Origin of the sequence: Noviherbaspirillum sp. Root189 (genome assembly GCF_001428545.1) — a bacterium.
GTDB lineage: Bacteria > Pseudomonadota > Gammaproteobacteria > Burkholderiales > Burkholderiaceae_D > Noviherbaspirillum.
Window position 1 is genome coordinate 1 of record NZ_LMHZ01000089.1, and the last position, 115,343, is coordinate 115,343.

The window sequence follows — 115,343 nt, forward strand, 5'->3', positions numbered from 1 at the left end:
ATGATAGTGCTGCAACCAGTGTGAAAGTAGGTCATCGTCAGGCTTGTATTACCAAAAGCCCCATCCCCAACAGGATGGGGCTTTTTGCGTTCCAGCGCCTCCTTCCCATCCAGCATCGCCCTTCACCTTTGCGGCGCTGTAACTGATCCACGGCTTTGATTGAGCGGAATGTTCGTTCCTGTCGGCATCGTTTTCCTCCTTACTGTAAGGACTGCTTCGCAAAAAGCGTGTTACTCCAAGTTCAGAGCGCTAAACCGTGAATCTGCTGTCCATTTCAATGTCATATTTCCATCTACCTGCTCCGCACTGACGAAAGCATAACGATGGAAAAGCATGAAATCACGATAGAGGACCTGGAACGGATGGCAACAGCAATGGCAAATGCGATACCGGATCTTGAGTGTCCGGAATGCTGCACCGTCGAACTGCGGCATCATTATGTAGAGTTGAGTGCGGCGCTTTATCAGGACGAATGGGAGTGGGCTTATTTTGCAACAGCCTTGCTCCAATACCGGACACAGAAAAAAGCGAACGCTTCTGGCTCTTCTTGAGGCTGGCGGATCACTCCTGCATCTACTATGGCACCAGGTAGATTAACGGCACAGGGTAGGCTAGCCTATAACCTTCCACCTATACGCTCCAGCAAACCCTACAACAAACAATCATTGGTCGCGACGCTACCGCACGACGACCTCGATTTGCTCTACCAGTGGTTCGTCGTACGCCAGTATGGTCAAGGATTGCGCCTGAATCGTCCGATCTTCGGCACGCATGTGACCGTGGTACGACCGGAGGAAGATGTCCCCAACATGATCCTATGGGGAAGGTACGAAGGTGTTCAGGTAGATGTGGAATATGATGTGGAACTGCGCAACCATTTCAGATTCTGGTCGCTTCCTGTTTATAGCCATTTCTTTCAGGAAATTCGCATCGAGCTAGGTTTACAGCCAGAGCCCGATTTCCATATCACCATCGGTCGCCAATTTGACTGGCAACCGATTCCACCAAGCGCGCGCCGTTACGCCGCTCAAATCAGGGCCGAGCGCCTGGCACGTGAGCGGGCGGCTTTTGCCGGTATTCCACCGTGGCTCTGATCAATACCAGGGGTATCCATAAGCTGGTTAAGTGCACTGTGCGCCGCTTGGCAATATTTCATGTTTACGAGGTCTTATGCAAGTCTTGGTATCGAGTTCCGCCATCAACAATATTCGTGTCCAGGCCGAGTTACGTGATAACGAAACCGCACGCGCGATTTTCGAGGCTTTACACGCCCCACCTGAATGGAATCTTGAGAGGCAAGATGACGGATACTGGAGTGTCCCGGTTAACGTGCGTTGGCGTGCCTTTCTATTGGGATGGTATGCCAGTCAGGAAACAGGAAGCTGGTAGAAAGCTGCTTGATTCTGACGTTGTATTAGCCAACGTCTTCATTAATCCGCATCGTGCTTGATGCACGTATTGATCTTTAAAAGAGCGAGAGCGAAGCGGTTCCGGTGGGTATCTTTTCCTCAACGCATTGAATGGCGGCCACGCCGTTACTTAGGCCTACTTAAACGATTTTGCAATCGTGTTTGATTTTTCGGTTCCCTCGAACGTCGCGCGCCCGATATCATCAGGTTTCGCACCGCCTTTACTTGACGTCAGGAGCGGACCGGGCTTAATACCAATCCAATTCTGACCCATAACGCAACATGACATCGCATCTCTTTCCGCCTGCTTGCGTTGCACGCGTCGTCAATAGCCCGCTATTGACTCCTCCTGCGCCTTGCCAGCCAAAAAAAATCCATCGATTTCATTTGTTACGTCACAGGTCGGAATTGGTATAAGCCGGACAAGATATCAGATCAATCCATATGCCGAATGTAATCAGTTCAGCCATCCTGCGTTTCTATCACCACATCAAAACTTATTTCACCGTTGCTCTTGATCGCTCGGCAACATGGAACACACGCTGCGGCGCTGCATTGAAAGGATTTGCGTCCCTCTTCGGCCTCGGCATAATCGCACTCGTCCTGTACGCAATCATTCTCATCCCATTGACGCCGAGTACGGCAGATTTGCGCAAGGCAAAGAACGAGCAGCCCAGCGTGCTGATATCCGCTGATGGGAAGCGCCTCGCTGTCTTCAATAGATTAAACCGGGAATGGGTGCCACTGAGCCGCATTTCTCCTAATGTGGTGAATGCGCTGATCGCTACTGAGGATCATCGCTTCTATGAACATCATGGCGTTGAGCCGCTGCGTATGCTCGTTGGCGCGATGCGTACTGTAATAGGCGATCCTGAAGGTGGTTCCACCATCACGCAGCAGCTTGCTCGCAATATGTACCCGGAAGAGATCGGGCGCAAGCGTACGATCACGCGAAAATTTAAGGAAATCATCACTGCCCTGAAGCTGGAGCGCGCCTATACCAAAAAGGAGATTCTCGAAAGCTATCTCAATACCGTGCCATTTCTGTATAACGCGTTCGGCATCGAAATGGCCGCACGGACCTATTTCGACAAGCCTGCGAGCAAGCTGAGCTTGCTTGAGAGCGCTACCCTGGTCGGCATGCTCAAGGGCACGAGCTATTACAATCCAGTCTTCAACCCCGAGAGAGCAATGAAGCGGCGCAACGTAGTGCTGCAGCAAATGGTCAAACGGAAGGTGTTGAGCCAGGCGAACTTTGACGCGATCAAAGGGCGGCCGGTTGTGCTGGATTTCGAGCGTCAGCAGGAGGCGCTGGGGCCCGCACCGCATTTCGCGCAACAGTTGCGCAAGTGGCTGATTGAATGGGCTGATCGCAACGATTACAACATCTATCAGGACGGATTGATGGTGTACACAACCATCGATTCCCGCATGCAGGCCCTGGCCAATCGTGCGGTGAACCGACAGGCGGAGGGATTGCAGGCGGTTGCCGATGTGGAATGGGCGAGCAGCTCGGAACGACTTCTTTCCACGAGCACTTCAGCGTATGTCGAACGACGGTCGAGGGTACAGCGGTTTGCCTACTTCTGGAACAGCCGTACCGACCTGGTGAATGCCTTTATCCGTGAATCGAGTGCATACAAGCGCGCCCTCGGCGATGGAACGCCACCTGAGGAAGCGCTTGCCACGCTACGGAAGAATCCGGATTTCATCGCCAGGTTAAAGGAACAGAAGACGCGTCTTGAAGCAGGCTTCATTGCGGTCGATCCGGTCACTGCGCATGTAAAAGCTTGGGTAGGCAGTCGCGATTTCGTTACGGATCAGTACGATCATGTCGGACAGGCAAGACGGCAACCCGGTTCGACGTTCAAGCCCTTTGTCTATGGCGCAGCGCTTGAACAAGGTATGTCACCCACTAAGCAGTTCATCGACGCGCCGATTGAAATCACTTTGCCGAACGGAGCAATCTGGAAGCCGTCCGACATTACTGCGCCGAGCGGCCGGTCTTTAAGCGCGCGTGAAGGGCTGATGTATTCGAAAAACACCATCACTGCACGGGTGATGCTGGAAACAGGACCTGCGCGTGTGGCAGGGCTTGCCCGGAAGATGGGCGTCAATCAAAGTCCGCTAGATCCTGTTCCATCGCTGGCTCTCGGCACCAGTCCGGTGACCTTGTTTGAAATGGCGACTGCCTACATGGCAATTGCCGACGGCGGTGAGTATCGCAAGCCTGTCCTCGTCACCCGCATTACGGACAAGGCCGGCAATGTGCTCGCCAGCTTTGACACTGAGCGTCATCCAGCGATGTCTCGTGATAATGCAGAACAATTGGTCGATATGATGCGCGGTGCGATCAATCAGGGAACAGGACAAGGTATCCGTTCCCGCTTCGGGATTCGCGCGGATGTGGCAGGCAAGACCGGTACAACACAGGACAATTCAGATGGATGGTTCATGCTGATGCATCCCCGTCTCGTGGTTGGGTCCTGGGTTGGATTCAATGACTCGCGTGTCAGCATGCGCAGCACGCATTGGGGGCAGGGCGGACACAATGCCTTGCTGGTGGTTGGCGATTTTTTTCAACAAGCGCTCAATGCCCGGCTGGTTGATCCGGCCGCACAGTTCACACGCCCAAGCGAATCGATCTTCGATAAGGCGATCGATATTTTCAGAAATATTTTTGGCGCGGATACCAAGCCATCGGCGCCGCCATCTCCATCGTCCTCTCCCTCGAAAGAGCCGGAGCCCGACGCATCACCGCTGGATGCACTGGAAAAGTTGATCAAGCAGGCAAGAGACGTGGAAAAAACGTATATCGAGTGGCGGCAGCGTATTGATGATTTTTTAAATACCATCAAGCGATTGTTCAGCGAAACAAGCAACTTTTAACGTTTCTGTCCGATGCGCTGCTGACAAAAACAAAGGCTGGCGAGACCGACTTGGTCGGTCTCGCCAGGGGCCCTATTTATACAATAGCTCCGGCAGCCACAAACCAATGGCAGGGAACACGTACAACAGAATCAAGGCAATGATCTGGATTCCCATGAAGGGGATCATGCCAAGAAAAATCTGATTCAGCGTGACATGCGGCGGGGACACGCCCTTCAGGTAAAACGCCGACATTGCGACCGGTGGCGACAGGAAGGCTGTTTGCAGATTCAATGCAACCAGCAAACCGAAGAACAAGGGATCGATGTTGAAATGGGCGAGCAGCGGAATGAAAATTGGCATGAAGATCACGATGATCTCTGTCCATTCCAGCGGCCAGCCAAGCAGGAAAATCACAACCTGCGCAAGGATCATGAATTGCACCGGGGTCAAGTCCATCGATAACACCCACTGGTTGATGATTTCCTGTCCGCCCAGGAGTGCAAACGCCGCTGAAAAAATACTCGACCCGACAAACAGCCAGCAAACCATGGCGCTTGTTTTTGCGGTGAGAAAGACTGACTCCCTTAGCACATCCATATTAAGTCGGCGATACGCTGCTGCAAGCAACAAACCACCCATCGATCCCATGGCGGCCGCTTCCGTAGGTGTCGCGAGACCAAACACAATGGCTCCCAGCACAGCGAGAATCAGCAAGGCTAACGGGAAGAACGAGCCAAGCAGCATTTTAAAAATTTCAAAGCGGGCAAATGTCAGAAAGACGTAGAAAGCCAGCAAGGCCGCCAAGCCCAGGCCAAACGCAATCCAGTATGCAGGCGGCGCATTGGTCGTTACGGCTGCGGTAGCATTCTTGTCATTTGAATCCGTCGGGCTTTGAGGCTGTGCCTTTTGCGATTCCGCCTGCGGAGTGCCCTGTTGAATGGGTTGTGCCCCCGGTGTTGCGGTGTCGGCACCTTCGGTTGGCGGTTCGGCCAATCCACCTTCGACAGGTGGCTCGCCGAGACTTCCTTCGGCTGGCGGCTCAGCAAGTCCACCGTCGCTTGAGCTTGCCGCACCGGAGTCCATGCCGATGCCCATTTCGACTAATCCCGATTGCTCTTGTGACGCCGCCTTTGTCACCGCCTGGTAGGCGAATCCCATAACAAGCGCGAATGCCAGCGCCGGAAGCAAGGCAATCCCGAGCTGCGAAAGCAGAACCCGCGCCGGGACACCCGCGTTTCGTTTGCCCTTAAGTGCGCCGACAAAGCCGCTGACTGCATTGCGGCTACCTGTGCTAATGATGGAACGGGAATACGCTGGCAGCGGGACCTTCCTGTCCTCGGGAGCAAGCGGAGGGGCCCATTGGGGTTTCAGTTTGGCGACCAGGATGACGTAGCCTACATACAGCAAAGCCAGCATGAGGCCCGGAAAGAAAGCGCCGGCATAGAGCTTGACCACCGAAACACCAGCTGTCGCGCCGTACACGATGAGCAGTACCGATGGTGGGATCAGAATGCCAAGACAACCGCCGGCCGTAATCGAGCCGGCTGCCAGTTTGACGTTATAACCGGCTTTCAGCATCGAAGGCATTGCCAGCAAGCCCATCAGCGTAACGACTGCACCAACAATGCCGGTTGCGGTTGCGAAGATTGCGCAAGTAACGATAGTGGCCACCGCCAGCGAACCCGGCAAACGCGCCATGGCCAAGTGCAGGCTTTTGAACAGCTTGTCTATCAGGTTTGCTCGCTCGACCAGGTAACCCATGAACACAAAGAGGGGTACCGAAATCAGCACGTCATTGGCCATCACGGAATACGCGCGCTGCACCATCAGATCCAGTGTCTGCTGCACGGCAATGTCGGGATTGACGTTGCGGTAGGCAAACCAGGTGAAGATGACTCCCATGCCCATCAGGGTAAACGCTGTCGGAAAGCCCAGCATGATCGCAATTACGATCAGCCCCAGCATTAATAACCCAAGGTGACCGTTGGTCATTTCGGCGGGGGACGGCATCATGGCAAACAGGCCGACGATGACCATGCCCATGATGGCTAGTCCGAACCAGACTTCCTTTCTCATTTCGTCTCCCTGTTGTTCGTGTGGCCGTTCGCGGGCGCTGATACCGATGGTTCATCGGTTACGTGGACCATTTCCTTGAGTTTTTCGACGTCCACTTCCTCAACGTCTTCTTCGCGTGATGGCCATGCTCCATCACGGATACAGACGATGCATCGAATGATTTCGACGAAGCCTTGCAGCAGCAGGAAAGCTCCTGCAATCGGGATAATCGTTTTAAATGGAGCAAGCGGAGGCCCGTTGGCCGTGATATTCGAATGCTCGTTGATCGCCCATGCTTCTTCGGCGAAGGTGTAGCCGGCCCAGATGAGAGCAATGACACCCGGAAGGAAAAACAGGAAGTAAAGGATCAGATCCAGGGTTGCCTGGAGTCGGGGCGGGAAGAAACCGTACAACACATCACCACGTACATGGCCGTTTTTTGCCAGCGTATAAGCACCGGCCATCATGAACGCTATGCCGTACATCATGATCATCAGATCGAAAGCCCAGGCGCTCGGACGGTTCAATACATAACGTGAAAAAACTTCCCATGAAATCTGCACGGTAAGCACCAGGATAAGCCAGGCAAATGCCTGACCTATCCAGGTGCTTACCCTGTCGACGGAGAGCAAGAGCTTCTGCATTTCTCAATTCCCAGAGGTAAAAGCGTGTGAAAAGACGGGCAGCGGAGTGTGTCCTCCGCGTGCCTAAATACGATCGCATCAACTGCGAACGGGCGCACTCCGCGAGTGCGAATGGCGCCCTGATCAGCCGTTCCGGGCTCGCTCAGCTCTTGGTGCCCGCAGGCTTTTTGCCGAAGTAGTGGTTGAAGGCCATGCGACGCGGATTGTTGGTGTCCATATCCCACTTGACGGCGCGTGCGGCAAAGTCGCGCATCGACTTTTCAACTTCCTGGAACAACGGGTTGCCTTCCCGTTTCTTTGCAATAACCTCATCCCAGACCTTGAGTTGTTCCTGCAGGAAGGAGTCCGGCGTTTTGTAGAACTTGACGTTGTCCTTGGTTTGCAAGGCAATGTAGTCCTGCGAGTAGCGGTCCACGGCCTTCCATGACATATCAGCCGAGGCTGCTTCCACCGCGTTGTCGATGATCGCTTTCAGCTTGGCTGGCAGGGCGTTGTACTTGGTTTTGTTAAAGGTGATCTCGAACTGTTCCGAGCCCTGGTGGAAGCTCTGCAGCATGCAGACTTTGGACACGTCGGGGAAGCCCAGTATGCGGTCGGAGCTTGCATTGTTGAACTCGGCGCCGTCCAGCAGGCCGCGGTCAAGCGCCGGGACGATTTCGCCGCCCGGCAGAGCGTTGACGGCCGCACCCATTGACGTGAACAGGTCAATGGCCAGGCCGTTGGTGCGGTACTTGAGGCCTTTGAAATCTTCGCGTTTAGTAACCGGTTTCTTGAACCAGCCCAGTGGTTGCGCAGGCATTGGTCCGGTCAGGAAGGAAACCACGTTTGCCCCGATTGAATCATAGAGCTTGGCAAGCAGTTCCTTGCCGCCGCCGTATTTATGCCAGGCGAGCACCATGTTGGCGTCCATTCCATAGGCAGGTCCGGACGTCCACAACGCGATGGCGCTTTGCTTGCCATAGTTATAGCCCATCACGCCATGTCCGCCGTCGAGCGTACCTTTGGAAACCGCATCCAGGAGACCGAACGCCGGTACGACCGCACCGGCCGGGAGCACCTCGATCTTGAGCTCGCCGCCGGTCATGTCATTCACTTTCTTTGCAAAGTCATTTGCGTACTCATGGAAAATGTCTTTGCTCGGCCAAGTACTCTGGAAACGGAACTGGGTTGGTGTTTGTGCCGTAGCGATCATTGGCATGGCAAGTGCTGTCGTGCTGGCGGCAGCGGTGCCTAGAAAGCGGCGACGGGAGGGGGTCTGGCCGGGCTTTTTACCGTTCTTCATGCTGTGTCTCCTAGTTTTAGCTTTAGGTTAGAAATGTCGTCCTTAGCGCCGGGAATCTTTGCATGGCGCGCGTGACGAACCCTACAAGATTGCGCTGCCCATATCCGATGTCAAGCCGCATTGCAACATTGAATTACCGTTACAATGATGGGCTTTGCTTTTCAAGCGAAGCTGATCTGTTAAGAAGAGCCGGCGCCGGCTCTTCTGCCCGCAAGATCATGGCACGCGCATGACAGGTAGGTAACGCTGTCGAAATGATGCTTCGGGGGAATCGATGTAATGCTTCCATTTTCGAGAAACTACGAGAAATGCCGGCAAAGTTTGGCCCCGATGGAATGGAAGCGGGTCGCCTTACTCATCATCGTCGCCCATCAGTCCTCCCAACGCCCCAAGCCCACCTAGTCCACCCAGCGCGCCGGCACCAAGTAACGCGCCATTGCTGGACGTCGTGGTCGTCGACGCTGCCGCCATCAGGCGATTTGCCAGCCGCGACAGGGGCAGTGATTGCAGCCAGACCTTTCCTGGTCCACGCAGCGTGGCAAAGAACAGACCTTCGCCGCCGAAGAACGCGGATTTGATCTTACCGACGAATTTGATATCGAAATCGACTTGCGGCTGGAATGCGACGACGCATCCCGTATCCACACGCAGCACCTCGCCCGGCGCCAGTGTTTTTTCAACCAGTGTGCCGCCGGCATGCACGAATGCCCAGCCATCTCCTTCGAGCTTTTGCATAATGAAACCTTCGCCGCCAAAGAGGCCTGCGCCTAGCCGGCGTTGCAGCGCGATCCCCAGCGAAACGCCCTTGGCTGCACAGAGAAACGAATCCTTCTGGCAGATAAGGCTCCCGCCGATCTCAGCCAGATGTACCGGCACGATCTTTCCCGGATAAGGTGCCGCGAAGGCTACATGGGCCTTGCCTCTGCCTTCGTTATGGAAAACCGTGGTGAACAGGGACTCGCCCGTCAGCAAACGCTTGCCTGCGCCCAACAGTTTGCCGAACACGCCGCCCTGTTGCGATCCATCGCCGAAGACCGTATCCATGTCGATACCTTCTTCCATGAACATCATCATTCCCGCTTCGCCTATCGCCGCCTCACCCGGATCGAGTTCGACTTCAACGTATTGCATATCGGTGCCAAAGATCTGATACTCGATGTCGTCCATTGCCATGTGATCCTCACTTTCGTCGTTAGAGTCTGATTGTCCGTGGAACCAGGAGAGTTCACGGAAACTGGGGCTTACTCACCACCGGCTTATTCATGCTCCGCGCGCCGATGGGAAACTGCGGTCATGGATTGCAGGTCTACAGCTATTGTAAAGCGACGCCTTGGTAATCAAGACATAACCTGATGACACAGCCTGAGAGGAAGCATAATGGAGACCGGTCCTGATTTCGAATTGCTGAAAGACGCTTATGCGATCATCGATGGCATTCCCGAGAATGCCATTTCTCTTGAAAAGCTTCAGTCCACACGTGGTGAAACGCTTGAACATGGGACCACCTGTTCACCCGCAGGCTGGCTGGCACTGCATCCCAGATTCAATGAACTTGGCTTGTCGATGTCGGATGACGGCGAGCATCTGATGCTGAGCGGAAATCTTGTGGACGATGCATCGCCAGCTCTCGTCATGACGCAACTATTCGGCCTGCCCCCAAGCGATGCTGAACACCTTTTTGGCAAGCGGGATACCTATACGCTGGGCGATGATTCGGGGCTGAGCGACAAGCGGCTCTGGCAACGAGAGTTGCGCGACTATCTCAAGTCGCACGGCCAGCTTGACTCGGATTTCGAGGAACGGCTTGAAACCAGAGGGCCGTTTGCCGATCCGGTCAATCCGTCGGAACTGCGGGCGCTGTAAAAGCGCTATTGCATGGCCGGCTTGCCGGAGATGCCATGCGGAGCAGCCAATCATAGCTGGCAATACACTTCGCGTATCACCTTGTCGTCGCGCCGGTAATCCGGGCGCGCGACAAACGTCGCTTCGGTCAGGTGCAGGACTACCGCGTCGCGCACCCTCAGCATTTTCCAGCCGGCGCGTTCTCCGCTCTCGCTGCCGCCGGCAAGCTGGTAGCAGCGCACCAGCTCATCGCCGTGTTTATCCCTTCCATAAATGTGCGGCTCGACGATGCGCGAGAAACCGTGGTAGCGTAGTTCTACCACTCTTAACTCGCGGATTGCCTGACAGATTGTTTCGTTCATTTCGAAGCCGTCCATTTCCGGTATAAGAAATTATCGGCAAGGCCGAGGCGGCGGCATGACAGCACTGCGGGACTGTGGGCCATCGGTATCCGGTCTGCCGCCCGCCCGGCTTGCATGACGAGCCCCCTTTGCCATGAGGGAAAGCGCCAGTGCATATCGAGCCCAAGCACGCCACGTACCGGCTCCGGTACCAGGTGAACTGCGGCATTTAACAGAAAAGGCTGGAGTCCCGATAGCGGCGGCGGCAATAGCGGAGTTTTGGCCATAATGCCCAAAAACTCATGAACGATATCCGAAGGTTCAAGTGTCGGTAATGTGGTCTCGCACAGCGCTTTACATTCAGCGTCGGACGACGGCGCATTGTTTGCGCCATAGAGCCCGGCGGAAGTTTTTCCTTCCGCATAGAACGCATCGCGCTGCGGTTCTGCGAGAGGGTGAACGAAGGCGTGATAGGCTTCAAGAAAGCCGTAGGCAGCGGTCGCATGGACCCAGGTCAGCAGCTCCGGGTCGTCAGCCCGATAGGCCACCCCGGATGGCGTCACGCCCCGAATCCGGCGATGCCTGGCCCCGACAGCGGCGATCATTTCCTCAGCGCGGCTTCGCGGTGCATAGACGGTCACCATGGCAGCAAATCCTGTCCGCTGTATGCGTTGCCGGGGATGGGTGCGAAAACTTGTATGCTCCCATACGCCGCTACGGACTGAAGGATGCGCGAGCTCCAGCAGCACGGCCGAAATTCCACCGATAAACAAGGCGACAGGATTTTTAAAGATGCGCCACGATACCGAATCGGCGCTGGCGAGCGCCGGCTCGCCAACTGGTGTCAGAAAGTAGGCCGCCGAGGATGGCACAGGATAGAGCAGTTGGCTTGTCTGGCCATCAAGCCAGTCTCGAAGTGAAGAAGGCAGCCATATCATCTTGCCGAAATCCTTGCCATCGACCGCTTGCCGCACATTGTGCGCTAGGTCGGTTCGACCGGCGATGCGGGAACCGACTGTTTGCCCGTTCCGGTCATCTCTGCCGATTCAGCGGGTTCAGCAGGTTCAGTAGTGTCGGTCGATTCCGTCGAATCCAAAGGGCCGTTAGCGTGAACGGCCTCCAGTGTGACACCTTCCAGTTCGGCTTCACGCGCCAGATCAATCATCAGTTCATCCGCGATGACGAGCATCAGCTTGAGTTCGCGTGGACTCAGCGTGCGCGGCTTTTTATCCATTACGCATAAGCTGCCGATCACATGGCCACTCTTGGTGCGCAGCGGGACGCCGGCATAAAAACGGAATCCATGGGCACGCAAGAATTCATTACGGGCAAAGCGAGGGTCACGCGCAATGTCCTCGACCACCAACGGTGTATTGCTTGCGACAACATGGGTGCAAATTGATGAATCGCGAGAAGCCTGGCGGGATTTAAGCAACTCCTCCGAAAGGCCAAACGCTCCTTTCCACAACTGCAGCGAATCGTCAATCAGCGAGACAAGCCCGATAGGCATGTCCACCGCTTCGGCGACACTACGCGCAATGCGGTCAAGCAGGGGCGTTTTATCAGCAGCAAGTACGCCGCTCGCCTGCAATGCCTGCAGCCTTTCCATTTCTTCGGCGGGCAGGGGTGGAGGAACAGCGACCAGGGGAACCGTCGTTTGCTGCATGATGTCTTCGACGATATGGGCAGCCATATCGAGGTTCGTCGCTGCGGCATGTGCGCCAGCGTCGGCAGCAAGTTTTTCCGGTGTGCTGCTACCGTTGGCAAGGTTCCACAAGCCTAATACGATCTTGATATGGCCAATGCGCGGCTTCAGACGGCGACAGATAAAGCGTGCGTACGCTTTCGGCATGGGATTCAGGTAGGAGAGGCAAATCACATCCACCCCTGCGAGGTCAAGGTTATTGATGGCATCGAGCGCGATGGCTGACGCAGGCAACACGCGTGTACCGATGCCACGGCTCTCCAGCGTATGCGCAAGTAGCAGGGCAGCCGCTGCATCGAGTTCTCCACGGCCCGCGATGCATAATATCGGCGTGCCCAGCCAGGGGCGCGTCGGCTCCTCCGGCTCCTCTTCCGGCTTTGCCGTCGGCATGTCCTGCAAATCCTCGACAATCGCCCGGAAGCCATCGGCTACGTTCTTGCGGTCTTCTTTGGAGGCTCCATGCTCGCGGGAGTTTTCCGCAAGGCGTAGTGTTTCCATTCCGACATCGTCGTAAAATTCGAGCAGGGAATGTTCGGCCACCTCGGCTTCCGCAATTTCGACCGCTTCTTCAACATTACCGGCAAGTAGGCGCTGGTACAGGCGCTCCTCGGCGGACAGTACCGGGTCGCTCCCCAGCAGCACGTCAATAAAGGCCAGTTGTGGCACGTATCGTCCCATCACCACCATGCACACGGTGAGCGGGGTGGCGAGAAAAAGGCCAACGGGGCCCCAAAGAAGAGTCCAGAAGATTGCCGACAGAATGACCGCCATCGGCGTCATCCCGGTGCTCGACCCATATAGCCATGGCTCAATCACATTGTTACTGACGAGTTCAAGAACGACGACCAGTGCGGCTGTCCATAGCAGCATGCTCCATCCCGGATCAACCGCGAAAGCCAGTGTCAGCGGAAATATGGCGGCGATGACCGGGCCGAGATAGGGAATGAACCGCAGCATCGTCGCCAGCAAAGCCCACAGGAACGCACCCGGTACGCCTATCAGATACAGTCCGAATCCCAGCGGCACGCCGTAGCTGGCATTCACGACAAGTTGCATCAGCAGGTAGCGGCTTACTCTGCTGGCGGCTTCATTCAGTGCCTCGGTCGTGCGATGCAGGTCGCTTCCCGCAAGGCGAATGAAGCGGTCGCGCAGGTCGCTCGGCGCCAGCAGAACAAAGAAAATAAATACAATGACCAGGCCAGCCGTTCCGACCGGACCGAGCATGGAGCCGAGCACACTCTTCATCACGTCAAGCGGCTCACGTTCGGCGGGTTCTATGCGGACAGGCAGCGGCTCCTTCTGCCGTTTGCCGTCGGTATTCTTGCTACCGGTACCCGCCGCTTCGGATAGCTCTCTCCCAAGTGCCTGAATGACGGCGGTCGAGCGGTCGATGGGCCCGCCACCCGGCGCGGCAGCGCGGATCGACCGAATTTTGTCCTGCATGGTTTTCTGATAGGTCGGCAGGTTGTTGGCAAGGCCGACAACCTGCGTTCCCACCAGAAAGGAAAGGCCTGTAATCACCGCCACCGCTGACGAGACGACCAGCAGCACTGCCGCGGAACGCGGGAGACGCGTGCGGCGCAGCCAGTTCACCGGCGGCGCGAGCATAAAACTAAGGAGTACCGCCAGCGCAAACGGAACGAATATCTCGCGCCCGAAGTAAAGCGCAACGATAGTCAGGACGACCGTCGCTGCTGTGTTGATGCCTGAACTGGATGGGACTGAGGTTTCAGACACTGGCTTAAGAATTCATAGAGAAAACGTCTATTGTGAAATGTCTGCCGCAACAACGAAGACATGGAGTGCTTAATTTATTGATTGTCCAAAGCAGGAACGGCACAGACTTTTACTGTCATACCGGGCAGTACGCCTGCCTCCTTGGTTAGGCAAGTCTGAAGACTTCGCGTTCCCCGCCCGCAATGACGTCCATTGCGCGATCACAACACGATGTTGACCATGATCGTCATCTATCAACCAACTACCAACGAAAAAGGGCCCGCACAACAGTGCAGGCCCTTTGTGCCTCTTACTGATTGCCGTCAGAAAAGAGTCACAAGCGAATAATAGACCTTGCTCCTCGGATGGCATTGAGGTTCCTCAAATTGCGCATTGGTAATTGACTTCGCAAAATCATTCCTCCTTGGCCAACATTACGCCATACGTCATGCCGAGTTCTTTCAGCATGCGACGGTAGGCTGCGGAAAGGCGATCAGCGCGTTGAGGCACTTCAATTCCCGGGCTCAGCGGCAGGCGCTTCGGACGTTGCGACTCCAGGATTTCAAGGTCTTGCTTGAATATGTTGCCCTGGAATGCGCGCATCTGCTCATCGGTCGATACCGTGTCCGTCATCGCAAGGACGATCCACGCATGACAGTGTTCTTCATCAAGCGCCTGCACATGCAGGCTGATTGCCTCGGTATACTCCTGCTGTTCTTTCGGCAGTTTGGTCAGAATAGCGGACAGCGGGCGTACTACGCGATAGGTGTACTCCACCATGGAACCGCCCGATGCGGTCAGATTGGACTCGGGTTGATAGGCGAGGCACTCGGTCGCGATAACGCCTTTCATCCCATGCTGGCCGAGGCCATCGTCGAAGGTCGATACCTTGTAATCGGGCACCTCAGTAAACATGGGGTCGCCGAGTACGCCGACATGCACGAAACCGAAGTGCGCCATGTCGAGAAAGTTTTCAATAATGCGGGGCCCGCAAGCACTGACCGGATACGGTCCGCACAGGACTTTTCGCAGCGCCGGATCTGCGTATTCAGGGAAGGGGAGGAGCGAGACGCGTGGTTCGCCCAGGCAAATCCAGACCAGGCCATAGGCTTCTTGCGCAAGAAAACTGCGGGCACAGGCATGTTTGGGCGGCTTATCATGGGGATGCGCAGGTTGCAGCCGGCATTGTCCGGTCGCGTCGAATTGCCAACCGTGATACGCGCAGACGACGCGATCCTGATGGACGCGGCCGAGTGACAAGCGGGCACCGCGGTGTGGGCAGCGGTCGTCCCACGCATGCACTTCGCCATCATTGCTGCGCCAGACGATCAGGTCCTGTTCCAGCAGTCGCACCGGTTGCATGCTGCCGGCTTCCAGCGATGCGGCACTGGCAACCGGATGCCAGTCATTCAGTAATAGTTCGTCCATGCTATTCATTTATGTCCAAAACGCCAGCGCTGCGGGCCATAGCATAGCTTGCACACCCTGCATTGCCCGCGACAGCCCGCTCGGCGTGCTGTGTCGGATCGTCTTCCGGTGGCATGGAGGTGTCGCGATGTTATAGGGGCTTTCAGGACTAATGCCATATGGGTTCGGATCCTGGACGAGTAAGCCGGTATCGGTGCGACCACATTCGTAAAGAGGACGTTCCCTTTCACCGTTCTGTCGAGCCAAATGTGGATCATGTTGGAGCACGCTTCTTTTGCACTCGGGAAATTTAAGGGAAGCCGGGGGAAGACCCATGCGCCTGTCCGCAGTTTTCCTTGCTCAACATAGGTAGCCGTGCCGGATGAGGCATGTACGTTCATGTATCCATTGGTTCAAGGATGCAAGCAGCTGTAAAGGTCCAACCGCACGAACAACCACCACATATACTGGAACTCAGGCAATTACTTCAACGCTTGTTCAATATGAGGAAATAATCATGAAACATTCACTTATTCTGGCGTCCTTGCTCGCGACAACTGCTGCCGCTTATGCACAGACCAGCACCCCATCGGCGCCCTCCAGGACGGAGCAGCAGGGAACTGGTACAGAGAAACAAACGGGAATGCATCACCGGGGCCATGATGGCCGGCATGGCCGACCGGATGCAAAGAAAATGTCAGAGAATCAGGTATCAAGGCTGGATACCGACAAAGATGGCAAGGTTTCCCGACAAGAGTTTCTTGCTCGTCAGTCCGAAGCGTTTTCGAAGGCAGATACCAATTCGGATGGATACGTGACGGCTGAGGAACTCGCGGCCCGCCACGAGAAGCATCATGCTGACATGCACGCAAAACGCGATGCAAGAAATAAGACCAAGCCTAATGAATCAGGGGCAGCACCCAATTCATCGGACACAACCGCCCCTCAGGCGAAATAAGTCTGCTTACTTAAATAACCGGGGCCGTTGAAATCCATGGCCCGGTTATTTATGGAGGGATCTATGTGTCTGTTTTGAGGCTGTGTTAAATGCCGTTTCGCGTCAATTCTTTTCTACGATGGATTTGCCGGCAGGCGGCCAGGCGCATTGCATGGAGCAAAAGAATGACTACGATTTCGGTACAAACCCAACCAACTCTGCATCCTGCAACAACACGATATTATTATCCGTAGCATAGGCGCGGGCCTGGGCTGTTAACGTGCCAAGTGTCATGTAGACAGGACGAGCAGCGGCCTTCTGTGCCGCCGCGTTTAATGCCTTCAATGGTTCTATGCCAGTGCCGGCGGCCTTCCAGCGCTTGCAGGCGACCAGTGATTTGCCGTCACTGCCCGTGATTTCGAAATCGGCAGCATCGGTCGCATAGCGGCTAACCGTATAGCCTTGCTGTTTATAAGCGTGCTCCACCGCCGCGGAGAAATCGCGCCATGACATGTCGACGAACACCTCTCGCGCACGTGCCACACGGGCCGGACTGGGGGCGCGCAACTGCTTCCATGCAGCGATCACACCAATGACAAAAAATGGGAAACCGGCGGACGGGGCCAGTACCGCGAATTCGCGCGGCAGCATTACGCTGGCAATCAGTGAAAGCACGATGGCAATGACAAAACTGATCCACCAGCGCGAACGCAACAGGATGGCAAACAAGGACCTTTCGGCCATTTTCAGCTTCATGCGACACCCCGGATAGCGCGGGTCAATCGAGACGTTGTGGTGGATCGTGTGCTGCTATGCATTGCTTGCTCCGGCGTGTGGGTAGTGCCGGCATTTTACTGGCGTCGGGCGTGCTGTGCATCAAATGCCGCCTCTTAAAGAACCACATGCACGAACTGCCGTTGTGTCGGCCTGGAAACCGCAGCTAGAGATTTCTGCCGTGACAGCGTAAGATGCAGGACTTGCAACACGGACGAACCGGAACCGTGCCCTCCAACTTACCCTGATCTCCTATGCCTGCACCCCAAGAAAACGTCAGCATGGCGCTGTTTTGTGATTTTGAAAACGTCGCCCTCGGTGTGCGTGACGCCAAATATGAAAAGTTTGACATCAAGCCAGTGCTCGAACGCCTACTGCTCAAGGGGAGCATCGTGGTCAAAAAAGCCTATTGCGACTGGGATCGCTACAAAGGCTTCAAGGCGACCATGCATGAGGCCAACTTTGAACTGATCGAGATTCCGCATGTCCGTCAGTCCGGCAAAAACTCCGCAGATATCCGCCTGGTCGTTGATGCACTCGATCTTTGCTATACCAAGTCCCACGTCAACACCTTTGTCATCATCAGCGGCGATTCGGATTTTTCGCCGCTGGTGTCCAAGCTGCGCGAGAACGCCAAGCATGTGATTGGCGTCGGTGTAAAGCAGTCGACGTCGGATCTGCTGATTGCCAACTGCGACGAGTTTATTTTCTATGACGACCTGGTGCGAGAAAGCCGACGCGCGGCAGCCAAACGCGATGCGCGGGCAACGTCGCCGACACCGAGACGTGCGCCGGATGAAGAGCACCGTCGCAAGGAAGAGCTTGAGGCGCGCCGCAGTCAGGCAATCGATATGGCAGTGGAAACCTTCGAAGCACTGTTTTCCGAGCGCGGCGACAGCGGCAAGATCTGGGCGTCCGTACTGAAAGAAGCAATCAAGCGGCGCAAGCCTGATTTCAGCGAGTCGTACTATGGTTTCCGCACTTTCGGCAATCTGCTTGAAGAGGCACAGAGCCGTGGCCTGCTCGAGTTTGGCCGTGACGAAAAGTCCGGCGCTTATGTGTATCGAAGCAATAATGCCACACCGGTCCGCGAGCCAGTCCCTGAGGCACCGAACACGGCAAAGATTGCCCCGACGGCCGCGTTACCCGTGGCGGCTCCGGTGATCGTGGCGCCTGTCATGGAAGCCGACTCATCAGAAGATACCGCCGGCAAGAGCGAGCCGCGCCGACGCGGACGCGGAGGACGCAAGACCGCGACAAAAAAGGCGGACACTGCATCGCCTGCAGTATCGCCAATGCCGCTGCCACTGGATGCGATTCCTGATGTGCCGGTTCAGCCTGCCGTAGCTGCGTCCAAGTCCTCAGCGGCACCAGAGGCATCAGAGGCATCAGAGGCATCAGCTGTCGAGTCGGTGCAATCACCAGAGGAAAACCTCGTCACATCCAATGCCCCGGCAAAAACGCCTGCCAAGCCGGCACGGAAAACCACAACTCGCGGCAGGCGTCCACGCAAGACCGAGACCACGAGCGGCAACGAATAAACCAGCTCAGGATGTTGTTGAGTCGCTTGCATCGGGTGCGACAATGCAAGGCCCGAGCCCGGCACCGACAACATCAGTTCAATGCCGTCACACCGTTCGTATGGGACGACAGCATCCGCTCCAGAAATTCCTCAAGCTCTTTCGCGGCGAGAGGCCGCGCGAAGAGATAGCCCTGCGCCTCGTCGCAGTCGACCGAGCGCAGATACTGCAAGGTTTCTTCGCGTTCGACGCCTTCGGCCACCACCGACAGGTCAAGCGAATGGGCCATGTCGATGAAAGCCTTGATGACCCGCAAATTGCCATTGCCATTGCCATTGTCATTGCCTTGCTGATTGACGAAGGATCGATCCAGCTTCAGCACATCAAGCGGGAAATGGCCGAGGTAGGCAAGACCGGAATAACCGGTGCCGAAATCATCGACTGCAAGCGATATGCCCAGCTTTTTCAGTTCGCGAAAAGCGTCAGCCGATTGTTTCATGTCTTCAATCAGCGCGCTTTCCGTCAGCTCCAGTTCAAGCTGCGAACTATCCAGTCCGGCATGCTGCAAGGCTTGGGTGACATGCTCGATTAAATGTTTGTTCCTGAGCTGAATTGCCGACAGATTGACCGACACGCGCAACGCATGCCCCAACTTGTTTGTGAGCCGCTGGGTTTCCATGCACGCCTGTTCCAGTACCCATTTACCGATCTCATTGATCAGGCCGCGTTCTTCGGCGATCGGAATAAAGTCCAGCGGTGACACGCGCCCCAGATGAGGATGATTCCAGCGGATCAGCGCTTCCATACCCACTACAGTCATGGATTGGAGATCAAGCCGCGGTTGATAGTGCAGTTCGAGCTCATTGCGCTCGAGCGCCCGGTACAGCGAGTTTTCCAGGGTCATGCGTTCCTTCGCCTGAATGCTCATTTCTTCCTTGAAGAACCGGTAGCAATTCCGGCCGGACGACTTGGCCTGATACATTGCGGTATCGGCATTTTGGCACAGGATTTCCTTGCTTGCGCCATCCTGCGGGTACATGCTGACGCCGATCGAGGCGCGCGCGAATACTTCATGTCCATCGACATGAACCGGTTCGGCAAATGCGGAAATCAGTTTTTCTGCGATGCGTGTAGCCGATACAGCACCCTTGGTGCAGCGAGCCGCAACGACAAACTCATCCCCGCCGAGACGCGCGACGATGTCTCCCGGCCGCAAATTACTCCGCAGTCGTTGTGCTACCTCGCATAGCAGCATGTCGCCCGGTGTATGGCCGAGAGAATCGTTGATTTCCTTGAAGCTGTCGAGATCCAGAAAAAACACGGCAACCGTTCCGTGCCGATCGGCTCTTTCCAGCATGTGCTGCAGCCGTTCATTGAGCAACGCGCGGTTGGGTAATCCGGTCAGCGTGTCATGCGTGGCGAGTTGCTCCAGCCGCGACTCCACCTGTTTGCGTTCGGTGATATTGGTGACAAACGCGGTAATCGACCGTCCATTGCCTTGCGCGTCGCGATCGATGTTGGCATTGACCAGCACGAACACGTCGCCGCCATTCTTGTGACGGATGACGGCTTCCTTGGCATGAATTACCGACATGCCGCCGTGGGTCGACAATGCATCGCCGAATGGAGAAACCGGAAACAGCACGGAAATGTTGTGGCCGATCAGTTCAGCTTCCTGATAACCGGCGATATCACACAGTGCGGGATTGACGTCGAGGAGCGCTCCCTCCGCGTCGGTCAGGATATAACCAGCCGGCGTCATTTCAATCACATCCCGGAAACGCTGTTCGCTGGCGCGTATGGTGTTTTCGGCTTCGCGCCGCGCAGTGATATCGTGAAAGTACACCGAAATGCCGTCTTCATTCGGATATACGCGGATCTCTATCCAGGCATGGGAAGGTGGCCAATAAGTTTCAAAGAACGCGCGCTTGCCGGTTTCCATTACCTGCCGGTAGTAGGTCATGATGGAAGAATCCAGTACCTCCGGCACCGCTTCCCACAATATCTGACCAATCAGCTCTTCGCGACTGCGCCCGATGAAGTGTGCAGTTTTTTCATTGACATAGATGGCGCGCCAGTTGCGATCGAGCGTGAAGAACGCATCGCCAATGCTTTCCACAATGGCTGCCAGACGGTCCTTGGACTTTTGCAGTTCCAGCTGGGTCTGATAACGCTCGGTCACGTCACGTCCGGTCGCGTACATGAGCTTCTGGCGTTCCGACCATCGCACCGCGAGCGACAGGTAGCCGATGCTGCCATCCTTCTTTATCCAGCGATTTTCGAAATCACGGATGGTGTTGTCGCCGGAACGCAGGCCCGCATCGACCATCCTGGTCAGGCCGGCGTCTTCCGGATGCAGGAACTCGCCATACTGCCGTCCTATCAGTTCATGGGGCTCGAATCCAAGCGCGTCGTGTACCGCGTCGTTGACGCGAAGGAAAGTGCCGTTCTCGTCGAGCAGGGCGAGGATGTCGAGCGAATTTTCAATCAGCGCCTTGTTTTCTTCCGCCAATTGGGCGAGACGGTTGGCAACTTCAATCTCGTCGGTGATATCGCGACCGATGCCACGGTACCCCTTGAAAACGTCATTTTCGAAAACCGGTTCACCTGAAATGCTCGAGTGGCGCACCGCTCCCTTTGTTGCGACAAAAGAAGAATAATGCAGGCCCTTGAAGGGCTCTCGCCTGTCTACCCGCGCGCGATACTCAAGAAGCCCCGGTTGTGCAGGATCGAACGCGCGTTCCGTCCGGGTTTTGCCAATCACGTCGGCGGGCTGTGTTCCCCAAAGGCGATACAGGCCATCCGAAACAAAGGTAAAACGGCCTTCTTCATTCGTTTCCCAATACCAGTCCGACGACAGCGCGGTCAGGCTGCGAAAGCGTTCCTCGCGCTTGCGGATGTCTTCTTTCGCCTGACGTTCTGCCGTAACGTCGCGCGATACGGCAACTGCGCCCAGCTTGGCGCCCGTCAGCGGATCGACCAGGACTTGCAGGGTTGTGCCGAACCAGCGGTAGGTGCCGGTCTTGTCCCGGATCCGGAATTCGATCAGGCCAACATCTGTCGCGCCGAGTGCCTGACGGGCTACTTCATCACGGATGGCGTCGATGTCGTCGGGATGTACATAGTCGTAGACCTTGGTTCCCAGCATCTGCGATTGTCCATAGCCCAGGATCCGGGTTACGGAAGGCGATACGTAAAAGTACTCTCCCGTGTCGGCTGCATGATGGCTGATGATGTCCGAACTGTTGTCGGTCACCAGGCGGTAGGTCGCCTCGCTCTTGGCGAGCCTGGCAAGGCTTTCGCGCTGCGCAGAAATATCGACGATGGCTCCCATGTAGCCCTCGTAGACACCGGTCGCCGAAATGCGCGGCGCTGCAGCATCCATCACCCATCGCACTGAACCGTCGCTTTTGACGATCCGGTATTCAAGCTGGTATTCCCTTTTTTCTCGCTTCGCGCGGAAAAACAGCGGCGTCAGTCGTTGGCGATCGTCCGGATGCATGAACTGAGCCCAGATCCCCGTGGGAAGCGAGCACTGCACACCCAGGACTGCATAAGCAGACTGGTTGAGGTAAGTACAAACATCGTTGCAATCCGACATCCAAAACAGTATGGAGGCCGAATCTGCTAGCTGACGAAGACCGGCAGGGATGCCGTCCAGGTTCAAAGGGGCCATTATTATAATAAGAATAGGAAATTGAACTGGCAGGGGCGATTTACAGTACCAGGAACGACGGTGTAGTTTCTGTACGGCAAGAATACCGCGCAGTGCAGGATTAATCCAGAAAAGTGGCGTAGAACAGACGATCTTTGGCGACGGGAGCCATCTGAATGGCCGATTTACGATGGAAGCAGCAGCGGAGTCAGAGAATATTAAATAACAGGCAAGGCGTGCCTGCCCTGCTTACCGCCGGCACGCCTTGCCTTGCACTACGTCAGGCAGCGCCGTAGATGGGCGCGATAGCCCCGCTGCCAAGTTGATTGGCCGTCGATGCCAGGAACACGATAGTCGCAGCGATTTGCTCCGCTTTGGGCCACTGGCTGAAGTCTGCGTCGGGCATGGCCGCGCGGTTGGCCGGCGTGTCGATAATGGAAGGGGCCACAGCATTGACCAGGATGCGCGGGGCCACTTCGGCGGCCAGGGCCTGGGTCAGTGCAGCGACGCCGGCCTTGCTGGCAGTATATGCGGTGGTGAATTTGCCCAGGCGTGGCTCCAGGGACTGCCGCGCCGCCACGTTAACGATACGGCCATTGCCGTCGCCGAATGCCTTGATCGCTTCGCGGCAGCACAGATACGTGCTCACCAGGTTCATGTTGAGCATTTTCATTAATACATCCTTGTCGGATTCCCCGATGGGCGCAAAGGCAAAGCCGCCCGCAATATGGATGGAGGCGCTTAACTTTCCCGCAGCCGCGTACAAGGCGGCGACCTGGGCTTCGTCGGACAAGTCGCAGGGTACGAGGCTGAGCCGGTCGTTGGCTTGCAGCGTCGTTGCCTCGGCTTCATTAATGTAGGGAATCACACAGCGTGCGCCGGCCTTCAGCAGGGTGTCGACCACCGCCGCACCCAATGCGCCGGTGCCGCCGGTGACAACGACTGTCTGGTTGGAAAAATCCATAAATCCTCCGTCAATATTTTGGGCTCCAAGCTTACTTCCTTCCGCTGTGTCCGGCAATTTGGAATACCCTCTTTTTCACTTCATCGCAAATACGCAAGACGATTCTGAATCGCGACTCAGGATGCCAGCATGGCGTTGATCCGTCTGGCCAGCAAATCGAGTGCAAAAGGTTTGGTCACCAGTTCGGTGCTGCCTTCGAGTGCTTCGGTGCGCGCATCGGAGTCCTCGACAAAGCCGGTCAGGTACAGCACCTTCAGATCCGGCCGGCGCACTCTGGCATGTTGTGCAAGCTGGCGACCGTTCATCCCGCCCGGCAGGCCAATATCGGTAACCAGCAGGTCCAGCGGCGCATCGGAGTCCAGAATGGCGAGGGCCGAGGCCGTGTCTGCCATGGGTATCGGCGAATAGCCCCATTCGGCGAGCATTTCGGTAAGGACGTGTCGGATATCTTCTTCGTCCTCCACGACCATGATCCTGCCGCGACTCGCTATTGGTGGCGTGGTCTCGGCGCCGGCAGGGATCGCCGTTTCAGGCACTGCACTACCCAAGTGACGTGGAAGGTAAAGCTTTACCGTCGTGCCAGCATCGGGCACCGAGTCGATACGGACGTGTCCGCCCGATTGCGTGACAAAGCCATAGACCATCGATAGCCCGAGTCCGGTGCCCTGACCTTGAGGCTTGGTGGTAAAGAATGGGTCGAAGGCACGGCTGAGAACGTCGGGCGGCATTCCGCTACCATCGTCAATTACGCTCAACGTGACATATTGGCCGTCGGGGACAGTATTCGCCAAGCCTGCGGCGGCGTTTTCCCTGCTGACATTGGCAGAAACTATCGTCAGCAGGCCGTTGCCATCCATGGCGTCGCGCGCATTGATGACCAAATTGAGAACGGCACTTTCCAGTTGATTCGCGTCGCATAATGTGGCCCATATGTCTTCAGCCAGTTCGGTACGCATGACGATGCCGGGGCCGACGGTACGCTGAAGTAAATCTTTCAGCGAGCCCACCAGCTGATTGACCGATACGGGCTTGGGCGCGAGCATTTGCTGGCGTGAAAATGCCAGCAGGCGCTGCGTCAGTGTTGCAGCCCGGTCGGCTGCACTCTGCGCGCCCTCAATGTAGCGGGTCAGGTTATCCGTCTGGCCCTGGTCGAGGCGAAACTGCAGGATCTCCAGGTTACCCACCATGCCGGCAAGCAGGTTATTGAAATCGTGCGCGATACCCCCCGTCAGTTGTCCAACAGCTTCCATTTTTTGCGCCTGACGCAATGCCTGTTCAGTATGTTGCAGAGTCTCGGCCTGCCGCTTCTGCTCGGTGATATCACGAGCAAGCGCGTGGATGAACGACTCGTCAGGGACAGCAGTCCATGACAGCCAACGGTAGGATCCGTCGCGATGGCGGTAGCGATTTTCAAAACGTAATGTTTTGATGCCATGCGCCAGACGTCCCGCCTCCGCCAGCGTTGCGTCGAGGTCGTCCGGATGAATCAGCTCCATGAACGGACGGCCTTTGAGCTCATGCTCTTCCCATCCGAGCAAATCAAACCATGCGGGATTGGTTGACAGGATGGTGGAGTCGAATCGGGCAACCAGCATGATATCGGTCGACAAGCGCCACATGCGGTCGCGCTCCGCAGTGCGGTAGGCAATCTCTTTTTCAAGATGGGCATTCAGGTCCGCCAGTTGCTCTGAACCGAGCTTTTGCTCGTGCACATCGGTGTTGGTTCCGATCCAGCGCGTGATACGTCCGACGTCATCACGCAAGGGCAGAGCGCGTGAAATGAACCAGCGCCACTCTCCGGTCGCCCCTTCCCGAAGCCGAAATTCGTTCTGGTAGGTGGTGCCGCCGTTTAACGCCATTTGCCAGTGGGCCAGCGTACCGGGGAGGTCGTCGGGATGCACCACCTTGATCCACATATTGCCGTCGAGGCCACCGGACACGACCCCGGTATATTCATAAACACGCTGGTTAAACCAGAAAATATTGCCATCGCTGTTAGCGACCCATGCGTGGTTTGGCATGGCCTCGGCCAGCGTCCTGAATTCTCGCTCGCGCGCGGCAAGCTCTTCCAGTGCCTGCTTCAGGTCGTTGATGTTCTGCGTGGTTCCGTACCATTTCACGATCTTGCCGGACTCGTCCCGACGCGGATATGCGCGTGAATGCACCCAGTAGTAAGCGCCATCCAGCATGCGCGAACGGAGCTCGATGTCGTAGGGTGCTCCGGTTGCCAGAGCGGTGTTCCAGGCTTGGAATACGCGTTCACGATCATCGGGATGCACAGCGTCGTTCCAGGTTTGCCCCAGACCCGAGGTGCCGGTCCAGTCGCGCCAGCGCTGAGAGACCCGGTCCAGTTGACCGTCAGGAAGCGCGGTCCACTGCACGTGGGGATTCAGTTCGACGGTATGCCGGTAATGGTCCTCGCTGTCGCGCAGTTCGGCTTCCGCGCGGTCGCGCGCCCGCTCCGCAAGAATTTGCGCCGTTGTCTCCGTGCAGATGCAAACCACGCCGGCAAATTGCCCGGTATCATCGCACACCGGCGAATAGGAAAATGTGAACCAGGTCTGCTCCGGGTATCCGTTGCGCGTCAGTGTGACCGGCATGTTCTCGAAGAAAGCCGATTCTCCTTGCATGGCGCGTTGAATGATCGACATAATTTCCGAGTCAACCAGTTCTGGCCAGACGGATGCAAATGACTGACCCAGCGCGTCGGGATGACGGGCGCCGAGTATGGGCCGATAGGCATCGTTGTACACATAAAGAAGTTGCTCCCCCACAGCACGAACATCGGAAACTGCGACCCCAGCATCAGTTGGACCGTATTGCGGAGCGATTGCGGCCACGAGTCCGTTGCGCCAAGCGCTGCTTTGCACCGGTCGAGATCACGGAAAAGGACGTCGATCTGGTCGCCGGCGCGGGAAAGCGGATACTGACGAGGTTGTTCTGCCATTGTGGGCCGCAAGCGTGCGGATTATTGCCGAATGCTGAGAGAAGGCCAATCATGCCATAGCTTTGGTTTGATACCGCCCAAGCCACAAGTTCGAGAACAGATAGGTTTTAAGAGGTGGCGTTGCTTAAAGGCAACTTGATGCGAATTGTACTGTGCCGCACCTGTCTTTTTCACTACGATGAGATATGTCCGCCGTCCCTGTGCACTGCGGCTGAAGGAATTTCAGTCTGCTGCGGTCAGGCGCGAAAGCGATCTCATGGTCAAGAGGAGAAGTGAAAATGCTTAAACTGATTTGCTTGTTGTGGGGCCATGCAAGACCGATGGAAAGCGTCGACACCATGATTGAAATGGCGCTGTCGAATAGTTATCAATGCGAGCGATGCAAGAGCGTGGTGCATATACGCGGGTAGCGGTTTAGGACCAGCCATAACTGGAGTCAGCCTGATTCGATGCATCAGGTGCCTTAACATCGGCAACAATGCTTCGCGGAGCTTCCGCGCGGCGGAAGCTCCGTAAAACGCGAACGCTTTGCTGTAAGAAGATCCCGGTTCAGGTCACGCTGATCTGTATCTTCTTCGGCTGAGCATGCGCTGCTTTGGGGATGCGCAGCTTCAACACTCCGTGGTTGAATTCCGCCGCCGCGTTTTCCGCGTCAAGTTCTTTCGAGAGAGTAAATGACCTGCGGTAGCGCGGTACCTTGATTTCGGCGTGGCTCGACTGCATGTCCTGCGGTGCATCGATCGCAACCTCACCTTCGATGATCAGGCTATCGGTGTCGAGCTGGAGATTCAGCTTGTCTTTTGGCACACCGGGCAGATCGGCAAATAGCGTGATCCCTGAAGCATCCTCTATCACATCGACGGGTGGAGTCAGGGCCGCTTCCTGCCGCGTCGCAACGCGCGCGCCATTATTGGCATTGCGAGTGTTGACGGCGTTGGTGTGCTCGCCGTTGCCTGTCGTAACATTGGTATTTTCAGTCATGATCGTCCTCCATGTTCAATGTACCGAGATGCGGCGAGGCTGTGCTGCTTCGCGCCGCTTCACCCTGATGCGCAAGACACCGTCGACATAACGAGCAGATACGTCATCGGGGTCGATATCGTCAGGCAAGCTTACAACTCGCTTGAACCGGCCGGCGAAACGCTCGTTGATATGCACGGTTGCTTTCTGCTCCTCACTCGATAAGGTATCCGTACGCTCACCGGCGACTGTCAGCACGCCGCGTTCGAGATTGACTTCAATTGAAGCCGGATCCAGGCCGGGCATGAAAGCAAGCATTTCTACCGACTGTGGTGTGGTGCCGATATTCAATGCGGGAAATCCACCCCTGCCAATGCCGCGTATGCTGGGTTCAATATCAAAAATCTGCTGCACTTCCCGTTGCAGGCGATCCATCTCAGAGAAAATATCGCGTGGGAACGTTGATCTGTAGAGCATGCTGTCCTCCATACGGTTAATGACTTTGGGTCAGACAAAAGCCCGTTACTGGCATGGGCTTATATGCCTACTTTATGGTGTTCACATAAAAATTTTTCAAGCCCTTTGCATTTTAAAAATTCATGTTTCAGAGCAGAAGGAAACTGGAAAGTGTATCGAACGGTGCAGGTTTTTTCAGAGGAAACCCTGCGATGCGGAAGATGCTGCAGAAGGACGCAAGCGCTTACCAAGAATAATGGCGAGGCCTATGCACCAGGCCAGCGAAGCTGTCCAGCCGGCGAGTACATCCGAGGGGAAATGCACGCCGAGATAGACGCGTGAAAGACCGACCAGCGCAACGAAAGCAGCACCAAGCACGAGTGTTGCCCCTGCGCCGCGCCTGTGCCACACAATCACCATCAGGGCGGCTACAAAAGCCATCGACTGCATCGCATGGCCGCTTGGAAAGCTATAGGAGGTTTCCGGTGCGATGGATATCCAGAGGTCCGGCCGAGTGCGCGCGAACACGTGTTTGGCGCTTATGTTCAGAAGAAGGGCGCCGCCAAAGCCCAGCACCCAGTAGGTCAGACGCGCCCAGTGACTACGGACGATCAGGTAACCGGCCAGCGCCAGCGCGCAAGGTCCCAGCATGCGAATCGAACCGACCTGTGAAAAGAACAGCATAAGATTATCGAGCATCGGCGTAGCATGGCTTTTCATGAACAGCAGGATAGGGCGGTCAAATGAAAAGGTTTCCTTCTCAAGTACGTCTTCGGCCAGTTCGCCGAACAGGAAAAGTGGTACCAGGACACCTGCAAACAGTAAGGCCATCTGTAGCCAGCGGCCGTGCATCAGTCGCTGGAAGGAACGCACTGCTCTGCGAGATTTGTTTTCCATGAAAGCCGTTCCGGATAGAAGAATAGAAATTATGCGCTCACCGGCTTCAGCAGGAAAAGCGGTTCAGGAGCGACAGCAAAGCGTAGCGGTGCCCGCAGCCAGAAAATTTCGCCATCGGTGGCGACCTTGGTCCATGCGGAAAGGGAAAACCGCGGCTTGACCGTCAATTCTTTCGTGGCAAAGCTGATGATGCTGTCGGCGTCATCCAGTTTGCCGAAGGCGCCTCGTAGTAAAAGACCGAGCAGCGTCAGTGTGCCGACTGGCCGCAGTGTGACCACTGCAAGCTGGCCTTCTTCGAGCTGTGATGCCAGCGGAATGCCGACTTGCTCCAGCTGCAAAGCGTTGTTACCGACAAAAACGGTTTTGGTCAAGATATCCCGCGCTTGTCCGTTTTCATCGATGCGTACACGCAAGGTTCTGTGATTCTTCCACAGGGTGACAAGGGCCGACCATAAGGCGACGAAGCGGCTGCGTCCCAGTTGTTGCTTGTATGCTTCGCGATCCTGCAGCAGCTTTGGATATAAACCCATACTCGCATTGACCAGAAAGATGCGGTTATTGAGGAGGCCCACCTGAACCGGACAGACCCTCGCCGTCAGCAAGGCGCGGGTCGCATCGGCAAGGTCCTCCGGTATGCCATGCGTCCTGCCGAAATAATTGAATGTACCTTGTGGCAAGACACCGAAGGCGCAGCCACTTCCCAGCACGGCCTGGGCGACCGTATTGATACTGCCGTCGCCACCGGCAATGACGACTACGCCGGAACGCGCGCGGGCGCGTTCAACCGTGCGATGGGCAGTTGCATGCAAGGCCTTCGCGTCATCGACCACCTCCAGGGTGTAATCGCGACCTGCAGCTTCCAGTACGCTGCGGATGATGGTGCATTTGGTCTCGGCATTCGTCCTGCCCGAACGGGCATTCACGATGATATAAAAGCAGGAGTTATTACCTGGTGCTGAGGTCATGCGTTTGGAATGTCTTTGCGTCTCCCGGCGGCATCCTTTTTCATTCAGTACGGTAAAACGGGAGTACGCAGGGTAGACCATGTAGTCCGTATTAAGCCTGCGCCATGTTCTCAGCATATTGCGGTCGGTCAAGTCCATCCCAAAGTTAAGGGGAACATCAGGAAAGGACGGATTTATCGCGGTTTGCCGAATACCTGCGTCCAGTAAATACCGGCATCGCTGGTTTGACTGGTGGCAAACGCCGCACCCATCTCCGAAAAATCCGGGTTCATGATATTGGCACAGTGGCCGGGACTAGCCAGCCAGCCCTTCATTGCCTCTTGTGGTGAGCCTTGACCGGCAGCGATGTTTTCTCCAATGCGTTGCCAGCGATAGCCCGCTCGCCGCGCACGCCCGGCGGCGGTGCCACCGTCTTTATCCTGGTGCTGGAAGTAATTTTGTTTCGCCATTTCGCTGCTATGCATCAAAGCCGCCTTCGCCAGCGTGTCATTCCAGATAAGCGGGCGTGCGGCAGGATATCGCTTGTCGCCGCAAACACGCGGTTTTGATCTCACCACATTTACCATGTCGAGAACTTTCCTTCCAGCCTGCGCACTGTTACCTAGTGTCTCCGACAGCAAAGGTCGTGCAAGGATAATGCGCCATGTACCAGCCTCGTGAGATACGCCGATCAACGTGTATTCGGGTCTTACCAGTGCTTCACAATATTTATTCTTGATGGCGTTCATTGCTGCAGCAGCGTTTTGCGGACCGGACACCATAATGGCTTCGGCACGCGCCATTCTGATGCCAGCCTGTTTCAACGCCTGATCAAGTTGATTGCCTTCCGAAAACTTGAGTCGTGCGAGAGAGGGAAGTGAGGCCAAAGCACCGGCGCGCAGGGACGGTCGCCCTTCACATGTTGGAGACGAAGCGCGATACCGATTGATCAAGTCCTCCAGCTTCCTGGCTTCCTGCGCGTTGGCGGGGGCACTCGATGTGCCAAGAGCGGCAAGTAGCAGCAATGCCAACGAAGGAGCATGTGGCAGGATGACGCCGGTGCTGATTTTCATCTTCCCATCTTCCTCTGTTCGTTGTTGTGACAGCCGTACAAGGTTTTATGTTTCCTTCAGCAATTCGGCGCCGATCTTCGAGCGGCGCTTTTTCAGCAACGTGAGGAAGGTTTCCGAAGCGACCGGCAGCGGACGGTCGCGCAGGCGGACCACGTAAATGGTTCGGACAATCTCTGGATCCTTCAGGGGGCGCACCACAAGATGCGGGAGTGAAAACTGGAATAGTGCAAGGTAAGGGATGATGCTGATCCCGACATTATTCGCTACCAGGGAAGCGACCGAGGCCAGGTGTGCAACTTCCATGATGCCGTTGACTCTTGCCGGATGCAGAGCAGCGTCCAGCAATTGTCGCACGCTGCTGTTGTGCGTCAGATGAATGAAGGGGTGCTGCTGCAGGTCTGAAGCCGACACCACCTTTTTGCTGGCAAGCGGATGGCTGTCATGCATCACGACATAGAAGGTATCGGTGCATAGTGGCTCGGCTTCCAGGCCCGCCATTTCGACGCCGGCCGCGCACAATGCAAAGTCAGCACGGCCTCGCCGTACCAGGTCGAGACACTCGTCGGATAGCGTATCTGTGAGTTCCGTCGTCACCCCGGGATAGAGCTCACGGAATTCCTTGAGGACGACAGGTAACCATCCGGCAGCGAGCGAGGGAAGTGCGGCAACGGCGACCCGGCCTTTACGCTTGTCGACCAGATCCTTCAACTCGCTGTGTACCAGTGTCAGCTCGATCAGGAGACGCTTGGCCGATTCCGCGAAGACCGCACCCTCCGCCGTCAATTCGACACGCCGCGTACTTCGCGCAAACAGTTTGACGCCCAGTTCTGCTTCCAGCCCCTGTATCAACGCGCTGAATGCGGATTGGGACAGAAAGCATTGTTCGGCGGCACGCGTAAAGTTCTTCTGTTCCACCAAAGCGATGAAGGCGCGCAGGTCACGTGCCGAAATATTCATGATTAGCCTTCCACATCATTACTTTCATGAAGTTTATCCTGAATGTCAGATAAATTAACTCAAATTATCCGTAAATCAGATGAAATCGCCTCCCTATAATTGCTATATCAGAAACGACATCGTGTGCACGTCTTATGGATAATCTGCTGATTGGATCCGCCGCGGGATTTTCGGGGGATCGTACCGACGCCGCGCAAGCCGTTGTCGACACGTTGATCAGGCGCTCCCAACCTGCTGCGCTGATTTTCGAAACACTTGCTGAAAGAACACTTGCTCTCGCGCAGCTTGCACGACGTGACAACCCGGCAGCGGGCTATGAGCCGCTGCTTGCCGAACTGCTGACACCGGTGCTGGCGAAATGCCTGGCGCACAAGATCGCTATCATCAGCAACTTCGGCGCTGCCAACCCGGTGGGCGCCGCGCGGAGAATTCAGCAGATTGCCGCAGAACAGGGGCTTCCCAAGCCACGGATTGCCGTCGTAACGGGCGACGAAATTGCCGATGAAAAGGGGAAGGAACTCCTACGTAGGCAGTTAGGCGACCACTTCGATCAGCATCGCTTTGTCTGCGCCAACGCCTACATCGGTGCCACTGCCATTGCGGACGCGCTGCGTGCAGGCGCCGACATTGTGGTCTGTGGCCGCGTTGCGGACCCATCGCTGACGCTTGGGCCGGCGCTGGCCCACTTTAACTGGGCGCTTGACGACTGGAACCGTCTGGCGCGGGGGACGATGGCGGGGCATCTGCTTGAATGCGGTGCCCAGGTGACCGGCGGATATTTCGCCGACCCCGGTTTCAAGGATGTGCCCGATATCGCGCATGTCGGCTATCCGATTGTGGAAATCGATGGCGACGGTAACATCGAGGTCAGCAAGTCGGAACCTACAGGCGGCATTGTCGATACGCGCACAGTCAAGGAACAATTACTTTACGAATTGCACGACCCTGCCGCATACCTGACGCCCGATGTCGTTGCCGATATATCGAATGCGGAAGTGCATCAGGCTGGCGAGAACCGCGTGCGTGTCACTGGTATCGCAGGCCATGCGCGACCGGAGCACCTCAAGGCGAATATCTTTTACGAAGGCGGATGGCTGGCTGAAGGCGAGATCTCCTATGCGGGGCCCCGTGCCGGCGCACGGGCGCGGCTGGCAATGCGGATACTGCGGGAGCGCTTGCCGCAGCTGAAAATACGCTTCGACCTGATCGGCGTTCTCAGTGTGTTTGGCGACGACGATGGCACGCTGCTGCGGGAAACGCCGAGCTCCGACGTTGCGGACGCCGAAGACGTCAGGTTGCGTGCGGCCTGCGCGCATGACGACAAGGCAATTGCCACAAGCCTGCTGCGCGAGGTCAGTGCCCTGTATACCTGCGGCCCGGCGGGTGGAGGCGGAATACGCACAGCCTTGCGCGCACGCCTGAACGCGACATCTTGCCTGGTGCCGCGCGAAGTGATCGCGGAAACCTACCATTTCGTGGACTAGCGGAGATCCCCATGACCATACCTGTTCAGACTCCGCTTTATACGCTGGCGCATGCACGTACCGGTGACAAGGGCGATCGTTCCAATATCAGTGTCATCGCCTACCACGAGCAACTGTTTCCGCTGCTTGCGGATCAGCTGACGGAAGAACTGGTCGCCCAGTTGTTCGCGAGTCGCCGGCCACGCGCAGTACATCGCTACCTGCTGCCCAGATTAGGTGCAATGAACTTCGTCCTTGATGGCGTGCTGGACGGCGGCGTCAATGACTCGCTCAACCTCGACTCGCATGGAAAATCGCTTGCCTTCCTTCTGCTGCAGGCAGTTATCGATGTGCCCGAGCAATGGCAGGATTTGATTCTCCGTCCCGCCAACACCGCAACTACAACCGTATAAATCGACGACGTAAATACCAATCCATTTCAAAAGGAGACACCGCATGAAACTGCTCACCCTACCAACCATCGTCTTGTCCGCCGTCTGCCTGATGGTATCGACGGGCGCGGCCGCCGAGTATCCTGAAAAACCGATCCGCTTTGTCGTGCCGTTCGCCTCGGGCACCGCAACCGACCAGATTGCACGCGCCATGGGGCAGGCGATTACTGCCGAAACCAAGCAGCAGGTCATCGTCGACAACAAGCCGGGCGCCAACGGATTTATCGGCGCAAGTGAAGCTGCCAAAGCGGCTCCCGATGGCTATACGGTCTTTATCACCACCAACACCACCCACGCTGCAGCAGAACATCTGTATAAAAAGCTGCCCTATGATCCGGTCAAGGATTTTGCGCCCATCACCGGGCTCGGCAAGGGTGGCCAGATCATGGTCGTCAACAGTCAGTCGCCTATCATGAACGTCAAGGAGTTCATCGCGGCGGCAAAGAAGAATCCCGGAAAACTCAGTTTCGGCAGCGGCAGTTCCTCCAGCCGCATTGCCGGCGAAATGTTGCAGCAGCTGGCTGGGATACAGATCCTGCACGTGCCTTATAAAAGCAATACTTTCGCAGTCACCGACCTGCTCGGTAGCCAGATCGACATGATGATCACCGACACGGCGACAGGTCTCCCACATATCAAGAGCGGCAAGCTGCGTGCGCTCGGCGTGTCCACCAAAAAACGCTCGGCTCTCGCACCCGACGTCCCGACCATCGAAGAGGCCGGCGTGCCGGGGTACGACATGGGATACTGGTTCGCGGCCTATGCGCCGGCAAAGACGCCGCAAGCCATCGTCAACAAGCTCAATGAATTCTTTGCCAAGGCAGCGAAGAGCCCTACGGCCAATACCTTCTATACCAATGCCGGCGTTGACCCGTTCATTACCACACCGGATGAACTTGCGAAATTCCAGGCATCGGAATCGAAGAAGTGGGAAGAAATTGTGAAAAAAGCTGGAATCGAAAAGGAATAGTAATTCGCGTTAAGGTTTACAGGATGAGGATTGCGGGGCAACGTGAAGTGCCCCGCAGACGGCCGGCAAACCGAACCCTGCTTTTTTATCGCCATCATTTTTATACACTGCTACGCCGACTCCAGCGACGTGTCATCAGGGCAGCAACAACTCTGCATGGCGATCGCACGTGCGGCAAGCGAGGTAGGTCAAGCACACGCAAAAAAGTGTGCTCCGCTTCATCGTCATTCGAGCATGAAGGCGGTCGTTATCAATGCAATTTTGACGGCGATAAAAACACGTATCCATGCCCGCGTCCGCCTTCCGGTTTCGACCAGCTCTTTTGCGCGACGACGCTTATTAACGCGTGTCAGAATACGTTTAGCCCGCGAGCCGGCGTCTCGCTGCGGCGAATAGTTAATGTCTGTCATGATCACAGTCCCAACCCTCTCGGGTGAAGCAAAAAAGAAGAATGCGCTGCAATTGGCTGGTGCCATATGCAGCATTGGGATTCGTGTTACTCGGCGTGAACAGAAGACTGGTTATGACCGGTTCAACCGACCCGCCGAGCCAAAGGAAGGCAGGCGACGGCCTGCGACGTCAGGTGCCCGGTAGAAGTCATATAAAACGACATCAGGGCAGAGGTAGACTGAATTCTAGAATGCGACAATGCGCGACGCAGCAATATCCCCTTCAGTGGATATCCAGAAACAGTACTTTTTTCGGTGCGCCGCTTCATTGAAATCTAGTGTCCAATTTGATTAAATAATAGCGCCGATTCCAGTCGAAGTAAGGAATCGGCATTCTCCGTATGCGACCACGGAGGTCTACACAGATGTACTCGGAAGAACGGAGCGGTAATGCAGAGCAGCCTGCATATTTAATGCAGCCAAGGTCTGTCTGAGTTGTTCCCTACGTCACCCAGCGCATTCCATGGCTGCTAACCACGCCACGTTGACAGTGGACGCGCTATTCCGGATCAACTTCCTCGTTAATGACCGGTCTGGTAATTTTACGGACGGCCTGCCGTTGTCGCGCAATGATTCGCGACGCTCTGTACGAAGCGCGCTTTACGGCACTGTCAATCGCTGCATACATATCCTCCTGGATATCTTTCACCAGCAGTTTGGGTCGTCCGGGAATGACGACTGATACCTGGCACAGCATGTCCCGACCTCCTTTCGGTCCGTTCAGATCGCGAAGGCGCACGGATACCGTCGCTATTTTGTTTTGAAGCGATACAAACGCGAACTGCAACCGTTTGCTGAGATGGTCGTGCAGTGAAGGGCTTAAGAAAAACTCGTTCGAAATGAAATGAACCTGCATGGAAACCTCCTTGCCGAACATTTGATGCGGCTCATCTGAGCCGTACTTGCATTGTTTCATGTACGCTCTCAAGCAGGAATACAGAATATGCTGAGATTGGGATCTGAAAAACGAGAGAACATTGGGATGTTTAGTAGTTATCCGTAGAGGCCTTGGATTTCTTGATCGGGCAAAGTTTTCTCTACGATGTATTACGAAAGAAGTGCCTTGACCATGTAACAGGGATTCCCTGGATAGGTCCGCAGCATCAACTCGGAATCAGCATCCAGTCCGTTGTAAACCCTGAAACCCAAGTGTCCCCAAAACGTTGAGGATCGCTGAACTGCGATGAGGGCAGAGTGGCTGATACCCCGCATTCTCGCCAGCTCGAACGCGACGTTTACCAATGTGCGTCCTATTCCAAGCCCTGTCGACTGCCTTGAAACGGCGAGGTCATGCAGATAAAGCGAATCAGGTTTCGACGCGATGGAAAATTTTCCGTCGAGAGGAGTGACACGCCCCAGAAGTGAATGATAGGCAAACAGATAAGCACACACACCTTGAGAGTTGAGCGTGACCAGGGAAGTATCCCGCGCAGCCGCAATCCGCTCTGCAATAACATCAGGGGATTCCTGCATTTCACGCGGGTAGTTCTCCGCCTGGATGTGCAGTATGGCCTCGAGATCGTCATCCTGTACTGATCGATACCAAAACGCAATAGGCGTGCCGTTCATGGATTCCTCGTTGTTTGTGTTAGCTGTGATAGGTCGCTGGCCGGGCTATATCCCGTGTTGCCACTCTGTACCGAACAATAATTTGTTGAGAGCCATGGAGACCGCCAGACCCGCCTGTGGTTCTTTCCTTGGCGCTGCATAAAGTTAACCCTAATACGCACCGTTTGCTTCAGGCTGATAGATCACGTCCAGCACCCGTAATCCCAGGCGCCGCCCGGATGCGCCAATCCAGTGGATGTCCTGCCCCGTCGATAAGCCAAGCAGCGCTGCGCCAACTGCAGAAAGTACAGAAACTTCACCCGTATGCATGTTCGGGTCTGGATAGGCTAGTGTGAGCCCATAAACAGCTTGCGTGTCAATTTCAGCAAAGAGGACTCTCGAATTCATCGTAACAAGATTTGGTGGTACGCGCTGAGGGGCAATAAGGCGAGCCGCTGATAGCTTCTTATTCAATAAGGCATTGGCATGGCTATTGGATTCACAGGTGCGAGACAAAACTTCAGTTATACGACAGTGGTCCGCCGTGGAGAGCGTAACGCAAACCAGTTCCCCAGCTTCATGCGATGTGTGTCTATCATGATGAGTTTGTTCAATCATGTCACTTCCCTGTTGAAATAAACGTTTCGTTATCCCCTGCGTGTGGTGCTCCAAGTTTTCGCTCCGCTTTTTCACGTTGCAGTGGGTTTTCACGGCAGAGGCGGCGCGGCGTGGCCACAACAAGCAGGTCACAGGTTGTATGGTCAATAAGACGCTGGGCCACGCTTCCGAGCAGGAGTTCGTGGAGTCGTGATGTTCCATGTTTACCGATAACGATCAGGTCGGCATTTAATCGTTTTGCGCGGTCGCAAATAACAGGAACGGGAAATCCGTATTGAATCGCACGCGCGATAAGTTCTGTACGTGGTCCGAGGTCATCAATGAACTGGTTCAAACGAGTGCGGGCTTTTTCGCAAGCCTTGTCTCGGTATTTATTAATAACTTCGTTCGTGATTCCCGCCTCTCGCATGATTCCTTCGTTTGTCACATGGCACGCATTGAGGAAGGTAAAATAAGCGGTCGGAGCGACTGCCAAAGCAATCAGAGCTGCTTCTCGCGAATGCTCCGAGAAGTCGATCGCCACTATTATTCTTGAATACGGCGCTTGCGATTGCGAGTTAACTAACAGGATGGGCCGATCGCTTTGGCGGATGAGCTCACTATTCGTTTGACAGGTAAAAAAGTTAACCATGGTAGTACGCTTTTTGGCGGCTACCACAGTAAGATCGGCCGCCAACTCCTTAGCGCGTTCCAGCATTGCAGTCACGGGTTTGCTGGTGGCTGTAGATCGCGTGCAGACCGGCTGCGAAGCGATGGACGTCGTTGATCCGGCTAATTTCCGTTCATGCAATAACATATCGAGAGAGATAGCGCCTCCACTCTTTTCGTTTGTGAGTGCCAGCGAGCAAGGAGATGTCTTGAGCGTTCCGGGCATCGACATAATGTCGAGTAAATCCGCGGTTAATTCAACACTAAGCATGGCTGCGCGATTTTCTGCCCAACGGGCTTGGGGCGAATGGTCCGTGGCGACCAGAATCTTTTTCAATTTGATCATTGCTACCTCCCTTGCTAAAGCCGCTACCTCGGCACGCACGTGACAACGTTCTCATGTCGTTCATGCGTGCTTCGCAAACCTTATAACGCCTACCTCAGCTTGCTGTATCAGATTTTCAAGATGGCTAAGATTAATCCCGGGTATGCGTAGCAAGTCGTCCGAGAGCTCACTCGGAATGTCACCATCGCTTTGAGACAAGAAACGTTCTTTTCATGGCAAAAGGATCCCCAGCGGTCGGTGCGAGTGGCATGGCCGGTAATAGAACGAGGTCCGTCCGACGTTGCTAAAGCGCAGACAGGTTAATCAGGTCTTTGGGGTATGGCTCGGGAGGCGGTGAGAACCGGTGGTTCTCTTAGGCGCTCGCCGAGCCTAAGAGAGGCAGGCGAGATTCCGGGCAGACAGCTGCGCCAGCTGCGTGTGGCGAGCATTCAAGAAAGCATTCCCGTACGACAAATGACACGAGCGTTGATTGAAAACTAAGCGCGCAACAATAGATAACACTCCCTCGTTCAGGGTAGAACAATTGCGATTCGCGAGAATGCAGACCTTGTTCATGTTAGTGTCAATATGGAAGTGATTAAATGTGACTTGAGTATATACGCTTTGAATTATTCGTCAACAGGGTGCCTCAAAGCCGTAAGGAGCGTGGTCCGGGTGGCGAACCAGCTAAGCCAATTTTGCAATCGCTCGCCTTTCGTTTGTTCCTATTCGACTCGCAATGTCCGAATCCGGGCATTGTGATTTCAGACGCCGGCAACATCGATGATTCGGCATGCATCCACTTCTGCACATAAAGTTTTTTGTAAGGAGAGTCACATGTCAAAAGACGCTAATGTCCCGGCCATAACGCTATATCAGCTTATTCTTCAATCCATGCCGGAGGCATTGATTTTCTCGGACCCGGAGGGGACCATTACACTCCGAGCCCATGCGAGTAGCACGTGCGATTCGTTGCTCGCATACGTACCTTTAACGGCGACCTTTATCGCGTCGCCATTAAACCGGTATTCCCACTGCAAGGGATGCGGCTCGTGACGATACAGAAGACACTGATGTTGCAGTAGATCGGAGGGGTGTTGCGGCGCTCCATATAATGCAAGGTATCGAGGACTAGCGCAGGTTATGCGGCGGTAATACAGCAATCGGCGAATCATCAGGTCCGAATCCTTGGCTTGGCCGGCACGAAAAGCGAGGTCAAAGCGATTCCCGACAAGATCGACAATCCTGTCACTTACCTGTAGATCGAGATGAATCTTCGGATACTGCGTTGAGAACTCCTGCAGATGGGGATAAACGAACGTCATCGCTACGCCCAAGGGTAACGTGACACGAAGGGTGCCACGAGGTTCGGCGGCCAGGCTTCGTACTGCATCTTCGGCCTCCATGGCCTGCTCGGTGATTCGATTGGCATGTTCATACCAAAGGCGCCCGGCTTCCGTGACGCTGATGCGCCGCGTGGTGCGATCGAGCAGGCGCACGCCAAGTTTCTTTTCCGTGCGCGCCAATACACCGGTGACGGTTGCGGGCGCAAGGCCGAGGACTCGGGCAGCCTGCGCCAGACTGCCCGAGTCCACGATCTGGCTAAACACCTGCATATTGAAAAGTTGGTCCATCCGGCAATTATTCAGTAAATGTGAAGAATCCATTCATGGTCAATCACTTTATCAAAGTTTCCGGCAGTCATAAGATTATATGTATTAGATGTTTTAACTATCACCAACAACCAGGAGAACCTGATGACTCAGCACGGAAGCTGTCTTTGCCGAGGTGTGCAGTACCGCATCCACGGCCCACTTACTGACGTCCTCAACTGCCATTGCTCAATGTGCCGAAAGCTGCATGCTTCGGCCTTTCGCACGCGTGCCAAAGTGGCGAGCAAGGATTGGGAATGGGTATCAGGGGAGAACCTCGTTAAATACCACGAATCTTCACCGGGTGAACACAAAGGTTTTTGCAGTGAATGTGGGTCGAGCCTGTTGACGCGTTTCGACAAGCACCCTGAAGTGCTTGGCTTTCCGCTCGGGACCTTGGATACCGATCCCGGTGTGAGGGCAGGGCGGCATGTTTTCGTGGGAAGCAAGGCGCCATGGTTCGAAATTACAGACCAGCTCCCCCAGCATGAGGAATACTGACGACCGATTCCAGGCGAGTGTCTGAAGCCGGTTTGATTTGCAGACGAGTAACGACGCGAAATGAATCTGTGCAGCCAGGATTTGTGGCGTAGGTGCTGTTTAATACCAATCCCAACCCATAACGCACCATGAGATCGCGTCTTTTTCCGGGGGCGCCGAGCCGCCTGCCTGCGTTGCACTCGTCGTCAATAGCCCGCTATTGACTCCTCCTGCGGTCACGTTATAGCTTGGGATTGGTATAAGACTTAACAGGGAGAGATTGCCTGCCAGCTCAGCCGAAGTTCGGCAAACTGGCCGGGCGGCGCGGGCCGCCCAATGAGGAAGCCTTGTACTTCGTCGCACCCGGCTGCGCGTAGGTATTCAAGTTGCTCGGTGTTTTCAACGCCCTCGGCAATCACCGTAATGCCGAGGCCATGTGCCAACGCGATCGTGGCGCGCGCAATGGCCGCACTGCGTGCATCCGTAATGATGTTACGGACAAAGCATTGATCGATTTTCAGCTTGTCCAAGGGAAAGCGGCTCAGGTAGCCAAGAGAAGAGTACCCTGTTCCGAAATCGTCCAGCGATACGCCGACGCCAAGTTCTCGCAAGGCGGCGATCTGCCGCAGCGCGATTTCCGTGTCCCGCATTAACACGCTTTCCGTCAGTTCGATCTCTAGATAACGCGGTTGCAGGCCGGACTGCGCAAGTGCGCTTTCCACCACCTGAACCAGCGTTCCGGCGGCGATTTGCTGGGCCGATACATTGACAGCGACAATCAGTGGTCCCGGACCTGTCTCCTGCCAATCCCTGGCTTGCGCGCATGCCTGCCGGATGACCCATTCGCCGATCTGGACGATCAGCCCGATATCTTCCGCCATCGGAATGAAGTCGGCCGGCATGACCATACCGAGCTTGGGGCTGTGCCAGCGCAGCAGGGCTTCCGCGCCACATAAGCATCCATTACTGAGGCATACCTGCGGTTGGTAATGCAGGAAGAGCTCATTTCGCCCTAGCGCGCCGCGAAGCTCATGCTCTATCGAAATCCAATGGAGCGCCTGCGCATTCATTTCCGACTTGAAAAAACGCAGTGTTCCAGGACCGTACTGCTTGGCGTGCGATAGCGCGGCGTCTGCATTCTTCAGCAGATCACTTGCACTTATTCCGTCATAAGGATAGACAGAAATGCCTACGCTCGCTGTTACCGAGAGAGTTCGGCCCTGAACCTGGATCGGCGCTGCGACTTCGTCCAGCAACTGGTGTGCAAAGGTAATGACATCGTTGTTGTCCTCGAATCGTGTGAGCACGATCACGAACTCATCGCTGCCTGGACGTGCCAATGTATCGCCATGCGGCAGGCGCTCAATCAGGCGCTTCGCGATTTCCCACAGGACCGTGTCGCCAGCGTCATGTCCTAAACTATCGTTAAGCCGTTGCAGGCGATCGACATTGAGAATCAGGACGGCGACCGCGGGATGCTCTGGCTCGACATTATCAATCGCTTGCTGCAGGCGGTCATTGAGCAAGCGCCGGTTGGGCAACCGTGTCAACGGATCGTGGTTGGACAGGAAAGTCAATTGGGCATTCGCCTCCGTGATTTCGCTAAGGTCCGTGATCACCGCCACGTAGCCGGTCCGGCGGCCGACATTGTCAAGCATGACGCTGATGGTCATCCATTGCAGATAGGCGGCACCGTTCTTTCTTTTCCCCCAAACCTCGCCGCGCCATTCTCCGCTGGTCTCGACGGCGTCAAAGATGGATCGGTAGAACGCGTCGTGATGGCGTTCGGAGCGCAGCATGGTGGGGCGCTGTCCGAGGACGTGCGTCTCTGGATAGCCGGTGATGCGTTCGAATGCAGCGTTGACGGCGACAATTCTTCCATCAATATCCGTGACTACGATCCCGTCTTGCATATAGTTAAAAACGCGCGCGGCCAGGTTTAGCTTTTCGTCGGCGAAATGGCGCTGCGTCACGTCCTGCAGCGTGCCACTGATCGCCGTGACTTCGCCCTTCTCGTTTTTTTGTTCCACGCTGCTGGAGTACAGGTACCGCACTGGTCCCTTGTCGGGATTGGTACGTAGTTCGCCAAGCCAGGCACGTCCTTCCTGGAATGCCGACTCCACTTCGGCGCGGTCATCCGGATGTAACGCCTCAAGAAAATGGTGTATCGGCGGCGAATCCGGAGTTTTCTGCATGGCCAGCAAAGCAAACATTTCTTCCGACCATTTACCCTTCTTGCGCTGCAGATCAAATTCCCAGCTGCCAATTCGCGCAAGTTTTTGAGCCGCGGTCAATGCCGACTCGCTCGACACCAAAGCCTTGTGAAGGCTGGCGCGCCGCCGGAGTTCGTGCAGCCCGACGTACCCTAGCCAACAGACAAGAAGCAGAAATGTGACTGACACGGCCGTATAGGCCTGTGCCGCGTTTCGCCATGGCGCAAGGACTTCACGCTCGCCAATCCCGACCAGCACGACGAGGGGCCGGCCTGCGACACGGCGATAGAAGTAGATGCGTTCAATGTTGTCCACACTGCTTTTGGCATGATAGCTGCCCACATTCGCGTGCGGCAACATGTTGACGAACCTGGGCAGCGGATCCAACTTCTTTCCTTCGATGCCGTGCTGGTCTGGCACCCGCAGCATCAGCGTGCCGTCGGTGCCGAGGAGCGAGACCACGCCGTCATTTCCAGGTTTAATCGCCTCGTAGAACCGATGAAAATGCCTTGGTTCGACAGCGGCGGCGATTACGCCCCCAAACGAACCGTCCGGGCGGGTGATGCGCAGGCTGACGCCGATGAACCAGACGCCATGTTTGCTCAACTGCGGCAGGTCGATGTATAAGCCTTGCGTCGGTTTTTCCCGGTGCACCTTAAAGTAGTCTCTGTCGGAAAGGTTGTACTTCCCGGGCAGACGTTCGCTGTCATGGATCATGTTGCCTTCGGTATCCAGTACCCAGATCGCGCGAACGAAAGGCAGATGCCGGATAGCAGAAACAAGGGTGTCGTGGACTGCTTCATCATGCGTGCGCTGCTGCGGTACCGGCACTGCGATCGAGCGGGAAGATGATTGCAAGGCCAGCTCGACTGCATTCAGGCTGTCAGCGGTTTGCTGCTCTAATACATGAACAAGCTTTTCCGAGGTCAGTTGCTGCAACTGCAGAACACCTTGCCTTGCCTGTGACAGCGTGTAGACAAGGTTGGTGATGATGCCGATGAAGAGCAGCGTGAGAAAAGCGATCAGGAGGACACGCATCCGCTCTTCACCCAGACTGGTGTTACCTGGCATGGCAGGAACATCATTCGACTGCGACTTGAAAGGCCTGGAGATGAGCATCGACGGTTGCTTTGCTTAAATTTTCGGGTGTCGGGGTGGGCATGTCCATCCCGGCGCAGAATCTCAGTATAACGAACTGGCCCACGTGTTGGTGCCGGTGCATAACCAGATCCGCTTGCCGTCGATTCGGCAAATCAAGCTTTCGACAAGTTAGTCACTTTAATCATTTGCCGCTTCGCCCTGATTCTCCCTGATTCTCCAGTTCATGCTTCATTGAAGGCTGCATGCACGGTCAGCACATTGCCGGCCTCGCTTGCGTCATAGCCTTCCAGTGCTTTGGCCGACTGACGAAAGGCATCCGACTTCATGAGTGCGATTAATTGTTCTATTCCAGCCAGATCAAGATTAAGCGCCTTTGTGGCAAAGAAATAGCGTTCAATTGCGAGTGGGATGAAGTGCAGATTGAACCGCTGTGCTGCGGTTTCGACGCCAAAGCCAACCTCAGCCATACCGCTGGCGATATACGCAGCGACCGCCGCATGGGTAAATTCGGCGGTTTCAAATCCGTGGATATCCTGCGGACAAATGTGGCAGCGCTGAAGCATCATTTCCACCAGCATCCGTGTGCCTGAGCCTGCCTGACGGTTTACAAAACGGATATCCTTGCGCGCCAGGTCCTTCAGGCCATTAATTCCATGAGGGTTGCCACGTGCAATGAACAAACCCTGGCGCCTGGTTGCGACCTGGATCAATGCGTAATCCGGCGTAAGCCACTTTTGATACTGCTTTAGGACTGGCTCTTCAAACTCGCCAATCGGTACATGGAAGCCAGCGAGCTGGCATTCGTTATTGGCCAGGGCCGCAAGTGCTTCGCTGCTGTTTCGATAGCGCACTTCAATGAGAGCGCCTTCCTTCTTGATCAATGCCAGCAGCGTTTCGACCGCAAAGCCATGACTGGCAAACAATCGGATCGCTTCACGCTTGAACGGCAACACTTTGCGCAGTTCCGCCTCCAGTTCGGATGCGAGCGACTCCAGCGTCGGGGCGAGGCGTGCGGAAAAACGCCTGTCTGCCTGGATCAGGACATTGGCAAGCTCGCTGAGGTCTGTTCCTTTGCCGGGCCGCTTGACGATTAATTTGCTGCCAAAAAAGATTTCGGCGTCGCGCAAAATACCCCAGGCATGTCGGTATGACATGTTCATGATGCGACCGGCGGCGGCGATAGAGCCCTCGGTCTCAATACGCGACAGCAGTTGAATCAGCAATGTCGCATCCACTGGGTCGTTATTGCCGTTCGGAGGCGCAATGGCCCACTGGGGAGATAGGATAACTTTCATGGATGGCTATGCAAAATCAAACATATTTGTTCTGGCTACACTGTCTGCTACAGTCTGCCGGTAAGCGACATAGATATATGTCATTTCGTGCATATTATAGGCTGGCGCACAGGTTTTTAAATCGAAAAAGTCTCCATGGACCAAAAAGTCATTCCTATCCGTGCCGCACAAGAACCACGTGAACGCAAGCGGCAGGCGCCCAAAGGCAGGCGCGTTGACCCGGCCGCCCTGGCGGAAGTTCAGGCACTGCTCGGCGAATTGCCTCGTCGTCGTGACTTGTTGATCGAACACCTGCACCTGATTCAAGACCGCTATCGCCAGCTATCTTCACGCCACCTTGCTGCATTGGCGCACGAAATGCGCATGTCCCAGGCCGAAGTGTATGAGGTGGCTACGTTCTATCATCATTTCGATGTGGTGCGCGATGCCGGTGACCAGGGCGAGACCAAGCCCGCCGAACTGACGGTCCGGGTATGTCAAAGTCTTTCCTGCCAGATGGCAGGTGCGGACGAGCTCTTTGGTCAGTTATCGGCAGTTCTGGATACCAATGTCCGGGTCGTGTCGGCGCCGTGCGTGGGGCGCTGCGAACAGGCGCCGGTAGCGGTCGTGGGCCAGCATGCCATTCCCGCCGCAAGTCTGGATCAGGTGAGTGACGCCATTGCGTCCGGCAATGTGGAGGAGCCGCTACCTTTGTACGAAGACTATGACGCATACCGGCGCAACGGAGGCTATGCATTGCTGCAAGCTTGCGTGAATGGCGAACGTGATGTCGAAGAGGTGATCCGGGTATTGGAAGATTCGGGCCTGCGCGGTCTTGGCGGCGCAGGGTTTCCGGCAGGACGGAAATGGCGCATCGTAAGGGCGGAGGCTGGTCCGCGCCTGATGGCAGTCAACATCGACGAGGGCGAACCTGGCACCTTCAAGGATCGTACCTACCTGGAGCGTCAACCACATCAGTTTCTTGAAGGTATGATGATTGCGGCATGGGCGGTCGGCATCGATGACATTTACATTTACCTGCGTGATGAATATCACGGCTGCCGGGCGTTGCTGCAGCGGGAACTGGCGAGGCTGGAAAATAATCCGCCGGTCCATGTGATGCCGACGGTTCATTTGCGGCGTGGCGCTGGCGCTTACATCTGCGGCGAAGAATCGGCGATGATCGAATCCATTGAAGGTAAGCGTGGCATGCCGCGCTTGCGTCCCCCGTATGTCGCCCAAGTCGGCTTATTCGGCCGGCCGACACTGGAACACAATTTCGAAACCCTGTATTGGGTACCCACGCTACTGCAGCAAGGCGCAGCCTGGTTTGCCGCACAGGGCAGGCACGGCCGCAAGGGATTGCGCTCTTTCTCCGTGTCTGGCCGAGTGAAAAAGCCTGGCGTGCATGTGGCGCCGGCGGGCATCACGATCCAGGAACTGATCGACGAATACTGCGGCGGCATGCAGGACGGCCACCGGCTTTATGCTTACTTGCCGGGCGGTGCCTCGGGCGGTATCCTCCCCGCCAGTCTGAACGATATTCCATTGGATTTCGACACCTTGCAAGCCTATGGCTGCTTCATCGGGTCAGCCGCGATCATTGTCTTGTCAGACACGGACAGCGCAATGGATGCGGCACGCAACATGATGCATTTCTTTGCGGAGGAATCGTGCGGTCAGTGCACACCGTGTCGGGCCGGCACGGTCAAGACACTGCAGTTGATATCGGGATCGGACTGGAACGAAGCCTTGCTTGCCGATCTTTCCATGGTCATGCGCGAAGCATCCATCTGCGGACTGGGACAGGCGGCTCCCAATCCAGTGGATTGTGTCATCAAGTACTTCTCTCATGAACTGGACCACAAAGGAGTACAGCCGTGACTGCCATTCTTCGCCAGGAAACTAAGGACGCGCCGGCAGCTACCGTACAGTTTGAGCTGAATGGCAGAACTGTGGCCGCCATTGCAAGCGAGACGCTGCTCGACGTTGCACAGCGCGAGGGCATAGCGATTCCCCACCTGTGCCATACCGACGGACTGGAGCCCGCCGGCAACTGCCGCGCCTGCGTCGTCGAGGTCGCGGGAGAGCGCGTGCTGGCGCCGTCCTGTTGCCGACACCCTGCCAACGGCATGAAGGTGACAACGGACAGTGCGCGAGCGACCCGTGCGCAGAAAGTGGTGGTCGAATTGCTGATGGCGGATGTCGGTGAACACCTGCGCGGCCGTGACAACGAGATGCAGGAATGGGCCGAACGCCTTGCAATCGGCAAGCCACGCTTCGCGGCTAGAAAGCGTGTCGAGCATGACGATAGCCATCCTGCAATCAGTGTTAACCTGGATGCCTGCATCCAGTGCACGCGCTGCTTGCGTGCCTGCCGGGACGAGCAGGTCAACGACGTGATCGGTCTGGCACTGCGCGGTAACGGCGCAAAGATTGTCTTTGACATGGACGATCCGATGGGCGCATCGACCTGCGTGGCGTGCGGCGAATGCGTGCAAGCCTGCCCGACGGGCGCCTTGATGCCGGCGCGTGACGCAGCATTGCCTGTGCCTGACAAGAAAGTCGATTCCGTTTGTCCATACTGTGGTGTCGGCTGCCAGCTGACCTACAACGTCAAGGACAACAAGATCCTGTACGTCGAGGGTCGCGATGGCCCGGCAAACAAGGGACGCCTGTGCGTGAAGGGTCGTTATGGCTTTGACTACGCGCATCATCCGCAGCGGCTCACCAAGCCATTGATTCGCCGGCCAGGCGTGCGCAAGGATCCCCATGCACCGATGGACCCGGAGCGAATCCTTGACGTCTATCGTGAAGCAAGCTGGGACGAAGCCTTGTCTCTGGTTGGCCAGCAGTTAAGCGGGGTAAAGGAACTGCACGGTAAGCGCGCACTGGTCGGCTTCGGTTCGGCCAAGGGCAGCAACGAAGAAGCGTATCTGTTTCAAAAGCTGGTGCGTACCGGTTTTGGTAGCAACAACGTCGATCACTGCACCCGTCTGTGCCACGCGTCATCTGTCGCCGCATTACTGGAAGGCATTGGTTCCGGAGCGGTGTCGAATCCGGTCATGGATGTTACCGAAGCGGAAGTGGTCCTGATCATCGGTGCCAACCCGACCGTTAACCATCCGGTAGCGGCTACCTGGATCAAGAACGCGGTCAAGAACGGTACCAAGCTGGTGATCGCCGACCCGCGGCGGACAGACTTGAGCCGCCATGCGCATCGCACGCTACAGTTCCATGCCGATACTGACGTCGCCTTGCTCAACGCGATGATGCACGTGATCGTGGAAGAGGGCCTCGTTGATGATCAGTTCATCGCCGAACGCACTACCGATTATGAGGAACTGAAACAGAACGTCAAAGACTATAGTCCGGAACGTATGGCGGCCGTGTGCGGTATCGATGCAGACACCATCCGCTATGTGGCACGGCTGTATGCAACGTCAAAGGCATCAATGATCCTGTGGGGCATGGGCGTATCGCAGCATGTCCATGGTACCGACAACGTGCGCTGCCTGATTGCGCTGGCACTGATGACCGGACAGATCGGTCGTCCAGGCACAGGTTTGCATCCATTGCGCGGACAGAATAACGTGCAGGGTGCATCTGATGCCGGGTTGATCCCGATGATGTACCCGGACTACCAACGGGTCGACAATCCATTGGTACGCGAGCACTTCGAGACGCTATGGCAAACCAGCCTTGACCCGCAGCCGGGATTAACCGTTGTCGAAGTCATGGATGCGGCATTGGAAGGCAAGGTGCGCGGCATGTACATCATGGGCGAGAACCCGGCGATGTCCGACCCCGATGCCAATCATGCGCGCGAAGCATTAGCCGCACTGGATTTTTTGGTGGTCCAGGATATCTTTCTGACTGAAACGGCCTACCTGGCCGACGTGGTGCTACCGGCATCGGCATTTGCTGAAAAAACCGGCACCTTCACGAATACTGACCGCATCGTGCAACTCGGCCAGCAAGCAATTGATCCGCCAGGCGAGGCTAAACAGGACTTGTGGATCATCCAGGAAATAGCCAGGCGCATCGGCCTTGCGTGGAACTATTCGGATGTCTCCGAGGTATTCGACGAGATGCGCCGCTGCATGCCAAGCATTGCAGGCATTACATGGGAGCGGTTGAAGCGGGACGGCGCGGTTACCTATCCCTGTACGACTGAAGGCGATGCCGGCATGCCGATCGTGTTCACCGATCGTTTCCCGACCACGACTGGAAAGGCGCGCTTTGTCCCGGCAGACGTCATCCCGGCGGCAGAACGGCCGGACAGCGATTACCCCTTTGTGCTGATCACCGGACGGCAGTTGGAACATTGGCATACCGGCAGCATGACGCGGCGTGCCATCGTGCTGGATGCCATTGAACCGGACCCGGTGGCGCTGGTCCATCCAATGGATTTGATCCAATTCGGTGTGCAGCCCGGCGAACTGCTCACACTACAATCCCGCCGAGGTGAGGTCACCCTATATGCACGCGCGGACGAAGGTACACCCCAGGGGGCGATTTTTGTGCCGTTTTGCTATTACGAAGCAGCGATCAACAAGCTGACCAACCCGGTGCTGGACCCGTACGGCAAGATCCCGGAATTTAAGTATTGCGCGATTCGTGTTCGACCCGGCGGTGAAGCGCCGGTCCAGGGAAGCTACGGTGGTGGCCAAATCCTGAAACGTGTAACCGACGTGTCCTGACGTGCAATTCCTGCGGTCGAAAGCAGAAGATCGCAGTCTGAACCATGGTGCGGATGGACGTGGCAGGTTGTTAATCCAGTAGCGTAACGTTCGTGCGTGGTGACGGATGCGCTTACTATGGATGCCCCGCACTGGCGGAGCCTGCATTGAACGTCCCGTGATCGATCCGTTTAATTATGGAATGATCGGTGATCACATCTGGCCGTTGCGCCGGCAAACCGACATCATTCAAACCCTGCGGCATGCCGATGCGGGTCCATCGTGCAAAATCTCTCTCGGCAAAGTCTTGAAACGATATTCATTTTTCGCAGCAAAGCGACTGGTCTAAATAATAGTGTACGAAACAAAATGACCCAACTATCTGCACTTACAAAAGAAAGACATGCAAATTCAAGATAAGTAAAGGAGCCGCCATTAGAGAGTCAATGAAGTGCGCATGGCTTCGTCGGTATGTCGGCTTGTGAGCGTTTACCGGTCAGTAAAGAAAATCACTTAGGCTTCTGCAGTCGGCCAATTATAGTCAATCGAAGCAGTATTCATCGTGTTAGCCCGTGCTGGTTTGCCGGGCAAACCAGCACGGAATGGCATCTTATGATGCTTCCCTATAAGCAAGATGGCATTCCGTTCTGCCTTCCTTGATACTGGTCGCAGCTGGTAGGTTGTTGCCAGTGGAGGTAGGACATGCGCCGGCAGACTACGAATAATCGGCCAGAGCATCCGATGCTTTCTGCTTTTGCTTCGGGTCTGCCGGTGCGCTCGGGTTCAACAACGAACACTCAGGGCACGCTGATCTCAGCTTCCTATATTTGCTTCGCAGAACCCCAGCCTGCATGCCCGTCATTTCATCGCGCTGATGGAGTCGACCATGACCCTAGCTACAACTGCCCGATACACCGCTTATATTGGTATTGATTGGGCTGACCGCAAACATGACTTCTGCCTTCAGGTCGCCGGCGGCGACACTCAGGAATCGGGTGTGCTTGAACATACCCCAGAGGCGATCGAGCGCTGGGCGACTACCCTGCATAAGCGATTTGGTGGCCCGATTGCCGTCTGCTTGGAGACAACCAAGGGACCGCTCGTCAATGCTCTGTTGCGATACGAATTTTTTGCACTATTTCCAGTTCATGCAGCCACCTTGGCCGGTTACCGCAAAGCGTTCTCGCCCAGTGGTGCCAAGGATGATCCGTCAGACGCGCGTATTGCGCTCGATCTTTTGCTGCGTCATCCGGAACGGTTGCAAGCTTTGAGGCCTCAGTCATCCTCTATGCGGATGCTGACTACTCTAGTGGAAGAACGCCGCCAAGTCGGCGATGCCATAGTCCGTATTACCAATCGTCTTGGCAGCGTCCTTAAACTGTACTATCCGCAGGTGCTGGACTGGTTCGAGCACCGCAATACCATCATCTTCTGTGACTTCCTTACGCGCTGGCCTACAGTCATGCATGCCAGGCGTGCGCGGGCCACGACCTTGCAAGCGTTCTTCCATGCACATCGTTGCGCTCGAAAGGGGCTGGTAGCAGAACGGATTGAAAGCATCCGGTCATCGACACCGCTCACAGAGGATCCGGCCATCATCCGTCCAGCACAGTTAACAATGCAAACTCTGGTCGCACAGCTTCGTGTGCTGATCGAGGCCATCGACGACTTTGATGAGGAAATTGCAGGCATCTCAAAAGAGGTTCCCGACTATGAGCTATTTGCGTCGCTTCCTGGTGCCGGCCACATCCAGGCGCCACGCCTGCTGGTGGCCTTTGGTGAAGACCGGGACCGCTTCATCGACGCTGCTCAGGTGCAGTGCTACGCGGGTATTGCGCCGGTGATCGAACGCAGCGGTAACCGATGCTGGATCCATTGGCGCTTTGCCTGCTCGACATTCTTGAGGCAAACATTTGTCGAGTGGGCCGGATCGACGGTAACCCGGTCAGCATGGGCTGGAGTCTTCTATCGACAACAGCGAAGTAAGGGTGCTTCTCACGGCGTAGCGATACGCGCCCTCGCGTTCAAATGGATCCGGATCCTCTATAAGATGTGGAAGACCCGGCAACCCTATAACGAAGCAACCTATCTGGACGCATTAAGACGCCATGGCTCACCACTAGTCGTTCCCGCTGGATAAGCTCAAAAATCCCTTGACGAGTGACTCAGGGCGAAAAGCAGTCTCTCGAAAGAGTGGCATAGCGCTCCAAAGCCGACATTGGCCTTCGCTCGCCACACTGATTTTGGATGCGCATTAGAATGGGCCGGCGGAAGGTAAGAGCCCGGCATCTACGATAACTTTCGTACCTCGGTGTCTTTGGGTGACACATCATAGCCATCAATCGCTTGGGGAGTCATGAAATGCAAGGGCTTACCCGTTCTCTTTTCGACCAGCTCAGAGTGGAGCTCATCCTCTGCAAATAAATGCCGTTCGCCCCATTGACGAAGCGCTACGACAACCGGGAACAAGGCCTCGCCTTGCGGTGTAAGGACATATTCCTGATAGGCGCTGCCATTCGACGCAGGCTGGATTGCCAGGATTTCTGCCTCTACCAGCCGACGGAGTCGGTCAGACAGGATGTTGCGCGCAACCCCAAGGCTTCGCTGGAAATCACTGAACCTGCGCACGCCATCGAAGGCGTCACGCACCACAAGCAAACTCCAGCGGTCACCGATGACATCAAGTGAGCGGGCGACCGGGCAGGGCTGCTCATTCAGATTCTTGCGGCTGTTCATTTTCCGGTACCAGAAATCGAAAGTGGTTGCATTTTAAAACCAAACCGATTACGCTTCAACTGGTTTTGTTTTGCAACCAGTCATGGAGTGTTATTCATGCAAGCCGGAAATACGACTTCCCCCGCCGAAATGCCTATGCCGTCGACGATGCCCCGCAGTGCCGTGCTGCTGTTTGCCTGCGCGAGCGGACTGAGTGTCGCCAACGTGTATTATGCGCAGCCGCTTCTTGATACCTTGGCTGCAGATTTCTCCATTCCTCAGGCAGCGATCGGGGGAGTAGTCACCGCCACTCAGGTGGGATGCGCGCTTGCGCTGGTGTTACTCGTTCCTCTTGGCGATCTTCTCGAACGGCGGGTGCTAATGCGCATGCAGGTACTTATGCTAGCGGCTGTACTGGTCTTCGTTGGACTAGCTCGGTCCCCTGTCATGTTGCTCACGTCCATGCTTCTGATCGGAGCGCTTGGGACAGCAATGACCCAGGGTCTTATAGCCTATGCTGCTAGTGCCGCATCAGAGAATGAGCGTGGACGGGTGATAGGCGCAGCCCAAGGTGGCGTCTTTCTCGGGTTGCTACTTGCCCGCGTGCTGGCCGGGGGCATTAGCGACATCGCAGGTTGGCGAACCGTCTACTTCTGCTCGGCGGTGACGATGCTAATGCTTGCCACGCTGCTATGGTCAGGACTGCCACGCCTGGCGACTCCGCTGCATCGGATGGGTTACCTGCGTTTGATCGGCTCAATGTTCCTGCTGCTGCGGAAAGATCGCGTATTGCTAATCCGCGGCATGCTGGCACTTCTTATGTTCGCCGCTTTTAACATTTTCTGGAGCGCCATCGTGTTACCGCTGAGCGTACCGCCGTATTCCTTTTCACACACGGCGATTGGCGCTTTTGGTCTAGTAGGTGCCGCCGGCGCACTGGCCGCCGCACGTGCTGGTCGCTGGGCAGACCAGGGATTTGAGCAACCCACCACGTTTGCTGCACTTGTGCTGCTATTGGTCGCCTGGATACCATTGTCCTTGCTGGATACGTCACTTTGGGCGCTCGTCACTGGCATAGTGCTGCTTGATCTCGGGGGGCAGGCAATCCACGTCACAAACCAGAGCATGATCTTCCGATCCCACCTGGATGGACATAGTCGGGTTGTAGGCGTCTACATGCTGTTCTATGCAGTCGGCAGCGGTCTGGGGGCTCTGGCGACTACAGCCGTCTATGCTGCTGCTGGTTGGCTCGGCGTCTGCCTGCTCGGCGCTGGAGTCAGCCTGCTAGCGCTTGCTTTTTGGGCCGCGACGCTACGATACATCACCGTTGCCACATCTCCGAAGTAGCACGCGCAAGCGGCGGCTGAGTATCAACCCTGCAATGAGCCGAAACGCTGATCGCCCGCTTTCGAAGGCGCCGACCGGCAGGATTGGGTCGATTCTGTTGAAAAACTTCCGTGCAATATCCAATCGCTCTTACGAGGATCAAATTCGGTCGTTGAAGTCGCAGCTAAACGGCATTTGTTCAGCAAGAGATTCGCCCAGCGAATCAGTACAGTGAATTTGCTATGTTCTTGGTATTGCAGTCAGACTTTTTCAACAGAATCGGTCGATACCGGTATTTTGCTAGCTCGAATCCCTGAGCCGCTTCCTGGTCCATCGCGGACAAATGCACTCGTCACGCGTTTCTAGACGACAGAAAGGCTTGTCGGTTCCACATCCCGGTCATGAGCTAGACAGTCGACTGCCGTCGAATAGCGATCGCTTTTCTCGCTGTTTACCATTCACCGGGACGTTAGGAGCACAGCCTTAATCGGTATTTTTTTGTACTCTATTAATTTTAGTGCGTCTGGCAAGAAGCAGTTGTTTCGCACCTTATTATTGTTTCCTACTTTATTACGGCTTATCAGGGACGCCTGTTTCGCAGGCGCAAGCTCACTTTAAACATTTCCATGTGTGACACGATGCCAGTGTCCGACCATTCCATGCAGCCTGAAACGGCCAAGCCAGCAATGGGTCGCCGCTTTAGAACACACGCACTATTGCATTTCTTGTTTCCATATGGCAATTTGTGGTGATCTGACGTATTGTGTACAAAAACCGCCGGAAGACAGCAGGCGAATGCAGTATCAAGGCCACTCACAACAATCAAAAACGCGGCCGGAGACAACATCATGGAAAGCTTGATTGCGCTCGCAGCCGATCTGCATTGGGAGACGGATGCGAATTGCCGATTTACCGTGCTGAAGGAAACGGCGAGCCACGCCGCTGTCCTTGCGGAGACATTGCGTCCTGTTCTTGTATCCAAGCCATGGGAGCAATTCTCATTGGTCCCGTCAACCACGCTTCCGCAAGATTTGCAAAGCATTGTCGAACAGCGCATGACGTTCCGCGCGCTTCAGTGGACATTGTCGTCCGGCCAGAAAAACGATTTCGTCTTTGAGGCATGCGGAGAGCCGGTGTTCGACGGGCAGGGCGAATTTTCCGGGTATCGTGGCCTTCTGCGCGATGTGACGGCACACACACAGGAAATAAGACGGTTGCGGCGTTTTCGGGACGCGGTCGATATTTCTGGCGACCCGATTTTCCTGATCGACCGCGCAACCATGCGCATCATCGACTTCAACGATACGGCTTGCCAGACAACTGGCTATACACGTACGGAATTGCTTGCGATTGGTCCGCACGACTTGTTGGTGTCTGATCGCGAGACGATAGAACGTGAATTCGATGAACTGATTGCTTCTGGCACCGCCATGACCACCGAGAGAACGGCGATGCAGCGAGATGGCAGCGCGCAGTTGTTCGAATTGCAGCGCCGCGCGATTCGACTCGATGGACGCTGGCTAATTGTCACCAGCGCACGCAACATGACCCGTCGCATGCTTGCCGAAGCTGCGACAGCAAGGCTGGGTCAGATGTACGCCGCCATCAGCGGCACCAATGAAGCGATCCTGCACGCCAGAAATCCGGACGAACTTTACCAGCAGGTATGTGAAGTCGCCGTACGCAGTGGACAAATCGTCAATGCGTCGGTGCTGTTGCCGGATAACGAAACGCAATGGGCCAAGGTGACAGCGGTGGCCGGCATGGGCGCAGATACATTGCGCAGCCTGAAACTCTCCTTCGACAGCACAAAGCCCGAGGGTAGGGGACTGGTCGGGACCGCCTTTGCGACCCGTTCCACTTGCGTCATCAACGACCTGTCCAGCGATCCACGCGTCGGTCTCTGGCGGTCCGCTGCTGGCAAGGAAGGCGCGCAAGCCGGCGCGGCGATACCGCTCCTGCGCAATGCGCAGCCGGTCGGCGTTTTGCTGTTGTATTCACGCGAGAAGGGCGCCTTCGACGACGAGATCATGGGCCTTCTGGAGCGCATGGCAAGGAACATCGTATTCACACTCGACAACTTTGAACTTGAGGTCGGACGCCAAAAAGCCGTGGATGCATTGCGCCAAAGCGAAGAGCGCTATCGCAGTATCCTGGAAAACATGAACGATGGCTATTTCGAGGTTGACCTGAAGGGAAACTATACCGCCGTTAACGAAGCGCTTTGCCGGCAGCATCATTGCACCCGTGAAGAGGTATTGAAACTGAACTACCGTCATTTCATGGACGCCGCAACCGCCGCTTATGTCTATCGGGTGTACAACCGCATTTACCGTACCGGCCAGTCCGCGGAACTGACCGAGCACACCATCTACCGGCAGGACGGCAACATCGGCATCGTCCAGACTTCAATTCAAGTGGTCACCGATGACCAGGGAAAACGGGGCGGTTTCCGCGGTATCTCCCGCGACGTCACCGCACGCCGCCTTGCCGAAGAGGCGGTGCGAGCAAGCGAGGAAAAATATCGTTCCATCCTTGAAAGCATTGAAGAGGCTTACTACGAAGTCGACCTGGGCGGTGGACTGCTGCTCTGCAATGACGCGTTCTGCAGGATGTTCGGTTATTCCATGAGCGAAGTCGTTGGCCTCAATTACCGGCACTATCATTCGCCGGAGGACACCGCGCATGTCTTCGCCAACTTTAACGACGTGTTCAAGACTGGCATACCCAAAAAGGGTATCGACTGGCGACTCCTGCACCGGAACGGTCAGAAAATCATGTGCGAAGGGTCGATACACCTGATACGTGACGCCAGTGGTGAGCCTGTGGGTTTTCGCGGCATGCTGCGCGATGTGACTGACCGGCGCGGCATCGAGACTGCGTTGCGTGAGAGCGAAGAGCGGTTTCGCGATCTCACGCGCGTGTCGTCGGACTGGTACTGGGAACAGGATAACCGTTACCGTTTCGTCCAGATCAATGGCGACGTATTCGGCAAGACCGGCATGGTCGCTGACCATTACCTGGGCAAGACATTATGGGAACTGCCCTTCGACAACGTATCGCTCGATCAGTGGATAGAGCATCAAAGCCTGCTGGCCGAAGGCCAGCCATTCCAAGAACTGGTGCTGCGCCTTCCCGGCAAGGAAGGTGCTGCGCGCTATCTCAGCATCAGCGGTTTACCCATCAAGGACAACGAGGGCCGCGCAGTGGGATATCGCGGCATCGGCAAGGACATCACCGAAAGGAAGCTTGCCGATGAGCGGATCCGGCATCTGGCCAGCCACGATATCCTCACCGGTTTGCCGAATCGCATGATGTTTCACCAAGTGCTTGGCTACCAGATCCTGCAGGCGCGCCGCTATGATCGCAAGTTTGCGCTGATGTTCATTGACCTTGACCACTTCAAGGCGATTAATGACGGGCACGGACATGACGCCGGTGATGTTGTCTTGAAAGAGACGGCGAAGCGCCTGAGTGACAACGTGCGCAACACTGACCTCGTGGCGCGCCTCGCGGGCGATGAGTTTGTGATCATTATCCAGGAGCACGGCAGCGACGAAAATCTGCGCATGATTGCCGACAAACTGATTGCTGCCATTCGCGCCCCCATCAGCCTCGGTGACGTGACGCATAGTGTGACAGCCAGCATCGGGGTTTCTGTCTACCCGGATCACGGCGAGGATGAGGGTGCGCTCCTCAAGCAGGCCGACGCGGCCATGTACATGGTCAAGCATGGCAACAAGAATGACGTGCGCATGGCTTGAACCGGGCAGGGAGCGAAACCAGGTTTTTCCGTCCCCGGTATCTTCTACAAGCCGGATGCCGGCATCGTTTATCATTTCACGAGACAATCTGCAATGGTATTGTGGACGAGCCTGAGATGAGACTATTGCTGGTGGAAGACGACCCGATGATCGGCGACAGCCTGCGTAAGGCCTTGCGACTGGATGGCTTCACGGTCGACTGGGTACGCGATGGGCGTAGTGCCGAATCGGCGCTGGATGATGGCGTGCACGACCTGCTGTTGCTCGATCTTGGCCTGCCCGGCAAGGACGGGATCGAGATACTGCGCAGTTTGCGCGCCAGACGAAAGACGCTCCCCGTGCTGATTTTGACCGCGCGCGACGCTGTGCCGGACCGGGTTGCCGGTTTGAATGCCGGGGCCGACGATTACCTGGTCAAACCGTTTGACCTCGACGAACTGGTGGCGCGCATACATGCCCTGCTGCGTCGCCAGGCGGGCCGTGCGGATGCCGTGATCCGGCACGGTGCGCTGGAATTGTTTCCCGCGTCGCACGAGGCCAGGCTGAACGGTCAACCGCTAACGCTTTCAGCGCGCGAGTTTTCTCTCTTGCAAGCGTTGCTCGACCGGCCGGGTACGGTCTTGTCCGTGCCGCAAATCGAAGAAAAAATCTATGGATGGGATGACGAGGTCGGCAGCAATACGGTCGAGGTGTACATTCATTCACTGCGCAAGAAGTTGGGCACCGGTTTTATCAAAAACGTGCGCGGCGTCGGTTACATGATTCCCAGGCTCCCATGAAATCCATTCGCAAAGCATTGCTTTTCTGGCTCTGTATCGGGCTGTCGGTCGGCATCGTTGCTGCGGCGGCGATCCTGTACCTGCGGGCACAGGAAGAGGCGAACCAGATCTTCGATTATCAGATGCGGCAGCTCGCCGTGTCACTGCCGAGCGAGCCTTTTTCGCCGGTACGTCCGGGACGCCAGGGCCAGCCGGATACTGCACAGGATATCGTGATCCAGATCTGGGACAGCGAAGGTTTGCGTATCTATCATTCGCATGAACGGCTTGCGCTGCCACAGGATGCCCGTCTTGGGTTTGCTACCGTACCGACCCGCGAGGGACCGTGGCGTGTCTATACAACGCAGCATGGAAACACGGTCGTACAGGTCGCACAGCCGATGAGCGCACGGCGCGGCGTTGCGGCAGACACGGCGCTCAAGACGGTTGCACCGCTATTGCTGCTGTTTCCTTTTCTGGGTGCGCTGGTCTGGCTGACGGTCTCGGCCGGACTTGCGCCGATTCGCCGGCTTGCCAACGATGTGCAGTCGCGTGATGTCGCCAGTCTCGCGCCAATTGCCGATCGTCGCTTGCCGGAAGAAGTCCAGCCGTTGACGCACGCGCTCAACGATTTGCTGGCACGACTGCATGTTGCGCTCGATGCCCAGCGCGCCTTCGTGGCTGATGCCGCGCATGAATTGCGCAGTCCGCTGACTGCATTGAAATTGCAGATCCAACTCGCCGAACGCGCCGACGACCCGGCTGAACGCAGCGCCGCTTTCGCGGAACTGCGCCAGGGATTTGAGCGCGCGACCCGCCTAGTTCAGCAGCTGTTGACGCTGGCGCGTCACGAGCCGGGTGCATCGCCGACAGTGCGTGAACCTGTCGACCTGCTTGCAGTGGCCCGCAACGTCGTATCGGACCTGTCCAGCATCGCGTCCGCAAAGGATCTTGACCTTGGCCTGGAAAGCGAGAGCAATAGAGATGCGGGAGATGCGGCAGAGGCGCACACCGCCCTCTGCAGCGGTGACGGCGAGTCGCTCAGGGTCTTGCTTGCCAACCTGGTAGAAAACGCCATTCGTTATACGCCGCAGGGCGGTAGGATTACGGTGACGGTGCGTGCTTCGCAGGAGGAGGCGATTGCTGAAGTGCAAGACAACGGACCGGGGATTCCACCCGATCACCTGGAAAGGGTGTTTGACCGTTTTTACCGCGTTTCGGGAACGCAGGCGGAAGGCAGCGGCCTCGGGTTGGCAATCGTGCGTCACGTGGCGGAAGCGCATGGTGGCCGGATCGAACTTGAGAATGCCGGCACTGGCCTGCTGGCAAGACTGCGCCTGCCACGACTTCGCAACATGGAGCACAGCGTGGGCGCACAGGTTCAGAACAAGCTGAACGCGCTTTAAGTCGCATTTAAGTTTTGCTCTCTAGGATGCGTTTCACAGAGAAATTCTTTTCTGAAGGAGCGCAACATGAATCGCAACGTATTGAACCGCGGCATTATTGCCGTCTCCCTGCTTGCCGTGGGCACCAGTGGTATCGCCTACATGGACAAGGCGGGTTGGGGCCGAGCCGACGCCGCTGCTCTTGGCACAGCTGCACCCCCGCAAGCGGTTACCACCACGGTGCCTGGCGTAGCGACCGCAACCGATTTTTCCGGCATCGTCGATCGCTATGCCCCGGCGGTGGTCAACATCAGCGTCGTCGGCAAGGCCGAACAGCAGCCGGCTGCCAACAGCGGCGCGGAAATCGATCCCATGGATCCTTTTTCGGGCCTTGCACCGTTCCTGGCTCCACGCGGCCAGCGCGACACGCCGATGGTGCGCGGCCTTGGATCAGGATTCATCATCAGTGCCGACGGCCTGATCCTGACCAATGCCCACGTGGTCGATGGCGCATCGGAGGTAACCGTGAAGCTGGCCGACCGGCGGGAGTTCAAAGCCAAGGTCCTGGGCGCCGATCGTCAGACCGATGTCGCGGTCATCCGCATCAATGCAAAAAACCTGCCCGTCGTCAAGATCGGCGATCCATCGACCGCAAAGGTCGGCGAACCGGTGCTCGCCATCGGTGCGCCTTACGGCTTTGAAAACACCGCTACCGCAGGCATCATCAGCGCCAAATCACGGGCGCTGCCGGAAGGTATCTACGTTCCGTTCATTCAGACCGATGTTGCGGTCAATCCCGGCAATTCGGGCGGCCCGCTGTTCAATGTGAAGGGCGATGTCATTGGCATCAACTCGCAAATCTATAGCCGTACCGGTGGCTACCAGGGCTTGTCGTTTGCGATTCCGATCGACGTCGCGTTCAAGGTGCAGGATCAGCTGGTCAAGCATGGCAAGGTGACGCGCGGTCGCTTGGGCGTGAGCATCCAGGAAGTGACACAGGCGCTGGCCGATTCGTTTGGTTTGCAAAAGCTGCAGGGCGCTCTGGTCAGTTCGGTTGACAAAGGCAGCCCGGCCGACCGTGCAGGACTGCAACCGGGCGACGTCATCGTGCGCCTCAATGGCAAGGACATTGGCCAGTCGTCCGACCTGCCGGTGCAGGTGGCAACCATGAGTCCGGGCACCGACGCGAAGATCGATGTGCTGCGTAATGGCACGCCGAAGACGCTCAACGTCACCATCGGTGTGATGAAGGATACCGCTGTGGCGCAACGCGATACACCCATGGAGGAGCGCGGTCGCCTGGGCCTTGCTGTTCGCCCGCTCGACAAGCAGGAACAGAGTGCTGTAGGCGCCGCCGGCGGTCTGCTGGTCGAGCAGGTAAGCGGACCCGCTGCGCGTTCCGGTATTCAGCCGGGCGACATCGTGCTGGCGGTCAATGGCACACGGGTCACCAGTGTTGAGCAGATGCGTGCGCTAGCGGCAAAGGCAGGGCGTAATATAGCGCTGCTGGTGCAGCGTGATGATGCCAAGATATTTGTACCGCTGACGCTGGGATGAACTTAAAAGGCGGCTGCCACGTGATGCGTGGCAGCCGTCCAGGCACAAGCGATCGGTCATCTTCCGTTGATGGTGCGATGGAGGTTTTCGCGATAAAGACTGTATGCCATGAATGCGACAATTGCCGTATTCAGCAACAGTGCGCCGGCGCTGATCCAGTCAGGCTTCTTGATCAGTTCAACCAGCTCTATGGGGATATAGACCGCCCCGCTCAACGCGGCAAACCACTGACCCCATCTTCGTCTATGCCATAAGCCGTATGCTTCGGTAAAGCGCACCAGCGAATACGCTCCTGCCGCTGTGGCCAGTTGCCAAAGCCGTGTATCGGTGATCTGTCGGGACAGATCGAGAAAGATGTGCGGGTAATGCGCCGCCGGATTAAGGTGTGTATGGAAGACCAGCCTTTCGGCAAAGCCTTGTACATCCTGATGTATCAGTGAAAAAAGTCCCAGGCCGACGAGCAAAACGACAGCACCTTTTGCTGCTTCGAGCAAGGCGACAGTGCGAAGTCCGTCGGTGAGGCGCATGTTTGTCTTTGCGAAATGAACCGTTCGTCATCAACTGTTTGTCAGGCCGGCTCGCCATGATGGCACGCCGGCCTTAATTTTCAGTAACCCAGGGCTCGCGGCAATCCCATCGCCAGATCGGGAAACACGGTCACAAGTCCCAGGGCGAGCAGCATGGAAGCCACCATCCACAACGCCCATTTCACGGTCGACTCCATGGTGATGCCTGCAATCTTGGTTGTCACCATCAAATTGACCGCCATGGGGGGGGTGAACTGACCGATCGCCATATTCATGGTCATGATGATACCGAACCATACAGGATCCCATTTGTAGATCGCCATGATTGGCAACAGGATCGGCAGGAACACCAGGAAGATCGAGACGGCATCGAGCAGCATGCCTGCGATCAGCAGCATGATCGTAATCATGAGCAGCATCAACGCTTCGTTGTTGGTAAAACCAAGAAGCAATCCGGCAAAGGCGTCGAATGCGCCCAGGGTCGCGCCGGCATGGGCGAAGACCCCGGCCAGCGAAATGATCAGCAGCACGACAGCGGAAATTTCCGCCGACTCCACCAGCACTTCGTAGACCTTGCGCATGGTGAGCGTGCGGTAGACAAACACACCGACGAAAAATCCATAGAAGGCAGCGACGACTGCGGCTTCGGTTGGTGTGAAGATGCCGGCACGCAGCCCACCGAGAATGATCGCCGGCGCCAGCAGGCCCCAGATCGCCTCTTTGAAGCTGTCCCAGAAACGCGGTGTCTCTTCACCGTCATCCAGTCCCCATCCATGTTTATAGGAAAAATACAGGGTCGGAATCACCAGTGATATACCGGCAAGCATGCCCGGCACCACGCCGCCCGCGAACAGCGCAGGGACCGATGCCGCAGGGACCAGGACGCTATAGACGATCAGTGCGATCGAGGGCGGTATCAGAATGGCAGTTGAACCGGCTGCCGCAATCAGCGTGGCTGAAAACTCTTTCGGATACCCCTGGCGCAGCATGCCCGGAATCATGACCATTGCGACGGCGGCCGCATCGGCGGGGCCCGAACCCGATATGCCGCCGAGGAACATGCACACAAGGATGGCGACTATTCCCTGCGCGCCACGCCGTTTGCCGACCACTGCAGAAGCAAAGCGGACAATACGCAGAGCGACGCCGGCCCGTTCGAATATCATGCCGGCCAGCACGAATACAGGCAGGGCGAGCAACGGATATTTGGCAATGCCGTTATAGGCATTGGTCGGGACCGACATGATGCCAAGGCCTTCAATCAGGATGACGGCCGTGCCGCTGATCCCGAGCGCAACCGCGAGCGGCGCACCCAGTGCGAGCAGCAAGGCAAAGCCGAGGAAGAGAATGACGCTGCCTTCTGCAATCATGAAGCGCTCCCGGTGGTGTCGCGCGCGAGGCGAACGATGCGGCCAATGATGCGCAGCAGGATGACGGCCGACAGCACGGGCAGCCACAGGGTATAGATCCATTGTGGAATGCCGATGCCCGGCGACGTGGTGTCGTACTGCCAGTCATCCCAGAACAGGAAGCTGCCATACCATGCCATCACGGCAAACATGACGGCGCTCAGCAGCATGACAAAGAACTCCACGCCACGCGCAATGCCTGAAGGCAGGCGCTCGGTAATGAAGGTCATGCGGATATGCTGATTACGGACAAACGCAGCGGATGCGCCGGCCAGCGTCAGCACCACCATCAGGAAGATTGAAAACTCTTCCGTGAAGGCGAACGATACATCCGTGAAATAGCGCACCAGTACGTTGGCAAAGGTGATGCAGCATATGAGCCCCATCGACAGGGCGGCGCAAAATTCTTCTATCTTGACTGGCACACGCGGTGGCGCCTCGCCTTGCGATTCGGCGGTTTCAGGGAGTTCACTCATAGGACTATTCTGATGATACGAAAGGGTGGCCGCATAGTGCGGTCATGATTGACTTTTGACTTACTTTTGATTGGGTTTCAACTCAACAACACATGGCGGCGAATGCGGAGAAAGCGTTCTTATGAATTTATGAATTCGAGCACCGTTCCAACACCCGCCGTCATGTTCCCTCCCCGGCAAAGGGGAAGGAGTTACCACCGACTTCCTACTTGCGCGCGGCAATCGCCGTTTCGGCTTTCTTGACAAGTCCGCTGCCAATAGTCTTCGACCACTTGTCGTAGACCGGGCGTGTCAGCTTGCGGAATTCGTCGATTTCGGCCGGCGTCAGGCGGGTCACCTTGACGCCCTGTGCCTCGACTTCCTTGTAAAGGCTGTTGTCGCTTGCCGTCAGGCCTTTGCGTGCAATTGCGGTTTCTTCCTTGCCGGCTTGTATCGCGGCGGCACGCACTGCCTCCTGGTCTTCCTTGCTCCAGCTTTCCCACACTTTGCGGTTAACCACAAAGATCAGCGGGTCGGCGACATAGCCCCATTGGGTCAGGTGCTTCTGGCCAACGGTGGCGATCTTGGCACCGAGGAACACGGAAATCGGATTTTCCTGGCCGTCCACCGCGCCGGATGCCAGCGCCGGTTGCGCATCGGCCCAGCTCATCTGCGTCGGGTTGGCGCCGAGCGCGGTAAACGTATCGTTGAACAGCGGCGAGCCGACGACACGGAACTTCATGCCTTTCATGTCAGCCGGTGTACGGATGTCGCGCTTGGAATTGCTGATTTCGCGGTAACCGTTCTCGCCCCAGGCAAGCGGCACCACGCCGTTCTTTTCGATGACCTTGAAAATGTCGGCGCCGACTTCGCCCTGTGTCAATGCATCCATCGCCTTGTAATCAGGCAGCAGGAAGGGGAGCGAAAACAGGTTGAGTTCCTTGATCTGCGGTGACCAGTTGATCGACGAGCCAACCGCCAGGTCAATGACGCCCTGGCGAATTGCAGTAAATTCACGTGTCTGGTCGCCGGCAACCAGCGACGTGCCCGGGTACATCTTGATGTTGATGCGGCCCTGGGTCTTTTCCTTCACAAGTTCCGCCCAGCGTTCGCCACCCTTGCCCCACGGGAAAGCGTTGCCGAGAACTGTCGACAGACGGTATTCAGGCTGGTATTTCTGCTGCGCGACGGCGGGAAGGCTGAGTGCGAGCGCGGCGCCGACGGCGAGCGCGAGGAATGATCTACGCAAGATGTCTCCTTTTAAGGTGAAGGAAGGCAGCCGGATCATTGCTGATGGCTGCTCAGGTGGTTAAATTATGGTGCATGCACTTTACCGCAAATTGCGCAAGGTTGTCAGAAGCTCTTGCATTTCGGAAAGCGGCCATGGCGGTTGTATGCGAGACAGGATGCCATCTGACAGGCATGATTACTGTAGCGGCAGGTTTGCTTTACTCAATACCGAATTCAACACTGCAGCCGACATGGAGATGCCAGATGGGATACCGTACCAGCGCAGGAAGTAAGACCTATGTCTTCCCTGACCTTGCAACCCTGATGGCAAAGGCCAGTCCGGCCCGTTCGGGCGATTATCTCGCCGGGGTGGCCGCACTCAGTTACGAAGAGCGCATGGCCGCAAAGATGGCGCTGGCCGATGTGCCCCTGCGCGCCTTTCTGAACCATGCGCTGATTCCTTATGAATGCGATGAAGTCACCCGGCTGATTCTGGATACGCACCAGGCGGAAGCATTCGCACCGATTGCTCATCTGACTGTAGGCGATTTTCGCGACTGGCTATTGCTGGACGCCACGGATAGCGACACCCTGACCGCCTGCGCTCGCGGCATCACGCCGGAAATGGCGGCGGCCGTCAGCAAGCTGATGCGCAACCAGGACCTTGTCCTCGTGGCAAGAAAATGCCGCGTCGTGACACGTTTCCGGAACACGCTCGGCCTGCCTGGGCATCTTGCCGTGCGCCTGCAACCCAATCATCCGACCGATGACTTGCACGGCATTGCCGCCAGCATGCTTGATGGCTTGTTGTACGGCGCGGGCGATGCGGTCGTCGGCATCAATCCCGCCAGCGATTCGCTAGACACGATGATGGGTTTGTGGCGCATGATGGATGAACTGCGCTGCCGCTTCGACATACCCATGCAAACTTGTGTGCTGACCCATGTCACCACCCAGATCAAGGCGATCGAGCGCGGCGCCCCAGTTGATCTGGTGTTTCAGTCTGTGGCGGGGACGGAGAAAGCCAATGCCGGATTCGGTGTCAATTTGTCATTGCTGCGGGAAGCACGTGATGCCGCACGCGGATTACAGCGAGGGACTGTGGGCGACAATGTCATGTATCTGGAAACCGGGCAGGGCAGTGCGCTATCCGCCAACGCACACCACGGCATCGACCAGCAAACCTGTGAGGCACGCGCGTATGCGGTGGCACGCGAGCTCGATCCGCTGCTGACCAATACCGTGGTCGGTTTCATCGGCCCGGAATACCTGTTCGACGGCAAGCAAATCATTCGCGCGGGCCTGGAAGACCATTTCTGCGGCAAGCTGCTCGGTGTGCCGATGGGCTGCGATATCTGCTACACCAATCATGCGGAAGCCGACCAGGACGACATGGACACCTTGCTGACCCTGCTCGGAGCGGCAGGCGTCAACTTCATCATGGGCGTGCCGGGCGCGGACGACATCATGCTCAATTACCAGAGCACATCGTTTCATGATGCCCTGTATCTGCGCAGCGTCCTCGGGCTGGGGCGTGCACCGGAGTTCGAGCAGTGGCTGGAACGGATGCAGTTGACCGATACCGCGGGCAGGCTCCGCTCCCCGGGCAGTAGCCATCCTTTGCTGCAGTCGGCGCTGTCATCCGCATCGCCACGCTGAATGCGTAAAGCGAAAATCAGAAGGGAAACCACATGGGAAACAACAAGGAAAAGACCAGGCAGGATTCCGCTGCACTGGTCCACCAGGACCCCTGGCAAGAACTGCGATCGCATACGAGTGCCCGTGTTGCGCTTGGTCGCGTTGGCATCAGCCTGCCGACTGCCGAAGTCCTGCGCTTTGGTCTGGCTCATGCACAAGCCCGCGATGCGGTGCATCATCCACTTGATGTAGACGCGCTTCAAGATGCGCTTGCAGCAGCAGGCTTTTCATCGCTGCGTGTAAACAGCAAGGCGGACAGCCGCCATACCTATCTGCTGCGGCCGGATCTCGGACGCCGGCTGGACGAGGCAAGCGTTGAGCGGCTCGGACAGGCACCGCAACACGCCGAACTGGTGGTCGTTATTGCTGACGGTCTCTCTTCGATTGCGGTAACGCGACACGCCGTACCGCTACTGACACAACTGCGTGATGCCTTTGTGACGGATTGGCATCGCACGCCGGTGGTGATTGCCAGCCAGGGACGGGTAGCGATCGGCGACGACATCGGTGCGGCACTCAAGGCGCGGCTGGTCGTGGTACTGATCGGCGAGCGGCCGGGGCTTACTTCTCCGGATAGCCTGGGCATCTACCTGACTTACGCACCGCGTATCGGCCGCATGGACAGCGAACGCAATTGCATTTCGAATGTGCGGCCGGAAGGCCTGCGGTATGAAGCAGCGGTGCATAAACTGGCCAGCCTGATAAAGCGGTCCCTGCATTTGCGCCTGTCCGGTATCGGTCTCAAGGATGAAAGCGGAGCGCTGCTCGCTTCTCGGCCAGGCGAAATTTCGGCCGGAGGATGACAAAATCAAAAGATTGTTGCCTGATATGCGCGTTGGAAGCCATTGTCGATATGGCAATCGGCTTGCAACCCGGGAGCGCTCGAACTCCTCTCTACCACACACCTCCAACCCGATCTGCCGTCCACTGGGATAAACCTGTTCGACGGCGGGAACGGATCGCCTGCTAACGGCTCATTATTTCCCACAAGCGTCTACAATGTTCCGGCATCGTTACTTTTTTTGCAATTTGAAGTGTGGCAAACACTTCGATACAAATAGCGCCGGTGCAGACAACATAACGATACATTGCGCTGGCAACATGATGCCCAGAATAGCCGTGGCAGCGGTTGCGCCCGGATGTCGGTTCCGGTAGCAGCGTCCGCCACGTGCAGTGCAGACCAGATTGTGTAAAACGCCGGTGACCGACGATGCCGGAATAGAAAGAAATCTTCATGGATCAAAGAGCCGAACCGCCCCTCCCGCAAGTTGAAACAAAAGTACGCAAGCGGAAGTCGCTGCTGGGCAGCATCATTGCGCTGATTGCGCTGGCTCTTCTGGTTGGGCTTGCCTGGTACCTCACCCACCCGGCGTCCGAAAGTGCCGGCGGGCCTGCGGCTCAGGCCGGACCCGGAGGTCCGGGGGCAAGGCGCGGACCTGCGACGACAACGGTCGGCGTTGCAAGTGTCGAGCGCGCCGACATACCTGTCACAGTGGAAGCACTCGGCACGGTCACCGCATCCGCAATCGCGGTGGTTCGCCCGCAGGTATCCGGTGTGTTGAAGGAAGTTCTGTTCACCGAGGGCCAGGCGGTACGCGCCGGCCAGCTACTGGCCGTTATCGACCCGCGACAGTTCGAAACCGCATTGCTGCAGGCCAGCGGGCAACGGCAGCGCGACGAAGCGCAATTGCAGAATGCCAGGGTCATGCTGGAGCGCTTCAAGACTCTGCTTGAACAGGACTCCATCGCACGCCAGGAGGTCGATACACAGGCGGCCCTCGTCAAGCAACTGGAAGGTACGGTGGCTATCGACAAAGCAGCGGAAGCAGCGGCGAAACTCAATCTCAGCTACACCAGAATCACCGCGCCGATCAGCGGCCGTGTCGGCCTCAGGGCGGTTGACGTCGGTAATCTCGTCGGCTCGAACGACGCCAATGGCATTGCCGACATCACGCAAGTGTCGCCGGTCGATGTCGAATTCTCCTTGCCGCAAGACCTGGTGTCCGACGTGCGCGCACGGATCAACGACGAAGCCAGCCTGCCGGTCACCGTCCTCGACCGCAATCGCCAGAAGGAACTGGACACCGGAAAATTCCTGGCGCTGGATAACCAGGTCGATACGCAAACCGGTACTGTCAAAGCCAAGGCGCGGTTCGCCAATGCCAAAGCGGCGCTCTTTCCAAGCCAGTTTGTCAACGTCCGGCTGCTGCTGCGTACGATACAGGGTGCCGCGGTGGTGCCGGTCTCTGCGGTCCGGCATGGCGGCAACGGCGATTTCGTCTATGTGCTGAATGCGGCCGAGCGCACGGTCGCGCTGCGTAATGTCAAGGCAGGACAAATGATCGGTGAAAAAGTTGAAATTACTTTCGGACTCAAGCCCGGGGAACAAGTCATCACCGAAGGGGCGGACCGTCTGAAGGATGGCGCGAAGGTCACCTTACCGACAGATCGGCCGGGCGGTAATCGTGCACCGGGGGAACGCCGCGGCAATGGACAGGGGCAGGGTCGGCAACCAGCCCAGGGTACACAAAGCAGTAACAGCGCCAACGGCGCGGCGTCTCCGAACGCCGGGGCGCAGCGTGAGCCTGGCGAGCGCCGCCGACGCAATCCTGACGCGGCAACGCAATGATTTGCCCAATGATGTGCATAGGGAGCTGCGTTAGCCGCGCTTCCCCGCAAACGACAATGGAAATTACACAATGAGCCCTTCCCGGCCATTCATTCAGCGGCCGGTCGCCACGTCGCTGTTCATGCTGGCGATTGTGCTCGCCGGCATCATCGGATTTCGATTCCTGCCGCTATCTGCGCTGCCGCAGGTCGATTTCCCGACCATCCAGGTACAGACCCTGTATCCGGGCGCCAGTCCTGAGGTCATGAGCCAGACTGTCACCGCACCGCTGGAACGGCAGTTCGGCCAGATGTCCGGCCTGCAGCGGATGAGTTCGACCAGCGCTGCCGGCGTGTCCATCGTCACGCTGCAGTTCGGCCTGGGACAGACACTCGATGTCGCCGAGCAGGAAGTCCAGGCGGCCATCAACGCCGGCGGCTCGCTGCTGCCGGCCGATCTGCCCGCGCCACCAGTTTATGCAAAGATCAACCCGGCTGATGCACCGGTGCTGACACTGGCAATAACCTCCGATACCTTGCCGCTGACTGAAGTGCAGAACATCGTCAACACCCGGCTGGCACTGAAGATCAGCCAGGTGGCGGGCGTTGGCCTGGTCACCCTGAATGGCGGCCAGCGTCCTGCAATGCGCATCCAGGCCGATACCCAGGCGCTGGCGTCGTATGGTCTCGGACTCGATACCCTGCGTACCGCGATTGCGGCGGCCAATGCCAACGGTGCCAAAGGCAGCTTCGATGGACCCACACGTTCGTACAGTATCAATTCGAATGATCAATTATTGACGGTTGCCGATTACCAGAACCTGATCGTTGCCTATCGCAACGACGCGCCGGTACGCCTGTCGAATGTCGCCCAGGTGGTAGAAAGTGCGGAGAACAGCCGCCTCGGCGCCTGGGCCGGCATGAAGCCGGCCATCATCCTGAATGTACAGCGCCAGCCAGGCGCCAATGTGATTGCGACCGTCGATGCAATCAAGGCCAGGCTGCCCGAGCTTCAGGAAGGCCTGCCCGAGTCGCTGCGCGTCGAGGTGCTAAGCGACCGCACGACCGGCATCCGTGCATCGGTAGAACATGTCGAGATGGAACTGATCCTCGCCGTGTTGCTGGTAGTGCTGGTGATCTTTGCATTCCTGCATGACCTAAGGGCGACCGTCATCGCCAGCCTGGCCGTGCCGATATCGCTGATCGGCACCTGTGGCGCGATGTACCTGCTGGGATACAGCCTGAACAATCTCAGCCTGATGGCACTGACGATTGCGACCGGCTTTGTGGTCGATGACGCGATCGTGATGATAGAAAACATCGCGCGCTATATCGAGGAAGGCGAGACGCCGATGGCAGCTGCATTGAAGGGTGCGACGCAGATCGGTTTTACCATCATTTCGCTGACGGTTTCGCTGATCGCGGTGCTGATCCCTTTGCTGTTCATGGGAGACGTGGTCGGGCGGCTGTTCCGTGAATTTGCAGTGACCTTGTCGATCACCATCCTGATTTCCGGCCTGGTCTCGCTGACGCTGGTGCCGATGATGTCCGGGCGCTGGCTGCACGGGCCAGGCGAAGACCGCAAGGAAAGCCGGCTGCAGCGCATGTTCGACGGCGTGATTGTGCGCTACGACAGAGGATTGCACTGGGTGCTGGCGCGGCAGGGTATGACACTGGTCGTTGCCTTGCTGACGCTGGGCCTGACCGTGCTGTTGTATATCCTGATCCCGAAGGGCCTGTTTCCGGTGCAGGATACCGGGCAGCTGCAGGCGCGGCTTGAAGCCACCCAGTCCGTGTCTTATCAACGCATGGCCGAGTTGCAACAAGACGCGGCTGCCGCGATCCTTGAAGACCCGGACGTGGCAACGCTCAGTTCGGTGGTCGGCGTCGATGCCGCCAACAACACCATGCTGCATACCGGCAGCATGCTCATTAATCTGAAGCGTGGCCGTAGCGGCTCGCAACAGGAAACCATGGATAGGCTGCGCGAGCGCGTCAGCCGTATCCCCGGGCTTACCCTGTATTTGCAGCCGACGCAGGACCTGACCATTGATGCCGAGACCGGACCGACGCAGTTCCGTGTTTCGCTCGAAGGCGCCGACAACGCAACAGTCGTGCAGTGGGCGAACAAGCTGGAGCAGCGCATGGCTAGTGCACCGGAACTGCGTAATGTGGTGTCCGATGCGGGTGCAACCGGGGTATCGGCCTTCGTCAAGATTGATCGCGATACCGCATCGCGCTTATCCGTCACGGCGGCGTCGATCGACGACGCCCTGTATAGCGCATTCGGCCAGCGCATCGTATCCACGATCTTTACCGAAACCAACCAGTACCGCGTGATCCTCGAAGCCAGGCCAGGGTTGTTGTCCACTCCCGAAACCCTCGGCTTGCTGCCATTGCGTACCGGATCGGGCAAGCCGACACCGCTGGCCGCGGTGGCCAGCATCACTGAACGTCCGGCGCCGCTGCAGATCACTCACGTCGCTCAGTTTCCGGCGACCACGCTCGGCTTCGATACCGCGCCCGGCGTCTCGCTAGGCAAGGCGGTGGACACGGTGCGGCAAGCAGCAAAGGAGATCGGCATGCCGGGCGCGGTTACCCTCAGTTTCCTTGGTGCGGCTGGTGCCTATGAAGCCTCGCTGACCAACCAGTTATGGCTGATCCTTGCTGCGCTGGTCTGTGTCTACATCGTGCTGGGCGTCCTGTACGAGAGCTACATTCATCCGCTGACGATTCTGTCGACCTTGCCCTCGGCTGGCGTCGGCGCCTTGCTGGCGTTGATGGTGACCGGCAATGACCTCGGCGTGATCGGCATCATCGGCATCATTCTCCTGATCGGTATCGTGAAGAAGAATGCGATCATGATGATCGACTTTGCCATCGATGCCGAACGCAATCAGGGCAAGTCGCCGCGGGAAGCGATCCATCAGGCCGCGTTACTGCGCTTTCGTCCGATCCTGATGACCACGCTGGCAGCCCTGTTCGCCGCCGTACCACTGATGCTGGGTTGGGGCGAGGGTGCTGAGCTGCGTAGGCCGCTGGGCCTTGCGATCTTCGGCGGCCTGATCGTCAGCCAGATCCTGACCTTGTTTACCACGCCGGTGATTTATCTGGCTTTCGACAGGTTAGGTCGGCGCTGGACCGGGCGCGGATCCAATGAGGTAGCCGCGTGAACCTGTCCGAGCCATTCGTCCGGCGGCCGGTCGCCACCATCCTGCTGACCATCGGCATTGCGCTGGCGGGCATTGCGGCATTCTTTGTACTGCCAGTCTCACCGCTGCCGCAGGTGGAATATCCGTCGATCACGGTCAGCGCTTCGCTGCCCGGCGCGAGTCCCGACACCATGGCGACCAGCGTTGCCACGCCGCTGGAACGAAGATTGGGTGTGATCGCCGGCGTCAATGAAATGACGTCGAACAGCAGTACCGGCTCGACGCGCATCAGCCTGCAGTTTGAACTCAACCGCAAGATCGATGCGGCGGCGCGTGAAGTCCAGGCAGCCATCAATGCCTCACGCGTAGACCTGCCCGCCACGCTGAAAAGCAATCCGACCTATCGCAAGGTCAGTCCCTCAGCATCGCCGGTCATCATTCTTGCGCTGACGTCACGCACCCGTTCGCCGGGCCAGATTTACGACGAGGTATCCAACCTGGTACAACAGAAACTTGCACAGGTGCCGGGTGTGGGCGACGTCGAACTCGGCGGCGGTTCGCTGCCGGCGGTGCGCGTGGAACTGCTGCCTTTTGCACTGAATAATTACGGCGTGAGCATGGAAGATGTGCGCGCCGCGATCCAGGCCAGTACGGCCAACCGGCCGAAGGGCGCAATCGAAGGCGACGAGCGCCGCCTGCAGATCTATTCACAGGTCGGCATGGAAAATGGCGGCAAGAGCGCGTCGGACTATCGCGGACTGGTGGTGGCGTGGCGCAATGGCGCTGCGGTGCGATTGCAGGATGTCGCCAATGTGGTCGATGGCGTTGAAGACAGTCGCACCATCGGCCTCTTCAACGGGCAGCCGGCGGTGATCGTGCTGGTCACCCAGCAGCCGGGAGCCAATGTCATCAAAACGGTTGACGGCGTACGTGCACTGCTGCCGGAACTGCAGGAGCAGTTGCCGCAGGACGTGCGTTTGCAAGTGGCGTCGGACCGCACCAACTCGATCCGCTCCTCGCTGCATGAAATTGAATTCACCCTGATCATTTCCGTGGTCCTGGTGGTCTTGGTGGTCAGCGCCTTCCTGCGCAGTTTCCGCGCGACGATCGTGCCGGCGGTTGCGACTGTGGTATCGCTGCTGGCTACTTTCGGCATCATGTACATGATGGGCTTCAGCCTTAACAACCTGAGCCTGATGGCCCTGACCGTGGCCACCGGCTTTGTGGTCGACGATGCCATCGTGGTGCTGGAAAATACCAGCCGGCATATCGAGGCCGGCATGGATCGATTCAAGGCGGCCCTGCTGGGCGCGCGCGAAGTCGGCTTCACGGTGCTGTCGATCAGCGTCTCGCTGGTTGCGGTTTTTATCCCCTTGTTATTTATGGGTGGCCAGATTGGTCGTCTGTTTCGCGAGTTTGCCGTAACCTTGTCGGCGGCGGTGATGATCTCGATGGTCATCTCGCTCACCACTACGCCGATGATGTGTGCATGGTTGCTGAAGCGAACGCCGGAAGGTGCGAAGACCAAGCCGCCGGGCCGGATTGCGCGCTTCTTTGAGCGCGGTTTCGACATGATGCATCGCAACTATGCGCGCAGCCTCGATTGGGCGCTGGATAACCGTTGGCTGGTCATGTTCATCCTGGTGGTTGTCGTAGGGATGAACGTCTACCTCTTCATTGCCGCGCCCAAAGGCTTCTTTCCGCAACAGGACACCGGCCAGATCAACGGGGGCCTGCGCGCGGATCGCAGCATTTCTTTCCAGGCCATGCAGGGCAAGCTGCAACAGTTGGTCGACATCATCCAGCGTGATCCCGCAGTCGTCACCGTGGTGGGCTTTACTGGCGGACGGCGCGCGGGCGGCGGGTTCATGTTTATTAACCTCAAGCCGCGCTCCGAACGGTCTGAAGGCGGACAGGCAGTGATCGCACGCTTGCGTCCGCAACTAGCGCAGGTCACCGGCATCAGTCTTTTTCTGAACACCGTGCAAGACTTGCGCATGGGCGGGCGCCAGACCAATTCCACCTATCAGTACAGCCTGAAAAGCGACAGTAGTGCCGAACTGAAAACCTGGGCACTCAAGCTGGCAGAGGCGATGAAGCAGCAACCGGAATTGACCGATGTGGACACCGATCAGCAGGACAATGCGGTGGAAACCTTTGTCGAGGTCGACCGCACCACGGCCGCGCGCCTTGGTCTGACTTCGCGTGATGTCGACAACGCGCTGTACAACGCTTTTGGTCAACGGCAGGTAGCCACGGTTTACGGCGAGTTGAATCAGTACCACGTTGTCATGGAAGTCTCCCCGCAATTTGCGAAAAGTCCGGAAGCGCTGAAGGATATTTATGTGCCTGTGCGCAGCAGCACTAGTACCAGTAGTACCAGTACAAGTACAGGCACGAACACGACAGCAAGCAGCACAACACGTACGGCCACATCCGCGACCACGAGTGCTACCGGGACAAGCTCTTCGGTCATCAATCCCGGCTTGCGCGATCAGTCCAGCGGTCAGGCGCTGAGCACGGCATCCACCACCATGGTGCCGCTCGCCGGCATTGCGCGTTTTACCGAAAGGCCTGCGCCTGCATCGATCAGTCATGAAGATGCGGAACTCGAAACCACGATCTCCTTCAACCTGGCCGATGGCGCCACGCTCAGCGAAGCCCAGCAGGCGGTCAAGGCCGCCGAGGCGGCGATCAGCATGCCGACCAACGTACGCGGAAGTTTTGCCGGTGCCGCGCGCAGCTTCCAGGAGTCGCAAAACCAGCAGCCCTTGCTCATCGCTGCCGCACTGGTGGTGATTTATATCGTGCTCGGCATCCTGTATGAAAGCCTGATCCATCCGATCACGGTATTGTCGACCTTGCCGTCGGCCGGTGTCGGTGCCGTGCTGGCCCTGCTGATGTTCAAGATGGAGTTTTCCATTATCGCGTTGATTGGCGTGTTCCTGCTGATTGGCATCGTCAAAAAGAATGCGATTCTGATCATCGACTTTGCCCTTGAAGCGGAGCGTTCGCGCGGCCTCAATGCGGTGGAAGCGGTACGCGAAGCATGCCTCTTGCGCTTCCGTCCGATCCTCATGACAACGCTGGCAGCCGCGCTTGGTGCGCTGCCGCTCGCCATTGGCTTCGGTGAAGGCTCGGAGCTGCGCAGGCCGCTCGGCGTGGCGATCATTGGCGGCCTGATCGCCAGCCAGGTACTGACCCTGTTGACCACACCCGTCGTCTACATCCTGATTGATAAACTCCGGCGGCGCAGTCCGGCCGAACGCGAGCTGCGCCGGATGGATGACGCCACACCTTCTTCGACATGAATGCATCCATGATTCCAGCAAGTCGTATTGCCATTGCAGCAGCCATCGTCCTCCAGCTCGCCGGATGCGCGGTCGGCCCTGTCTATGAGCGGCCGGCGACGCCGCTGCCGGCCCAGTTCAAGGAAGCGCCCGGATGGGTGCCAGCGACGCCAGCCGACGCAGTCGACCGCGGCGCGTGGTGGTCGCTGTTCAATGATCCTGTGTTGAACCAGCTTGCGGCCGAGGTCGACGTGTCAAACCAGAACGTGGCCGCTGCCGCTGCTGCATATGAGCAGGCGCGCGCGCTGGTGCGGGAGCAGCGCGCGGCATTGTTCCCCATCGTGTCGTTGGATGGAGGCGGTTCGCGCTCCGGCGGAAGCCGCAGCGGCACCAGCAGCACCAGCAGCGCCACCACCACAGCGTCCGGTGTGCGTACCTCCAATTCCTATCAGGTCGGTATCGGCGGCAGTTGGGAACCGGATGTCTGGGGAAGGTTGCGTGCCTCCGTGAGCAGCGCGGGCGCCAGCGCAGAAGCGAGTGCCGCCGACCTTGCATCGGCGCGCCTCGCGGCACAGGGCGAACTGGCCGCCAATTATTTTGCGCTGCGGCTGACTGACTTGCAGACCGCTTTGCTGCGCGACTCGATTGCCGGCTACCAGCGTGTCCTGCAGATTACGCGCAATCGCTACGCCGCTGGCATTGCGCCGAAGACGGATGTGCTGCAGTCGGAAACCCAGCTTGCCAACGCGCAGGCAGACGAGGTGGGCCTGGTCCGTCAGCGTGCGCAGCTCGAACACGCGATTGCGGTGCTGATCGGTAAACTGCCGTCTGATTTCGCGCTCGCACCGACGCCCTGGAAAAATGTTGTTCCGGATGTGCCGGCTGTCCTGCCATCAACACTGCTGCAGCGCCGGCCGGACATTGCTGGCGCGGAGCGTCGTGTGGCAGCAGCCAACGAACAGATTGGTATTGCCCGGACCGGCTATTTCCCCAGCGTTGGTCTTAACGCGTCGTATGGAACCGCTGCCAGCACGGTCAGCAATCTGTTTAACGCCTCCACCATGCTGTGGTCTCTGGGCCTGTCGGCGGTGCAGACGATATTCGACGCCGGCGCGACAGGAGCCCGGATCGACGCCGTGCGTGCCGCGCATGAACAAGCGGTCGCACGTTATCGGCAGACCGTGCTGACTGCCTTCCAGGATGTGGAAGACCAACTCTCGGCGTCGCAGGTACTCGCACGCCAGGTCGAGCTGCGCCAGCAGGCATCGACTGCCGCTGACCAGGCTGAAGCGCAAATGCTGAATCGATACCGGGCGGGGCAGGTGAACTATACCGAGGTCGTCAATGCGCAAGTCACCGCACTCAATGCTCGCCGTTCACTGGCGCAGGCGCAGGCCGACCGGCAGATGGCGGCAGTGGCGTTAATTCAGGCGTTGGGTGGTGGCTGGACACAGGCGCAATCATAGAAAATGAAAATTAATTTGACGTGTTAAGCATGATCGATTCGCCGTCCAACGAAATAACCTACAAACGAAGCCACGCTCCACCACAATATTGTCCAAAAGATGGCAACAATCGCCCATCCGAATAACGATGGCGCAGCCCAGCCACCAGACTCCGCTGCCGTAAAAACCGGAAGGCCAAGTCCCCGCAAAAGAGTGAGCGGCACGTAGATCGACATAGCCACCGCAGGTGCAATTGCTTCCAGAGGAAATGCAACAGCAAGGAACTGGAGCATTAAGAGCAAACCCGATATGGCAAGGCGTAGTCGCATAGTCGTTATGTTTAATGTTTATGATGACATGCGGCACAGCCGTATATATTCACTTGCATGTCCATCCTCGCGCGACTCATCCAACATCGGCTTCAATGAATTTAAATGAATTGTTAGCACGCACTCGTCTACTGATGCTGAAGAATGTTGATGAGCTTGCCGAGCGGATCCTTCACATAGAACCGGCGAACGCCCCATGGCTCAGTGGTAGGCCCGTATTCCAAGGGGATCTTGGCGCTCTGGACTCGGCGCAACGCCTCATCAAGGTCGTCTACCTCGATCGATAGGTCAGGCACTGGAGTGCCGGAGCCACCTTGACTCGCGAAACTGATTTGTACCACCATCTTGGCGGAACCAGTATAGGTGCGAAGCCATCCATGATCCATGGCAAGCTCAAGGCCAAGAACGTTCCGATAGAAATCGTCCATTTCAGACGGCTCGGCCGTTGGGAGGTTGGCAACGATTCGTTTGACTTTCATTTTCGGTCCCAAAGTGCTGGCGAAGCGCCCTAATGATGTACTTCTACAGACACCGAACGTCCGCTCCGCACGGATATGCTCCGCATCCAAGTTATTATTTTGAAAAGAGCTGTTCAACACATCCCTAATTATACGGAGATGATTTACGCCGACGGCATGGCAGATCTCATAACGACCCCTTGGGGTTTATAAAGAATCCGGCTTTTACAAAAAAATTTTCATTTGCTGTCCGGTTAATACGCAACGATTCTGGAATAGAACAGTCAACAAGCAAGCTACGATTCACCGTTCTTGCAATTAAGGCAATAAGGTTGAGAATGGTCAATTGACCATAAGAATTATTGCTTTTCGCTAATATTTCCCCCGCCTACCGCACAAGCCCGGTGCTACACTGCCGGGCATAACATTTATGCAACGATTGTCGTTGTTGCAGGCGATCGAATCTGCTTACGATACTCAAACCGACTTCAATTCTATTTAGCATCAGTGGAGCCCCAATGACAAAATCTGCGACCGGACATCTGGCAAAAGTAATTCAGAACAACCGTGAAAATTTACTTGCCGGATGGCTGGAAGGCCTGCTTTCCCGCTCCGTACGCCGTGACAAGGCCGCCGAGAAAGATGTGGCTGAACAAGCCACGCAGTTCCTGGACATCCTGCAAACAACGGTGCACAAAGGACAAAACTACGACATCGATACAGGAGCCTGGAGCGATGTACGCAGCCTGCTGTCAGGAATTTCCATGGCACGAGTACGCCAGGGCTTTTCGCCGATTGAAACCGCGAATTTCGTTTTTTCCCTGAAAGAACCGCTGTTTGCCTTGCTGCGCAAAGAACTGGACAACGATCCGGACGCGCTGATCGAAGAAACCGCGCAGACAGGTACGCTGTTTGACCGCCTCGGCCTGTTCACCATCGAAGAGTTTCAAAAAGGGCGCGAACAGATCATCCTCAAGCAGCAACAGGAGTTGATGGAACTGTCGACGCCGGTCGTCCAGTTATGGAAAGACGTGCTCGCACTGCCGCTGATCGGCACGCTCGACAGCGCACGCACGCAGGTAGTGATGGAAAGCCTGCTGCAAAAGATCGTCGATACCGGCGCCTCCATCGCCATTATCGATATTACCGGTGTGCCCACAGTCGATACGCTGGTTGCTCAGCATCTGCTCAAGACCGTCGCCGCCGCGCGCCTGATGGGTGCAGACTGCATCATCAGCGGCATCCGGCCACAAATCGCCCAGACCATCGTGCACCTTGGCGTTAACCTGGAAGACGTCATCACCAAGGCAACCCTGGCCGATGCATTCGTCGTTGCATTGAAGCGCACCGGCGCGACGATCACCCACGCAAACCAAGAGCAGTGAGGCACTAATGGATCGTATCCCCATCTTGAGGATGGGTCGCCTGTTGCTGGTGACCATCCAGGTCGACATGCACGACCGACTGGCCATGACGCTTCAGGATGACCTGACTGCCCGGATCGTCAAGGACCGTGCGAACGGCGTTCTGATCGACATTTCGGCACTTGATATCGTCGACTCGTTTATCGGTCGCATGATCAGCAACACGGCGGCGATGGCCAAGATTCTTGATGCGCGCACGGTGGTGGTCGGCATGCAGCCGGCAGTCGCCATCACGCTGGTGGAACTTGGACTGACGCTGGAAGGCGTGAGTACCGCCTTGAACGTCGAGCAGGGAATCAAATTGTTGCAGCGCACCGCGGCATAAGCCGGCGCGGCCACGATTTGATGATCCCGTAACCGGAACATGCTCGTAAAGGCAGATGTGTTGAGTATAAATAACGCTGACAAGCTGGTGCTCCCGTTGCGCACGGATGAAGATGTCGTCCGCTTGCGGCAGGCGGTGCGCGAGGCACTGATTTCAATCGGCTTCAGCCTGATCGACCAGACCAAAATGGTGACGGCGGCCAGCGAGCTCGCGCGCAATACGCTACGCTATGGCGGCGGCGGGGAATCGCATATATTGAAGGTAACCAATGGTGGGCGGCGCGGACTGAACCTGTCGTTCATTGATCATGGTCCCGGGATTTCGGATGTTGCGCTGGCGCTGAAGGATGGCTATACGACGGGCGGCGGTCTTGGACTCGGACTGAGCGGAGCAAAGCGCCTCTCCGATGAATTTGAAATTATTACCGCTCCTGGCGAGGGCACTACCGTAAGCATTACCAAATGGAAACCATTCTAAGCACTGCGGGCCGCCAGAAAGTCTATGCGATCGAAGAGGCCGCAGAAATCGCCGGAGTACGACGAGGTAGTGCAGAACTTGCCAGACTGCAGTCCTTTGACGAAACCGCCGCCGGCAAGGTGGCGATCGCCGTGACGGAAGCGGCGACCAATATCGTCAAGCACGCTACACGGGGGCAGATCATTCTGCGCCCGGTGGAGCAAGGCAATGCGTCGGGAATCGAAGTCATTGCGCTGGACGCAGGACGCGGCATGACTAACGTCGCATTGCACATGAAGGATGGCGTGTCGACCGCCGGCAGCTATGGGGTCGGACTGGGTGCGATGGTGCGCCTTGCGGATGAATTCGACATCTATTCGCAAGAGGACAAAGGCACGGTAATCTACATGAAGTTCTGGAACGTCCCGCCGCCCCCCGCTTCCGGCACCTGGCAGACAGGGGTAGTCTGCCTGCCGCTTCCCAGCGAAGAAGTTTGCGGTGACGCCTGGGCTATTTGTAGCGATGCGACGCTTGCCACTGTGATGGTTGCCGACGGCTTGGGTCATGGTCCCGACGCGGCGCGTGCATCGGAAGCGGCGATCCGCCTCATCGGCAGCCATCCCGAATTGCATCCGGAAGCCGCGATCTGGGAAAGCCATGCTTCCCTGCGCGCTACCCGAGGTGCCGCAGTGGCGGTAGCGAGGCTGGATACACTGTCGGAGGAAATGCACTTCTCCGGCGTCGGAAACATCGCGGCGGTGAGCTTCCAGGGAGGCGGCAAGCGGCAACTCATGTCCCACAATGGCATCGTCGGCAGCAATATGCGCAAAGTGCAGGAGTTCGTCTTGCCGTGGACTTCGGGCGCGATGCTGATCATGCATTCCGACGGATTGGGCACTCGCTGGAACCTCGATCATTATCCCGGCCTGGAAGCAGCACATCCGTCCTTGATCGCCGCTGTCCTGTACCGTGATTTTTGTCGACAAAGGGATGACGTGACAGTGCTTGTCATCCGTGAACAGTAAACAAGCAAAGCACTGACATGAGCATGCGCATACTCACCATCGTGATCGAAACCGAACAGGACGTGGTCGCTGCGCGCCAGCGCGCCCGTCAGGTTGCGGCGGTCTGCGGCTTCTCGGCACAAGACCAGGTGCGCATTGCCACCGCCGTCTCGGAACTGGCCCGTAACGTGTACAACTATGCGTCGCGTGGCCGCGTGGAATTCTCCATTGAAGGCAAGACCTCGCCACAAGTGCTCGTCGTCCGTATCGAAGATAGGGGACCCGGTATTGGCAACCTGGACGAAGTGTTGTCCGGCAAATACCAGTCGCCGACAGGCATGGGTGTCGGCATTATGGGCGCACGCCGCCTGATGGATCAGTTCGACATCGTCACCGGCAAGGGAACGGGCACCACCATCACCCTCAAGAAGCTGCTGTCGGCAGCGGCGCCTACCCTGACGCCGCAATCCGTTGGCGCCATCGGTGCGGAACTGGCGTCGGCACAGCCGGTGGCAACGCTGGGTGAAGTGCAGCAGCAAAATCGCGAACTCTTGATTACGCTGGAAGAGCTGAAGGCCAGGCAGGAAGAACTGGTCCAACTCACCCGTGAACTGGAAGATACCAATCGCGGCGTGGTGGCGCTGTATGCCGAACTCGATGAAAAGGCGGATCACCTGCGCCGTGCCGATGAAATGAAGTCACGCTTCCTGTCCAACATGAGCCATGAGTTCAGGACGCCGCTAAGTTCGATTCGCGGCCTGTCCAAGCTCCTGCTCGACCGTATTGACGGCGACCTGACGGAAGAGCAGGAAAAGCAGGTCAACTTCATTCTCAAGGGCGCCGAGTCGCTATCGGAACTCGTCAATGACTTGCTGGATCTCGCCAAGATCGAGGCCGGCAAAACGGATGTGCGGCCAACCAAGTTTGATGTTGCCGAACTGTTCAGTGCGCTGCGCGGCATGTTGCGTCCGTTGCTGGTCACCGAATCGGTCCAGCTGATTTTCGAGGAGCCCGATTTCCAGTCCACGATGTACACGGACGAGGCGAAGGTTTCGCAAATCTTGCGCAACTTTATTTCCAACGCACTGAAATTCACCGATTCGGGTGAAGTCAGAGTGTCCGCAAGCCATTTGCCTGAAGAGAGGGCGATCCGGTTTTCCGTAATCGATACCGGCCTGGGTATTGCACCGGAGCACCAGCAGATCATCTTCGAGGAGTTCGGACAAGTCGAGAACCGCTTGCAACATAAGATCAAGGGCACCGGACTGGGTCTGCCGCTTTGTCGCAAGCTGGCTGATTTGTTGGGCGGGCGCGTCGAACTTTCCAGTACACTTGATAAAGGTTCTACCTTCTCCGCGGTAATTCCGGTTACTCTTCCTAGTGAAGATACTGACGGCGAAGCTGAAATCCTGGCCGGCTCGGAGAATGGAATCGCTGACGAGCGCCTACCGGTACTCGTTATCGAAGACCAGCAACCGGTCCGGATCATGTATGAGAAATTCCTGCGCGGTACTGCTTTCAGGGCGATTCCGGCACGTAGCTTGTGGGAAGCTGACGAAATCTGGGCCTCGATTTCCCCGGTGGCGATCATTCTGGATATCAATCTGAATGGCGAAGATACCTGGCGGTGGCTGATGGATACGAAGAATGATGGCGTGCGCGGTCGCACGCCGATCATTGTGGCGACGGAAGTTGATGATCCCGCGAAAGCCTTTGCGCTGGGAGCGGATGCTTTCTTCGTCAAGCCGGTGGTATGCGACGAATTGGTCGCACAGCTTACGCGATTGGTGTCGGACGAGATGGGTAACAGGAGCGTGGCGGATTCGTCGGGGGGCGACGCATTGAACCAAACTGCACGCGGTCCGCGTGCGCATTAAGAGCAAGATCATGTTTTCCGAAGACGATCACCTGATATTGAATGTTGACGATACGGACGCGGCGCGCTATGCGAAGTCGCGCATCCTGTCGCGTGCAGGATTCAAGGTGATCGAAGCGCCGACCGGTGGGGAAGCGCTGCGCAGGGCAAAGAGCGATAAGCCTGTACTGGTACTGCTGGATGTGAAACTGCCGGATATCAATGGTTTCGAAGTCTGCCGTCGCCTCAAGGAAGATGAAGAGACCCGCAACATTCTGGTGCTGCAAACATCGGCTTCCTACATTGGCACCGGCGATAAAATCAGAGCCCTGGAGGGCGGCGCCGATAACTACCTGTTCGAGCCCATCGAACCGGAAGAACTCGTCGCCAACGTCCGGGCCTTATTGCGACTTGGAAGGGTAGAGCGCGAGTTGCGGGAAGTCGACCGCCGCAAGGATGAATTCCTTGCCGTGCTTGCGCACGAATTGCGCAATCCGCTCGGACCGATCCGCAATGCAGTCGAACTGCTGCAACAGTCCGGAGCGCATGAATCTGGCAAGCATGAGAGCGCGCATCAGACCATTCTGCGCCAGACCGAACATATGGTCAGGCTGGTCGATGATTTGCTGGACGTGGCGCGGATATCGCAAGGTAAACTCGCATTACAGAAGCAACCTGTCGAGCTCAGAACGGTCATCGACTCCGCGATTGAAACGGCACGCCCCATGATTGAAAGCCGCCACCACACGCTGGCGACATCACTGCCTTCCGACGAAATCTGGGTCGATGGGGATAGCGTACGTCTTTCGCAGACCATCTGCAATCTGTTAAACAATGCAGCCAAGTTTACCCGCCCGCATGGGGAAATTACCCTCAGTACGGAGCTGCGTGATGGCCAGGTGCGTATCCGGGTGAAGGATAATGGCATCGGCATTCCCTCGGAAAGCCTTGACGCCATTTTCTCGCTCTTTACGCAAGCCGGCCATGCCGCCGACCGGGTGCAGGATGGCCTGGGTATTGGACTCTCGCTTTCCAAGACTTTAGTTGAACTGCATAGTGGCTCGATCCGCGCACTGAGCGGTGGCATGGGTCTGGGAAGCGAGTTTGAAATCACGCTGCCAGTATTGGCGCCCGGCCCGCAGAAAGTGTCAAGTCAGAACAACAGCAACCCGGCGCCCGCAGGCAAGTACCGCATTTTGGTGGTCGATGATAACCGCGAAGCCGCCGATATCATTTGCGAACTGCTGAGGATGGACGGACATGAAGTTGCGTCAGCGCACAACGGCGCCGATGCGCTGATTGCCGTGCAGCGTCACCAGCCTGACATTGTCATTCTTGATATCGGCTTGCCGGACATGGACGGTACGACGGTCGCTGGCAAGATACGCACGATTCCCGGAATGGAGGATGCTTCTCTTATCGCGCTCACCGGTTATGGCAATTCTTCGGACATCGAGCGCACCAAGGCGGCAGGCTTCGATGACCATCTTGTCAAGCCGGCGAAGTTTGCCAATCTGCGAGAGTCGATCCGCCGGTTACGCGAAGGTGCTGTCGCCAAGCGATAGCGTGATGCCGTATGGAGCCGCTTGAGAACATCTTCGGACTATGCTGAGGAGTGCGCCATGACCGCTGCGATCCTGACCCACAGACTTGCTTGCCGCGATGATCTCGGTTTGCTGAACCCCCTGATCGATGCCGCGTAATGTCTGACACCTCAACGAATTCGAGGAAAAATGACAACCCACCAAGGCCAACAAACCCGGCCGCAAAAGGAACCGCTCCTGCAATGGATCGACGACCATTTTGAACAGCAGGTGACATTCCTGCAGGCATTGGTTCGCATTCCCACCGACACACCGCCGGGTAACAACGCCCCGTTCAGCGAAGCCGTCGCTGCGATGATCGAAACCCGAGGCTGGCCGGTTGAACGGCATCCAGTGCCTGTACAGCTAGTCCATGACTACGGCATGGAAAGTATTACCAACCTCATCGTGCGTCGGCGCTATGCCGGCCAGGGACCGATTATTGCGTTGAATGCACACGGGGACGTTGTGCCTCCCGGCGACGGTTGGACCAAGCCGCCCTACGGTGGTGTCGTAGAGAATGGTCGCCTGTATGGGCGCGCGGCAGCGGTCTCCAAATCCGATTTCGCGACCTATGTGTTTGCCACGCAGGCACTGGAAGCGCTTGGCACACGGTTACAGGGCGGTGTTGAATTGCACTTCACCGCCGATGAGGAATTTGGCGGCCTGCTCGGCCCGGGATGGCTGCTCGAAAACCAGCTCACCCGCCCGGATTACGTGATCGGGGCCGGCTTCGGCTATAACGTTGTCACCGCACATAACGGCTGTTTGCAATTTGAGGTGACGGTACATGGCAAGGCGACGCACGGATCGATTCCCGACACCGGGCATGATGCCTTGCAAGCCGCAACCCGGGTGCTGCAGGCGATCTACGCCAGGGTGCCGGAACTGCGTCAGGTGCGATCGAAGGTACAGGGCATAACTAGTCCAACCATGATCGTCGGCCGTATCGACGGCGGCACCAACACGAATGTCGTCCCGGGCAAGGTTGTGCTCAAAATGGACCGCCGCATGATCCCTGAAGAGGATCCGGTCACGGTCGAGGCCGACGTGCGAAACATGATCGAGCAATCCGTTGCAGGAATGGAAGGTATCCGGGTCGAGATCCGGAGGCTCCTCCTGGCCGGCGCGTTGCGTCCTTTGCCGGGCCACGAAAAACTGGCCGAACGCCTGCGTAACAATGCGGCGACCGTGTTCGGCGAGCCAATTACGACCAATGGCTCGGCCTTGTACACCGATGCCCGCTTGTATGCGGAGGCGGGAATACCCTGCGTGCTCTACGGCGCGGGACCGCGTACCGTGCTGGAATCCAATGCCAAACAGGCGGATGAATTCATAGAGCTGGAAGACCTGCGGCGGGCAACGAAGGTCGTCGCGCTGACCTTGCTCGATCTGTTAGCAAGTGACAATTAACCGTCACCTCGCCGTCACCTACCCTTCAGCTTGTTCGATCGTTCAAGCAGGAGCTCACGCTCCTGCAGGTTGCGCGCGAGACTCGCGGCGCGCTCAAATTCCTGTTGTGCTTCTTCCTTGCGGCCGAGTTTTTCCAGCAGGTCGCCGCGCACGCTGGGCAGCCATTGATAGCCTTGCAAACTTTTGTCCTTGCTTAACCGATCCACGATCTCCAGCGCGGCTGCCGGCCCAGCCGCCATGCTGACGGCGACGGCGCGATTGAGCTCGACCACCGGGGAGGGCGAGACGATGGCAAGCATGCCGTAGATGTCGGCAATGCGATGCCAGTCCGTCTCCGCGGCGGTATGCGCTTGCGCATGGCAGGCCGCGATAGCCGCCTGCAAAACATAAGGACCGGCCGTACCGCCCAGGTTTTCCGCACGTTGCAGCGCCGTCAGGCCACGACGGATCAGTAAATGATCCCAGCGTGAGCGATCCTGGTCGAGCAGCAACACCGGTCGCCCGCTAGTGCCGACCCTGGCCTTGGCGCGCGAAGCCTGCAGTTCCATCAGGGCAATCAGTCCATGCACTTCCGGCTCCTGCGGCGCCAGTTCAGCCAGCATGCGGCCGAGGCGCAACGCTTCTTCAATCAGGGTGGGGCGCATCCAGTCTTCGCCTGCGGTTGCGGTGTAGCCCTCGTTAAAGATCAGGTAGACCACCTCCAGCACTGTGGCAAGACGCTCCGCGAGCGCATCGCCCGGCGGCAGCTCGAACGGCACGCGTGCCTCGTTCAGTGTGCGTTTTGCACGCACGATACGTTGTGCAATCGTCGGTTCCGCAACCAGAAAAGCGCGGGCAATCTCGTGCGTGGTCAGTCCGCCCAGCAGCTTCAGGGTCAGCGCGACCCTCGCTTCGGATGACAGCACCGGATGGCAGGCGGTAAAGATCAGGCGCAGCAGATCGTCACCGATCTGATCATTCCTCACGACGTCGAGCGTGTCGACAAAGTCAGGCACGATCAAAGCCTCCTGCGCTTCGAGGTCATGGCCCATCTGCTCGAGTTTTTCGCCCAACAGCTTGTCACGGCGAAGCCGGTCGAGGGCACGGTTCTTCGCCGTCGCCATCAGCCAGGCGCCCGGATTGTCCGGCACACCATCGAGCGGCCAATGTTCAAGCGCCGACACAAGCGCATCCTGGGCCAGCTCTTCCGCCAGTCCGATGTCACGCACCATGCGTGCGATACCGGCCACGATCTTCGCGGATTCGATGCGCCAGACGGCCGAAATCGCATGATGAGTGGCCGAATGCATCAGCCTTGACCCGCAGCGGATGGATCCATATACATCAGTTCCCAGATATGACCGTCCGGGTCCTCGAACCCATGGCTGTACATGAAGCCGTAATCCTGCGGCGCGTTGGGCGTCTTGCCCCCGGCAGCAACTGCTTTCGCAACCAGTTCGTCGACCCGTTCGCGGCTTTCGCAAGACAGGCAGGTCAGGACTTCGGTTACCTTGCTTGCATCCGCGATCGGCTTCTTTGTGAAGGTCTGGAAGAAGCTTTCGACCAGCAGCATCACGTAAATGTCATCGGAAATGACCATGCAGGCGGCTTGCTCATTCGTGAATTGCGCATTGAATGTATAACCGAGTGACGCGAAGAATTCTTTGGTGCGTTCCAGGTTCTTGACCGGAAGATTGACGAAAATTTGCTTGTTCATGATGCTCCTTTACATAATGAGATTCGGTTTCCTGGTTCATTGCGGCGACCGGTAGGACGACGCTTTGCGCCATGAAATTTTCCTGAGGAAGGTCGTGTATTTGCCGAGGGGTGATGGATCGGGGGCAGTCGCCTGCCTACTGCGCGGCGACTGCGCCGGTACCGATGGAGCGCATCTGTTCGAGGCTTTCACTCGGCGGAAAATCATCCAGTTCGAACATCTGGCGTACCTCAATTTGCGCATCGACGTCCTCGCCGTGCGGAGCGGGAAAACGGCGTGTCCATTCGAGCGCTTCATCGCGTGAACGTACCTGAATGATCGTGTAACCGGCAACCAACTCCTTGGCTTCGGCAAAAGGTCCGTCAATGACCGTGCGCTTGCCGCCGGAATAGTTGATGCGCCATCCCTTGGCGCTCGCCTGTAGTCCCGATCCATCGAGGAGCACGCCAGCCTTGGCTAGCTGCGCATGGTAATCGGCCATGGCGGCAATCAGTTTTTCGTCAGGCATCACGCCGGCTTCCGACTGTGCGGACGCTTTTACAATAATCATGTATCGCATTTCGATCTCCTTGATAGTGGGTAGCAAACACAGGTCAGGGAAGCGGTGACGCCCATTTTTCCTGGTTTCTAACTCCACGACGATCGAGCCGACATGAAATCGACAAAGCCGGCGAAAATTTTTTATTTTTCCTATTTAACTTGTAACAAGCGCATCAGGCAACATAACAGGGCGCAAGACTGCGGACCTCGACCGTACACCATTCGGCGGCCGGGCATTCGGCGGCAATTGCCAGCGCCTCCTCCCGCGTCTGGCAATTCACCATGAAAAAGCCTCCCACCATTTCCTTTGCTTCGGCAAACGGTCCATCGACGACTTTGGACTTCCCGCCCTCTACCCGAACGCGGGAGGCATGGTTGTGGGAGGCAAGCGATTCGGCGGAAAGCAGCAATCCTCGGGCTTGCAAGTCGGCGGCAAAAGACATCATGCGGTCGTAGACCGCGCGGCCTTCGGTTTCGGTGCGAGAGGCGCGTTGGTCGTTGGGTTCAATCATCAGGAGCATATAAGCCATGGATGGTTTCCTGTTTGTTCGATGAGGTGATGAAAAGCGTATTCTATGCGCCAATGACCTGAATCCCGGAAGACATTTAACGATTTGTCATCCCATTACCAACATGAGGATGGCGCTGTTTGCCGATGCGCTACGCCTGGCGGACCCGTGCCATTGCGTCGAGCACGCTTGCGCGCACTGCGTGTACGCAGCGCCGCTGAATACTTCTAGAAGAAATTGGGGAATTGAGATGTGGAACGATCGCCGGAAGCGGGCTGTTCGCTCCAGCGCAAGGGATCTCGGACGGCAGGGGAGCCATCATTGGTATCGAGCCGGTACCGACCGTTACCGCGCAATGGAGCCCAGTAGAAATCTGGGTACGGCCGGTACAGGGACCTCCACCGGCCGTACAAAAACGCTATCAGGCGGCGGCGTATTTGGCTAGTACAACGGCAAGAAACGACACGGCGACTGCGGCTGCAGTGGCACGAAACATAATGGCGGCGAGGTCACGAATAAGCATGGCGATGAAGGAAAAGAGTGGCGGTGCAGTTGGAACGATAGCACTCGGATTTCCACTCGTAAACATAGGTTGCAGGAATGTGTGCCCGTCGCAACATATTCTTTGCGGCATGTCATTGTTCGTTATTCTTTCGTCGTCGTTTGGGGCTTGAGGCAGGAGAGAAATCAATACACAAACGCTCTCGCAAAAGTTTTGCATGCGAGAACGGGTGGGGCGAACATGCCCTGGCTTATAAGACGTCCGCCTGCATTTGAAAAGAATTTTTTGACTGCCCAAACGGGGCGCAAAGCGCTGAACTTCGATCCCTGCGATGAGGAAAAATTAGAAAATTGGCTGGCGATGCATAACAACGAGAGCCTTCAACTTGAGCTGATCGGATGGCAGCGTTCGAGGCCCTGCCGGAACATTATCGTAATGTCATTTTGCTATGTGATTTCGGAGAGTTGGGCATCGAAGAAATAGCAGAACGCCTTGAGTTGACAACTGCGCGCGACAATTCACGCGGGCATATCTGCTCGACTAAATGCCCAGCTCAAGTGGGTGAATAAAGGTGTTAGACGCCTATTTGAAGGGCATTTTTTTCATGCGACGTCGTGGAACGAATTCGACAGATAATGTCTATGGAGGGTAAGGAAGCCGCTTCGCTAAAGGGCGAAATGAAGCGTGACATTACAGGCCAACGAGCCGGAACGCGCATGAACAAGCGCATGCTTACGCGCGCATGACGGTATATCCTGCTGGTATCAGGCCTCTGAATATCTGCTATCACCATTCGGAAGCAGACTATCCCGCTCCATGGTTGTAGTATCTGGTTGTCTCCTCCAACTCTTCTTGAATTGGATTCGCCCGCAACCGAAAGGTCTGCGGGCTTTTTTCTGCGTAATTGGTTTCCTGCGTTTTTCTTGCGACGGACCGGGCGCGAAAATAAGCGACTTCGTGTGCATATGCCTTCAGGCTAATGCAACTTGTCGTCCGGTTGATCGCTCCAACGTACTTTTCAGACAGGGTAACAAGTGGCAAGCAACGGATGTGAAAAGGTGGATGTCTCCCGCGTCCTGATCCAGCGTACAAAAGGTCTTCATTCCAAGGCGCGTGTCTCGTCGATACAGGCCGCCGACATGGTCCTGAAGAACTGGGCCGATGATGGCATGCCGATCGCTGAAGATGATCAGTGCGATGTCCAGGTGATATTTGAAGACGGCTTTCGCTATCGTGGCAAGTTCGGCCTCAAGCGCACCGACAAGCGCATTTCACTGGCACGCCATATTCGGCGACAGCTGACCGCGCTTGCTGCGGCCAAGCGCTGCAGCAATGCGTCGACAGCAAGTGAGGAACCGGTCATCAGCCTGATCGGTACCGATATCGCCGACTCGGCGAGAATCGCGCTGGACCAATACGATATCTGAGGGCGGCCCCCCGGGTCCTTGCAGTTAAGTTGGTAAATGCACAAGTGCATTTAGGATCATCAGGATAATCGGCTAAATCGGCTAATCAGCCAGTCTGGCAAATTGGCCCGTGTGGCGTGTCGTCACCGGCATCTCGTTGGGTGAGTCGTCCTTACTGTCCTTGATTCTTTTTACGATGACGCATGGCATAAGCGATGGTCACGCATAACAGCACCGTCGTCGCCACCGCCGCCTGCGTCACGCCCGAAGTCTCACCAAGAAACTGCAAGCCGTAGCCGGCACCGAATCCGATCAGGGCGAAAGCCAGCGCCCATACCAGGGCACTCACCAGATTCAGCATCTGGAAAGGCAAAGTGGCGATACCGCTCATGCCGAAGGCGATCAGCCCGACCATACGCAACCCGTATAAAAAACGTAGCGTCGGGACCAACAGCATATGATGTCGCAGTATCAACTCGTCAATTCTGGATTTTCGCGATTGTAAGGACGGAAAACGTCCTAGCAACGATGCGCCATATTTTCGTCCCGCATAGAAATAGGGTTGATCGCCTAAAAAGCTGGCGATCGCAGCAATAACGATGACCGCTGGCAATGCCAGGTGATTGTGATAAGCGGCCAACCCCGCTGCCATGACAATGGCCTCGCCTTCAAGAAAGCTGCCAAGTGCCAATGCAAAGTAACCGTATTGCTGAATAAAACCGATTAAACTCATAGTTTTGTCGTCGCTTTCCAAGATGGCTAGATAGAGCGCGTACGACTCAGGAAGTTGCATTGTTGCCCATTGTTACCTTAACGCCGGAATCATTCGATTCATTCCAAAGATTACAGGTTTTGCAACTTTCCGGGAGTTGCTAGTTTAGCGGGACAGATAACGAGCAGTTTGCGAGGCACACAGTTCCACTGCGGCATTAGCTTCATCAATCACTCGACCCATCGTAATAAATCCATGAATCTGGCGTTCGAAGCAAATATGCGTTGCCCGATTTCCCGATTCGCTCAGGCGTTGCGAGTACATCAAACCCTCATCACGCAACGGATCGTATCCTGCTGTCAGCACAATTGACGGCGGCAGGTTGGTCAGGTCAGGATGCAATAACGGCGATGCGCGCCAGTCAAGGTCATGGGTCGCGTCGTCGATGTAATGATCATGGAAATACGTAATCGTATCGCTGGTCAGCAAGTAACCCTGACCGTTGGTGGTATGTGACGGTGCGCCGCGGCGCATGTCAGTGGCAGGATAAATCAGGAGCTGGAAGGCGATCGGGACATCACCCGCGTCACGCAAGGCAATCGCAACGACAGCGGCGAGATTGCCCCCCGCACTATCGCCGCCTACGGCAAGCCGCGATGCATCCAGGCCCAGCTTAGGTGCTTCCTTGTGAATCCAGCGGGTTGCCGCAATGCTGTCGTCCACCGCAGCAGGAAAGCGATGCTCGGGACCGAGTCGATAATCAACGGACACAATTGCGCACTTTGAAGCGTTCGCAAGCTGTCGGCACAACGAATCATGCGTATCAAGGTCACCAATGACCCAGCCTCCGCCATGGAAGTACACCAGCACCGGCAGCAAGCCTCTATCCATGTCGCCACCAAGCGGTTTATAGAGGCGTAATGGAATCGCTCCATGTGGCCCTTCGGCCTGAAGGTTACGAACTTCCGCAACTTCGACGGGGTCTGGCTGGGTAAAGCCGCGCCGTTCACGGTAGAAGGTACGTGCATCGGTGACGCTGAGCGTGTGCGTTGCTGGTACGCCGCGTTGTTCAATGAGATCGAGAAGCGCTTTTGCCTGTGGATGCAACATGTTGTCTCCTTAAATTGTCCGCTACTCTGTCGGCGCGTAGCGCTTGCAAGTATAGGACCCGATGGAAAATTTTGCAGGAGGCTGGATTGAAGGTCTTGCAATCAGTCGCAGCCTCATAATAAGGCCAAAAAAAAGCCCGCAAACAAAACCTTTGCGGGCTAAGCTTTTTCAAGCAAGAGAGGAGACAATCAGGATGCTACGCTGCTTTCATTGTGAAAGCCTGACAAGCAGCTGACACCACGGTGACTATGAATACATAGCCTAAAAAGGCCTGTCGCGTCAGCAATGGTATGCCGCCGTTGTCAAAAATACGCCTTAGGATTTGTGGAATACCCTACACAGGATCGAAGTCGTTTCGTCATTTGGCAAAGATCAAGAACGGCCAACGGGATCTGATTACACTAATAATCACGATGCCGGCTTAGCTCATCTGGTAGAGCGGTTCAACTGTAATGAACAGGTGGGGGGTTCGAGGCCTTCAGCTGGCACCAGATATTCAGTAAAAAAGGGTTGCGACTTCCTTGTCGCAACCCTTTTCATTTCTTGCTATGCAGTGTCTGGCGATATGCGACGACGTATACAAGCTCGTCCGGATAATCCACCTGTCTTTGCGAAAGGCTGAGCCGGGCTTATCACTCCACAAACGCCTCTTCACGTTTCTGGCGCAAGGAAGGCAGCAACACCACCGCAAGGGCAAGCGCCGACATCACCAGCATGGTGGCGCTGATCGGCCGCTGCAGGAAAACTAACGGATCGCTGCGCGACAACAACAGTGAGCGACGCAGATATTCTTCCATCATCGGCCCGATAATGAAGGCCAGCATCATCGGTGCGGCTTCCATCTTAAGCTTGGCGCAGATATAGCCGGCCAGGCCAAAGCCCGCCATCAGGAACACATCGAATTCGCTGTTGTTCAGACTGAACACACCGATGGCGCAGAACACCAGGATGCCAGGGAACAGGAAGTGGTACGGCACCATGATCATGCGCACCCACAAGCCGATCATCGGCAGATTCAGCACGACCAGGAAGAAGTTACCAATCCACATCGAGGCGATGATGCCCCAGAACAGGGTAGGCTGTTCCGTCATTACCGCAGGTCCCGGCTGAATGCCCTGGATGATCATTGCACCAATCATCAGCGCCATCACTGGATTCGATGGGATGCCAAGCGTGAGCATCGGGATGAAGGATGTCTGTGCACCGGCATTGTTGGCCGATTCCGGCGCAGCCACGCCTTCGATGGCGCCTTTGCCGAACTGTGCCGAATTCTTCGACACCTTCTTCTCGATCGAATAAGCAGCAAACGACGAGAGCATCGCGCCACCGCCGGGCAGGATGCCCAATGCCGAGCCGAGGACAGTGCCGCGCAGGACTGGGGCGACCATGCGTTTGAAGTCGTCCTTGTTCGGCATGAGGCTGCCGACTTTCATCGACAGCATCGAGCGCGTCTCTTCATTGTCCAGATTGGAGATGATTTCTCCAAGGCCGAACATACCCATGGCAACGACGACGAAGTTAATACCGTCGGCGAGTTGCGGCACATCGAAGGTATAGCGCGGCGTGCCTGAATTGACGTCGGTGCCGATCAGGCCCAGCAGGAGACCGACAATGATCATGCCAATCGCGCGCAGCAGCGAACCGTGCGCCAGCACCACCGAGGCCACCAGGCCCAGCACCATCAGTGAAAAGTATTCGGCAGGGCCAAACTTCAATGCCAGTTCTGCCAGCGGGGGCGCAAACATGGCAAGCAGAAAGGTGGCGACTGTCCCGGCGAAGAAGGAACCGAGAGCGGCGGTGGCAAGTGCCTTACCCGCCCGACCCTGGCGCGCCATCTGGTAGCCGTCGATGGCGGTGACCACCGACGATGATTCTCCCGGCAGGTTGACCAGAATCGCGGTGGTGGAACCGCCGTACTGCGCGCCGTAATAAATGCCCGACAACATGATCAGCGAAGCGATCGGGGGCAGCGAGAAGGTGGCAGGCAATAACATCGCGATGGTTGCTACCGGGCCAAGACCGGGCAGCACACCAATGGCCGTACCGAGAAACACGCCGATCAGGCAATACAGCAGGTTATTGAGCGACAGCGCGGTTTCGAAACCGAGTGCAAGATGACTGAGGATTTCCATGGTAGTTCCTTAATATCCAAACCAGGAGCCGAGGATCGGCATTGGCAGGCCAAGCCCTACCACGAAGACCAGGGCGCTGAACGCCGCGAGGCCAACCGCCACAGTGAGGAACGGCAGTACACGGAATTTCTGGCTTGCGAAGCCGCTCAGCATCACCAGGACGATGACGGCAATTACCAGCCCGGCGCCGCGGATCAGCAGGCCGAACAACACGACGGCCACGAGAATAATGAGGAGATTCTTGATCGCGATGCGCTCAATCGGTTCGCCGGAGCGGAACATCGACCGACCGACCGAAATGGCACCAATCACTGCAAGTAATCCGCCGAGAAAGCTAGGGAAGTATGCAGGGCCCATTCGGCCCGCGCTTCCCATTGCATATTCGCGACCGATCAGGACTGCGGCAAGTCCGAGAACAAGAAAAATGACACCCGACCAGAAATCCTGGGGGTTCCTTATGAAGTTAGGCACACCGGTCTCCAATGTTGTTAATCCTGCCTTCGTTGAGGAGGATAGGTTTTAAAATTGCATCGCACAGTCGTACGCGATCGCATTGAACCGCTTCAAAACGCGGCCGGCAAAACCCGCCGGTTTCCGAACGTCTTTACCTGCCTGCGTCTCAATGGGATTCAGCCTTTTGCACACGACACTATCCGGCGATACGCTCCTGGGAGCCGTGACTATAAGTACCGCTGCTGTCAGCAACCTGAAGAATTCCTGACAACAAGCTGACATGGGGTGGGTCTTCACTAAGGAAAATATTTCTTCAAGGGCCCGCATTGCCCGATTTTCCAATACCATTAGCCGCAAGAGAAAACCTTATCCAATCCAGGACGCGCTATGACATGCACAACGGTAGTGCGATGGATGTAACCGAACGTTAACAACAATGCATGTTTTACTGGTAGAAGACGACGCGGTGCTCGCCGATGGCATCTCCCGTATCCTCAAGGGCTACGGGATGGTGGTCGATGTGACGTCCAATGGTTCGGATGCCGATGCACTACTCAAACGCAGTGAACTGGCGGTCGTGGTGCTCGACATCGGGCTGCCGGGCATTGATGGCTTTGAAGTTGTCCGCCGCCTTCGGGCGCGGGGAAGCAATGTTCCGGTACTACTGCTTACCGCGCGCGACGCCATCGAGGATCGGGTAAGGGGTCTTGAACTCGGCGCCGACGATTACCTGGTGAAGCCTTTTGCCGCGCCAGAACTGGCCGCACGCATCCGCGCCCTGGTCCGGCGCAGCAGTCCACGCCCATCGGAGCTGCAATTGATGGGGCTGACGCTCGACATGCATGCGAAGCGCGCGAGGGTTAACGACAAAGTGATCGAATTGTCAGCGCGAGAGTGGGCAGTGCTGGAATACCTGCTACAGCAAGCAACCCGAGTCGTGTCGAAAGAACAGATCCTGGATGCCATCCTTCCCTGGGGTGAAGAGCTTACCCTGAATGCGGTCGAGGTGTATGTTTCGCGCATCCGCATCAAGATCGCGGGAGCGGGAATCGTGATCCGGACCATACGCGGCTTCGGCTACATGCTCGACGCGAGCAAGGAATGACGACCAGCATCCGGGCGGACCTTCTGAAATGGCTGATCGCACCACTTTTTGTCATCAGTCTGGTCGGTGCCTTGCTGATTTATATGCTGGCGTGGTCACCTGCGCAAGATGCGCTTGATCGAAATCTGGTGGATACCGTGCATGACCTGAGTGAGCACATCGAGCTTGTCGATGGAAAGATCACGCTGAATCTTTCGGATCAGGCGGAACGCATGTTGCGCGTCAATCAGACGGATTCGGTGTTTTACGCAGTGCGGGACCTCGCCGGCGTCACCTTGGCCGGTGATACGGATTTTCCACCCTTTCTTCTCTTCGCCGGCAGAAATAATGAGCCGATTGCCTACATGGCCAATCTACGGGATCTGCATGTCCGTGTCGTTGCAATGAAGGTCGTGGTGGCGGGAGAGCATCTATGGATCGGCGTTGCGGAAACCCTCACTGCGCGGCGACAGATTCAGTCGCGCATCCTGTTTGCCCTGATCGGACTGGAAACCATATTGTTCATCGCGTCACTGGCAATCGTATGGTTTGCGGTCACTGAAGGTCTCTTTCCTTTACAAAAAATCCGTAGTCGTCTCGACACGCGTCATGTCAATGATCTGGCACCAACCGAAGAGCACGATATGCCGGCTGAATTACGTCCACTGGTGCGCGCGATCAACGGCCTGCTGGCGCGCGCGCAAGACGATAGCCGCGCCCGACAGTCCTTCCTTGCCGACATTGCACATCAGTTGCGCACGCCGCTCGCAGGTTTCAAGACTCAGCTTGAGCTACTGCGCACGAGCCATGGATTGAGCCGGGAAGCAGAACAATCGGCACAACTCATGACAGACTCTGTCAACAGGATGATCCGGCAGACCAATCAATTGTTGTCGCTGGCGCGTGCCGAGCCGGGACAGGTTGAAAACAGGCGTTTCGAGATTGTCGAACTCGACAAATTGATGACGGAGTCGATCCAATATTTTGTGCAGGAAGCAGACAAGAAGAATATTGATATTGGTTTCGAACTGCAGCCGGCCAGAATCATGGGGGATCGCTTTCTGTTGCGCGATCTGATTGAAAACCTCGTCGACAATGCCGTGCGCTATTGTTACGCCAACGGCAGAATCACGGTGAAGTGTTTTCAGGAAATCGACATCGTGACAATCGTGGTTGAAGATTCAGGTCCCGGCGTGCCCGTGGCAGACCGGGAAAAGATATTCAAGCGTTTCATACGTCTGGACGATAAAACCAGCGGTACAGGACTGGGGCTTGCGATCGTGCATGACATCGCGAAAATCCACGATGCCAGTATCGTGGTTGACACCGGCCCGGAGGGCAAGGGTACGCGCTTTGCCGTGCACTTCAAGACAGCATGAGGGAAAAAACCGCCCGGCTTTATGCCGGGCGGCCAGTCCTTGTTTCGCCTCTTGCTTGACTCAGGTACCAGTTGTTGCAGTGTCAGTTACAGCGGTGTCAGTCGCTGCACCATCGGTTGCAGTGGTAGTGGTATCCGCAGCGGATCCTGTACCGGAGGTGGGAGTATCGGTACCAGTAGTACCCGTCGCGCCTGCATCAGCACCGGCTGTGGTGTCCGCATCAGCACCGGTTGTGGCGCCTGTACCGGTTTCTGTCGTGCCGGTTCCGGTAGTGTCGGTAGGCCCGGTCGTTCCAGTCGAGTTCGGGATCGTTGAGCTACCTCCAACGCTTGCGCTGATTGTTTGCGATTGCGTCAGGTGTCCCTGCAGTATTGGCAGAGTCGACTGTGCAAACTGTTTCTGTTCGGGGTCGGTTTCATTCTGCGCACGATCCGTGAACAAGTTGACAGTAGCCGTATGGGCTTCCACATTCGTCGTCATGTAAGCACGGTCGAACTCTTCACCGCTCAGGGGCCAGAGGGTACGGAACGCTAGAACCGCTTCTGCGGGCAGGACTTCCGGCAGCCGGACATTTTCTTGCGCTGCCAATGTGGCTACCAGTGCGTTGGCATTGGCATGGTCAGTAATCATTTGCTGTGCAAATGAAAGAACCGCCGCGTTAGTTGCCCTTGGTATGGTTGCTGGACTCTGGGCTTGGCCCTGTGGTGCGCCTGTGCCTGTAGTTGTACCTGTGCCCGTGGCGGTGGCTCCGGCGTCGCTCGGTGCCGCTGGTTGGGATGATGTCGCGAGTTTAGCCAGCAGAATTTCAGTGATGTTGCCCTGATAGGCCGAAACCAGGAACGATGCGCTTAGCGTTTGATAGAGTTGCTTGGCACTGTCAAAGTGCATTGTCAGCCGAGGCAGGGACTCTGTTGCCAATGCCCGTACTTCAGCATCGGCTCCCGATTGGGACTGTATCGTCGTGGCGTTCACGTCGGCAAGATGAACGATGACGTTGTGGCTCATATACGCCTTGTCGAAGTCGTTGCCAGTAAGCTGCAACAAGCTGTTCTGTACAATCTGATGTTCGGCCGGCAATGCGGTCGCGGCATTGTCGGCCGGGAGAGTGACACCTTTCGCAGTCGCCAGGGTTTTAATCGTGTTGTTCAGCGCGGTATGTTCGTTCACCATCATCGTTGCAAATGCCTTCACTTCGGCATTGCTTGCCTTCTGCGCGGCGAGCTGTCCTAGCGCGATTTCAGCCAGTCCATCTTCATACGCGGCAAGGAGATAGGCGGCGGGATCGATCGAGCCGCTGATTTCCTTAGCCAGCAGTAAATGTGTATTGAGCACAGGTAATGCGTTCATGGCAAAGGTTTGCGTCTGCGTTTGCGCAGCGCTGGTCGCAGTGGCGGGGCCGGCCCCGGCTGTCGGTGTAGCTGTCAGGCTGCTCGGTGTTGTCGTTCCAGTGCCGGTGGTAGTGCCTGTACCAGTTGTACCAGTTGTACCAGTAGCACCAGTCGTCCCTGTCCCAGTAGCCGTGAGTGTCGAATTCAGGTTTGCCTGCTGCTGGAATAGCGCAAGGTCCTGGCGATGTGCACCGAGATGATGTTGCATGTACAGCCGATCAAAATCGGCTGCTTGTACAGAAGTCAGTGATGTCAGCAACGCCGCATCCTCCGCATTTGCAGCTGACGGCAAAGCAATGGCATTGGCCTGTGCAAGCTGCGAGAGCGTTGCCTTCATTTGCGTATGGTGGTCAATTAGCGTCTGCGCAAAACGACGTACATCCGGATTCGTTGCGCGTTGTAACGCTAATTGAGCGAGCTGCAATTCGCCAACTCCCGATTGGTATACTTCAGAAAGGAAAGAACTGCCTGGATTAGCATTGTCAGTTGTATCGAAGTTAGCAACTGGTGGCGTTGTAGCAGCCGGTGTTGGCGGAGCAGCTGATGGAGCAGGTGTGGTATCTGTCGCGCCTGGCGTTGCCCCTGTCGTTATAGCTGAATCTGCGGGAGTAGCGCCGGCAGCTGGAGTATTAGTCTGCGCATTCGCGACCGTTGCATCATCGTTATTGTCTCCGCCGCAAGCTGCAAGAAACGCCGTCAACACGATAGGTATCACCTTTTTCATTACGAAATCTCCGAGGTAGAATCAATCAGGACGGTTTCGACGATAAGTAAATGACACATGTTTCAACGGATTCGCCTTCATTCCCTTTCGCTTGGTCTATATCAAACATCTTTGCAATGCACGAAATCAATCGACGACATGTGGAATCAAGTCACAAATGTGCTGGTACATGCCGGTATAGGCAAAGCGGCCAAAGCCCATGCTTACAGTGTGAATGCAAGGGGATATCCTCAACGATGTAACGATGCAGCCGCGTTACGACGTTTGCAAAGTACGCAAAAACTCTTCAAACGCCGGGGTGCGAAATCCTGCCCGAGTGACCAGCAAGGTGTCGACCTCCATCAATGGTACTGCCTGCAATCGCAGTGGTTCGCTGCGCAGATCGAGCACCGACTGCGGTACGATGCCGACACACGAGCCCGAGGCGACACAGGCCAGAATCGCGTGATAGGAATTAACCGGAAGCACCCTGAGTTTTTGATCGGGTGTTGTTGTCGCGCCGGCGAACCAGTCTTCCGCGATTTCGCGATAGGTACATCCTTGCCCGAAGCCCGCAAGCGTCCGCACCTTTATCTTTTCAGGCGCGCTTACCGGCTCATGGTGTGCCGGCAGTACAAGCATCAACTGTTCGGTGTACAAGCGGATCCAGTCGAGGTTCTCTTCTTTGACAGTATGGGCAAAGCTGCAGGATGGCAGGGCCGCCGGGTCCGCCACAAGCGCACAGTCCAGGCGGCGATCACGAACCGCATCAATCAGGTCTTCCGAGGTGCCGGTCGTAATTGCGAGACTTACTTCCGGCCAATGCGCGTGGAATGCTGCAAGAGGTTTCGGCAACCGCGTCGCGGCGGTACTCTCCATGGCGCCTATCCTGAGGGTGCCATGCGGCTGTCCGGGATGCAACGACTGCTTCGCCTCTTCGGCAAGCGAAAGCAGTTTGTCCGCATAACTAAGGAAACGCTTGCCTTCAGCGGTCAGCAGCATACGCTTGCCTTCACGCAAAAAAAGCGCCGCACCCAACTCTTCCTCAAGCTGCTTGATGCGTGTAGTGACGTTCGACTGCACACGGTCGAGAAGTTGCGCGGCGCGCGTGACGCTTTTCTCCTGCGCAACGGCACGAAATATTTCGAGGACAGCCAGATCCATCGGATTTTTAATCTTAAAAAGAGAATGATATGGTTAAAATCATCTTCTTTTGGAATAGAATAGTCAAGCAGGCAGTAAAGAAATCGTCGTCGAATTCAGTCAACCCGGAAACCAGAAAGGTGAAGTATGACAAGCGCGCTCTTTTCCAAGCTCGGGATTCGTATTCCCATCATTCAGGCGCCGATGGCAGGCGTCTCGACCGTCAGACTTGCCGCAGAGGTTTGTAACGCTGGCGCGCTTGGTTCGCTGCCGCTCGGTACCAGCACGGCCGAACAGGCGATGACCCAGATTGCCGAGATGCGCGCACTGACGGACAAGCCTTTCAATGTGAATGTGTTTTGCCACCGCCCGGCGCAATCTGACGCCGAACGCGAAGCACGATGGCTCGCGCATTTGAGGCCGCACTTTGACAAGTTGGGCGCTGCTCCGCCGGAAAGCCTGAAGGAAATTTACAAGAGTTTTGTCGAGGATGAAGCCATGCTCGAGGTTTTCTTGTCACAGCGTCCGGCGATTGTCAGCTTTCATTTCGGCCTTCCGTCGCAGCGCTATATCGAAGCACTCAAGGCCGCAGGCATCATCCTGATGGCGAGCGCAACAACGCCGGCGGAGGCGAGGCTGATCGAGCAGGCAGGCATTGATGTCATCGTGGCGCAGGGCGTGGAAGCCGGTGGGCATCGAGGAGTTTTCGATCCTGAGCAAGGCGATGCTGGTATCGGAACCTTTGCACTGGTGCGCCTGTTGGCCAAATCTTCGACACTGCCGATCGTCGCTGCAGGCGGCATCATGGACGGCCAGGGCATCGCCGCCGCCATGGCCCTGGGGGCAAGTGCGGTGCAATTGGGGACGGCCTTCGTGCTCTGTCCCGAATCGTCCGCCAATGCGGTTTACCGCGGCCTGTTCAGGAGCGAGCATGTCCATCGGACCGAACTGACGGATGCTATCTCAGGCAGATCTGCGCGAGGTTTCATGAACCGCTTTGTTACCGACATCGGCGCAAGCGGCCATCCGCCGATTCCCGATTACCCAATTGCTTATGATGCCGCCAAGGCCTTGACCGCTGCTGCAGCGCAAAAAGGCGTACAGGGCTATGCAGTGACGTGGGCCGGGCAGGGCGCGGCGCTGGCACGGGAGTTACCTGCGGCGGACCTGGTCAATGTGCTTGCGGAAGAGCTTGCCGCGGCGCGGCGACATTGATTCGCTACTGATTCACTACTGATTCATTGAGCGAGGCGGCTCGTCATCAACAGGCCGCTCATGTGAGCAGAACGCTTCGTTACTTCTTCTGCGCGCTTCATGATGCACAAGACCGCGGATGACGCTGCGCCGTCTTCCCTTTCTTCCATTCAACACCTTCCATCATTCTCAAGACTTCGCGCAAAAATCGGCCGCAAATAATCCTTGAAGTTAAAATAGTTTAGGTTTAAAGTAATTTCGCAACGACGCGGCGACACAATCGCTTGCGTTTTTCCGGCCGGTGACCGAAGGAGCGGATATGAATGAAACTGCGCATGTGGACAGCTTTGCCAAAGACAATCTCCCTCCGCGCGAACAATGGCCGACGCTTGTTTTTGAATTGCCCGAACTGCAGTATCCACCCCGAGTGAATTGCGCTGTCGAATTGCTCGACAAGATGGTGGAGAATGGGTTTGCGGATAAGCCAGCGGTGTGTAACCGCACTGTTGCCTGGACCTACCGCGCACTGCTTGAAAATGCGAACCGCATTGCCGCCGTATTACAGGATGACATGAAGCTGGTCCCTGGTAATCGCGTGCTATTGCGCGGGGCAAACCATCCCATGCTGGCGGCGGCGATACTTGGCGTCTGGAAGGCTGGATGCATCGCCGTGCCTACCATGCCTCTGCTGCGCGCCAAGGAACTGTCGGTCATCATCGACAAGGCGCAAGTCGGCGCCGCGTTATGCGCATCCGAGCTCAAGGAAGAAATGGCGCTCGCGAGAGAGCAGTCGCCGGTGCTGCGTCAGGTCATGTATTACGGCGGCACGCAGGGTGCGCTGGAGCAGGCGATGGCATCCAAATCCGGCGTTTTCCGGTCCGTTGATACTTCCGCCGAAGATGTTTGCCTGATCGGGTTTACGTCGGGTACCACTGGTAGACCAAAGGGCACGATGCATTTCCATCGTGACATCCTAGCCGTCTGCGATTGCTTTCCACGTTCCACACTGCAATCGAGCGCCGACGATGTTTTTATCGGTACGCCTCCACTGGCGTTCACGTTCGGTCTCGGCGGTCTTCTGTTGTTTCCGTTGCGCGTCGGTGCGTCAACCATCCTGCTGGAAAAGCTGACCCCGGAAACCCTGATGCAGGCGATCCAGGAGTTCAGGCCGACAGTATGCTTTACCGCGCCCACCTTTTACCGACAGATGGCACCCCTCGCGTCAAAGTACGATATCAACAGCCTGAAGAAAACCGTATCCGCAGGCGAAGCCTTGCCCACCGCTACGCGCGATGCCTGGCAACGCGCAACGGGAATCTCCATGATAGACGGCATCGGCGCAACGGAAATGCTGCATATCTTTATCTCCGCCGCCGGCGATGCGGTCCGGCCAGGTGCGACCGGCAAGCCCATTCCCGGATATCGTGCGTGTATTCTCGATGACGACAGCCGTCCGGCTGGTCCAGGTGTCGTTGGCCGGCTGGCCGTCATGGGGCCGACCGGTTGCCGTTATCTTGCCGACCCGCGGCAGGCCGATTATGTCCATGACGGCTGGAACCTGACCGGCGATGCCTTCGAGATGGATGCCGATGGTTATTTCTGGTACCGCGCCCGTACCGACGACATGATCATCTCTGCTGGCTATAACATAGCTGGTCCGGAAGTCGAGGACGCCTTGCTTAAACATGAGGCCGTCGCGGAATGCGCGGTGATCGGCGTGCCGGACGACGAACGCGGTCAGATCGTCAAGGCGTTTGTCGTGCTGAAGCCGGGTATCGAGCCGGGCGATGCGACAACGAAACAACTACAGGAATTCGTCAAGCAGAGTATCGCTCCTTACAAATATCCTCGCGCGATTGAATACCGCGATTCACTGCCGCGCACGGAGACCGGCAAGTTGCAGCGGTTTAAGTTACGTGAACAAGCGACGTAGCAAAGCAGGCAGCTAAATTTGACGACGCAGCAAAAAAGTCAGAAAAAGTCAGCAAGGAACGAGGCAAGCAATGAAGATTGTATGTATAGGTGGAGGCCCCGCCGGTTTGTATTTCGGCCTGCTGATGAAGAAGCGGAATCCCGCACACGATATCACTATCATTGAACGCAACCGGCCCTACGACACCTTTGGCTGGGGCGTGGTTTTTTCCAATCAGACGCTGGGTAACCTGAGCGTGGCCGATGAAGAAACGGCACGCACCATCCTGCAGTCCTTCAATCACTGGGACGACATCGACGTGCACATCAAGGGCAAGACCGTGACGTCGGGCGGTCATGGCTTTTGCGGTATCGGGCGCAAGCGGCTTCTCAACATCCTGCAAGAACGCTGCGAACAGCTTGGCGTCAAGCTCGTATTCGAAACCGATGTCGTCGACGATCAGACGGTCACGGCAGAATACGGTGCCGACCTTGTCATTGCCAGCGACGGACTGAACAGCCGCATCCGCACCCGTTATGCGGACACCTACCAGCCCGACATCGACATGCGCCAGTGCCGCTTTGTCTGGTTAGGCACCAAAAAGATGTTCGATGCCTTCACTTTCGCATTTGAACAAACCGAGCATGGATGGTTCCAGGCGCATATTTATCAGTTTGATGGCGACACCTCGACTTTCATTATCGAGGCGCCGGAAGAAACCTGGCAAAAGGCCGGCATCGACAAGATGAGCCAGGAAGAAGGCATTGCTTACTGCGAAAAACTATTCGCCCGTTATCTTGACGGCTATCCTTTGCTAAGCAACGCCAAGCACCTGCGTGGTGCGGCCATCTGGATCAAATTCCCGCGCGTGATCTGCAACGCATGGGTGCACTGGAATCAGATCGATGGCAAGAATGTCCCCGTCGTACTGATGGGGGACGCCGCCCATAGTGCGCATTTTTCGATCGGATCAGGAACCAAGCTTGCGCTCGAAGACGCGATCGAACTGGCGCGCTGCTTCGACATGCACGGCAAGGATGGCATGGAGAAGGTACTGGACGCGTACCAGGAGTTGCGTTCGGTCGAGGTTCTCAAGATCCAGAGTGCGGCGCGCAATTCAATGGAATGGTTTGAAAACGTGCAGCGCTATGCTTATCTGGAACCTGAACAACTTGCGTATTCCATGCTGACGCGCAGCCAGCGCATCTCCCACGAAAACCTGCGCTTGCGCGATCCTGACTATGTACAGCGTTATGAGCAATGGATTGCCGAGCGTTCTTTCGCGCAGGCCGGATTACCCATGCCGGACAATGGCAAGCAGGCGCCTCCGCCGATGCTGACGCCGTTCAGATTGCGTGGAACCGTACTGAAGAATCGCATCGTTGTGTCACCGATGGCGCAGTACTCCGCCGTGGACGGAACGGTCGGCGATTACCATCTCGTGCATCTCGGCAGCCGGGCGATGGGTGGCGCAGGCATGGTGTTTGCGGAAATGACTTGCGTCTCCGCCGATGCGCGCATCACGCCAGGATGCCCGGGCTTGTATGCGCCCCAACATGTCACTGCATGGAAGCGTATCGTCGACTTCGTCCATACCAATACCGATGCAAAAATTGCCGTCCAGTTAGGACATGCCGGCCCCAAAGGTTCCACTCGCTGCGCATGGGATGGCATCGACCTGCCGCTGGAATCCGGAAACTGGCCCTTGGTGGCCGCCTCCGAGATGCAATATCTGGACGGCGTATCCCAGGTCGCCCGCGCGGCGACGCGTGATGACATGGAGCGCATCCAGGCCGATTTCGTCATGGCGACGCGTGCCGCTGCGGAAGCGGGATTCGACTGGCTGGAACTGCATTGCGCGCACGGCTACCTGTTGTCGAGTTTTATTTCACCTCTGACCAATCGACGCGAGGACGAGTATGGCGGGTCGCTCGAAAACCGTTGCCGTTATCCGCTGCAGATATTTGCCGCGATGCGCGAGGTGTGGCCGCAAGACAGGCCAATCAGTGTGCGCATTTCGGCGCATGACTGGGTGGAAGGCGGCATCACGCCGGACGATGCCGTGGCGATCGCGCGCTTGTTCAAGCAGGCCGGCGCCGACATGATCGACTGCTCGTCAGGCCAGGTCAGCAAAAAGGAGCAGCCGGTGTATGGCCGGATGTTCCAGACGCCTTTTGCCGATCGGGTCCGCAATGAGGCACGCATTCCTACTATTGCCGTCGGAGCGATCTATGAAGCCGACCATGCCAACAGTATCATCGCCGCCGGCCGTGCCGACTTGTGCGCGATTGCGCGACCGCATCTGGCCAATCCGGCCTGGACCCTCAATGAAGCGGCAAAGATCGGTTATCAGGACATGCCGTGGCCGAAACAATATCGTCCGGCCAAGGTGCAACTCGAACGCAATCTTGAACGCGACAGGCAGATGGCGGCCGCCAACAGCGGTCTTTCGCCGCAACAGATTGCCGCTCGCCTGATGGATGGATCATGAGCGGACTTGGACAGCCACTGGAAGGCCGGCATGCGCTGGTGACCGGCGGAGGCCGGGGCATCGGTGCGGCGATTGCGAAGGCGCTGCTCGAAAAGGGCGCGAAGCTGACCTTGCTGGGCCGCAGTGAAGCGACACTTGCCGATACTGCTGATGCGCTCGCTTCTTGGGGGGATGTGCATTACGTCACGGCGGACGTTGCAGATCCCGGATCAATTGCGCAAGCCTTTAGCCAGGCGACCATGAAGCATGGGGAAGTCAGTATCCTGGTCAACAATGCGGGCCAGGCAAGTTCCGCTCCCTTCCTGAAAACGGATAACGAACTCTGGAACCAGATGCTGTCAGTCAACCTGAACGGAACCTTTCACTGCACGCAGGCCGCCTTGCCCGGCATGCTGCGCGCGGGTTGGGGGCGGGTAGTCAATGTCGCGAGTACCGCCGGCCTGACCGGCTATGCATATGTCTCCGCCTATTGCGCGGCAAAGCATGGCGTGATCGGTTTGACCCGCGCGCTGGCGCTTGAGCTTGCGACCAAGGGCATTACCGTCAATGCCGTCTGTCCGGGTTATACCGATACCGATATCGTGAAGGAGACGATCGCAAACATCGTCAGCAAGACCGGGCGCAGTGCGGATGCCGCGCAGGCCGAACTCACTGCCGGTAACCCGCAGAAGCGGCTTGTAACCCCGGAAGAGGTTGCTGCGACGGTCGCCTGGCTTTGTCTGCCACAGTCGGCCGCGATGAATGGCCAGGCCATTGCCGTTGCCGGCGGCGAAGTCATGTAAGGAACACCATGCCCCGCAAGCCCATCAATGCCGCGGACGAAGCACCCGACCAGGAATCGGCGCAGGTCTTCGATCTGGAGAGTCGTCTTGGCAAAGACCATCATCAGTCCCTGCGCGTCTGGTTGCGCATGCTGTCCTGCACCGTGCTGATCGAAGACCAGATCCGTTCACGACTGCGCAATGAATTCGGCATTACCCTGCCGCGCTTTGATCTCATGGCGCAACTGGAACGTCATCCCGAAGGCTTGCGTATGGGTGAGCTGTCCAAGCGCATGATGGTCACCGGCGGCAATATCACCGGCATCACCGATCAGCTTGAACAGGAAAAACTTGTGGTGCGCGTACCCGACCCCAATGACCGCCGTGCCTACAGCGTAAAACTGACCGCAGCGGGCCGACGCGCTTTTGAGCGCATGGCGTCGGTCCATGAAGGATGGATCGACGAACTGCTGGGCGGGCTTTCCAGTACTGAAAAAAGCACGCTGACCGAATTGCTGTCCAAAGTTAAACAACATCTGAACGGTCCGATGACCGACAAAGAGGAATAACATGCGCTATTTACCGGGAGAGCCGCAGCAGTTGCCGGGCAATCGTCAGGCTCTTGCAGATTACAAAGCCAGGCATTTCGATTTTTCTGTCAGGGAGCGCGTCGCGACGCTGACCTTGAACCGGCCGGAGCGCAAGAATCCGCTGACCTTCGATTCCTATGCCGAACTGCGTGACCTGTTTCGCGCACTGGCCTACGCGGACGATGTGAACGCGGTGGTCGTCACCGGTGCGGGTGACAATTTCTGTTCCGGCGGCGATGTCCATGAAATCATCGGCCCGCTCACCAGGCTCGACATGCCCGGCTTGCTGGCATTCACCCGCATGACCGGCGATGTAGTCAAGGCCATGCGAGCCTGTCCGCAGCCGGTCATTGCCGCGATCGATGGCGTCTGTGCGGGTGCCGGCGCCATCCTTGCCTTAGCTTCCGATATTCGTTTTGGTACGGCACGCAGCAAGACAGCCTTCCTCTTCACGCGGGTTGGCCTTGCCGGATGCGATATGGGGGCGTGTGCCATCCTGCCAAGGATTATCGGACAGGGCAGGGCATCGGAGCTGTTATACACCGGTCGTGCCATGAATGGCGAGGAAGGGGAGCGCTGGGGATTCTTCAATCGACTGAGCACGCCGGAAACGGTACTGGCCGACGCCCAGCAGTTCGCGACCGATCTGGTCCGTGGTCCCACCTTTGCACACGGCATGACCAAGAAGATGCTGCAGCAGGAGTGGAATATGGGCATCGATGAAGCGATCGAGGCGGAAGCGCAGGCACAGGCCATCTGCATGATGACCAATGACTTCCATCGGGCATACCACGCCTTCGTTGCCAAACAGAAGCCGACATTTGAAGGCGACTAAAAATAAGGAGCAGCAATGGCGGATAAGAGCTATCTCGACTGGCCCTTCATGGCCGCGCAGCACAGGGAGCTGGAAGCGGCGCTCGACCGCTGGGCCAGCGCAAACATCAGTCAGGAGCATGACGCCGATGTCGATGCCGCATGCCGCCATCTGGTCCGCCAGCTTGGCGAGGCAGGATGGTTGCGACATGCGATTGGCGGTACACGCTACGGTGGCGCGTTGGATGTTATCGACACTCGCGCCATCTGCCTGATTCGCGAAACCCTGGCTCGCCATTCAGGCCTCGCCGATTTTTCCTTTGCCATGCAAGGCCTCGGTTCGGGCGCTATTACGCTGTTCGGGTCAGAGGAACAGAAAGAGCGTTACCTTACCCGTGTCGCGAAAGGCGAAGCAATTGCGGCGTTTGCCTTGTCGGAACCGGATGCCGGGTCCGATGTCGCCGCCATGCAGTGTGCGGCTGTGGAAGACGGGCAAGACTATGTCCTCAATGGCGAAAAGACATGGATTTCCAATGGCGGTATTGCTGACTTTTATGTGGTGTTTGTGCGCACCGGCGAAGCGCCCGGAGCACGCGGCATTTCAGCCTTTGTGGTCGATGCCGATACACCGGGCTTCGAGATCGCCGAACGGATCAATGTCATTGCGCCCCATCCACTGGCGCGATTACGCTTTTCCAATTGCCGCGTTCCTGCTTCACGCCGGCTGGGACAGCCAGGACAGGGCTTCAAGGTCGCGATGGCAACACTCGATATTTTCCGCACCTCGGTTGCCGCCGCTGCGCTCGGCTTTGCGCGGCGCGCCATGGACGAGGCGCTCGGGCGCGCAACGTCACGAAAAATGTTTGGCCGGGCCTTGGCGGATTTTCAGTTGACGCAGGCTAAACTGGCCCAGATGGCGACCGGCATCGATGCGTCGGCCTTGCTCACCTATCGCGCCGCATGGCAGCGCGATCAGGGACAGAAAGTCACCAGGGAAGCCGCGATGGCCAAGATGACCGCCACGGAGACGGCGCAGCAGGTGATCGATGCGGCGGTACAACTGTTTGGCGGGCTTGGCGTCGTGAGCGAGCAACCGGTGGAACGCCTTTACCGTGAAATCCGCTCGCTGCGTATTTATGAAGGAGCGACCGAAGTGCAGCAGCTCATTATCGCGCGTGAATTGCTGCGTGAGGCGGCAGGTCCCGAAGCATGAATCCGGACCGCGGCCGACTATTTGCCACGCGCATTCCGGTACGCTTTGGCGATTGCGACCCGGCTGAGCCGACGAATTGATAAAGAAAGGAATCGTAATGAAAATCCTGCAACCGCCGGACTGGATGCGCCCCAAGGGTTACTCAAACGGCATCGCGGCGAAAGGCACCATGGTGTTTGTCAGCGGCATGATCGGCTGGGACAAGGAGTGCCAGTTCCGCACCAGCGACTTTGCGGGTCAGGCAAGGCAGGCGTTGCAAAACGTGGTCGATGTATTACGGGAAGCGAATGCGCTTCCGGAACACATTGTCCGCATGACCTGGTACGTGGTTGACAAACAGGAATATGTATCGGCTTACAAGGAAATCGGCGACGCCTATTGTGACATCATTGGAAAGCACTATCCGGCAATGACGGCGGTGCAAGTCGTGGCATTGGTCGAGGACAAGGCGCGCGTCGAAATTGAAGTAACTGCGGTGGTCCCCGACGGACGGAATGATTAAGCACCGGCCAACACGGCGCGGCAACCGATGGACGTCGATGCCTTCTTAATGATCGGCGATGTTGATCGCCACCTTGCCAAACTGGCGGCCGGAGTCCAGATGGTCCAGCGCCGCATGCACATCGTCCAGCGCGTATCGCGCCGAAATGATCGGTCGCAGCGAGGTCTTGTCGACAAAACTGATCAGGTCGCGAAACTCATTGAAATTGCCAAGCGTTGAACCAATAATCTGCAGCTGCCGGATGAAGATGCGACGGATATCCGCAGGCGGCTGGTCGCCGGTGGTTGCGCCGCAAGTCACCAGGCGTCCACCACGCACCAGCGACTTCATTGCGCTCGACCAGACGGCTTGTCCTACATTTTCAATCACCACGTCCACACCGCGTCCGGCAGTGAATTCCATCACCGTCTTTGCCACGTCCTGTGTCGCGCTGTTGATGACATGATCCGCGCCGACGGTGGCCGCGTTTTTTAGTTTCTCATCATCCCGCGACGTGACGATCACGGTCGCTCCGGTCAGCTTTGCCAGCTGCAATGCCGCCAGCGATACGCCGCCGCCGACACCGAAGATCAGTACGGTTTCCCATGGTTTCAGCTGGGCCCGCGTAAACAGCATGCGCCACGCAGTCAGGTAGGTGACGCCAAGCGACGCTGCTTCATCCGGAGCAAGCCTGCCAGGCATCGGAAATACATTGGCAGCGGGTACGGAGACGTACTCCGCCAGTGTGCCGTCTCGATGTTCTCCCAGAAAGCTCACCTTGGTGCATAGGATGATCTCACCGCGCTGACAGAATTCACAGCGTCCGCAGACGACCGTGGGATGAATCAGGACGCGCTGGCCGACCGACAGAAATCTGTCGGCCGCATCCATTTCTTCCACTACGCCCATGCCGTCCAGGCCCATGATCTGTGGCAGGCGGTGCGTGATTCCCGCTCCGCTGTCGCGCATGTAAAGATCGACCCGATTCAGGGTGGCAGCGTGAAGCTTTACCAGCACCTCACCGGGCTGACGCGCTGGATCGGGGCGGTTGCCGATTTCAACAACTTCATTGCCGCCGTGGCCGGTGATATAGGCTGCTTTCATGTTGGCTTTCAGTTAGTGCCGATGCAGTTAGTGCTCATGTGCCTGGCAAGGTGGTTCGGCCCTGAACGGCCAAGGTCGCGATCACACGCCGAGATATTTCATGAGCAGTTCCGGTGACTGCATGAGCTCGCTCGATTCCCCTTGCAAAACGATCTTGCCCTTTTCCAGCAGGACTGCCGAATCAGTGTGCTCCAGCACCACACGATAATTACGATCGACGATCAGCGTGCTGATGCCGGTCTCGCGGATAGTGGAAATCACTTTCCATATTTCCTGCACGATCAGGGGCGCCAGGCCCTCGGTTGCTTCGTCAAGAATCATCAGGTCCGGGTTGGTCATCAGCGCACGACCGATCGACAACATCTGCTGCTCGCCACCAGAAAGTTGCTGTCCACCATGGTCAAGACGCTCCTTGAGGCGCGGGAAGGTGTCGAGTACGCGTTCATAGGTCCAATCGTTCCGTCCACCGGGGCCGGGACGGGCGCTCATCAGCAGATTTTCGCGTACGGACAGGTTGGGAAAAATGCCGCGTCCTTCCGGCACATAGCCAATCCCGAGGCGTGCCATTTTTTCCGGTGGCTGCCCGCCGACCGGCTTGCCTTGCCATGACACTTTTCCGCTTGCGGCCGGCACGTAACCCATCAGCGAACGGATCAGGGTTGTCTTGCCCATACCGTTACGTCCGAGCAGGCCGACCGCTTTACCACGCGGTATGTGCAGGTCCACGCCATGCAGAATGTGACTGTCGCCGTAGTAGGTATTGAGTGAAGTAATCTGAAGCACAGCTGTCCCGATAAGTGAAACCCATCCTGACCCCGGACGCAATTCCATCTTGCGTTATGGGTGGTGGATGGTATTAATGGTTGCCCAAATAAGCGACTTGCACATCGGCATTGCTGCGTATGGCAGCCGGAACGTCACTGGCAATGACTTCGCCGTTCACCATCACGGTGATCCGGTCCGCGACACGGAACACGGCGTCCATGTCATGTTCGACGAGCAGAACGGCGTGTCCGCGTTTCAGGTTTTCCAGCAGTGCGAGCATGCGTTCCGTCTCTTCGGCCCCCATGCCTGCCAACGGTTCGTCGAGCAATAACACCTGCGGCGCCGTCGCCAGGCACATGGCGATCTCCAGTTGTCGCTTCTTGCCATGGCTCATGCTGCCTGCCGGAAGATTGGCCGCATCCGACAGACCGGCATCATCCAGTGCGCGTCGTGCGACTGCGACCGTTTCCTTGCACTGCGCCGCAGCTTCCCACAGTGCCCAAGGCCGCTGCCGCGCCGCCTGCGCAGCCAGCCTGCAGTTTTCCAGCACAGTGAAGGAAGGGAAGATCGTGGTGCGTTGATAGCTGCGCCCGATGCCTGACCGCGCACGCTTAGGCTGTGGCAGATGCGTGACGTCCGCGCCCTTGAGCATGATCGTTCCGCTCGACACCGGGATCTCGCCGGACAGCATGTTGATCAGCGTTGACTTGCCTGCACCGTTGGTGCCGATCACCGCATGGACTTCTCCCACGTGCAGGTCGACCGAGACGTTATTGACGGCCTTGAGACCGCCAAATCGCCTGGTGAGTCCACTTGCTACCAGCAAAGGTGCGTCGCTTGCCTGGTCCATCATTTTTCCGCTCCCGCCTGAATGCTGCCGCTCATCCTGCCTTTACCCGCTCGCTTGCCAAAACGAAGGGAAGCAAGTCCGATCAATCCCTTGGGAAGCAGCGCAACAAAGAAGATCATGGTCAGGCCCAGCGTCAGTTGCCAGCGCGCGGCAAACTCACCGAATATCGCTTCCGATGAATAGAATTCTTTGAGGAGCACGAACGCGATGGCGCCAATCACGGCGCCGCGCAACGAGCCGAGGCCGCCAAGGATAATCATCAGCAATACCGCGCCGGATTCATGCCAGGACAACATCTCAGGATTGACCACGCCGTTCTTGGTACCCATCAGGAAACCGGCCAGTCCCGCCAGCGTACCCGCAAGGACGAAGGCCGCAAGTTTGTACCAATAGGTCTGGAAGCCCGCTGCCCGCATGCGCTGCTCGTTGATGCGAATCCCGGCGAGGGCATGGCCAAAACGAGAACGCTGGACGAGAGCAAGCAGGGCAAAGGTAAATACCAATGCACCCAGTGCCGTGAAATACAAATGCCGTGAATTGTCCAGGTCGATCAGCGTCGTCGATCCGAGTGTCAGTGCCGGACGCAAGGTGATATACATGCCGTCACTGCCGCCGCCGATGCCGGTGTCATGGAATACATAATAGGCCATCTGTGCAAAGGCCAGGGTTACCATGATGAAATACACACCCTTGGTGCGGAGACTAAGCGCGCCGACAATCAGTGCATAAGCGCCGGCCGCCAGCATCGCAAGCGGTAGCAGAATCAGGATGGACCCTGCCTCGGTTTCAGGCGATGCCAGGCCTGTGACATAGGCGGCAATGCCGAAGAAGGCGGCATGACCAAGGCTCACCAGGCCGGTTGTGCCCACGAGCAGTTCCAGGCTGAGCGCAAAGATCGCATAAATGATGATCTTGACCGCCAGGTCCTGAAAATAAGAGGAAAGGAACATCGGCAAGGCAGCCAGGATGATCAGGAATGCCAGCGGCGCAAGCCATCCGAAACGCGGCGTGTCGGCCGGCAGTACCGGTGTTGTTGCAACAATCGTCGTGCTAGTGCCCATGACTTAGTATCCTTTGCTCCTGAGGCCTTCCGGACGCCAGATCAGGATGATGGCCATCAGCACGTAGATGCCGATACCGCTCAACTGGGCGAAAAATACCTTGCCAAAGGTGTCGACGAAACCGACCAGCAGGGACGCGATCAGCGCGCCGGAAATGGAGCCAATCCCGCCGATCACGACGACCACGAAACAGACGATAAGGACATGCCCGCCCATGCCGGGATACACCGAGGTCATCGGCGCCGCAATCATCCCGGCCAGTGCGGCGAGCGCCACGCCGGCGGCGAAAACGATGCGATAGAGCAGGCGAATGTTGATACCCAGGCCGCGTACCATATCGCGGTTACTGGCCCCGGCCCGGATCATCATGCCGAGACGTGTGCGGTTGACCACCAGGTACAGGCCGATAGCCACGACGATGCAGGCCGCCGACGCAAACAGGTTGTAAACGGGATAGGTCATCACATCGCCGAGCGCCACGCCGCCTGACAACCATTCAGGCGCTTTTACGCCGTGCACGTCATTGCCGATCAGCATGCTGCGCAACTCTTCGAACACCAGGATCAGCGCATAGGTCATCAACACCTGCTGCAGGTGATCGCGCTGGTACAGGTAGCTGAAGAAAACCCACTCAAGGATAAATCCGAACAGCGCCGACAAGGCAACACCGGCGAGCAGCATGATGATGAACCGATCGCCGAAAAACGGTGCAATCGAAAACGCCAGATACGCACCGATCATGTAGAAACTGCCGTGGGCCAGGTTGATCACACCCATGATGCCGAAGATCAGCGTCAGGCCGCTGGCAACCAGGAAAAGCAGCAATCCGTACTGGATGGAATTGAGGCACTGCACCAAGAAGGTGGAAATGTCCATGACGATCTTTGCGTGAAGAAGAGAAGAGCGCCGCCTCGCTGTCGCGGGCGGCGCGGTACTACGGTGTCAACGCTCAGGACTGCTTGCAACCACGGGCCGGGTCTGCCAATGCCTTGATGGCCACGCCCTTGACTTCGTTGTTGATACCCTTGACTTCACGCAGGTAGATGTCCTGGATAGGATTGTGCGCGGGTGACAGGGTGAACTTGCCGCGCGGACTGTCGATCGTTGCGCTACCCATCGCCTTCAGCATCTGGTCACGCTTGCTGAAATCGCCGTTGACCGACTTCAGCCCGGTTGCCAGCAGTTGCGCCGCGTCGTAACCTTGCACCGCATAGACATCCGCATTGGTCTTGTAGGCCTTGGCAAAGTTGAGACGGAAGGTGTTGTCACGCGGTGTGTTCAGATTATCCGCATAGTGCAGGGTAGTGATCATTCCTTGCGCAGCCTGTCCCTGCGCTTCAAGCGTACCGTCCGTCAGGAAGCCCGGACCATACAACGGGATGGTTTTGTTCAGACCTGCAGCGACATAGTCCTTCACGAACTTGACCGCACCACCACCGGCGAAGAATGCATACACGGCATCCGGTTTCTGCGATGCAATCTGTGTGAGCAAGGCCTGGTATTCGACATTGGGGAATGGCAGCGTCAGGCTCTCGGTCACTTTGCCGCCAGCCTTTTCAAAGCCTTCCTGGAAGCCCTTGACCGATTCATTACCTGCTGCGTAATTCCAGGTAATGGTCATGATTTTCTTGTGGCCGCGGTCAGCTGCAACCTTGCCCATCGCGTATGCCGGCTGCCAGTTGGTAAAGGAGGTACGGAAGATATTCGGTGCGCACATCGCGCCGGTAATCACGTCGGCGCCGGCGTTCGGGACGATCAGCAGGGTCTTGGTTTCACGCGCGACTTTCGCCATCGCGAGTGCGACGCCGGAGTGGACTGTACCGACCACCACATCAACCTGATCGCGCTTGATCAGCTTGTTGACGTTGTCGGTCGCTTTTGCCGGGTCGGATTCATCATCGACTTTGAAGTACTGGATTTCGCGCCCGCCCAGTTTTCCGCCTTGTTCATTCACG

92 protein-coding genes and 1 tRNA gene (1 of these 93 running past the window's edge) are annotated in these 115,343 nt (G+C 56.9%); 45 read left to right on the plus strand and 48 right to left on the minus strand.

Annotation, left to right across the window (positions count from 1 at the left end):
• Positions 1 to 323 precede the first annotated feature (323 nt).
• The 3 genes from ASE07_RS27235 (at position 324) to ASE07_RS27245 (ending at position 4,298) form a co-directional block, all read left to right on the plus strand.
• Entirely contained in the window at positions 324 to 551 is a 228-nt protein-coding gene (locus ASE07_RS27235; protein ID WP_057293954.1) for a hypothetical protein, read from the plus strand.
• A gap of 114 nt (positions 552 to 665) precedes the next feature.
• On the plus strand, positions 666 to 1,094 hold the full coding sequence (locus ASE07_RS27240) for a hypothetical protein (protein WP_057293955.1): 429 nt from the start codon (positions 666 to 668) through the stop codon (positions 1,092 to 1,094).
• A 759-nt stretch (positions 1,095 to 1,853) separates the two neighbouring features.
• Positions 1,854 to 4,298: a penicillin-binding protein 1A gene (locus ASE07_RS27245; RefSeq protein ID WP_057293956.1), complete on the plus strand. Its 2,445-nt coding sequence runs from the start codon at positions 1,854 to 1,856 to the stop codon at positions 4,296 to 4,298.
• A 72-nt stretch (positions 4,299 to 4,370) separates the two neighbouring features.
• Here the strand turns inward: ASE07_RS27245 and ASE07_RS27250 are convergent, their stop codons facing one another.
• The 4 genes from ASE07_RS27250 to ASE07_RS27265 all read right to left on the minus strand — a co-directional run bounded on the left by ASE07_RS27250 (position 4,371) and on the right by ASE07_RS27265 (position 9,434).
• Complete coding sequence (locus ASE07_RS27250) at positions 4,371 to 6,356, minus strand: TRAP transporter large permease (RefSeq protein ID WP_057293957.1); 1,986 nt, start codon at positions 6,354 to 6,356, stop codon at positions 4,371 to 4,373.
• A complete protein-coding gene (locus tag ASE07_RS27255) occupies positions 6,353 to 6,979 on the minus strand; it encodes a TRAP transporter small permease subunit (protein ID WP_057293958.1) in 627 nt (208 codons plus the stop codon). Before ASE07_RS27255 ends, ASE07_RS27250 begins: the two co-directional genes overlap by 4 nt.
• Positions 6,980 to 7,121: 142 nt before the next feature.
• The gene (locus tag ASE07_RS27260) at positions 7,122 to 8,261 is read right to left on the minus strand and encodes a TRAP transporter substrate-binding protein (protein WP_057293959.1); all 1,140 of its coding nucleotides are present in this window, start codon (positions 8,259 to 8,261) and stop codon (positions 7,122 to 7,124) included.
• A 351-nt stretch (positions 8,262 to 8,612) separates the two neighbouring features.
• Positions 8,613 to 9,434: a TIGR00266 family protein gene (locus tag ASE07_RS27265; RefSeq protein WP_057293960.1), complete on the minus strand. Its 822-nt coding sequence runs from the start codon at positions 9,432 to 9,434 to the stop codon at positions 8,613 to 8,615.
• Between the two features lie 204 nt (positions 9,435 to 9,638).
• Here ASE07_RS27265 and ASE07_RS27270 point away from each other — a divergent pair, with 204 nt between their 5' ends.
• The gene (locus tag ASE07_RS27270) at positions 9,639 to 10,124 is read left to right on the plus strand and encodes a hypothetical protein (RefSeq protein ID WP_057293961.1); all 486 of its coding nucleotides are present in this window, start codon (positions 9,639 to 9,641) and stop codon (positions 10,122 to 10,124) included.
• A 50-nt stretch (positions 10,125 to 10,174) separates the two neighbouring features.
• Here ASE07_RS27270 and ASE07_RS27275 read toward each other — a convergent pair whose 3' ends face one another.
• The 4 genes from ASE07_RS27275 to ASE07_RS27290 form a co-directional block, all read right to left on the minus strand.
• Positions 10,175 to 10,465 carry a hypothetical protein gene (locus ASE07_RS27275; RefSeq protein ID WP_156397112.1) on the minus strand — a complete coding sequence of 97 codons (291 nt, stop codon included), beginning with the start codon at positions 10,463 to 10,465 and terminating at the stop codon, positions 10,175 to 10,177.
• Positions 10,462 to 11,382 carry an oxygenase MpaB family protein gene (locus ASE07_RS27280; protein ID WP_057294069.1) on the minus strand — a complete coding sequence of 307 codons (921 nt, stop codon included), beginning with the start codon at positions 11,380 to 11,382 and terminating at the stop codon, positions 10,462 to 10,464. Before ASE07_RS27280 ends, ASE07_RS27275 begins: the two co-directional genes overlap by 4 nt.
• Before the next feature lie 44 nt (positions 11,383 to 11,426).
• Positions 11,427 to 13,886 carry an AI-2E family transporter gene (locus ASE07_RS27285; RefSeq protein WP_235548665.1) on the minus strand — a complete coding sequence of 820 codons (2,460 nt, stop codon included), beginning with the start codon at positions 13,884 to 13,886 and terminating at the stop codon, positions 11,427 to 11,429.
• A 393-nt stretch (positions 13,887 to 14,279) separates the two neighbouring features.
• The gene (locus ASE07_RS27290) at positions 14,280 to 15,293 is read right to left on the minus strand and encodes an aromatic ring-hydroxylating oxygenase subunit alpha (RefSeq protein ID WP_057293963.1); all 1,014 of its coding nucleotides are present in this window, start codon (positions 15,291 to 15,293) and stop codon (positions 14,280 to 14,282) included.
• Positions 15,294 to 15,789: 496 nt separating this feature from the next.
• On the opposite strand from ASE07_RS27290, the gene ASE07_RS27295 reads away from it, so the two are divergent.
• Positions 15,790 to 16,230 carry an EF-hand domain-containing protein gene (locus tag ASE07_RS27295; RefSeq protein ID WP_057293964.1) on the plus strand — a complete coding sequence of 147 codons (441 nt, stop codon included), beginning with the start codon at positions 15,790 to 15,792 and terminating at the stop codon, positions 16,228 to 16,230.
• 168 nt (positions 16,231 to 16,398) lie between these two features.
• Here ASE07_RS27295 and ASE07_RS27300 read toward each other — a convergent pair whose 3' ends face one another.
• The gene (locus tag ASE07_RS27300) at positions 16,399 to 16,953 is read right to left on the minus strand and encodes a restriction endonuclease (protein ID WP_057293965.1); all 555 of its coding nucleotides are present in this window, start codon (positions 16,951 to 16,953) and stop codon (positions 16,399 to 16,401) included.
• 284 nt (positions 16,954 to 17,237) lie between these two features.
• On the opposite strand from ASE07_RS27300, the gene ASE07_RS27305 reads away from it, so the two are divergent.
• Positions 17,238 to 18,524 (plus strand): NYN domain-containing protein, encoded by a 1,287-nt coding sequence (locus ASE07_RS27305; protein WP_057293966.1) that lies wholly within the window; start codon positions 17,238 to 17,240, stop codon positions 18,522 to 18,524.
• A gap of 73 nt (positions 18,525 to 18,597) precedes the next feature.
• On the opposite strand, the gene ASE07_RS27310 is transcribed toward ASE07_RS27305, so the two are convergent.
• The 3 genes from ASE07_RS27310 to ASE07_RS27320 all read right to left on the minus strand — a co-directional run bounded on the left by ASE07_RS27310 (position 18,598) and on the right by ASE07_RS27320 (position 25,962).
• A complete protein-coding gene (locus tag ASE07_RS27310; protein ID WP_057293967.1) occupies positions 18,598 to 22,179 on the minus strand; it encodes a bifunctional diguanylate cyclase/phosphodiesterase in 3,582 nt (1,193 codons plus the stop codon).
• 259 nt (positions 22,180 to 22,438) lie between these two features.
• Positions 22,439 to 23,122 carry an SDR family NAD(P)-dependent oxidoreductase gene (locus ASE07_RS27315; protein WP_057293968.1) on the minus strand — a complete coding sequence of 228 codons (684 nt, stop codon included), beginning with the start codon at positions 23,120 to 23,122 and terminating at the stop codon, positions 22,439 to 22,441.
• 116 nt (positions 23,123 to 23,238) lie between these two features.
• A complete protein-coding gene (locus ASE07_RS27320; protein WP_057293969.1) occupies positions 23,239 to 25,962 on the minus strand; it encodes a PAS domain-containing protein in 2,724 nt (907 codons plus the stop codon).
• 385 nt (positions 25,963 to 26,347) lie between these two features.
• Here ASE07_RS27320 and ASE07_RS30470 point away from each other — a divergent pair, with 385 nt between their 5' ends.
• Complete coding sequence (locus tag ASE07_RS30470; protein ID WP_268793481.1) at positions 26,348 to 26,479, plus strand: hypothetical protein; 132 nt, start codon at positions 26,348 to 26,350, stop codon at positions 26,477 to 26,479.
• A gap of 139 nt (positions 26,480 to 26,618) precedes the next feature.
• Here the strand turns inward: ASE07_RS30470 and ASE07_RS27325 are convergent, their stop codons facing one another.
• The 6 genes from ASE07_RS27325 to ASE07_RS27350 all read right to left on the minus strand — a co-directional run bounded on the left by ASE07_RS27325 (position 26,619) and on the right by ASE07_RS27350 (position 31,356).
• The gene (locus ASE07_RS27325) at positions 26,619 to 27,050 is read right to left on the minus strand and encodes an Hsp20/alpha crystallin family protein (protein WP_057293970.1); all 432 of its coding nucleotides are present in this window, start codon (positions 27,048 to 27,050) and stop codon (positions 26,619 to 26,621) included.
• Positions 27,051 to 27,065: 15 nt separating this feature from the next.
• On the minus strand, positions 27,066 to 27,506 hold the full coding sequence (locus ASE07_RS27330; RefSeq protein ID WP_057293971.1) for an Hsp20/alpha crystallin family protein: 441 nt from the start codon (positions 27,504 to 27,506) through the stop codon (positions 27,066 to 27,068).
• Positions 27,507 to 27,680: 174 nt separating this feature from the next.
• Complete coding sequence (locus ASE07_RS27335; protein WP_057293972.1) at positions 27,681 to 28,382, minus strand: phosphatase PAP2 family protein; 702 nt, start codon at positions 28,380 to 28,382, stop codon at positions 27,681 to 27,683.
• 29 nt (positions 28,383 to 28,411) lie between these two features.
• Positions 28,412 to 29,347, minus strand: a complete 936-nt coding sequence (locus ASE07_RS27340; RefSeq protein WP_057294070.1) for a diacylglycerol/lipid kinase family protein — start codon at positions 29,345 to 29,347, stop codon at positions 28,412 to 28,414.
• A gap of 173 nt (positions 29,348 to 29,520) precedes the next feature.
• Entirely contained in the window at positions 29,521 to 30,399 is an 879-nt protein-coding gene (locus tag ASE07_RS27345; protein WP_057293973.1) for a CAP domain-containing protein, read from the minus strand.
• 45 nt (positions 30,400 to 30,444) lie between these two features.
• A complete protein-coding gene (locus ASE07_RS27350; protein WP_057293974.1) occupies positions 30,445 to 31,356 on the minus strand; it encodes a LysR family transcriptional regulator in 912 nt (303 codons plus the stop codon).
• Between the two features lie 134 nt (positions 31,357 to 31,490).
• On the opposite strand from ASE07_RS27350, the gene ASE07_RS27355 reads away from it, so the two are divergent.
• Genes ASE07_RS27355 through ASE07_RS27365 form a run of 3 tightly spaced genes read left to right on the plus strand, consistent with a single transcriptional unit; the run spans position 31,491 to position 34,241 of the window.
• A complete protein-coding gene (locus tag ASE07_RS27355; protein ID WP_057293975.1) occupies positions 31,491 to 32,840 on the plus strand; it encodes an acyclic terpene utilization AtuA family protein in 1,350 nt (449 codons plus the stop codon).
• An 11-nt stretch (positions 32,841 to 32,851) separates the two neighbouring features.
• On the plus strand, positions 32,852 to 33,232 hold the full coding sequence (locus ASE07_RS27360; RefSeq protein ID WP_057293976.1) for an AtuA-related protein: 381 nt from the start codon (positions 32,852 to 32,854) through the stop codon (positions 33,230 to 33,232).
• A gap of 43 nt (positions 33,233 to 33,275) precedes the next feature.
• A complete protein-coding gene (locus tag ASE07_RS27365; protein ID WP_057293977.1) occupies positions 33,276 to 34,241 on the plus strand; it encodes a Bug family tripartite tricarboxylate transporter substrate binding protein in 966 nt (321 codons plus the stop codon).
• A gap of 224 nt (positions 34,242 to 34,465) precedes the next feature.
• Here the strand turns inward: ASE07_RS27365 and ASE07_RS27370 are convergent, their stop codons facing one another.
• The 6 genes from ASE07_RS27370 to ASE07_RS27390 all read right to left on the minus strand — a co-directional run bounded on the left by ASE07_RS27370 (position 34,466) and on the right by ASE07_RS27390 (position 39,463).
• Complete coding sequence (locus ASE07_RS27370; RefSeq protein WP_156397113.1) at positions 34,466 to 34,651, minus strand: hypothetical protein; 186 nt, start codon at positions 34,649 to 34,651, stop codon at positions 34,466 to 34,468.
• A 538-nt stretch (positions 34,652 to 35,189) separates the two neighbouring features.
• The gene (locus tag ASE07_RS27375; RefSeq protein WP_082584539.1) at positions 35,190 to 35,606 is read right to left on the minus strand and encodes an HPF/RaiA family ribosome-associated protein; all 417 of its coding nucleotides are present in this window, start codon (positions 35,604 to 35,606) and stop codon (positions 35,190 to 35,192) included.
• 131 nt (positions 35,607 to 35,737) lie between these two features.
• Entirely contained in the window at positions 35,738 to 36,259 is a 522-nt protein-coding gene (locus ASE07_RS27380) for a GNAT family N-acetyltransferase (RefSeq protein WP_057293979.1), read from the minus strand.
• Between the two features lie 150 nt (positions 36,260 to 36,409).
• Entirely contained in the window at positions 36,410 to 36,856 is a 447-nt protein-coding gene (locus ASE07_RS28540) for a GreA/GreB family elongation factor (RefSeq protein WP_162256969.1), read from the minus strand.
• 1 nt (position 36,857) lies between these two features.
• Entirely contained in the window at positions 36,858 to 37,850 is a 993-nt protein-coding gene (locus ASE07_RS27385) for a universal stress protein (RefSeq protein ID WP_057293980.1), read from the minus strand.
• Between the two features lie 866 nt (positions 37,851 to 38,716).
• Positions 38,717 to 39,463, minus strand: a complete 747-nt coding sequence (locus tag ASE07_RS27390; RefSeq protein WP_057293981.1) for a LysR substrate-binding domain-containing protein — start codon at positions 39,461 to 39,463, stop codon at positions 38,717 to 38,719.
• A 123-nt stretch (positions 39,464 to 39,586) separates the two neighbouring features.
• On the opposite strand from ASE07_RS27390, the gene ASE07_RS27395 reads away from it, so the two are divergent.
• Positions 39,587 to 39,982, plus strand: coding sequence for a GFA family protein (locus tag ASE07_RS27395; RefSeq protein WP_057293982.1), 396 nt, complete (start codon positions 39,587 to 39,589; stop codon positions 39,980 to 39,982).
• A 245-nt stretch (positions 39,983 to 40,227) separates the two neighbouring features.
• Here the strand turns inward: ASE07_RS27395 and ASE07_RS27400 are convergent, their stop codons facing one another.
• A complete protein-coding gene (locus ASE07_RS27400; RefSeq protein ID WP_057293983.1) occupies positions 40,228 to 43,293 on the minus strand; it encodes a bifunctional diguanylate cyclase/phosphodiesterase in 3,066 nt (1,021 codons plus the stop codon).
• Positions 43,294 to 43,496: 203 nt separating this feature from the next.
• Positions 43,497 to 44,570 (minus strand): substrate-binding domain-containing protein, encoded by a 1,074-nt coding sequence (locus ASE07_RS27405; protein ID WP_057293984.1) that lies wholly within the window; start codon positions 44,568 to 44,570, stop codon positions 43,497 to 43,499.
• A gap of 135 nt (positions 44,571 to 44,705) precedes the next feature.
• Between ASE07_RS27405 and ASE07_RS27410 the strand changes: the two genes are divergently transcribed.
• From ASE07_RS27410 to ASE07_RS27425, 3 genes are all read left to right on the plus strand, one after another.
• Positions 44,706 to 46,433, plus strand: coding sequence for an NAD(P)H-dependent oxidoreductase subunit E (locus ASE07_RS27410; protein WP_057293985.1), 1,728 nt, complete (start codon positions 44,706 to 44,708; stop codon positions 46,431 to 46,433).
• Positions 46,430 to 49,252: a formate dehydrogenase subunit alpha gene (gene fdhF, locus ASE07_RS27415; protein WP_057293986.1), complete on the plus strand. Its 2,823-nt coding sequence runs from the start codon at positions 46,430 to 46,432 to the stop codon at positions 49,250 to 49,252. Before ASE07_RS27410 ends, fdhF begins: the two co-directional genes overlap by 4 nt.
• A gap of 865 nt (positions 49,253 to 50,117) precedes the next feature.
• Positions 50,118 to 51,371 carry an IS110 family transposase gene (locus ASE07_RS27425; RefSeq protein ID WP_057293988.1) on the plus strand — a complete coding sequence of 418 codons (1,254 nt, stop codon included), beginning with the start codon at positions 50,118 to 50,120 and terminating at the stop codon, positions 51,369 to 51,371.
• A 149-nt stretch (positions 51,372 to 51,520) separates the two neighbouring features.
• Here the strand turns inward: ASE07_RS27425 and ASE07_RS27430 are convergent, their stop codons facing one another.
• Positions 51,521 to 51,967: a winged helix-turn-helix transcriptional regulator gene (locus ASE07_RS27430; protein ID WP_057293989.1), complete on the minus strand. Its 447-nt coding sequence runs from the start codon at positions 51,965 to 51,967 to the stop codon at positions 51,521 to 51,523.
• 96 nt (positions 51,968 to 52,063) lie between these two features.
• Between ASE07_RS27430 and ASE07_RS27435 the strand changes: the two genes are divergently transcribed.
• The 5 genes from ASE07_RS27435 to ASE07_RS27455 all read left to right on the plus strand — a co-directional run bounded on the left by ASE07_RS27435 (position 52,064) and on the right by ASE07_RS27455 (position 60,736).
• Positions 52,064 to 53,293, plus strand: a complete 1,230-nt coding sequence (locus ASE07_RS27435) for an MFS transporter (protein WP_057293990.1) — start codon at positions 52,064 to 52,066, stop codon at positions 53,291 to 53,293.
• A gap of 827 nt (positions 53,294 to 54,120) precedes the next feature.
• On the plus strand, positions 54,121 to 57,036 hold the full coding sequence (locus ASE07_RS27440; RefSeq protein ID WP_057293991.1) for a sensor domain-containing diguanylate cyclase: 2,916 nt from the start codon (positions 54,121 to 54,123) through the stop codon (positions 57,034 to 57,036).
• 116 nt (positions 57,037 to 57,152) lie between these two features.
• Positions 57,153 to 57,815, plus strand: coding sequence for a response regulator transcription factor (locus tag ASE07_RS27445; RefSeq protein ID WP_057293992.1), 663 nt, complete (start codon positions 57,153 to 57,155; stop codon positions 57,813 to 57,815).
• Positions 57,812 to 59,200, plus strand: coding sequence for an ATP-binding protein (locus tag ASE07_RS27450; protein WP_057293993.1), 1,389 nt, complete (start codon positions 57,812 to 57,814; stop codon positions 59,198 to 59,200). The genes ASE07_RS27445 and ASE07_RS27450 overlap by 4 nt, the downstream gene beginning before the upstream one ends.
• Positions 59,201 to 59,266: 66 nt before the next feature.
• Entirely contained in the window at positions 59,267 to 60,736 is a 1,470-nt protein-coding gene (locus ASE07_RS27455) for a DegQ family serine endoprotease (protein ID WP_057293994.1), read from the plus strand.
• Positions 60,737 to 60,792: 56 nt separating this feature from the next.
• On the opposite strand, the gene ASE07_RS27460 is transcribed toward ASE07_RS27455, so the two are convergent.
• The 4 genes from ASE07_RS27460 to ASE07_RS27475 all read right to left on the minus strand — a co-directional run bounded on the left by ASE07_RS27460 (position 60,793) and on the right by ASE07_RS27475 (position 64,415).
• A complete protein-coding gene (locus ASE07_RS27460) occupies positions 60,793 to 61,263 on the minus strand; it encodes a DUF2127 domain-containing protein (RefSeq protein WP_057293995.1) in 471 nt (156 codons plus the stop codon).
• Between the two features lie 80 nt (positions 61,264 to 61,343).
• Entirely contained in the window at positions 61,344 to 62,633 is a 1,290-nt protein-coding gene (locus ASE07_RS27465; RefSeq protein WP_057293996.1) for a TRAP transporter large permease, read from the minus strand.
• Positions 62,630 to 63,148, minus strand: a complete 519-nt coding sequence (locus ASE07_RS27470; protein WP_057293997.1) for a TRAP transporter small permease — start codon at positions 63,146 to 63,148, stop codon at positions 62,630 to 62,632. Before ASE07_RS27470 ends, ASE07_RS27465 begins: the two co-directional genes overlap by 4 nt.
• 205 nt (positions 63,149 to 63,353) lie before the next feature.
• A complete protein-coding gene (locus ASE07_RS27475) occupies positions 63,354 to 64,415 on the minus strand; it encodes a DctP family TRAP transporter solute-binding subunit (RefSeq protein WP_442946142.1) in 1,062 nt (353 codons plus the stop codon).
• Between the two features lie 206 nt (positions 64,416 to 64,621).
• Between ASE07_RS27475 and ASE07_RS27480 the strand changes: the two genes are divergently transcribed.
• From ASE07_RS27480 to ASE07_RS27505, 6 genes are all read left to right on the plus strand, one after another.
• A complete protein-coding gene (locus tag ASE07_RS27480; RefSeq protein ID WP_057293998.1) occupies positions 64,622 to 66,016 on the plus strand; it encodes an ethanolamine ammonia-lyase subunit EutB in 1,395 nt (464 codons plus the stop codon).
• A 32-nt stretch (positions 66,017 to 66,048) separates the two neighbouring features.
• On the plus strand, positions 66,049 to 66,858 hold the full coding sequence (gene eutC / locus ASE07_RS27485; RefSeq protein WP_057293999.1) for an ethanolamine ammonia-lyase subunit EutC: 810 nt from the start codon (positions 66,049 to 66,051) through the stop codon (positions 66,856 to 66,858).
• Positions 66,859 to 67,289: 431 nt separating this feature from the next.
• Positions 67,290 to 68,684 carry an efflux RND transporter periplasmic adaptor subunit gene (locus ASE07_RS27490; RefSeq protein ID WP_057294000.1) on the plus strand — a complete coding sequence of 465 codons (1,395 nt, stop codon included), beginning with the start codon at positions 67,290 to 67,292 and terminating at the stop codon, positions 68,682 to 68,684.
• 70 nt (positions 68,685 to 68,754) lie between these two features.
• On the plus strand, positions 68,755 to 71,835 hold the full coding sequence (locus ASE07_RS27495; protein WP_057294001.1) for an efflux RND transporter permease subunit: 3,081 nt from the start codon (positions 68,755 to 68,757) through the stop codon (positions 71,833 to 71,835).
• Entirely contained in the window at positions 71,832 to 75,125 is a 3,294-nt protein-coding gene (locus ASE07_RS27500; protein ID WP_057294002.1) for an efflux RND transporter permease subunit, read from the plus strand. Before ASE07_RS27495 ends, ASE07_RS27500 begins: the two co-directional genes overlap by 4 nt.
• 8 nt (positions 75,126 to 75,133) lie before the next feature.
• Positions 75,134 to 76,570: an efflux transporter outer membrane subunit gene (locus tag ASE07_RS27505; RefSeq protein WP_235548666.1), complete on the plus strand. Its 1,437-nt coding sequence runs from the start codon at positions 75,134 to 75,136 to the stop codon at positions 76,568 to 76,570.
• A gap of 436 nt (positions 76,571 to 77,006) precedes the next feature.
• On the opposite strand, the gene ASE07_RS27510 is transcribed toward ASE07_RS27505, so the two are convergent.
• Entirely contained in the window at positions 77,007 to 77,357 is a 351-nt protein-coding gene (locus ASE07_RS27510; RefSeq protein WP_057294004.1) for a VOC family protein, read from the minus strand.
• Positions 77,358 to 77,854: 497 nt separating this feature from the next.
• On the opposite strand from ASE07_RS27510, the gene ASE07_RS27515 reads away from it, so the two are divergent.
• From ASE07_RS27515 to ASE07_RS27545, 7 genes are all read left to right on the plus strand, one after another.
• A complete protein-coding gene (locus tag ASE07_RS27515; protein WP_057294005.1) occupies positions 77,855 to 78,721 on the plus strand; it encodes an STAS domain-containing protein in 867 nt (288 codons plus the stop codon).
• Positions 78,722 to 78,728: 7 nt separating this feature from the next.
• Entirely contained in the window at positions 78,729 to 79,085 is a 357-nt protein-coding gene (locus ASE07_RS27520) for an STAS domain-containing protein (protein WP_057294006.1), read from the plus strand.
• A gap of 60 nt (positions 79,086 to 79,145) precedes the next feature.
• Positions 79,146 to 79,562, plus strand: a complete 417-nt coding sequence (locus tag ASE07_RS27525) for an anti-sigma regulatory factor (protein WP_442946143.1) — start codon at positions 79,146 to 79,148, stop codon at positions 79,560 to 79,562.
• Positions 79,547 to 80,566 (plus strand): ATP-binding protein, encoded by a 1,020-nt coding sequence (locus ASE07_RS27530; RefSeq protein WP_057294008.1) that lies wholly within the window; start codon positions 79,547 to 79,549, stop codon positions 80,564 to 80,566. The genes ASE07_RS27525 and ASE07_RS27530 overlap by 16 nt, the downstream gene beginning before the upstream one ends.
• A 17-nt stretch (positions 80,567 to 80,583) precedes the next feature.
• A complete protein-coding gene (locus ASE07_RS27535; protein ID WP_057294009.1) occupies positions 80,584 to 82,422 on the plus strand; it encodes an ATP-binding protein in 1,839 nt (612 codons plus the stop codon).
• 10 nt (positions 82,423 to 82,432) lie between these two features.
• Positions 82,433 to 83,965 carry a response regulator gene (locus ASE07_RS27540; protein ID WP_057294073.1) on the plus strand — a complete coding sequence of 511 codons (1,533 nt, stop codon included), beginning with the start codon at positions 82,433 to 82,435 and terminating at the stop codon, positions 83,963 to 83,965.
• A 168-nt stretch (positions 83,966 to 84,133) separates the two neighbouring features.
• Positions 84,134 to 85,396, plus strand: a complete 1,263-nt coding sequence (locus ASE07_RS27545; protein WP_057294010.1) for a M20/M25/M40 family metallo-hydrolase — start codon at positions 84,134 to 84,136, stop codon at positions 85,394 to 85,396.
• Between the two features lie 14 nt (positions 85,397 to 85,410).
• Here the strand turns inward: ASE07_RS27545 and ASE07_RS27550 are convergent, their stop codons facing one another.
• From ASE07_RS27550 to ASE07_RS27565, 4 genes are all read right to left on the minus strand, one after another.
• On the minus strand, positions 85,411 to 86,685 hold the full coding sequence (locus ASE07_RS27550) for an RNA polymerase sigma factor (protein WP_057294011.1): 1,275 nt from the start codon (positions 86,683 to 86,685) through the stop codon (positions 85,411 to 85,413).
• On the minus strand, positions 86,685 to 87,092 hold the full coding sequence (locus tag ASE07_RS27555) for a VOC family protein (RefSeq protein ID WP_200961037.1): 408 nt from the start codon (positions 87,090 to 87,092) through the stop codon (positions 86,685 to 86,687). The genes ASE07_RS27550 and ASE07_RS27555 overlap by 1 nt, the downstream gene beginning before the upstream one ends.
• Positions 87,093 to 87,228: 136 nt before the next feature.
• The gene (locus ASE07_RS27560) at positions 87,229 to 87,651 is read right to left on the minus strand and encodes a YciI family protein (RefSeq protein ID WP_057294013.1); all 423 of its coding nucleotides are present in this window, start codon (positions 87,649 to 87,651) and stop codon (positions 87,229 to 87,231) included.
• A 154-nt stretch (positions 87,652 to 87,805) separates the two neighbouring features.
• The gene (locus tag ASE07_RS27565; protein ID WP_057294014.1) at positions 87,806 to 88,162 is read right to left on the minus strand and encodes a YciI family protein; all 357 of its coding nucleotides are present in this window, start codon (positions 88,160 to 88,162) and stop codon (positions 87,806 to 87,808) included.
• 879 nt (positions 88,163 to 89,041) lie between these two features.
• Here ASE07_RS27565 and ASE07_RS31045 point away from each other — a divergent pair.
• Together ASE07_RS31045 and ASE07_RS27580 are read left to right on the plus strand one after the other, a co-directional pair.
• Positions 89,042 to 89,212 carry a sigma factor-like helix-turn-helix DNA-binding protein gene (locus tag ASE07_RS31045; protein WP_082584542.1) on the plus strand — a complete coding sequence of 57 codons (171 nt, stop codon included), beginning with the start codon at positions 89,042 to 89,044 and terminating at the stop codon, positions 89,210 to 89,212.
• Between the two features lie 465 nt (positions 89,213 to 89,677).
• Positions 89,678 to 90,070 carry a hypothetical protein gene (locus ASE07_RS27580; RefSeq protein ID WP_156397115.1) on the plus strand — a complete coding sequence of 131 codons (393 nt, stop codon included), beginning with the start codon at positions 89,678 to 89,680 and terminating at the stop codon, positions 90,068 to 90,070.
• A 151-nt stretch (positions 90,071 to 90,221) separates the two neighbouring features.
• On the opposite strand, the gene ASE07_RS27585 is transcribed toward ASE07_RS27580, so the two are convergent.
• Both ASE07_RS27585 and ASE07_RS27590 read right to left on the minus strand, forming a co-directional pair.
• Positions 90,222 to 90,842 carry a DedA family protein gene (locus tag ASE07_RS27585; protein WP_057294018.1) on the minus strand — a complete coding sequence of 207 codons (621 nt, stop codon included), beginning with the start codon at positions 90,840 to 90,842 and terminating at the stop codon, positions 90,222 to 90,224.
• A gap of 84 nt (positions 90,843 to 90,926) precedes the next feature.
• A complete protein-coding gene (locus ASE07_RS27590) occupies positions 90,927 to 91,871 on the minus strand; it encodes an alpha/beta hydrolase (RefSeq protein WP_057294019.1) in 945 nt (314 codons plus the stop codon).
• 415 nt (positions 91,872 to 92,286) lie between these two features.
• Here ASE07_RS27590 and ASE07_RS27595 point away from each other — a divergent pair.
• A tRNA-Thr gene (locus tag ASE07_RS27595) sits at positions 92,287 to 92,362 on the plus strand.
• Positions 92,363 to 92,503: 141 nt separating this feature from the next.
• On the opposite strand, the gene ASE07_RS27600 is transcribed toward ASE07_RS27595, so the two are convergent.
• Together ASE07_RS27600 and ASE07_RS27605 are read right to left on the minus strand one after the other, a co-directional pair.
• Positions 92,504 to 94,003 (minus strand): tripartite tricarboxylate transporter permease, encoded by a 1,500-nt coding sequence (locus ASE07_RS27600; protein WP_057294020.1) that lies wholly within the window; start codon positions 94,001 to 94,003, stop codon positions 92,504 to 92,506.
• Positions 94,004 to 94,012: 9 nt separating this feature from the next.
• Positions 94,013 to 94,474 (minus strand): tripartite tricarboxylate transporter TctB family protein, encoded by a 462-nt coding sequence (locus ASE07_RS27605; RefSeq protein ID WP_057294074.1) that lies wholly within the window; start codon positions 94,472 to 94,474, stop codon positions 94,013 to 94,015.
• Positions 94,475 to 94,892: 418 nt separating this feature from the next.
• Between ASE07_RS27605 and ASE07_RS27615 the strand changes: the two genes are divergently transcribed.
• Positions 94,893 to 95,561, plus strand: a complete 669-nt coding sequence (locus ASE07_RS27615) for a response regulator transcription factor (RefSeq protein ID WP_057294022.1) — start codon at positions 94,893 to 94,895, stop codon at positions 95,559 to 95,561.
• Positions 95,558 to 96,919, plus strand: a complete 1,362-nt coding sequence (locus tag ASE07_RS27620) for a sensor histidine kinase (protein WP_057294023.1) — start codon at positions 95,558 to 95,560, stop codon at positions 96,917 to 96,919. Before ASE07_RS27615 ends, ASE07_RS27620 begins: the two co-directional genes overlap by 4 nt.
• A gap of 60 nt (positions 96,920 to 96,979) precedes the next feature.
• On the opposite strand, the gene ASE07_RS27625 is transcribed toward ASE07_RS27620, so the two are convergent.
• Both ASE07_RS27625 and ASE07_RS27630 read right to left on the minus strand, forming a co-directional pair.
• A complete protein-coding gene (locus ASE07_RS27625; protein WP_082584543.1) occupies positions 96,980 to 99,031 on the minus strand; it encodes a DUF4142 domain-containing protein in 2,052 nt (683 codons plus the stop codon).
• A gap of 255 nt (positions 99,032 to 99,286) precedes the next feature.
• The gene (locus ASE07_RS27630; RefSeq protein WP_057294025.1) at positions 99,287 to 100,174 is read right to left on the minus strand and encodes a LysR substrate-binding domain-containing protein; all 888 of its coding nucleotides are present in this window, start codon (positions 100,172 to 100,174) and stop codon (positions 99,287 to 99,289) included.
• Between the two features lie 126 nt (positions 100,175 to 100,300).
• Between ASE07_RS27630 and ASE07_RS27635 the strand changes: the two genes are divergently transcribed.
• From ASE07_RS27635 to ASE07_RS27670, 8 genes are all read left to right on the plus strand, one after another.
• Positions 100,301 to 101,368 (plus strand): NAD(P)H-dependent flavin oxidoreductase, encoded by a 1,068-nt coding sequence (locus ASE07_RS27635; protein ID WP_057294026.1) that lies wholly within the window; start codon positions 100,301 to 100,303, stop codon positions 101,366 to 101,368.
• Between the two features lie 298 nt (positions 101,369 to 101,666).
• A complete protein-coding gene (locus tag ASE07_RS27640; protein WP_057294027.1) occupies positions 101,667 to 103,280 on the plus strand; it encodes an AMP-binding protein in 1,614 nt (537 codons plus the stop codon).
• A 70-nt stretch (positions 103,281 to 103,350) separates the two neighbouring features.
• On the plus strand, positions 103,351 to 105,750 hold the full coding sequence (locus ASE07_RS27645) for a bifunctional salicylyl-CoA 5-hydroxylase/oxidoreductase (RefSeq protein ID WP_057294028.1): 2,400 nt from the start codon (positions 103,351 to 103,353) through the stop codon (positions 105,748 to 105,750).
• A complete protein-coding gene (locus ASE07_RS27650) occupies positions 105,747 to 106,532 on the plus strand; it encodes an SDR family NAD(P)-dependent oxidoreductase (RefSeq protein ID WP_057294029.1) in 786 nt (261 codons plus the stop codon). Before ASE07_RS27645 ends, ASE07_RS27650 begins: the two co-directional genes overlap by 4 nt.
• A gap of 8 nt (positions 106,533 to 106,540) precedes the next feature.
• Positions 106,541 to 107,080, plus strand: coding sequence for a MarR family winged helix-turn-helix transcriptional regulator (locus ASE07_RS27655; RefSeq protein WP_082584544.1), 540 nt, complete (start codon positions 106,541 to 106,543; stop codon positions 107,078 to 107,080).
• Between the two features lies 1 nt (position 107,081).
• Positions 107,082 to 107,936 carry an enoyl-CoA hydratase family protein gene (locus ASE07_RS27660; protein ID WP_057294030.1) on the plus strand — a complete coding sequence of 285 codons (855 nt, stop codon included), beginning with the start codon at positions 107,082 to 107,084 and terminating at the stop codon, positions 107,934 to 107,936.
• A gap of 15 nt (positions 107,937 to 107,951) precedes the next feature.
• A complete protein-coding gene (locus tag ASE07_RS27665) occupies positions 107,952 to 109,127 on the plus strand; it encodes an acyl-CoA dehydrogenase family protein (RefSeq protein WP_057294031.1) in 1,176 nt (391 codons plus the stop codon).
• Between the two features lie 97 nt (positions 109,128 to 109,224).
• A complete protein-coding gene (locus ASE07_RS27670; RefSeq protein ID WP_057294032.1) occupies positions 109,225 to 109,629 on the plus strand; it encodes a RidA family protein in 405 nt (134 codons plus the stop codon).
• A 45-nt stretch (positions 109,630 to 109,674) separates the two neighbouring features.
• On the opposite strand, the gene ASE07_RS27675 is transcribed toward ASE07_RS27670, so the two are convergent.
• The 6 genes from ASE07_RS27675 to ASE07_RS27700 all read right to left on the minus strand — a co-directional run.
• Positions 109,675 to 110,712, minus strand: coding sequence for a zinc-binding dehydrogenase (locus tag ASE07_RS27675; RefSeq protein WP_057294033.1), 1,038 nt, complete (start codon positions 110,710 to 110,712; stop codon positions 109,675 to 109,677).
• A gap of 81 nt (positions 110,713 to 110,793) precedes the next feature.
• Positions 110,794 to 111,495 carry an ABC transporter ATP-binding protein gene (locus ASE07_RS27680; RefSeq protein WP_057294034.1) on the minus strand — a complete coding sequence of 234 codons (702 nt, stop codon included), beginning with the start codon at positions 111,493 to 111,495 and terminating at the stop codon, positions 110,794 to 110,796.
• Positions 111,496 to 111,568: 73 nt separating this feature from the next.
• Complete coding sequence (locus tag ASE07_RS27685) at positions 111,569 to 112,327, minus strand: ABC transporter ATP-binding protein (protein WP_057294076.1); 759 nt, start codon at positions 112,325 to 112,327, stop codon at positions 111,569 to 111,571.
• Positions 112,327 to 113,277, minus strand: a complete 951-nt coding sequence (locus tag ASE07_RS27690) for a branched-chain amino acid ABC transporter permease (protein ID WP_235548667.1) — start codon at positions 113,275 to 113,277, stop codon at positions 112,327 to 112,329. Before ASE07_RS27690 ends, ASE07_RS27685 begins: the two co-directional genes overlap by 1 nt.
• Before the next feature lie 114 nt (positions 113,278 to 113,391).
• A complete protein-coding gene (locus tag ASE07_RS27695; protein WP_057294036.1) occupies positions 113,392 to 114,264 on the minus strand; it encodes a branched-chain amino acid ABC transporter permease in 873 nt (290 codons plus the stop codon).
• Between the two features lie 73 nt (positions 114,265 to 114,337).
• Positions 114,338 to 115,343, minus strand: partial view of an ABC transporter substrate-binding protein gene (locus tag ASE07_RS27700; protein ID WP_082584548.1) — the 3' portion only. It continues 167 nt past the right edge of the window; 1,006 of the gene's 1,173 nt are visible here — the last part of the coding sequence; its start codon lies beyond the right edge, outside the window; it ends in the stop codon at positions 114,338 to 114,340.

Excerpts from the sequence above, each read along its gene's own strand:
- ASE07_RS27510 (WP_057294004.1), bottom strand. The coding sequence starts at position 77,357 with ATGAAAGTCAAACGAATCGTTGCCAACCTCCCAACGGCCGAGCCGTCT.
- ASE07_RS27625 (WP_082584543.1), bottom strand. The coding sequence starts at position 99,031 with ATGAAAAAGGTGATACCTATCGTGTTGACGGCGTTTCTTGCAGCTTGC.
- ASE07_RS27335 (WP_057293972.1), bottom strand. The coding sequence starts at position 28,382 with ATGGAAAACAAATCTCGCAGAGCAGTGCGTTCCTTCCAGCGACTGATG.
- ASE07_RS27475 (WP_442946142.1), bottom strand. The coding sequence starts at position 64,415 with ATGATCCGGCTGCCTTCCTTCACCTTAAAAGGAGACATCTTGCGTAGA.
- ASE07_RS27690 (WP_235548667.1), bottom strand. The coding sequence starts at position 113,277 with ATGTTCCTTTCCTCTTATTTTCAGGACCTGGCGGTCAAGATCATCATT.
- ASE07_RS27250 (WP_057293957.1), bottom strand. The coding sequence starts at position 6,356 with ATGAGAAAGGAAGTCTGGTTCGGACTAGCCATCATGGGCATGGTCATC.
- ASE07_RS27390 (WP_057293981.1), bottom strand. The coding sequence starts at position 39,463 with ATGGACCAACTTTTCAATATGCAGGTGTTTAGCCAGATCGTGGACTCG.
- ASE07_RS27370 (WP_156397113.1), bottom strand. The coding sequence starts at position 34,651 with ATGACAGACATTAACTATTCGCCGCAGCGAGACGCCGGCTCGCGGGCT.
- ASE07_RS27360 (WP_057293976.1), top strand. The coding sequence starts at position 32,852 with ATGACCATACCTGTTCAGACTCCGCTTTATACGCTGGCGCATGCACGT.
- ASE07_RS27435 (WP_057293990.1), top strand. The coding sequence starts at position 52,064 with ATGCAAGCCGGAAATACGACTTCCCCCGCCGAAATGCCTATGCCGTCG.
- ASE07_RS27470 (WP_057293997.1), bottom strand. The coding sequence starts at position 63,148 with ATGAGTGAACTCCCTGAAACCGCCGAATCGCAAGGCGAGGCGCCACCG.
- ASE07_RS27480 (WP_057293998.1), top strand. The coding sequence starts at position 64,622 with ATGGGATACCGTACCAGCGCAGGAAGTAAGACCTATGTCTTCCCTGAC.
- ASE07_RS27560 (WP_057294013.1), bottom strand. The coding sequence starts at position 87,651 with ATGCGATACATGATTATTGTAAAAGCGTCCGCACAGTCGGAAGCCGGC.
- ASE07_RS27650 (WP_057294029.1), top strand. The coding sequence starts at position 105,747 with ATGAGCGGACTTGGACAGCCACTGGAAGGCCGGCATGCGCTGGTGACC.
- ASE07_RS27530 (WP_057294008.1), top strand. The coding sequence starts at position 79,547 with ATGGAAACCATTCTAAGCACTGCGGGCCGCCAGAAAGTCTATGCGATC.
- ASE07_RS27635 (WP_057294026.1), top strand. The coding sequence starts at position 100,301 with ATGACAAGCGCGCTCTTTTCCAAGCTCGGGATTCGTATTCCCATCATT.
- ASE07_RS27325 (WP_057293970.1), bottom strand. The coding sequence starts at position 27,050 with ATGACTGAAAATACCAATGTTACGACAGGCAACGGCGAGCACACCAAC.
- ASE07_RS27375 (WP_082584539.1), bottom strand. The coding sequence starts at position 35,606 with ATGAAACAATGCAAGTACGGCTCAGATGAGCCGCATCAAATGTTCGGC.
- ASE07_RS27330 (WP_057293971.1), bottom strand. The coding sequence starts at position 27,506 with ATGCTCTACAGATCAACGTTCCCACGCGATATTTTCTCTGAGATGGAT.
- ASE07_RS27670 (WP_057294032.1), top strand. The coding sequence starts at position 109,225 with ATGAAAATCCTGCAACCGCCGGACTGGATGCGCCCCAAGGGTTACTCA.
- ASE07_RS27585 (WP_057294018.1), bottom strand. The coding sequence starts at position 90,842 with ATGCAACTTCCTGAGTCGTACGCGCTCTATCTAGCCATCTTGGAAAGC.
- ASE07_RS27300 (WP_057293965.1), bottom strand. The coding sequence starts at position 16,953 with ATGGCCGAAAGGTCCTTGTTTGCCATCCTGTTGCGTTCGCGCTGGTGG.
- eutC (WP_057293999.1), top strand. The coding sequence starts at position 66,049 with ATGGGAAACAACAAGGAAAAGACCAGGCAGGATTCCGCTGCACTGGTC.
- ASE07_RS27395 (WP_057293982.1), top strand. The coding sequence starts at position 39,587 with ATGACTCAGCACGGAAGCTGTCTTTGCCGAGGTGTGCAGTACCGCATC.
- ASE07_RS27695 (WP_057294036.1), bottom strand. The coding sequence starts at position 114,264 with ATGGACATTTCCACCTTCTTGGTGCAGTGCCTCAATTCCATCCAGTAC.
- ASE07_RS27520 (WP_057294006.1), top strand. The coding sequence starts at position 78,729 with ATGGATCGTATCCCCATCTTGAGGATGGGTCGCCTGTTGCTGGTGACC.
- ASE07_RS27260 (WP_057293959.1), bottom strand. The coding sequence starts at position 8,261 with ATGAAGAACGGTAAAAAGCCCGGCCAGACCCCCTCCCGTCGCCGCTTT.
- ASE07_RS27685 (WP_057294076.1), bottom strand. The coding sequence starts at position 112,327 with ATGGACCAGGCAAGCGACGCACCTTTGCTGGTAGCAAGTGGACTCACC.
- ASE07_RS27410 (WP_057293985.1), top strand. The coding sequence starts at position 44,706 with ATGGACCAAAAAGTCATTCCTATCCGTGCCGCACAAGAACCACGTGAA.
- ASE07_RS27280 (WP_057294069.1), bottom strand. The coding sequence starts at position 11,382 with ATGATATGGCTGCCTTCTTCACTTCGAGACTGGCTTGATGGCCAGACA.
- ASE07_RS28540 (WP_162256969.1), bottom strand. The coding sequence starts at position 36,856 with ATGATTGAACAAACTCATCATGATAGACACACATCGCATGAAGCTGGG.
- ASE07_RS27600 (WP_057294020.1), bottom strand. The coding sequence starts at position 94,003 with ATGGAAATCCTCAGTCATCTTGCACTCGGTTTCGAAACCGCGCTGTCG.
- ASE07_RS27405 (WP_057293984.1), bottom strand. The coding sequence starts at position 44,570 with ATGAAAGTTATCCTATCTCCCCAGTGGGCCATTGCGCCTCCGAACGGC.
- ASE07_RS27565 (WP_057294014.1), bottom strand. The coding sequence starts at position 88,162 with ATGGCTTATATGCTCCTGATGATTGAACCCAACGACCAACGCGCCTCT.
- ASE07_RS27505 (WP_235548666.1), top strand. The coding sequence starts at position 75,134 with ATGATTCCAGCAAGTCGTATTGCCATTGCAGCAGCCATCGTCCTCCAG.
- ASE07_RS27495 (WP_057294001.1), top strand. The coding sequence starts at position 68,755 with ATGAGCCCTTCCCGGCCATTCATTCAGCGGCCGGTCGCCACGTCGCTG.
- ASE07_RS27430 (WP_057293989.1), bottom strand. The coding sequence starts at position 51,967 with ATGAACAGCCGCAAGAATCTGAATGAGCAGCCCTGCCCGGTCGCCCGC.
- ASE07_RS27235 (WP_057293954.1), top strand. The coding sequence starts at position 324 with ATGGAAAAGCATGAAATCACGATAGAGGACCTGGAACGGATGGCAACA.
- ASE07_RS27640 (WP_057294027.1), top strand. The coding sequence starts at position 101,667 with ATGAATGAAACTGCGCATGTGGACAGCTTTGCCAAAGACAATCTCCCT.
- ASE07_RS27660 (WP_057294030.1), top strand. The coding sequence starts at position 107,082 with ATGCGCTATTTACCGGGAGAGCCGCAGCAGTTGCCGGGCAATCGTCAG.
- ASE07_RS27490 (WP_057294000.1), top strand. The coding sequence starts at position 67,290 with ATGGATCAAAGAGCCGAACCGCCCCTCCCGCAAGTTGAAACAAAAGTA.
- ASE07_RS27620 (WP_057294023.1), top strand. The coding sequence starts at position 95,558 with ATGACGACCAGCATCCGGGCGGACCTTCTGAAATGGCTGATCGCACCA.
- ASE07_RS27675 (WP_057294033.1), bottom strand. The coding sequence starts at position 110,712 with ATGAAAGCAGCCTATATCACCGGCCACGGCGGCAATGAAGTTGTTGAA.
- ASE07_RS27450 (WP_057293993.1), top strand. The coding sequence starts at position 57,812 with ATGAAATCCATTCGCAAAGCATTGCTTTTCTGGCTCTGTATCGGGCTG.
- ASE07_RS27265 (WP_057293960.1), bottom strand. The coding sequence starts at position 9,434 with ATGGCAATGGACGACATCGAGTATCAGATCTTTGGCACCGATATGCAA.
- ASE07_RS27365 (WP_057293977.1), top strand. The coding sequence starts at position 33,276 with ATGAAACTGCTCACCCTACCAACCATCGTCTTGTCCGCCGTCTGCCTG.
- ASE07_RS27515 (WP_057294005.1), top strand. The coding sequence starts at position 77,855 with ATGACAAAATCTGCGACCGGACATCTGGCAAAAGTAATTCAGAACAAC.
- ASE07_RS27315 (WP_057293968.1), bottom strand. The coding sequence starts at position 23,122 with ATGGATTTTTCCAACCAGACAGTCGTTGTCACCGGCGGCACCGGCGCA.
- ASE07_RS27295 (WP_057293964.1), top strand. The coding sequence starts at position 15,790 with ATGAAACATTCACTTATTCTGGCGTCCTTGCTCGCGACAACTGCTGCC.
- ASE07_RS27355 (WP_057293975.1), top strand. The coding sequence starts at position 31,491 with ATGGATAATCTGCTGATTGGATCCGCCGCGGGATTTTCGGGGGATCGT.
- ASE07_RS27545 (WP_057294010.1), top strand. The coding sequence starts at position 84,134 with ATGACAACCCACCAAGGCCAACAAACCCGGCCGCAAAAGGAACCGCTC.
- ASE07_RS27440 (WP_057293991.1), top strand. The coding sequence starts at position 54,121 with ATGGAAAGCTTGATTGCGCTCGCAGCCGATCTGCATTGGGAGACGGAT.
- ASE07_RS31045 (WP_082584542.1), top strand. The coding sequence starts at position 89,042 with ATGGCAGCGTTCGAGGCCCTGCCGGAACATTATCGTAATGTCATTTTG.
- ASE07_RS27425 (WP_057293988.1), top strand. The coding sequence starts at position 50,118 with ATGACCCTAGCTACAACTGCCCGATACACCGCTTATATTGGTATTGAT.
- ASE07_RS27465 (WP_057293996.1), bottom strand. The coding sequence starts at position 62,633 with ATGATTGCAGAAGGCAGCGTCATTCTCTTCCTCGGCTTTGCCTTGCTG.
- ASE07_RS27445 (WP_057293992.1), top strand. The coding sequence starts at position 57,153 with ATGAGACTATTGCTGGTGGAAGACGACCCGATGATCGGCGACAGCCTG.
- ASE07_RS27645 (WP_057294028.1), top strand. The coding sequence starts at position 103,351 with ATGAAGATTGTATGTATAGGTGGAGGCCCCGCCGGTTTGTATTTCGGC.
- ASE07_RS27655 (WP_082584544.1), top strand. The coding sequence starts at position 106,541 with ATGCCCCGCAAGCCCATCAATGCCGCGGACGAAGCACCCGACCAGGAA.
- ASE07_RS27345 (WP_057293973.1), bottom strand. The coding sequence starts at position 30,399 with ATGAAAATCAGCACCGGCGTCATCCTGCCACATGCTCCTTCGTTGGCA.
- ASE07_RS27630 (WP_057294025.1), bottom strand. The coding sequence starts at position 100,174 with ATGGATCTGGCTGTCCTCGAAATATTTCGTGCCGTTGCGCAGGAGAAA.
- ASE07_RS27590 (WP_057294019.1), bottom strand. The coding sequence starts at position 91,871 with ATGTTGCATCCACAGGCAAAAGCGCTTCTCGATCTCATTGAACAACGC.
- ASE07_RS27460 (WP_057293995.1), bottom strand. The coding sequence starts at position 61,263 with ATGCGCCTCACCGACGGACTTCGCACTGTCGCCTTGCTCGAAGCAGCA.
- ASE07_RS27350 (WP_057293974.1), bottom strand. The coding sequence starts at position 31,356 with ATGAATATTTCGGCACGTGACCTGCGCGCCTTCATCGCTTTGGTGGAA.
- ASE07_RS27340 (WP_057294070.1), bottom strand. The coding sequence starts at position 29,347 with ATGACCTCAGCACCAGGTAATAACTCCTGCTTTTATATCATCGTGAAT.
- ASE07_RS27540 (WP_057294073.1), top strand. The coding sequence starts at position 82,433 with ATGTTTTCCGAAGACGATCACCTGATATTGAATGTTGACGATACGGAC.
- ASE07_RS27305 (WP_057293966.1), top strand. The coding sequence starts at position 17,238 with ATGCCTGCACCCCAAGAAAACGTCAGCATGGCGCTGTTTTGTGATTTT.
- ASE07_RS30470 (WP_268793481.1), top strand. The coding sequence starts at position 26,348 with ATGCTTAAACTGATTTGCTTGTTGTGGGGCCATGCAAGACCGATGGAA.
- ASE07_RS27385 (WP_057293980.1), bottom strand. The coding sequence starts at position 37,850 with ATGATCAAATTGAAAAAGATTCTGGTCGCCACGGACCATTCGCCCCAA.
- ASE07_RS27255 (WP_057293958.1), bottom strand. The coding sequence starts at position 6,979 with ATGCAGAAGCTCTTGCTCTCCGTCGACAGGGTAAGCACCTGGATAGGT.
- ASE07_RS27290 (WP_057293963.1), bottom strand. The coding sequence starts at position 15,293 with ATGGACGAACTATTACTGAATGACTGGCATCCGGTTGCCAGTGCCGCA.
- ASE07_RS27245 (WP_057293956.1), top strand. The coding sequence starts at position 1,854 with ATGCCGAATGTAATCAGTTCAGCCATCCTGCGTTTCTATCACCACATC.
- ASE07_RS27550 (WP_057294011.1), bottom strand. The coding sequence starts at position 86,685 with ATGCATTCGGCCACTCATCATGCGATTTCGGCCGTCTGGCGCATCGAA.
- ASE07_RS27400 (WP_057293983.1), bottom strand. The coding sequence starts at position 43,293 with ATGCTCATCTCCAGGCCTTTCAAGTCGCAGTCGAATGATGTTCCTGCC.
- ASE07_RS27455 (WP_057293994.1), top strand. The coding sequence starts at position 59,267 with ATGAATCGCAACGTATTGAACCGCGGCATTATTGCCGTCTCCCTGCTT.
- ASE07_RS27310 (WP_057293967.1), bottom strand. The coding sequence starts at position 22,179 with ATGGCCCCTTTGAACCTGGACGGCATCCCTGCCGGTCTTCGTCAGCTA.
- ASE07_RS27615 (WP_057294022.1), top strand. The coding sequence starts at position 94,893 with ATGCATGTTTTACTGGTAGAAGACGACGCGGTGCTCGCCGATGGCATC.
- ASE07_RS27665 (WP_057294031.1), top strand. The coding sequence starts at position 107,952 with ATGGCGGATAAGAGCTATCTCGACTGGCCCTTCATGGCCGCGCAGCAC.
- ASE07_RS27270 (WP_057293961.1), top strand. The coding sequence starts at position 9,639 with ATGGAGACCGGTCCTGATTTCGAATTGCTGAAAGACGCTTATGCGATC.
- ASE07_RS27380 (WP_057293979.1), bottom strand. The coding sequence starts at position 36,259 with ATGAACGGCACGCCTATTGCGTTTTGGTATCGATCAGTACAGGATGAC.
- ASE07_RS27555 (WP_200961037.1), bottom strand. The coding sequence starts at position 87,092 with ATGAACAAGCAAATTTTCGTCAATCTTCCGGTCAAGAACCTGGAACGC.
- ASE07_RS27535 (WP_057294009.1), top strand. The coding sequence starts at position 80,584 with ATGAGCATGCGCATACTCACCATCGTGATCGAAACCGAACAGGACGTG.
- ASE07_RS27275 (WP_156397112.1), bottom strand. The coding sequence starts at position 10,465 with ATGAACGAAACAATCTGTCAGGCAATCCGCGAGTTAAGAGTGGTAGAA.